Below are 114,892 nucleotides of genomic sequence, written 5' to 3' on the forward strand. Positions count from 1 at the left end.
ACCTCCAGTGCCCGGTCGTAGACAGCGAGCGCCTCAGCGTCCCGGCCGGCGCTTTGCAAAATGGCAGCCATGCCGGTCAGAGCCCCGAAATGGCGTGGCTCGAGGGCAAGCGTATGCTGGATGTCCGCCATGGATTTCTGCATATCGCCGCGCAGGAAATGGAGCGTCGCCCGCAAATTCCACGCCTCGGCATATTGCGAATTCAGAACGAGCGCTTCCCCAATCAGATCCATGGCTGCATCGTGCTGATTGTTGCGCATCGCTCCACGCGCTTTCTCTAGGAGATAGTCGATCGTTGCGCTGCCGGACTCGTTCCACTTCTCCTGAATGGCACCGGCTACCCTTTTACCGATCACGGCATTGGGCGCCTTCGCAAGGGTCTCGAAGAGATCGTCCAACTCCTTCTGACGCCGCTCCTCCCCATAAAGGAAGACATCGGGATCATCCCCGGCCTCGGGGTCTTCCGGCGCTGCCTCGTTCGCTTCCGCAAAAGGGTCGAGGCGCGGCAGCGGCGCGCCTTTTGGATCGACGAGACCGCTCTCCGGTCGCTCATATTGCGCCGGACGTAAACCTGCGGACGGCTCCGCCTTGGCAGGCAGGGGTATCAATAGAGTGAGAAAAAGCAAAAACCGCATGAGGGCTAGAATAGAGCCCCCATGCGGCTTCGACAATCGCTACTGCAGAATGCACGGGCGGAAACCGCCCGGTCTTCAACCCTGACGGGCTTTGAAGCGCGGGTTCTGCTTGTTGATGATGTAGACGCGGCCTTTGCGACGCACGAGACGGTTCTCGCGGTGCCGGGTCTTCAGGCTTTTCAGCGAATTTTTGATCTTCATGGGTTCGATCCCGGTTCGTCTGGCGGAGCGGCGGCTTGCGCCTGTCTCTCTGCTGTCAAGGAAACGGCGCGCCGCGCGGGCACGCCGGAAAAGATGCGGCTCCATAAGACGGAAGGGCCGACCCTGTCAAGGATCGTTGATGAACCACCTGTCGCGTTGCATCGGCACGCACACCGCGTTATATGCAACGCCATTCCCATTTACCGGTGGTACTGACCACCGCCCGCGCTTCGGGACGCGGGCGAAGGAAGGATTGATTCACATGGCTCAACAGCTTCTCATGCCGAAAGCAACCGCCGTCTGGCTGGTTGATAATACGGCCTTGTCCTTCGATCAGATTGCGCATTTCTGCAAGCTGCATCCGCTGGAGGTTAAAGCGATCGCTGACGGCGAATCGGCTCAGGGCATCAAGGGCCTCGACCCGATCACGAACGGTCAGCTTTCCCGTGACGAGATCGAGAAGGCGGAAGCCGACAAGAACTATCGCATGAAACTGGCCGATCCGAAGGTGCGCGTCCCGGAAGCCAAGCGTAAGGGCCCGCGCTATACGCCGGTTTCCCGTCGTCAGGACCGCCCGAACGCCATTCTCTGGCTGGTCAAGAATCATCCGGAATTGAAGGACGGACAGATCTGCCGCCTTGTCGGAACGACCAAGAGCACGATCGAAACGATCCGCAACCGCGAGCACTGGAACCAGGCCAATCTGGTGCCGATGGATCCGGTCACGCTGGGCATGTGCTCGCAGATCGATCTCGACTTCGAAGTCTCCAAGGCGTCGAAAGACAAGCCGGTGACCGAGACCGAGAATGACACGACGCTGTTGCCGGCGGCGGCAACCGAAAACCTTTCGGAAAACACCTCCGTGTTCGGCTCCCGCAGCGCCCCTCAGGAAGAGGGAGAAGAAGACGAGCTCGACGCCGACAAGGTTTTCGCCAAGCTGTCCTCGCTCAAGAACAACAGAAACGCGGACGAAGAGCAGGACGACTGAGAGGCCTATCTCGGATCGCCGATGCCGCCTCTCATCTCGGCCGGCAGCGGCGCGCACTCCTTCTTTTCGAGAAGGCGGTAATATTCCGCCAGCGACTGTTTCGGGAGCGGCCGTTTGATACGGCCGGTCTCGGCAAGAGAATGGATGCGGTCGACGCGGAACATGCGAAAATCGTTTCGAAGTTCGCACCAGCCGATCAGCGTCCAGGCCTTGCCCCAGAAGATGAGCGCAAGAGGACGGATGGTGCGCGTCGTCCGCGCCCCGGCCTCGTCCGCATATTCCATCTCCAGAACTTCGTTCCGTTCAACCGCGCGGTTGATGCGGTCGATCATGACCCGGTGAGGCGGATCGATCAGAAAGGGCGGCACGAACAGCCGCAAACCGTCTGATGCCTTCACCTTATCGTCCGGCAGGGCGGATTCGATCTTGTCGAGGGCGCCGCGGGCGGCATCTCTCATCGCATCGCCACCGAATGCCATGATCATGCGAACACCGGCCGCAAGAGCCGACACTTCATCGAGCGTGAACATCAATGGCGGCAGGTCGAATCCGGGGCGCATTACATAGCCTACGCCCGCCGCGCCATCGATCGGCACGCCTGCCCCCTGCAAATCCGCGATATCCCGATAAATCGTCCGCTCCGAGACTTCGAGCTCAAGAGACAGCGTTTTCGCCGTGAGCATGCGCCCACGGCGAAAGGCTTGCACGATCATGAAAAGGCGGTCGGCACGGCGCATTTCCGTTCTCCAGTTCGAGCGACCACCTTCACCTTTTGACTAGGCTGTGAAAAGTCCGATCGAGTTGCCGTCCGGATCGGTGCAGTAGACAAACCGTCCCGCCGGAATTTCGATGACGGGAGAGACGATCGTGCCGCCGGCATCCTTGGCTCTTTGCATCGCGTCTTCGACAGTACCCTCGACGGCGATATGGATCGTCGGGCCCTGGCCGTTTCCTGCCGGTTTCCCTTCATAAAGATGGCCCGATACCGTTGCTCGATCCTTGTAATCGAAGACAAGCATCGGCTTGCCGTCGGCTTTTTCCTCCTTGAACGAATGCCCTGTCGCCTTCTCGTAAAACGCCCTGCTGGCGTTCAGATCGGTAACAGGCAGTTCAAACCATACGCAGACATTTTCCTTGGCCATGCTCTCATTCCTTCATCTTGGTAAGCAATGACCGATGATCTCACACCCCTCCTGACACCCTTGTGTCAGGAATGAACGAACGAACGCCATCAACCTTTTCGTCGATCGCGCGTTTGGTGGAAAACCCGATGGAGAAACTCAAATGTTCAAACGGATCATCAAGACCCTGCTGGTCGGCTGGATCATGAAGCGCGTTCTGGGGAGCAACCAGCGCAGACGGCCCCGCCGCGACGTGGCCTGATCACTCGCTGTCGGATGGCAAGGTGAGGTTCAGGGCTCTGCGTCCCCCGTCGACCAGAACCGTCTCGCCGGTCATGTAAGCCGAACGCCCGGAAACCAGAAATGAAACCAGCTCGGCGACTTCACTGGGGTCGCCGAGGCGACCAAGCGGCGTACGGCTGAGAATCTGGTCGCGCATGCCCGGCCGGTCGGTGAGATTGGCAACCATATCGGTGGCGATGGTGCCCGGCGCCACGCCATTGACCCGGATCCCCCACGGCGCAAGTTCGACGGCGGCGCTGCGCGTCAATTGATCCATCGCACCCTTCGAAACGCAGTATGCCATCTGCCCGCCCATCGCGACGCGCCCGTTCAGCGACGAGATATTGACGATAGCGCCCGGCGATCGGCCGTTCTCGGCCTGGTCGACCATGATCTTGGCGGCGGCCTGGGTTGTCAGAAACGCGCCCATGACATTGACGTCCAGAACCCTTCGAAAGCCCTCTTCATGGATGTCGAGGAAAGGGCAGCGCTCCATAACCGCGGCATTGTTCACGAGAATATCGATCTCGTCGAAGTGATCGATCGCGAGCGCCATGAGATTATGAACGTCGAGGCGTTTCGAAACATCAGTCCGAATGAATTGAACATTGCCCAGAGGTTGGAGTTCTTCGGCTGCGCTCTCTCCCATATCGTGGTCCATATCGGCAATAACGACGCGGGCACCCTCTTTCGCAAGTTGCCGCGCGATAGCCAGACCTATCCCGCTGGCACCGCCCGTCACGATCGCCGCTCTGCCGTCTACGCTCATATGAAGAATCCTTTTGACCGGCCCATAGGATGGACCAAACCGCGAGCGGGTCAATCGCCGCGCCGGACTTGCGGTCAAAGCCAATTGATCTGAGTTAATTTACGTCCTCGACCGGAACCTTCCATCCGATCATCGCTTTGATCAGAGTAAGTTCCTGAATAACGGGAGGCATAAAGCATACAATGAATAGCATTATCTATCTCGTCGGCCTGGTGGTCGTCGTACTTTTCATCCTTTCACTCCTCGGTATCACCTAAGAGGCTTTCCATGCCCCAAGATCATTCCCCTCAGGGAGCCGCTGACAAAGCCAAGTCCGATGCCGCCGGCGTAAGACAGGCCGCTCAGCGCGAAGCCGACGCCGCTTCTAGCGAAGCGTCGAGAGCCAGCTCCGACATCAAGGCCGAAGCAGCACACCTGGCCGACAAGGCCAAGCAGGAAGGCCTCCATCAGGCCGAACGCGGCAAAGAGACCGCAGCATCGACTGTGAACGATTTCGCCGCGTCCGTGCGTGCCGCAGCCGATAAGCTCGGCGAACGCGACCAGTCAATGTCGGCCAACCTCGTGCGTGAAGCTGCGCGTGGCCTCGAAGACGTAAGCGGTGCGATTTCCGGCCGTTCGGTCGGCGAGATCGTCAACAATGTTTCCGGCTTCGCACGCCGCCAGCCAACAGCCTTTATGGTCGGCGCTGCGCTCACTGGCATCGCCCTCGGGCGTTTTGCACGAGCCTCGAATACGCACACCGCGCGAGACTATGGCGAAACTCCGCCGCCTCCCGCGCCATACACGCCAACGCTGGGTTCGCCGGCAGCAACGAGTTCGGCATCGTCTGCGACCGGCACTGGTACGGTGAAACCGTCCACGCCCGGCCCGTCGACCTCTACTTCACCAAGCGCGAGACCCAGTCCCTCAACCACGTCTACGAGTAATCGCACGCCGACAAGCGGCGGCACGATAAGTGGCGGCACCAATGGCCCGATCGGCCAGACGAAGAAGGGGGACTGAGATGAGCCAACCTACAGAACATTCCAATGACAGCCGGTCAGTACCGGATCTGATCCGCGCGCTCGTTGACGAAGTGCGTGCGCTCTTCCAGACGGAAGGTCGGCTTATCCGTTCCGAGATCAACGACAAGGTCAGTCAGGTCCAGGTCGGCGGCGGCGAAATCGCTGCTGGCGCTATCTGTCTGCTCGTGTCGCTTTTCGTCCTTAGCCAGGCCCTCGTCGCCGCGCTGACAAAACTGCTTGCAGCGGTCTTCGAATCCGACGCAACACCCGCGGCTGAAGCTGCTGCCGGTAGCGGTTGGGCAGCATGGGCCGCGCTGATCGTCGGTGTTTTCTTCGCGATCGTGGGTATCGTTTTGCTCAACCGTGGACGCTCGAACCTGCAAGCCAAAAATCTCGTACCGGAGCGGACCGCCGATCAGGTCTCCCGTGATGCGAAACTCGTGAAGGAGCAAGCCCGATGAGCGACAAGACCGACCGCCTCGAAGCGGAAGCGGAACGCCATCGTTCCAATATCGACAGCACGATCGATGCCCTCAAGGATCGCGTGAGCCCCGGCCAGATGGTCGACGAAGCGCTTGGCTTCTTCAAGGAAGGCCAGGTTGCCGATGCCGGCCGGAACTTCGGCCGACAGGTCCGCGACAACCCGTTGGCGCTGGGCCTCATAGGCGCGGGAATTGCCTGGCTCGCCTTCGGCAATGGAGCCCGCTCCATGGGTAGCGACCTTTATGATCGCTACGGCCCCGATGGCGGCAATGGTGACGTCGACGAATATGGGCGGTTCCGTCCGGTCGGCGGTCGCCATATGGACCCGGGCAGGTTCCCATCGAGTGGCGAATACAACGATCCCTATCGGTCATCGGCCGATGTCGATCCACGAACCGGCCGTGCCGTCCATATCCCGGATCCGCGTACGGACAAGGACGGCGATTTTGTCCATCAGACTCATGTTGATGGTCCCGCGAAAAGCGGCTCGGCCGGCTCTTCCCTGAAGGACAAGGCGTCCAGTGCCGGTTCCAGCGTAAAGGGAGCGGCATCGAGCGCAGGTTCCGCCGTCAGCGGCGCAGCATCATCCACCGGTTCTGCCATTTCCGGAGCGGCCTCGTCGGCTGGTTCGGCAGCGCGCTCTGCCGGATCGACGGTCGGCGATGCGGCAAGCGGCGCGGCGGCAGGCATCGCATCCGGTGCATCCTCGGCCGGCCATGCCGCCGGAGACGCGGCCTATGCAACTGGCCATGCTTTTGCAGAAGGCGGCAGGGCCGTTGGGCGCGGCGCAGCCTATGCCGGGCGGTCGGCGGCGGATGGTTACCGTACCGCAAGGTCGGAAATCATTAGTGCGTTCCGCGATGAGCCCTTGGTCTTCGGCGCGATTGCGATCGCCGTCGGCGCGGCGATCGGTGCGGCCCTGCCGCCGACGCGCCGTGAAGATGAATGGATGGGCCAGACCCGCGACGATTTGCGCGATGAGGCCTATGAACGCGGCCGCGAAGCCGTTGCCGGCGCTCGTGACGTCGCCGAAAAGACCTATGCGGCGGCATCCGAACGCGCCGAGGAAAAAGGCCTCAAGCCTTCGGCGCAAGGTGAGACGGTGGCCGAAAAGGTGTCCGACGTCGCACGCACAGCAGCTCAGACCGCGAAAGACGAGACCAAGAAGAAGACATGATGTTTTCGACTTTGTTTCGAACGGTCTAACCAGAAAGGGCGCGCCATGACGGCGCGCCCTTTTCCTTTGAATGTCGCAGTAAACCGGTGAGCCGGATCATTTCTCCTCAAGCGCTCGGGACAAAAGACCTCGGCGCTCGAGCACCGCCGTCACCTCTTCAAGGATCACCGGATCATCGATGGTTGCGGGTATCGCCCAGTCTTCTCGATCGGCAATCTTCTGCATCGTCGCACGAAGGATCTTGCCCGAGCGGGTTTTCGGCAGACGCCTGATACAGACCAGTTGCCGGAATGCGGCCACTGCGCCGATTCTGTCGCGAACCATGGCAACGATCTCGTTCTGGATCTCGTCTTCGCTGCGCTCGCAACCGTTGGAGAGCACCACGAAACCGAGCGGCACCTGACCCTTCATCGGGTCGGCAATGCCGATGACCGCCGCTTCCGCCACATCGGGATGCTCGGAGAGAACCTCTTCCATGCCACCCGTCGAGAGTCGGTGACCGGCGACATTGATGATGTCGTCGGTACGCGCCATCACGAACAGATAGCCGTCGCTGTCGAGCTTACCGGCATCGGCCGTTTTGTAATAGCCGGGATATTCGCTGAGATAAGCGTCGCGAAATCTCTCCTCGGCGTGCCAGAGCGTCGGTAGGGCGCCGGGCGGCAGGGGCAGCTTTACCACGACATTACCGAGCGTATCCGGCTCCGTCACGGGCACGCCCTCATCGTCGAGAATCTGGACATCGTAGCCGGGCATGGGCTTGGCGGGCGAACCATATTTGACGGGCAAAAGCCCGAGCCCGACGGGATTGCCGCAGATCACCCAGCCCGTTTCCGTCTGCCACCAATGGTCGACAACCGGGACCTTGAGCTGTCTTTCCGCCCATTTAATCGTTTCAGGGTCGGCGCGTTCGCCAGCGAGGAAGAGCGTCTCGAGCGAAGAGATATCGTATTTATCGATAAATTCGCCTTCCGGGTCCTGCTGGCGGATCGCCCGGAACGCGGTCGGGGCGGTAAAGATGGCTTTGACGCCATAGTCTTCAACGATGCGCCAGAAGACGCCGGGATCGGGCGTACCGACCGGCTTTCCCTCGAAGATGATAGTCGTCGCGCCGCGCAGAAGCGGACCATAAATGATGTAGGAATGGCCGACCACCCATCCGAAATCGGATGCTGTGAACATGACGTCGCCGGGATCGATGCCGTAGAAATTGCCCATCGTCCATTCCAGCGCGACCATGTGTCCGCCATTGTCGCGCACGACGCCTTTGGGCTGTCCGGTCGTGCCGGACGTGTAGAGAATATAGAGCGGATCGGTCGCAAGAACGGGAACGGGATCGATGACCCTGCCCTTCGCAGCCGCGACCGCCTCGGCCCAATCGATGTCGCGACCGCTCATCATCTCGGCCTTCGCCTGCGGGCGTTGAAAGATGATGGTCTTTTCGGGTCTGGATGAGGCCATTTCGATAGCCCGGTCGAGGAGCGGCTTGTATTCGACGATCCGGGACGGCTCCAGCCCGCAAGAGGCCGCGAGGACGACCTTCGGCCTTGCGTCATCGATGCGCGTTGCCAGTTCCTTGGCGGCGAAGCCTCCGAAAACCACGGAGTGGATCGCGCCCAAACGAGCACAGGCCAGCATTGCGACCGCCGTTTCCGGTATCATCGGCATGTAGAGGACGACCCGGTCGCCCTTCACCACACCCTGATCGGTAAGGACGGCCGCGAGTGCATTCACCTGATCGAGAAGTTCGGCGTAGGTAATCCTGGCCTTCTGGTCCGTGATGGGGCTGTCATAGAGAATGGCGGCCCGGTCGCCATGGCCCGCGGCCACATGCCTGTCGACCGCGTTGGCGCAGGTGTTGCATTCACCGCCGACAAACCACCGTCCGTAAACGCCGGCATCTTCGTCGAAAACCTTCTCAGCCGGCTTGATCCAATCGATGGATTGCGCCTGCTCAGCCCAGAATTTCGCTGGATCGGCCTGCCATTGCGCATAGACGCGTTCGTAGTCGCTCATCGTCTCCTCCCCGACCGTGAGTCTTTCGATACTCATGGCAAACTGAAGGAAATCAGGCCATTTGACTATTGGCGAATACGCGGTGGCCACTTCAGACAAAAACGACCCCGCTACGCGGGGTCGTTTCCATGTTTTCGATCTGCTCTATTGAGGTGAGGTTAGTCAGCTGCGCGGCAGAGAGCCACCATTTCGACAGACAGTGTCTGCGAATTCTCACTGGCCTCACCGCAGCGCCTCCGCAGGGCTTCGAGTTCATCTTCGCTCATCGCACTCAGTTCGGCGTCGACATTGGCCGCCGAGCTTGCCGCCTCGTTGCCCGGAAGAAGAGAGCCGCCGACAGAAGCCGTCGTCGCATCATCAAGCAGGCCTATATCGACAGTCGCGACGCTTCCGTCGGCCAACCGCACGGTTGCGGTTCCGTCACCATTATCGCTGAGGATCTGAACATCGGCATCAGCCAGGTTGCCCCCTCCGATATCGACGTCGGCATCGGCGACATTGCTGTTTCCGAGATCGACATCCGCATCGGCAGATGCAGCGCTGTCCGAGCCGCCCAGAGAAGCGTCGGCATCGGCAGATGTGCCGCCACCGGTATCGGCCGATGCGCCGGCCGACGCGGTACTGCTGCCGCCCACGCTTGCGCCAACATCGGCAGAGGCACCGCCCACATCAGCGCTGACACCGGCGTCCACCTGAGCGATGGCCGGCATCATGGAAGCCAGAACAAACCCCGAAGTCACGAGAGAAACCTTGAGAAAATTCATTGCCATCTCCTTCCTGATTGACTGCATAAGAAACAGAAGGTCAGAGAAAAGGATGCGATTCCTACAAAGGACATATAAATTGTAGAAAAGAAACAGTTAATACATTCAGCAATCTCCAATTTTACGTATTTATATTTTCCTCTTTCGTTTCAATACGTTTCGTGCGAAGCACGGCCCGTCAAGAAAATCGTGTCGGGACGCCGCATAGAATGATCGGAAAAGCCTTTTCGCTTCTGATCCTGCTGATCATGGCCATCCAGCTCATCTACCCACTGGGTCTGCCTGGACTCAAGCGACGGAGGGATTTCTGGAAGTTGGCGCTGATTGCGCTTTTCGTCACTGCACTGACGATCTTTATCCGACCCTAGGGCCTGGACGTTACAGCGACGGAACGGCCGGGCGCTCGCCGGCATCGTCTGTTGCCATCTCCTCGTCTCTTACCGGCTGCGGACGAGGCGGAGCAAACTCTGAACGCGCCAAGCATTCCGCAATATGCCTTGCCCATACATTGTAGCCGACCGGACCGGCATGAAAGCCGTCGCAAGAGAAATGATCGGGCAAGACCAGATCGATGGCCGGCAGGACGGTGACGCCCTGCTCCCGACAGACCTTCCATCCGATACGTGACAGGGTATCGGCCCGTAGATCCATGATGGTAGCCAGCGGCTCCGGCAGGTTCGGCATCTTGCGAAAATCCAGAAGCGAACCCCAATAGATGCGCGCATCGGGAAAGCGTGCTTTCACCGCGAAGATCAGGCGGGTCAGATCGCGTTCGAACCGTCTGCGGCTGTGAAAATTCTTGGCGTCGTTGTGCCCGACCGACAGAAGCACATGAGACCAGCCGCCATGCGGAATATTCGGCACCACATAATCCGTAATCTCCCGCATGACCGAGCCGTTGAAGCCGTTGGCGCGCCATCGGACGGGCCGAGCGGTCATGTCGCGCAACCGCCGCGCGATCGAGGGGGTCAGCGTGTCGTCCTGTCGCTCCGTGCCTATCCCATGCACGGTGCTGTCGCCGATGACGAGGAGCGAGATTTCGGCGCCGTGACCAGCAAAGCGGCCACCGGTGCGTCCCGGAGGCGGCGAAAGGCGCGGCGTCCGCAGACGGGTCCACATGCCCTGCACGACATAGAGGGGAAATGTCAGATCGGACAGAAGGCGTGGCAACCGGCCATGGCGGCCCCGGGGCTCGGCGGATGGGCGCAACCCGGCTTCACTGACGATCCGATATTGATAGTTGCGGCCTCGCCGCATCGCGTCCCAGCCCTTCATCTCGATAGTCCTATCGATTTGCTTCCTGCGGGATAAGTTTAGGAAAATTGACCAAGACGTAAAGGTCAGGAAAGTCTAATTTGCCGCACCCGGATCATCCGTTGCATTCTCGGCACGCAATATGTGCTTGGCCATCTGCGTCCCCATAAGCTGATAGCCAAGCGGTCCGGCGTGGAAACCGTCTCGGGAGAACCCGGAGGATTGAACATTGGTGATCTCCGGCAAGACGCTCATGCCCCGTTCGCGACAGAGATGGCGCGCCTTACGCGTCAGAAGATCCGCCCTCATGTCGAGAACCGTAGCCAAGGGTTGCGGCAGGGCTGGCACAAGACGGAAGTCGAAGATCGGATTCCAGAAGAGCTGCGCACCGGTAAACCTCGCCCGCAAGGCGTAGATCATCTCGCCGAAATCACGCTTGAAGCGTCTGGCGCCATGCCAGTTCTTGGCATCGTTCACCCCGGCAGACAGGACAATGTGCGTAAAGTCGCGCGGCTCCAGATGCGGCAGGACCACTCGCGTCAGTTGGGGGACCGTTGCCGAGTTGAAGCCGGCGGCACGCCATCGGACAGCCCGCCCGCTCAATCGCGCAAGGCTTTCGGCCATGTTATAGGCCAGCCCCTCTTCCTGCCGGTTGGCACCGACCGCCTGGACAGAGCTGTCACCCAGGACAAGGAGGCAGATTTCCGGAGCATCGCCCGGAAAGCGCCCCTCGATCGGTCCGGGCGGTGGCGAAAGCCGCACGCTGCGCCGGCGCATGCCGACGCCCTGCCAGACATAGACGGGCAGGCTCAGAATGGAGAGCGGGCCGGCCCATGGCCCATAACGCCCCGGCCCAGGGCGAGACGGCGGCTCGATACCGTCTGGACTCGTCGCTCCGCTGACGATGTCGGCACGTCTTTGCACGGCGAGCGCTCAGCCCTTGCTGTCCGCCAACGCCTGAACGCCCGGAAGATCCTTACCTTCCATCCATTCCAGGAAAGCGCCACCAGCGGTGGATACATAGGTGAAATCGTCGGCAACGCCGGCCTGGTTGAGCGCGGCGACCGTATCGCCGCCACCGGCGACCGACACCAGTTCACCGGCCTCGGTCCGCTGGGCGGCAAAGCGTGCCGATTCCACCGTGGCAATATCGAAGGGTTCGATCTCGAACGCGCCGAGCGGTCCGTTCCAGATCAGCGTCTTGGCACGGGAAATCCAGTCCTTCACCTTGTCGACACTTTGCGGTCCCGCATCGAGGATCATTTGCCCTTCCGGCACGGCGTCGACCGCTACGGTCTGGCTCTCCGCCCCGGCCTTGAATTCCGCTGCGACCACCGCATCGGTCGGCAGGACGATCGCGCAACCCGACTGGGCCGCTTCCATTTCGATCTCGCGAGCGGTCTGGCCCAACTCCTTTTCGCAGAGTGACGCCTGAACATCGACGCCCCGCGCCGCCAGAAACGTATTGGCCATGCCGCCACCGACAACGATGGCGTCCACATTTTTCACAAGGTTCATCAGCAAATCGATCTTGGTGGAGACCTTGGCTCCGCCCACGATCGCCAGCACCGGCCGCTCCGGGTTACCGAGACCTTTCTGCAGCGCTTCCAGCTCCGCCTGCATCGTGCGGCCGGCATAGGATGGCAGCTTGTGCGCGAGGCCCTCGGTCGAGGCGTGCGCCCGGTGGGCAGCAGAAAAGGCATCGTTGATGTAAAGATCGCCGAGCGAGGCATAGCGCGCCGCCAGTTCCGGCTCGTTCTTTTCTTCACCCGACTCGTAACGGGTGTTTTCCAGCAGCAGAATATCGCCATTGGCCATCTTTGAAATGGCGTCTTCCGCCTCGTCCAGAGTTGCGAAGTGAACCCGGTAATCGAGAACTTCCTCGACGGCCGAGGCCACAGGCTTGAGGCTCATCTCCGGCACGACCTTGCCCTTCGGACGTCCGAAATGGGCAAGCAGGATGACCTTGGCACCCTCGCCGGACAATTCCTCGATCGTCGGGGCAACGCGCTCGATGCGTGTCGCGTCGGTCACGCGCCCATCCTTCATCGGCACATTGAGGTCGACGCGCACGAGAGCGCGCTTGCCAGAGATGTCGCTCAAATCGTCCAAAGTCTTGAAATTCATTTCTCTATGCTCCCACTCGGCGTACCCTTGTGCCCGTCGCATAGACTCCTTGGCGCTAGGCGTCCAGTGAGACGAGCCCCATCACGGCAAGCCCCTTCAGCACGGCATCCACGGCGACGGTGGATAGAATGATGCCCATGACGCGGCTGACCAGAGAGGCCCCCGCCGTCCCGATCCATCTTTGGATCGGCCCCGCAGCCAGAAGGAGAAGAAGCGTCAGGAGAAGGACGCCCATCAGAAGACCGGCCGTCACGGTCTGTTCGACGAGCGATGTACGATGATTATCGGTCAGGATCACCACCGCAAGCATGGCACCAGGGGACGCGATGGACGGAATGGCCAGAGGAAACACGGCCTTGTCGCGGGCCCGATCGATCCGCGAACTTTCCTCCATGCTTTCCAGTTCGAGTTCGGCCTTCGACTGGCCGAAGATCATGGTCAGCGCGAAAAGGAAGAGGACAATTCCTCCTGCAATCTGGAACGTTCCAAGCGCCAGTCCCAGCGTCTCCAGAACGATCTGGCCGAGAACCAGAAAGAAGAGCAGCACGCCGCCAGCGGTCAGGACGGCGCGGATCGCGATCCGGCGCCGCGTGACGGCACGCATACCAACGGTTGCAGCCAGAAAGACGGGAATCGTGCCGACGGGATCGACAACCACGGCAATGGTGATGAACTCGCGAAAGAGGCTCGCGAAATCGATCGAGTCCCACATTGTGAACGCCTCAACCCGGCTGACGCGCAAAAGCGAGCGTAATGCCGAAGCCGGCGATCACGACACCGAAGATGCGCTCCATCCAGACGCGAAGGGCCAGAAAAGCGCGCCGGACGGAAGGACGCGCAAAGAAAAGCGACACGACGGTGAACCAGAGAAATGCGGTCGTGGCTGTCGTTGCACCGAACGCCAGTTGAAGAGCCAACGGCGTTTCGGGCGTGGCGACCTGCGTATAGATCGACAGCGTGAAGAAGGTCGCCTTCACATTCGTAACATTGGTGAAGAAGCCCCACCGCAGGGCCTTCATGGGCGCCATTGGCTCGAGCGCAGCATCGGCGTCGACCAGCGTACCGCGCGCGGCTTTTGCGTGGCGGATCATCGAGAGACCAATAAAAACCAGATAGGCCGCGCCGATCCACTTCAGAACGTTGAACAGAACGATGGACTGGCTAACGGCGACGCCCACACCTGCAATGGCGTAACCGGCGTGAATGAGAAGCGCCAGACCGATCCCCGCCGCCGTCATGATGCCGGCGCGCCGCCCGCTCATCAGCGCATTGCGCGAGACGACGGCGAAATCAGGCCCCGGCAGCATCGCCGCCAAGAGTGTAAGAAGGAAAACAGTGGCAATTCCGGTCATAGGCGGGGATTAACTCCGATAAATGTCGAACATACCACCCTGAACCGGATCGGAACTCGCCCCGCCGCTGTCGCGGCGGAGCGCTTTTACCAAGGGTGTCCTCAGATCAGCTTGCCCATCGCAATGGCCGTATCGGTCATACGATTCGAGAAGCCCCATTCATTGTCGTACCAGGACAGGATCGAACAGAACGTTCCATCCATCACCTTGGTCTGATCCATGTGGAAGATCGAGGAATGCGGATTGTGGTTGAAGTCGACCGAAACAAGCTTTTCGTCCGTATAGGCCAGAACGCCCTTGAGGTCGCCATCGGCTGCCTTGCGGATCGCATGGTTGATCTCTTCGACGCTGGTCGACTTGTCGGCAATGAACTTCAGATCGACGACCGAGACATTGGGGGTCGGCACGCGCATGGCGAAACCGTCCAGCTTGCCGTTCAGCTCGGGCAGAACGAGGCCGACGGCCTTGGCGGCGCCGGTCGAAGTCGGGATCATGCTCATGGCGGCCGCGCGGGCGCGGTAAAGATCCTTATGCATCGTGTCGAGCGTCGGCTGATCACCCGTGTAGGAGTGGATCGTCGTCATCATACCCTTCTGGATGCCGATCGTGTCGTTCAGGACCTTGGCGACCGGCGAGAGGCAGTTAGTCGTGCAGGAGGCATTGGAGACGACAACGTCGTCCTTGGTCAGCGTGTCATGATTGACACCGTAGACGATCGTCTTGTCGGCGCCCGATGCCGGTGCCGAGACCAGAACACGCTTGGCGCCGGCTTCGAGGTGCATGGCGGCCTTGTCGCGCGCCGTGAAGATGCCGGTGCACTCCATCACCACGTCGATGCCGAGGTCGCCCCACGGCAGAGCCTTCGGGTCGCGCTCGGAGAGCACCTTGAAGCTGTCGCCGCCCTCGATCTTGATGGTGTCGCCATCGACTTCGACAGCCTTCGGAAACGCGCCGTGAACGCTGTCGTAGCGCATCAGGTGCGCGTTCGTTTCGACCGGTCCGAGATCGTTGATGGCAATGATGTCTACATCGGTACGACCGCTCTCATAAATGGCGCGGACAACGTTGCGGCCGATGCGGCCAAATCCGTTAATAGCAATACGAAGCGTCATGGACGGTGTCTCCTTCAAAAAGACGGGGCACCCTCCGCGTCAAGCCGCGGCGCAGCCCCATGGATTAAGACTCGCCACGCTCATAGTCCCGCAGGGCGGAAGAATCCACCCTGCGCTTTATCGCTGAAACAAATTGGTTGGCGTTCGGCGGAGCACCGAACCGACGATCAACCCCGGTCGAGAGCGGCCAGACGCTTCTCGGCCGCCGAAACGATCGCATCGACCGTGATGCCGAAATGCTCGAAAAGGTCATCGATCGGCCCGGATGCGCCGAACCCGTTCATGCCGATGAAGGGGTCATCGCGATCGAGGAAGAGGTCCCAGCCCTGGCGGATGGCGGCTTCAACACCGATGCGCACCTTCGAATTACCGCGAATGGCGGACTTGTAGGCATCGCTCTGCTTTTCGAAGAGTTCGAAACAGGGAACCGAAACCACACGGGTCGGCTGCCCTTTCGCCTCAAGCGCTTCGCGTGCCTTCAGCGCCAGCGAAACCTCCGAACCAGTCGCGAAAATCGTCACGACGGGCTCGGCCGAAGCCGTCTCCACCTCGTAAGCGCCATAGCGGCACATATTCTCGTCTTCGAAGTCGACGCGGACCGTCGGCAATCCCTGGCGGGTCAGGGCGAGGGTCGAGGGCGTGTCGCGGCTCTCCAGAGCCAGCTGCCAGCACTCTACAGTTTCGCAGGCATCGGCCGGGCGGAAAACGTAATGATTGGGAATGGCCCGCAGGGCCGCCAGATGCTCCACCGGCTGGTGGGTGGGGCCATCTTCGCCGAGACCGATGGAATCGTGGGTCATGACATAGACGACGCGCAGGCCCATCAGCGAGGAAAGACGCATGGCCGGCCGGCAGTAATCGGTAAAGACCAGGAAGGTCGCACCGTAAGGGATAAGGCCGCCATGCAACGCCATGCCGTTCATGATCGCGGCCATGCCGTGTTCGCGAATGCCGTAATAAACGTAACGGCCCGAGAAGTTCTCGGCGGAAACCGGATCCGTCTGGCTGGTCTTGGTGTTGTTGGAGCCTGTCAGGTCGGCCGAGCCGCCAATCGTCTCCGGCACCACGCCATTGATGACCTCGAGGGCCATTTCCGAGGATTTACGGGTCGCCGCCTTCGGCTTCTCGTCGGCCAGCTTCTTCTTGTAATCGGCGATGGCCGTTTCCAGCCCACCCGGCAGATCGCCGCGGATGGCGCGATCAAAAGCCCCGCGAAGCTCCGCTTCGGTGTTCTGCAGGCGCTCTTCCCACGCCGCACGCGCCTTGGTCGAGCGAAGGCCGGCGAGACGCCAGTCATCGAGAATTTCACTCGGAATGTCGAAGCTCTCATGCGGCCACGACAGTGCCTTGCGCGTCGCATTGATCTCTTCGGCGCCGAGCGGGCTGCCATGAACCTTGTTGGTGCCGACCTTGGTCGGCGCGCCGCGTCCGATTTCGGTCGTGCAGGCGATCATGGTCGGCTTGTCGCTTGCCTGAGCTTTCTCGATGGCATCGGCGATGGCTTCCGCGTCGTGGCCATCAATGGCAAGCGTGTTCCAGCCGGAGGCTTCGAAACGGGCGCGCTGATCGGTGGAGTCGGACAGATCGACCGAACCGTCGATCGTGATCCCGTTATTGTCCCAGAACACGATCAGTTTGTTGAGCTTCATGTGCCCGGCAAAGGCAATCGCTTCCTGGCTGATGCCTTCCATCAGGCAGCCATCGCCGGCAATGCTGTAGGTGTAGTGGTCGACCAGATCTTCACCATAGCGGGCATTCATCAGGCGCTCGGCCAGCGCCATGCCCACCGCATTGGTGATGCCCTGCCCCAGCGGGCCTGTGGTCGTCTCGATGCCGGCGGCATGGCCATATTCCGGGTGACCCGCCGTCTTGCTGCCGAGCTGCCGGAAACTCCGGATCTCGTCGAGGGTGATATCCTCATATCCCGTCAGATAGAGCAGCGAATAGAGCAGCATGGAACCATGCCCGGCCGACAGGACGAAGCGGTCGCGGTCCGGCCAGTTCGGATTCTTGGGATCATGCTTCAGATACCGCGAAAACAGGACGGTCGCGATGTCGGCTGCGCCCATGGGCAGGCCGGGATGGCCGGAATTGGCTTGTTCCACCGCGTCCATCGAAAGGAAACGGATCGTATTGGCCATCCGCTCGTGTTTCTCGGATTGGGTCATGATCGCTCGCTGATTGTGCTGTTGTTTTTCGGCGCGTCTCTCGTCCGGCGCGTGCTTGGGTCTCAACCGTCCGGGGCGGGGTCTGCGCCACGCGGATGCGTTTGAAAATGCCGGCGAGACATAGCAGGGCCGCAAAATGAGTCAATCGAGGCAGCCCCATTATAAGGTGGATGGGCATCTCCTGATCGTTGACCCAACCTTAAAGCAGCCCATAAGCTGTGGTTTCTAAAAGACGGAAATGCTGCGGCGATTCGCGGCAAGCCTTATTGGTTCGGCGGGGATAATGGCGGAAGAGAGTGACTTTCGACAAGCCATGACGCGGTTGGCGGAAGCCATCGGCACATTGGAAAACGCCGTCGATGCCCGCCTCGAGCGCGAACAGGACTTCGCCGGCGCGGAAGAGGAAGTGCAACGCATGAATTCGGATCGCGCCCGCCTGGCCAACCTGCTCGACGAGAGCGAAGGGCGCGCCGAACGGCTTGCAGACGCCAATCGCGAGGTTTCCAACCGGCTGGTCGCCGCAATGGAAAACATTCGCGCCGTGGTCGATCGCTAGGGACGGCAGCATGGCGCAGGTTTCCGTCACGATCGACGACAAGACGTACCGCATGGCCTGCGACGAGGGGCAGGAAGAACATCTGCTTGGACTTGCCGAGCAGCTCGACGGTTATATCCGCCATTTGAAGGGCAGCTTCGGAGAGATCGGCGACCACCGTCTCTCTGTCATGGCGGGTATCATGGTGATGGACGAACTTTCCGACACCAAAGAGCGTCTCGGCAAGCTCGAAGCCGAGATTGCCTCGTTGAAGAACGAACGGGACAGCGCCGAGAAGAAGGCGCACGCCGCCGGCGGCGCTATCGCCGGAGACATCTCCAGACTCGCCGAGCGTGTGCAGGCCATTGCCAAGAAGCTGGATGGATGACTAACCCTCCAATTCTTCCTTGAGCATCTCCAGTTCCAGCCATTCTTCCTCGGCGGCGGCGAGCTTTTGCTTGGTATCTTCCAGCTTTTTCGCCAGCGCGTTGAAACCGTCCGGATCGCGGCTGAAAAAGTCAGGCCGCGCCAGCTTTGTTTCATCCTTTTCGATCTCGGCGTTCAGGGTCTCCATCTCGCCCGGTAGTTTCTCAAGTCGAAATTGCTGCTTGTAGGAGAGTTTCGCGCTCTTTTTGCGAGGCTCGGCCCTGGGCGGCGTCGCTGTGGGAGAGGATTTCGGCTGGCTGGCCTTCCCCTCGCCTATCGCCTTGAAAGGCCGGCTGCCGCGCTGCGCCAGCATATCGGAATAGCCCCCGGCATAATTGGTCCAGCGGCCGTCGCCCTCCGGCACGAGCGTGCTGGTGACCGTGCGATCGAGAAAATCGCGGTCATGGCTGACGAGAACGACGGTGCCGGCAAAATTCGCCACCAGCTCCTGCAACAGATCCAGAGTTTCCATGTCGAGATCATTGGTCGGCTCGTCAAGCACAAGAAGATTGGACGGCTGCGCCAGCGTGCGTGCCAGAAGAAGCCGCGCTTTTTCGCCGCCAGAGAGTTCGCGGATCGGAGTCCGCGCCTGCTCGGGCGAAAACAGGAAGTCCTTCATATAGGAGATAACGTGGCGCGGCTGATCGTTGATGACGAGCTGGTCGCCCCGCCCGCCTGTCAGCCAGTCCGCGAGCCCCATGTCGGGGTCGAGCGCCGCGCGGCGCTGATCGAGGGTGGCGACGTCCAGATTGGTGCCATGACGCAGCGAACCGGAATCCGCCTCCAACTCGCCGATGAGCAGTTTCAGCAGGGTCGTCTTGCCCGCTCCATTCGGGCCAACAAGCCCGATCCGGTCTCCGCGCAGGATGCGAATGCCGAAATCCTTGACGATCGGCTGATCGCCGTAACTTTTCGACAGTCCCTTTGCTTCGATGACGAGTTTGCCGCTGGCTTCCGCCTCGCTTGCCTCGATCGTGGCGCTCCCCTGAGGGCCGCGGCGCTCGCGGTGCTGCTTGCGCAATTCGGCCAGCTCATCGACGCGCCGCATATTGCGTTTTCGGCGGCCAGAAACGCCGTGAACGATCCAGTGCTGTTCCCGCTCGATCTTTCGGCCCAGCTTGTGATGGGCCGCTTCCTCTTCTTCGAGCAGCTTGTCGCGCCAGTCCTCGAACTTCGCGAACCCTTCCTCCAGCCGCCTCGTCATCCCGCGATCCAGCCACACCACCGCGTCGGTGACATTTTCGAGGAAACGGCGGTCATGGCTGATGGTGACGAGGGCCGAGCGGCTGCGCGCCAATTCATCTTCCAACCATTCGATCGTTGCCAGGTCGAGATGGTTGGTCGGCTCGTCGAGCAGCAGAATATCCGGCTCCGGCGCCATCAAGCGGGCAAGCGCGGCACGCCTTGCCTCGCCACCCGACAGCGTAGACGGGTCCGCACTGCCCGCCAGACCGAGGTGATCGATCAGATAGGCGACGCGCCAGTGATCGTCCGCTGGACCGAGGCCGGATTCGACATAGGCTTCGACCGTATCGAAGCCTTCGAAATCAGGCATCTGCGGCAGATAGCGCAGCGTTGCATCCGGCTGGCGGAAAATCTCGCCATCGGTCGGCTCGATCTGCCCTGCCGCGATTTTGAGCAGCGTTGACTTGCCAGAGCCATTGCGTCCGATCAGGGCGATCTTTTCGCCGGGCGTGACGGAGAGTGAGGCGCCATCCAGAAGCGGCGTCCCGCCGAACGTCAGAAAGAGGCCATCCAGATTGAGAAGAGGCGGAGCCATGGTCAGCGTCTCTCGCTATCCGTTTCGGCCACTCTCGAGATCATGTCGGCAACGTCCCGGTCGACAGGCGCGGCTTCGATCGTATCGCGCATGGCAATCAGGAGACCCCGGCCTCCCGAGAATGTCACCGTGACCGGCCCCTCGGCGATGTTGGAGAGTGTTCGGGACGAGCCGAAGGGAATCGCCTCTTCGCTCAGCGGCCAGCGAGCGCCTGAGACGGACAACCCCTTGAGATCGGAAAACACCACGATGGAAAAGAGAGTTCCCTCGGGAAGTTCGAACCGGTTCTCACCGATCCGCAACGGATACCCTTCCTGCCGGCCATCCGTCAGCTGCGTATCAATGCCCGCTTCGTGCAGCCCGATAGCTGCGGTCGCAATCTGCAGGCCATGATCGAATCGCGAACCGCCGAAGGCGCCGACGATCAGAAGTGAGCGCGCGCCCCGCTGGAGTGCGTGCCGGAATGCGAGATCGCCATCCGTCATGTCCTTTTCGACGGGGTGGCGTTCCCGGGCAACATCCTTGAAGCGTTCGAGATCGCCCGCATTCACACTGTCAAAATCGCCGACCCAGAGTTCGGGGGTGATACCGAGCGAGGAGGCATGCGCCATGCCGCTATCGGCGGCAATCGCAGGAAGCCCGGCGACCTGGCTCATCAGTCGCGGCGTCGGCTCCATGGCTCCACCCAGAAAAACGACATAGCGATCCATTATCTGTCCTTTGGTCCGTCGGCGATCCGATTGATTTGGCGGTCCGCTCTAACGACTTCCTTCACATTTCGCCAGCCATAGTCAGTTATGGCCATAATCATGCGCTCGCCCGGAAGGAGCCATATTCCTGAATTAGGCGACAGTCGGCTCGGACGTCTTGCGTCCATCGCCACTGCAGGGCAAGGGATCATGCGAACAGACAAGCTCAGACGGGTCTCTCTACGCGTGGCGAATTGTCCGGAACGATCCAAATCTCTTCCCAGAACCTTGCGAAGCAGGGCTGCCTGCAGCCTCTTTCTCCTTCTTGGCCTCGGTTTGACCGGCTGCGCCTCCGTCACCGACAGCATCGTCGATTCGTCGAGCGAAAGTCGCCGCGAGGCCATGCTCGGGCCGTCTTCGAACCCGGTCACGGTCGACAATGTCGGCGGCAATGATCGGCTGCGGCGGTTGGCCGCCGAACAGCATCCTCAGATCATCGCCTCCTATGGCGGCGAATACAACGATCCCAAGCTGGAACGCATGGTCGCGCGTATCGTCGGCGAATTGACGACCACCGGCGATAACACCACGCAGATCTACAATATCACGGTGCTGGATTCCCCCAACATCAACGCCTTCGCCCTGCCGGGCGGTTATCTCTACATCACCCGCGGGCTCCTCGCGCTTGCCAGCGATTCGTCCGAACTTGCCACGGTCATCGCGCACGAAATGGCGCATGTGACAGCCAATCACGGCATTGAACGCCAGAAGATGGAGCGCGCGGAAACCGTAGCCTCCCGCGTCGCGGAGGACCTGCTTGGCAGCTCCAACGCAGCCCGCGCCGCCGCGATCCGCGGCCAGTTGCGGCTCGCGCAGTTTTCCCGCAGCCAGGAACTGGCGGCCGACGCGATCGGCATTCATGCCACGGCCACCGCCGGTTTCGACCCTTACGCTTCGGTTCGATTCCTTCGTGCCCTTAGCGCCTACACCCGCTTCCGCTCCGTAACCGGCGCCAAGCCGGAGCTGGATTTTCTGGCAAGCCATCCGACAAGCGAGCGGCGTATGGAGATCGCGCAGCGTCTGGCACGACAGGAAGGCGGACCGGGTGTCGGCACACGTGCCCGCGATGCCTATCTGGCCGGCATTGACGGCATGATCTTCGGCGACAAAGCGACCGAGGGCTTCATCAGGGGTCGTGATTTCCTGCATCCGCGCGTCGGCATCGGGTTCCGCGTTCCGGCCGGCTTCGTCCTCGACAATTCGGCCGATGCCGTTACCGCTGCCGGCCCTGACGACATGGCTATCCGCTTCGACGGCGTTCGCGTTCCGCGCCGCACCTCGCTGACCGATTATCTGGCGAGCGGCTGGATCGGCGGCCTTGACCCCAACTCCGTTGAGTCCGGCATGGTCAATGGCCTTCCCTATGCGCGGGCGAGGGCATCAGCCGATGGATGGGCATTCGCCATTTCGGTCTATCGCGTGGACAACACCGTCTACCGGCTCCTGACCGCAGCGCCCGTCGGGACAGAACGGCTCGCAGCCCTGGCCGATCAAACTGCCGGCACCTTCCGCATTCTCTCGCAAAGTGAGAAAACCGGCCTCAAACCGCTCCGCATCAAGATCGTCACCGCGAAACAGGGCGATACGGTGCAGAGCCTCGCGCGTCAGATGGCGGGGGTAGAACGCAAAGACGAGCTGTTCCTCGTTCTCAACGGACTGGATCGAAACGAGCCGGTGAAAGCCGGCGAAAAGTTCAAGCTGGTCGTTGAATAAAGAAAAGCCCGACCTGACCGGCCGGGCTCTTTTCAATCTATGGGACGCAAGCCGTGTCGAGGGGAGAGTCCCCCGCTCAGGCAGTCGCGCTATCGGCGATCTCTGGATGATCCTTCATCAGGGCGCCACGCAGCTTTTCCATTGCACGGCTTTCTATCTGACGGACGCGCTCCTTCGAAATGCCGAGCTTGTCGCCGAGCGCCTCGAGCGTCGCGCCATCATCGCACAGTCGGCGTTCGTTGATGATACGCAGTTCGCGTTCGTTCAGGACGGACAGCGCTCCGCGGAGCCATGAAGTACGGCGGCTCTCGTCGATGCTCGTGCCGACGATTTCATCCGGCAGCGGATCGTCGCTCACCAGGAAGTCCTGGCGGTCGGCGCTGCCGTCACTGTCGGCGACCATGGGCGCATTAAGAGAGGAGTCCGGGCCTGAGAGGCGGCTGTCCATAAGCGCCACATCCGATTCGGACACGCCGAGTGCGGACGAAATTTCCTTGTACATCACGGCGGAGGAAAGCGTTTCGCCGCCCTGGCTTAACTTGGCGCGCAGGCGACGGAGATTGAAGAAGAGGGATTTCTGAGCGGAGGACGTTCCGCCACGAACGATCGACCAGTTGCGAAGGATGTAATCCTGAATGGACGCGCGGATCCACCAGGTGGCATAAGTCGAGAAGCGAACCTCGCGTTCCGGCTCGAACCGGGCAGCCGCTTCGAGAAGGCCGACATGGCCTTCCTGAATGAGATCGCTCATCGGAAGACCGAAATTACGGAATTTCGAAGCCATGGAGATGACGAGGCGCATATGGGCCGTCGTAATCTTGTGAAGCGCGACCTGATCCTGATCGTCCTTCCAACGCACCGCCAGTTCGTGCTCTTCTTCTCTCTCAAGATAGGGCGCCTTCATCGCGGCCCGGATCATGGAGGAGCGGCCGGTATCGGTACGCATGGCGAGTCCTTTCGTCCTGAAAACTGCCCTGAGAAGCAGGGCCCGTTACGAACCGGACGAGGAGGAACCTTCGTCTCACCACATCCAGCCTTGTTGGAAAGAATGCGCCTTGGCGAGCATGGTTCCGGTCGCTCAAAATTTTTTTTGACCGGAACCCATGGAATTTCTTGGGTTTTTAGACTTGACAATCGAAGCCTGAGCGTGCAGCCGCCGCCAAACCCCTTGTCAAAACAGTTTTGTGACACGGGCATGAAAAACCCGGCCGAAGCCGGGTTTTCTCTGGCTCATCGATACGAAATAAAGGGGCTTATGCCGCTTCCTCATTCGAATCGGCTTCGCTCTCTTCGTCCTTCGCGCCCCGCTTGGGGCCCTTGGCGAGATTCTGCTCGATGAGGTGAACCGCTTCGGTTTCGCTCATCTTGTTCACGGCAGCGATCTCTCGTGCCATCCGGTCGAGCGCCGCTTCATAGAGCTGGCGTTCCGAATAGGACTGTTCCGGCTGGTTCTCGGCGCGATAAAGATCACGTACGACCTCGGAGATCGAAATGAGATCGCCGGAATTGATCTTGGCATCGTATTCCTGCGCACGGCGCGACCACATGGTCCGCTTCACGCGGGCTTTGCCTTGAACGACCTTCAACGCGCGGTCAACGTAATCGCCTTCGGAAAGGCGGCGCATGCCGACCGACTCCGCCTTGGCGACCGGCACCTTCAGGCGCATCTTGTCTTTCTGGAAATCGACCACGAAGAGTTCCAGCTTCATGCCGGCCACTTCCTGCTCTTCGATTGCCGTGATTTGTCCCACACCATGCGCCGGATAGACGATGAACTGCCCCGTCTTGTAACCCTGACGCTGTGCTGATTTTTTACTGGCCATACTAGGCAAACTCCCTATTCACCCCGCTTCCTGGGGCTTGAAGTCGCATGCCGTCACTCGATGGCGCTTAACATATCTTTAACCGTAGATTGGAGCGAAACGTACGCATTCGCCCGGTCAGTGCAAAAGCGACCGACACGGTCGAAGGCGAAAATTTAGCGGATGGTCAAAGAAAAGCGCCCGGGAACTTCTTGATAATGCGGCATGTGTCGAAAAGGTAACACAAAAAACGCCGCAAAGCAATCATTTGCTGCGCACGCGAAAGCGATTCGAATCCAAGATAGCAGATATGGTTTACGCGCTGAGGGATATCCTGTCCAGATCAGCGCGCAACTTTCGGACGCTGTCAGTCACCCGAGCCGGGTTCCGCGGAGAAATACTTCTCCAGCTTTTCCGTCTCGCCGTCGAACTTCTCGGCGTCTTCCATCTGGTCTTTTTTGACCGTGATGTTCGGCCATTTTTCTGCATATTCGGTGTTCAGCTCAAGCCACTTGTCCAGCCCCGGCTCGGTGTCCGGCTTGATGGCTTCCGCCGGGCATTCCGGCTCGCATACGCCGCAGTCGATGCATTCGTCAGGATGGATCACCAGCATATTTTCGCCTTCATAGAAGCAGTCCACGGGACAGACTTCCACGCAGTCGGTGTATTTGCATTTGATGCAGTTATCCGTGACGAGATAGGTCATCGATTTTCACTTCCGCAGTGGCGATAAAGGCAGGGCTTCAGAGCTGCCGCCCCGGACCTATAATGTCCGGCCAAGCCTTTCAAGAGACAGATTCATTCCTCACCCGTGACGAAGGTGGAACATTATTCCCCGTCCGATTCCGGAAGCGCCATCTCGCTCTCGCCTTGCGCCAGAACGTCCTCGTAAAGCATACGCGCTTCCCGGGTCGGACCGCGCCGCTCGCCCGGATCGGTGACCCGAAGAACCCGAACGCCCGACGACAGCGAAATCGTCAGCACATCGCCGATGCTTACAGGCTTGGCGCCGCTCTTGGCCTTGGCACGGTTGATGCGCACATGACCCGCTTCGCAGAGCTTTTGGGCCAGGGTGCGGCTCTTCGTGATGCGAGCGAAGAAGAGCCAGCGGTCCACTCTTTGCGAGCGAGCGCCGGAACTCTCCACATCCTGCGCTAGGGCCCCCTCGGCTTTACGGCGATCGCCGCGGCTACTCGTCGCCAAGGCGATCCTTCAAGGACTGAAGTTTCGCGAAGGGTGAATCGGGATCGACCTTCTGCGGGCGCGCCTCATACCGTTTCGGTTTTCCGCCACCATCCTTTTTGGCTGGCCGGTTGCCCTTGCCACCAGGTCCGCGGTTCTGCTGGGGCTTGCGATTGGGACGCCCCTGCCCGCCGGCGCCACGGCCCTGCCGTGGGCCGCCGCGTGAACCGCGATCGTTTCGAGCGGGACGCCAGATGGTAATCGTCTTTTCTTCGTCAGGCGTTTCGGCCTTCGCGCCGCCATCACCCAGTTCGTCGGTGGTGATACCGGACGTCACGCCCGATCCCTGCGTCGCGGCCATGACAGCGTGCGGATCGCTCTTCGGGGGATGCTCGCGAATATAAGCCGACATGTGAGCTGCCGCATGAGCGCTGCACAATGTCTCATTCAACTCGCCGACATGTTCCTGCTCGTCGCGCTGCGCTTTGTCATCATCGACATCAGCGACCGACGCCGGCGATAGCGGCTTCTTGACCGCATACCGATCCGCTTCGGCGAGACCTGAACCCGGAACCTCTCCCATCACCTGATCGAGAACGGCGTGAGGGTCATGCTGCGCTTTGCCACCCTTCTTCTTGTGAGGAACGTTCACCTGGGCGGCCGCGTGCGCATGCGAAAGCGTTTCGTTCACCTCTCCCGCGTGTCTGGCTTCTTCCTCGCGCGCATTTTCCGTATCGGCGATGGAAGGCGACGTCGCCTTGGCCGACCAGGCTGCCGCCTCTTTGGCAGCGGCCGCAGCCGATTCTCCGGGCGAGGCAGCCTCGGCAGCCGCGGTGACCCGTTCGGCCATCACATCGGCTTCGGGCCGGCTCTCGCCGCGATAACCGAGGCCCTTCAAAATTTCTTCCATGTCTTCGGCGGTCGCACCAAGAATGCTCATCATGGCAGGCGTGACAAAGAAGGCGCGTCCGTCGAGCGCACCGTCGGGCGGCGCGCCGTCGCTCGTCTTCCAGGAAAGAGCGGGACGGATAAGGTCGGCCAGCCGCTCCAGAATATCGACACGCACGGCTCTTTGACCCAGAACGCGGAACCCGCCCAGCCGGTAGAAATCCTCGCGCCAGGACGGATCGAGCGGGAACGACGTACGCCCCTGCATCAGCGCGGCGACCACATCGCCCTCACCCGGTTCCCCGCGCGCATCGTTCGCCACCTGCCAGAGCGTGGTGAGCAGGCCGGCCGGAGCCGGCTTCAGCAAGGCCGGAACAAAAATGTGATAGGCGCCGAAGCGCACACCGAGCTTTCGGAGACCGGCGCGCGCGTCCTGATCGAGACCGCGCACATCCTCGGCCACCTTGCGGCGGTCGATAACGCCGAGAGCTTCATAGAGCTGGTAGGCCAGCCCTTTCGCCATGCCTTCGAGGCCTTCGCCATTCTTGAGGTCGAGCAATTGCTTGAGCTGCAACTCGATCAGATGGCGCACATAACGCTCGGCCCGCGCCTGCACCTTGTCGCGCATCGGACCGGTCAACTGCTCATCTGCGAGGATAACGATACGTGGAGCGAGCACATCTTCGCCACTGGTGAGCGTCGCGACGGGATCTCCAACCCAGCGCATGACGCCATCCGAACCGACGGCCAGATCGTTGTTCGGCGCGGTGGAGAAATGCTCCGCCCGCTTCTCGAACTCTGCCGCCAGCGCCTTTTCCGCAGCGCTGCGAATGGCCTTGGCCTCTTCTCCCTCAGCCGCGCGATCAGCCGTAAAACGGAATCCGTTCAACGTACCGATCGTGTGACCCTCCACCGTTACCTCTCCGGCAGAGCCGATTTCCGCTTCCAGCATGGCATTCTCTCTCAGCCGCCTCATCAGAACGCTTGTCCTGCGGTCAACGAAGCGTTTCGTCAACCGCTCGTGCAGCGCATCACTCAATCGATCCTCGATACGCCGGGTTTCATCCTGCCAGTGAACCGGGTCTCGAAGCCAGCCCAAACGATGTGAAACATACGTCCATGTCCTTATCTGGGCGATTCGTGCGGACAGTGTATCGATATCGCCATCGGTCCGGTCCGCCCGCCGGACCTGGCCGGACATGTAATCTTCATCCACATGACCGTTCACCGCCAGATCCCGAAAGAGCTGGCCGATAATGTCGGCATGCTGCGCCGGCGCAATGCGTCGATAATCGGGCAGCGCGCAGCAATCCCACAGTAGAGAGACCTTGTTCCGCCCCACGGCCAGCTTGCGTATGTCCTCATCCTTGGAAAGGAAGGCCAGCGCCTGTGCATCGGTTGCCGGCAGGGCGCGTGTCAGCCCCTCCATATCCATGATGGCCTCAAGGGAGCCCATGAGGGACTTCACCGAGGAAAAATCGAACGTGCGGCTGCGCCATTGCAATGTCCGGACGGGCGCAAATTCATGGCCCTCGATCCGCTTGACGACCTCCTCGTCAAACGGCTCCTGCAGCCCCGTGACCCCGAACGTGCCATCATTCTGATAGCGCCCGGCCCGGCCCGCAATCTGCGCCAGTTCCGCCGGATTGAGCGCCCGGTGCTGAAATCCGTCGAACTTCCAGCTTTGCGCAAATGCCACATGATCGACATCGAGATTGAGGCCCATGCCGATCGCATCGGTGGCGACGAGATAGTCCACATCGCCATTCTGGTAGAGCGCGACCTGAGCATTGCGCGTTCTTGGCGATAGGGCGCCCAGCACAACGGCCGCGCCGCCCCGCTGCCGGCGGATCAGTTCGGCGATGCCGTAAACCTGATCGGCGGAAAAGGCGACGACCGCCGAGCGGCGCGGCAAGCGCGTGATCTTTTTGGAGCCCGCATAGGCAAGATGCGACAGGCGTGGACGGGTGGTGATCGTAATACCCGGCAGAAGCCGGGACAAAATGCCGGACATCGTCGCAGCACCGAGCAACAGCGTCTCGTCCCGTCCGCGCAGATGCAGGATTCGGTCCGAGAAAACATGGCCACGCTCCAGATCTCCGGCAAGTTGAACCTCGTCGATCGCGACGAAGGAAACGTCTGTCTGGCGCGGCAGGGCCTCGACCGTGCATACACTGTAGCGCGCACCCTGTGGTGCGATCTTCTCTTCACCGGTGACAAGGGCGACGTTGGCTGCGCCGACCCGTTCGCAAACCCGGCCATACACTTCCCGCGCCAGAAGCCGAAGAGGCAGCCCGATCATGCCGGAGGGATGGGAAACCATCCGATCGATGGCCAGATGCGTCTTGCCCGTATTGGTCGGCCCGAGAATGGCGGTAACGCCCGAGCCGGAAAACGGCGACTGGGCCTTCTGCTTTTTCTGCGTGATCCGCATAACTGCCTTCGTATTGGCAGGGCGCGTTGCGTCAAGCCCGCGCCGTGCCGTCTCCCACAGGTCCATACATAGCGATCCGAGCGCCGGACGTTAAGGGTCGGAACGGGAATGGAACGAACCATGCCCGAATCGCGAGGATCAACGAATTTCTGGTTTGTTCTCCACCAGATCAGCCATGGAATCAGAAGAAAGGGACCATATCTGGTTGCGCCGGCTCGTTCTTTTCGCGCTGCCGATCGACAAAAGTTAACGACGAGCCGATCCAGGCTCACGCGGTCAGGCTTTCGTTAGGAGACCTTAATCGGAGATGAACGCCAGGCCGGACTAATATTTTGATTTTATTAATATTCGGAACACGGTCCGAACGAATCGTGCACGAAGGAGAACGGGCCGATTCGCCATTTTTTCCGAGTCGATTCTCTAACAAGACCTAAAGGCCCGAAGGCAGGGAGAAGAAAACAGTGAGGGCACGCCCGAAAAGGACGCGCCCTCAATCATTTTTCCGGAAATAAGGTTCAATCAGTGCAGATACTGCCCGCCATTCGCGGAGACCGTCGAGCCGGTGATGAAGGCGGCTTCATCGGACGTCAGAAAGAGGACGCAGCGGGCGATTTCTTCCGGCTCGCCGAGACGACCGACGGGAATCTGCGGCAGAATCGTTTCGTTCATGACTTTTTCCGGGATGGTGCTCATCATCTCGGTATTGATGTAGCCAGGGCATATCGCGTTCACCGTGATGCCTTTCCGCGCTCCTTCCTGCGCGAGAGCCTTGGTGAACCCGATATCGCCGGCTTTTGCCGCGGAATAGTTCGCCTGGGCGAACTGGCCCTTCTGGCCGTTGACGGAAGAAATATTGACGATCCGGCCAAACCCGCGCTCGCGCATGCCCTCCCAGACATTGCGCGTCATGTTGAAAAGCCCGGTCAGATTGGTGCCGATGACCGAATTCCAGTGCTCCGATGACATCTTGTGAAAGGGGGCGTCGCGGGTAATGCCCGCATTGTTCACCAGAATCTCCACCGGCCCGCCAAGCTCCTCCTCCACCTTGGCGATTCCGTCCTTGCATGCGTCAAACGATGCGACATCCCATTTATAGGTCTTGATACCGGTTTCGTCGGTAAAGGCGGCGGCCTTTTCGTCATTGCCCGCATAGGTGGCGGCGACCGTGTGGCCAGCCTCCTTGAGCGCTTTGGAGATCGCAGCGCCAATACCGCGGCTACCTCCCGTCACGATTGCTACACGTCCCATTGCTCTCCTCCCAATTCACGGACCCATATCCGTGCTCTCCCCTAAAATTTGTAGGACAGGGGGACTTCAACGCAAGTCCTTAATTCAACTTAGTTTTTGCCGCAGTGCAGCACGGTTGAGTCAGGACCGTGCTCGCACTGGGACCGTCATAATTGTTTGGGCGAAGGAGAGAACCAGCCCCACAATTCCAAAACTGGCGACAAGAATGAGCCAACTTGCGGAGGATGATCGGAATGTGAATTGCTCGACGACAACGTAGCTAATTATTGGCAACGCAAAGACAAAGCCCACCAAAGCGCGCCACCAATTCGTTTCTGCGATAGGGAAATAGACCGGTTTTCGACCGCGGTTGGCCAAATGGAATATCAAAGTGACGATGCTAAGCGATACAAAAATAAACCAGCCACCCGATATCGCCCCAATAATTGGAAAAATGAGTGTATCGGCAGATCCATTTAGTCGACTGCGTTGCGATTCGAGAACGGCGTTGGCCATAGTGTATCCAACGAGGCTTATTGAAATCGCTATAATAAGAACGATTTCCCTGCCAAGCCTGACGGCTCGTTTCGTCCGTGCGAAGGCGGGACCAAAGGATAAGGCCATAGCAAGAAGCAACCCCAGCGTCAAATCGAATAGGCCCGCATCCAAGCGTTCGTATCGACCGCCTTCCATAGCCTCCCGCCGCTCATACCAACTTTCGAAAAAGACCTTTCGTTCTGGACCGGATGTCGGCGGGGCCTCCCTGGCAAGAGCTTTCAGATCGCTCGTAGAGAGCCCTGGCGCCAATTCTGGCAAGGTCGTGGAATAAACAATCTCCGTAATGCCGACCAATACGAGAAGAACGCTCGCGATCCGGATGAAAAAGCGCAACGGTTTAGCCTTTCCGGCCATCTTGCTAAGCGACACGGACAATTGATCGACGCGACAAGCCCGACCATCCCAAGATTGGATAGACGGGCTTGCCAAAAGGTGGATCAGTTCATGCTTTCGACGCACATGGCAACGCCCATGCCCCCACCAATGCAGAGCGTGGCGAGGCCCTTCTTGGCGCCGCTGCGCTGCATTTCGAACATGAGCGTGTTGAAGATGCGAGCGCCGGATGCGCCGATCGGATGACCGATGGCGATCGCACCGCCATTGACGTTCACGATATCCGGGTTCCAGCCCATATCCTTGTTCACGGCACAGGCCTGGGCGGCAAAGGCTTCGTTGGCTTCAACGATATCCAGATCGTCGACCTTCCAGCCGGCTTTTTCGAGCGCCTTGCGCGACGCCGGAATCGGCCCTGTCCCCATGATCTGCGGATCGACACCGGCCGTCGCCCAGGAGACGATCCGTGCCATCGGCGTGATACCGCGCTTGGAGGCCTCCTCCTCGGTCATGAGAACGACCGCCGCCGCGCCATCATTGATGCCCGATGCGTTGGCGGCGGTTACCGTACCTTCCTTGTTGAAGGCCGGGCGCAGCTTGCCGACGCCTTCCTTGGTAACGCCATGCTTGATGTATTCATCGTCCTCGACGACCGTGTCGCCCTTACGGCCCTTGACTGTGAAGGGGACGATCTCGTCCTTGAACTTGCCGCCTTTCTGAGCCGCCTCGGCCTTGTTCTGCGAGGCCACGGCGAATTCGTCCTGCACGTCGCGCGAAAGCTGCCATTTCTCGGCAACGTTCTCGGCGGTGTTGCCCATATGATAGTTGTAGAACGCGTCCATCAGGCCGTCGCGGAGCATGGTATCGACCATCTTCAGGTCACCCATCTTCACACCGTTGCGAAGGTGAGCGGCATGCGGCGCCATGCTCATGCTTTCCTGACCACCGGCCACGATGATTTTGGCGTCGCCCGTCGCGATCTGCTGCATGCCGATGGCGATCGTGCGAAGTCCTGAGCCGCAAAGCTGATTGAGACCCCAGGCCGTGGTCTCCTGCGGGCAGCCTGCGTTGATCGCGGCCTGGCGAGCCGGGTTCTGACCCTGCCCGGCCGTGAGGATCTGGCCCATAATCACCTCGTCGACATCGTTCGGGTCGACGCCGGCGCGCTCGAGTGCGGCCTTGATTGCTGCCGCGCCCAGATCATGCGCGGGGACGTTTGCAAATACGCCGTTGAAGGCACCTACGGGCGTGCGCGCGGCACTGGCGATAACGATCGACTGGCTCATCGGTTCTTAACCTTTCTTCCAAAGACTTAAATGGCGGACCGGCTGCGGTGAAAGCGCTCCTCCCGGGGCGTGCGCCGACCCTTATAACTCCTCCCGAAAGTGCATTTCGCACCTGCGTTATGGGCTACAATTGCGATGGAGCGGGCTTTTGGCAAGTCCGACGATTCCAATACGCATCTGCACAATACGCTTGGCATTGCACAATTCCCATGCCTATTGTTGCAGCATGTTGCAAAGCGCTGCAGCAGCGACATCCATGAATAGAGAATCGTCACAGAGGGAGGTTTGGAATGGCAGACAAGGGTGGCACCATTGTCATAAAGAAATACGCCAACCGACGACTGTATAATACCGGTACCAGCACCTACGTGACCCTCGAAGACCTTTCGAACATGGTCAAACGCGACGAGGATTTCGTCGTTCAGGACGCCAAGTCCGGTGATGACATCACCCATTCGGTTCTGACCCAGATCATTTTCGAACTGGAGAACCAGACCGGCAATGCCATGCTGCCGATTCCGTTCCTGCGCCAGCTCATCGCGTATTATGGCGATCAGATGCAGATGTTCGTGCCTTCCTATCTCGAACAGTCGATGAAAGCCTTTCAGGGCCGCCAGGAACAGCTTCGCGAAGAATTTGCCAGCGCCGTTGGCGATCCGGTCCAGATGATGACCGTCGGGCAGAAGGCGATGGAAGAGCAGGCGCGCCGCAACATGGAAATGTTCACAAAGGCGATGGCCATGTTCAACCCGTTTGCAGCCGGGCCGGCTGCGGGGCTCGATGCAATGACGAAGGGCGAGGACGAAGCGCGGTCCGGCGACGATCTCTCGGAGATGAAGCGCCAGATTGCGGCCATGCAGGAAAAACTCGACAAGCTCGGCAGCAGTTGAGCAATTCGAGGCTCTATAGCAAGGCGCCTTTTCCTGGCCACCGACCGACCGAAAAGTTGCTTTTTGGAACACCTGCGCCATGCATTCGTTCGGGGTAAAAGCTGGCAATGCCAGTCGAACTCCAGACGAAAGATGCCTCGATGGATATCCCTCCCCAGACCCAGGATCGCATGCCAGGCAGCGAGCAGAAGCTGACGCCGGCAGCGGTCCACATCACCGATGATTACAAAGGAAGCGGCAAGCTCGATGGCAAGGTCGCGGTCATTAGTGGTGGCGACAGTGGCATCGGACGGGCCGTGGCGCTGCATTTCGCCCGTGAAGGCGCAAAGATAGCCATCCTCTATCTTGAAGAGACCGAGGACGCCGAAGAAGCCCGGAAGCTCGTCGAGGACGAGGGCGCGGAGGTGCTTCTCTTCAAGGGTGACCTTGGCGAGAGCGGAACGGCCAGCGAAGCGGTGAAAGCCGTCATGGACCGCTTCGGCGCGATCGATATCGTGGTCAATAATGCAGGCATCCAGATCGCCGCGGACAGTCTGACGGAGATTTCGGACGAGGAATGGCTCCGTCACTTCAACAGCAACGTCCATTCGATGTTCTACCTGAGCCGTGCCGCTCTGCCGCATTTGAAAGAAGGCGCGCGGATCATCAACACGACCTCCATCAATGCTTTCAAGGGACACGATGAACTCGTCGCCTATACGACGACCAAGGGCGCGCAGCTTGGCTTCACAAGAGCGCTCGCCAATCAGCTCGGAAGCAAGGGCCTCCTCGTCAACGAAGTCGCGCCCGGGCCGATCTGGACCCCGATTCAGCCCGCGACCTTCGGCGGCGACACGGTCGCCGACCTCGGCAATGACACGCTTCTCGGCCGCATCGGACAACCGTCTGAAGTCGCTCCTGCCTTTGTCTATCTGGCCAGCGCGGACGGTTCCTATGTGACCGGCCAAACCATCCATGTGAATGGCGGGCTGATCGTTGGCGGCTGAGCCGTTCAGTCCCGACAGCCAATGGCTTCGTGAGGAAGGGCAGCGTCTCCTGCGCTTTTCGCGGGCTGCCGCCATACCAGGCGGCGGCTTCGGAACCCTCGATAGCGCAGGCCGCCTGCCCGCTGACGCGCCCATCGACGGCGTCCTGACCTGCCGAAAGATACACAGCTACGCGCTCGCCACTGCCCTCGGCGATTGCGATGGCGCCGATCTCGTCCATCATGGTCTCGACGCCCTGCGCGGTGCGCTCCGCGATGACCGCCACGGCGGATGGTTCACGACCGGCGATAGCAAAAACGGTCGAAAGGAGGCTTATCTTCATGCTTTCGTGGCGCTGGCCGCCAATACCGCCGTCGCCTTCGGATATGACGCAAGTGATCTGCTGGAAGACGCTGTCTCGGTGATCGAGACCAGATTCTGGTCCCACGAAGAAGGTATCATGCGCGAACGCTTCGAGGCGGATTGGAGCGGCGAGATGGATTATCGCGGTGCCAACGCGAACATGCACAGCGTCGAAGCATTTCTCGCCCTTGCGGACACGACAGGCGAGAGCAAATGGCTGGAGAGAACTCAGCGTATCGTCGAGCGGCTGATCCACGACCATGCACGACACAATGATTATGCGGTGATCGAGCACTTCGACCGAAACTGGACTGTCCTGAAAGACTATAATGACGATAAGCCGCGTGACGATTTGCGGCCCTATGGCACGACGCCCGGCCATTACGCGGAATGGTCCCATCTTCTTTTGAGGCTGGAAATGGCGCTAAGACAAGCCGGTCAGCCAGCGCCCGAATATTTGCGCGCCGATGCCGAGCGACTTTTCGCCGCCGCAGTCAGGGATGGCTGGAAAGATATCCAGCCCGGCATCGTCTACACGGTCGACTGGGACGGGCACGCTCATGTCGAAAACCGGCCCCATTGGGTTATCGCCGAGGCTGCCGTCGCGGCCGGCCTCCTTGGACGACTGACGGAAGACACTGCCTACCGCGAATGGGAAGGCCGTTTCTGGGCGACGATCCGCGATGTCTTCATGGATCGCGAATTCGGCAGTTGGTGGAACGAGGTCGATGGTCATAACCACCCGTCCGAAACGATCTACCGAGGCAAACCGGACCTCTATCATGCCTATCAGGCGACGCTCGCCCCGCGCCTGCCGCTTGCACCCAGCTATGTGGGTGCGGTCAAGCGCCGTAACGCCTGAATAAACGCAGAAAAGCCGGCTCCCGAAAGGGACCGGCTTCACTCAGGCTGACTTCGCAGCACGCTCTCGATCGAGGACTTCAGGACCAGGCAAGCGACTCGATCGCTTGCCGTGAAGAGCCCTTATTCCTTGGCTTCGAGAACCTGACGGCCGCGATACATGCCGCTCTTCAGATCGATATGGTGCGGACGGCGCAGTTCGCCGGTGTTCGCATCCTCGATATAGGTCGGCTGCTTCAGCGCGTCGTCGCTGCGGCGCATGCCGCGCTTGGAACGCGTAACTTTCCTTTTCGGCACTGCCATGGTGCATCTCCATCTGGCTCAACGCGACCGCCCGGCCCTCATCGATAAGGACCATCAACGGCAACGATGGTTTTGAGAATTGGCGGGCCTATACACCCTTCCCGCCGACAATGCCAGCACCTTGCAACGAAAAATCGTCCCAGCCTAGCCTTTCAGGTCAAGACAGCCTGTATAGGCGCCACTTTTGGCGGCACGGCGCTGGATCAGCTGCGCCAGACGGCGCGTGCCCGGCCCGCCGGCGTCCGGGTTTCGCTCGCGAGGATTGGGCAGCGTAACGGCCAGCCGCGCGGCCTGCTCGGCATTGAGGTCTGCGGCAGAGCGTCCGAAATAATGCTGCGACGCAGCTTCCACACCATAGATACCGTCACCCAGCTCAACGACGTTGAGATAGATCTCCATGATCCGCTGCTTCGGCAGGAGGGCGTTCATCGCCACGGCATAGGGAATTTCGATCCCCTTGCGGATGAAGGAGCGCGACGGCCACAGAAAAAGGTTCTTGACCAGTTGCATCGGAATGGTGGAGGCGCCGCGGGTCTGCTCGCCCTCCATCGTGTCTTCGACCACAGCCTTCAGTTCCGCCAGATCGACCCCGTAATGCCGACAGAACTGGCCGTCCTCGCTCATCATCACGCTGCGGGGCAGGACCGGCGCCATCTCGTCCAGTGCGATCCATTGGCGATCATAGCCTTTGAGCGTGGCGAGATCGGCGAGCATGAGAGTGGAAACCGGCCGGACCTGCGGAACGAGAGCCAGTGCAGTGAGCCCGATCGGCATCAATGAGACGATGATGAGAACCAGCACGGCACGAAAAAACCAACCGCGCTTCGAACGGCTCTTCTTCTCTCGGCCCGCGCTCCTATCCCGACCTTGTTTTGAACGGGTCTTTCTCGCCGTTTTCACCACGCGTTCGTCGCCTCTGGTCGCCTCGGGAAACGAGACCCTGGTCGAATCGTCGCCCATCGCCTTCCGCGTGTCATCATGGTTTGGCACACGATCACTTTCCGTTTGGCTGCCAGCGACTGGCCTGGCAGACGGCCCCTCACATCGCGTTCAAGACTTACTGAGACCTGGCGGCAGGCGCAACGGTCTCCTGTCCTTCAACCGTCTTGACCGAACCGCTGCGACAAGGCAGTGCAATCCGCATGACCCGTAATCCAACGCTCATCGTGGCTCCCCCGGCTCTTGCAGATCATGCCGCCCGTCTGGGAAACCTTCTGGACGGCCTTTTGTCCGCCAGGACTCTTCCGGGTGAAATCGAGCGGCCGGAGCGTCTGCGTGCTGCGATGGCCCATGGGGTTCTGGGCGGCGGAAAGAGGCTGCGGCCTTTCCTCGTGGAGGAGAGCGCAGCACTGTTTGGCGCGACGGGCGCCGCGATCCTGCGGGTTGGAGCAGCGCTTGAGCTGATCCATTGCTATTCGCTCGTCCATGATGATTTGCCGGCGATGGATGACGACGATCTGCGGCGCGGACAACCGACTGTCCATCGGGCGTTCGACGAAGCGACTGCTATTCTCGCAGGCGATGCCCTGCTGACCCTGGCCTTCGATCTGATGACGAGCGAAGAGACCGATCTGCCCGCAGATCGCAAGCTGGCTCTAGCCGGCGGCCTGGCGCGCGCCTCGGGCATTGGCGGCATGGTCGGTGGCCAGATGCGGGATCTCGAAGCGGAATCCGCCCCACGGCCTTTGTCGGCGTCAGACGTCGAGACACTTCAATCCATGAAGACAGGGGCTCTTCTGCGCTATGCGTGCGAGGCTGGCGCAATTGCCGCCGGAGCATCGACCGACGAGCAATCGCGCTTGCGCCGTATTGGAGAAATTCTAGGTCTGGCCTTCCAACTCGCGGACGACCTCCTCGATATCACCTCCACTCCCGAGACGGCCGGCAAGGCGACGGGCAAGGATGCCGACGCGAACAAGGCGACCCTGCCCTCGCTTAACGGCACCGACTGGACGAGGCAGCGGCTCGAGCAACTTGTCGAAGAGGCGACGGGACTCCTCTCGCCCTTTGGTGACAAGGCGGAAACGCTCGTTCAGACTGCCCGTTTCATCGCATTCCGCGACCGGTAAATCGCGACCTGCTAGCGGTTTCGCTGCACCAGACAGCTTGCTCCGGCGCGCCGCAATTCGCCACACAAACGGCTGGCTTCACCGCGACTGTCCGCTCCAATACCGACGGCGTAGATTCGCGCCCGTGCTCCGGGCCGGCGCAGCCGTGTGATGACGGGCCCGCTCCGCTCGACCAGCGCATAGCGCTGGCGCAACTGTTCCAGCTGCCGCTCTGCCGCGCCACGCCGGAAGCTGCCCGCCAGTTGTACCAGCCAGGGCTTTGAAAGCCGCGCCACATCGGGTGCGCGCGTTCGTATGACAGGCAACCGCTTGCAGCCTTCGAGAAAGGAGTGTTTCTCGCTAAGCGGCGCAATCGGGGCTCGATAATCCGCCTTGGCGAAGCGCTCCGCCGGCTGCTGCAACACCTTCAAGACGTAGTTTTCGGTCTCGAGAGGCAGGAAGGGATGCCCGCCGATCCAGCGTCTGAGACGCTCCTCGCCCGCATTGTAGCCGATCGCGGCGCGACCAAGATTGCCGTAGCGGTCGCGCATTTCAGCGAGATAGCTCGCGGATGCGGCGAGCGCGCTCGTCATGTCGAAGGAATCGGCGAGACCACGCAATTTGGCCGTACCCGGCATGAACTGGGCGATGCCCTCCGCGCCCACCGGGGAGACGGCGCCCGGATCGAACCGGCTTTCGGTCCAGACAAGTCGCGCAAAGAACGCTGCCGGCAGGTCGTGGCGTTCAGCCTCGGCTTTGATGATCGTGCAGACGCGGGCGACGTGAGCGGCGGGATCGTCCAAAGGTGCGCTGGCCGCCGGCTGAGAAATCGAGACGCTCAGCAGGAAGGTGGCCGATGCGATCCACCCGCCCCGCATGAGGGATCACTCGGCCGCGTCGGCATTGCGGCCGAAACGCTGCTCGATGTAATCCGCCAGCATGGCGCGAAAGTCCTCGGCAATATTGTTGCCGCGCAACGTCGCGGTCTTGCGTCCTTCAACATAGACCGGCGCCGCGGGGCTTTCACCTGTGCCCGGCAGGGAAATGCCGATATCGGCATGCTTGCTCTCACCCGGCCCGTTGACGATACAGCCCATCACCGCGACCTTCAGCTCTTCCACGCCGGGATATTTGTCGCGCCAGATCGGCATCTGCTCGCGCAGATCGCTCTCGATACGCTGGGCGAGTTCCTGAAAGACGGTGGAGGTGGTCCGCCCGCATCCGGGACAGGCGGCAACGACCGGCAAAAACTGGCGAAACCCCATGGTCTGCAACAGTTCCTGCGCGACCTGAACTTCACGCGTCCGGTCACCACCCGGCTCAGGGGTCAGCGAGATGCGGATCGTATCGCCAATGCCCTGCTGCAGAAGGATACCCATCGCAGCGGACGACGCCACCACGCCCTTGGTACCCATGCCAGCCTCGGTCAGTCCAAGGTGAAGGGCATGATCGCTCCGCTCGGCCAGCATCGCGTAAACCGAGATGAGGTCCTGCACCTGGCTCACTTTGGCGGAGAGGATGATCTTGTCGCGTCCGAGCCCGATCTTTTCGGCCAGTTCGGCGGAAAGGAGCGCGCTCTGGACAATAGCCTCACGCGTGACCTGACGTGCGGAAAGCGGCGAGCCCTGTTCCTGGTTCTCGTCCATCAGTCGCGTCAGAAGCTCCTGATCGAGAGAGCCCCAATTGACGCCGATCCGTACCGGCTTGTCATACTTGATGGCCATTTCGACGATTTCGGCAAATTGCCGGTCGCGCTTGTCGCGAAAGCCGACATTGCCGGGGTTGATGCGATACTTGGCAAGGGCCTCTGCGCAGGCCGGATGGTCGGCCAGCAATTTATGGCCGATATAGTGAAAATCACCGACAAGCGGCACACTCATGCCGAGCCTGTCGAGCCGTTCACGAATCTTCGGCACCGCGGCTGCCGCCTCGTCGCGGTCCACCGTGATGCGGACGATCTCCGATCCCGCCTGGCTCAAGGCCGCGACCTGCGCGACGGTGGAATCGATATCCGCCGTGTCGGTATTGGTCATGGATTGCACCACGACCGGCGCATCGCCGCCCACGACGACTCCGCCGATATTGACCCCCACGGAGGTCCGGCGGGCAAGGGGTTCACGAAGAATGGCGGTCATCGAGGGTCTCTCTACTGATAGGCTCCCGGCCTAGGTCGGGTTCAATCTCGACTGCGTCAAGCATGATTATGTGTCAATCGCACGAAATGCGACGCGGAAAGGATGGAACCGCTTTCATTCCCTCTCGTTGAAAAGGGAGTATCAGCAATACTGACTGAAGGACAATTTTCATGAGTTTCTTTCGCGAGAATGATTGGCGCGATGATCTTTCCGAACAGCTCGATGCCCTGAGAAGCGAGGTATCATCGTTGCGCCGTGAGGCTTCGCGCAAGTCCAGCCGCGCCCTGTCATCGACCCGCCACTCCAGCGAAGATGTTTTCCACGCCATCCGCGACTATTTCAGCCCGCCGAGCATTTATACACGCGGCTGGCGTCGTGCGAGCGACAATCCTGGTACCACCGCCGCGGCAGCTCTTGTCGGGGTCGCGCTGGTCGGCCTTGCCGCAACGTTTTTCCTGAACAGCTCTTCGGGCAGGAAAGATCATCATGACGTACCCGGTACGCCGACACCGCCTCCGCCCGAAGCATAAGCGGGCAAGGACGATCGAAAACAGCAATGAAATGGCCATCCCGTGCGGTGGCCATTTTCGCGTGTGAAAATGCTGCAGTTGCGAAGACGCGAATACGCACCATCTAAGGGAAGTCCCGACTTCGCTCTCGCGGCCAACGCAAGCCAACAAAAAACTGCCAGAACATGTCAATCGGCAGCCAAAGGATCGCCCCATGGACCAGACCAACTTCTCAAAGAGCGCCAGAGGCGCTGACGGGATTCCGGTCAATCTGGCTCTTCAGGGCGGCGGCAGCCATGGCGCTTTCACTTGGGGCGTGCTGGACCGCCTCTTGGAAGATGGCCGGCTGTCCTTTCCCGCAGTGTCCGGCACATCGGCCGGCGCCTTTAATGCGGTCGCGCTGGCCCACGGCTGGGCCGAGAACGGCCGGGACGGCGCCCGCCAGAAACTGCACGACATATGGCGCAGGATCGGGCTGAAAGGCCGCTTCTCGCCCATACAGCGCAACCCATGGGATCGGGCCTGGGGCAACTGGTCTGTCGAAAATACCGTCGGCTATAACTGGCTGGAAGCCTTGTCGCATACGATTTCTCCAGCCATGGCCAATCCATTCGGGATGAATCCGCTGAAAGAGGCCGTCGATGCGGAAATCGATTTCGACCTGATCAGCCGCAAGTGCTCGATCGAACTGTTCATCGCTGCGACGAATGTCGAGACCGGTCAGCTTCGCCTTTTCGTGAATGAAGAACTCTCATCCCGCGTCATTGCAGCCTCGACCTGTCTGCCGACGATATTTCCGGCTGTGGAGATTGAGGGCGAGCATTACTGGGATGGCGGCTATGGCGGTAATCCGGCCCTCTTCCCTCTCCGTGACGCCAACAACCACCCGGATCTGCTGCTCATCCAGATCAATCCGATCGTCCGGCCGGGCGTGCCCCAGACGGCACGCGCCATTCAGAACCGTGTCGACGAGATTACGTTCAACGCCACCTTGCTTCGCGAATTGCGTGACATTGCCATGTTCCGCCGGCTCATTGCCGAAGGCAAGCTCGACCCCACCGCCGTGAAGGTCCAGCGCTTCCACCGGATCGATGGCGACAGTCATCTGGAAGAGCTTGGCGCCAGCTCCAAGGTTTCCGCGGAATGGGAGTTTCTAACCCATATGCGCGATCTCGGGCGGGCCGCAGCCCAGGACTGGATCGATGGTTGTATCGACCGCGTGGGCAAGGAAGAGACCTTCGATCTTCCGGCCTTGACCGAGGATGGCCGGCTTTCCCAGCCCTATCGCCACAAACAGGCCAAGACGTTGCTGATGGACCGCATCCGCCATCTGGTAAATCGCTAGTCGCACACGCCTCGCTGGGGTAATAGCGACAATTGAATCCATCGCCTATATCATGATTTGTGAATGCAAGGTGCCGGGGCCCTTGCAGGGGAAGGAGTACTGCGTGGACTTCACAATCAACGGACAGACCGTGGAACTGGATGTTGATCCGGAGATGCCGCTTCTCTGGGCGCTCCGCGATGTTCTCGGGCTGACCGGCACGAAATTCGGCTGCGGCATCGCCCAATGCGGCGTCTGCACCGTTATCGTCGATGGGATGGCCCGCCGCTCCTGCGTTACACCGATCGGCCCTATCGAAGGCGCTGAAATTACCACGATCGAAGGATTGGCGATCGATGGTAAGCCGCACCCCGTTCAACAGGCGTGGATCGACGAGCAGGTACCGCAATGCGGCTATTGCCAGTCCGGACAGATCATGAGCGCGGTCGCACTTCTGACCGAGATTCCTCAACCCGATGAAGAACAGATCGCCGGGGCCATGACCGGCAATTATTGCCGCTGCGGGACATATCCGGCGATTCGCGCCGCCATTTTGCGCGCCTCCGGCCAGGCCCTTAGCCCTGTCATCGATGATGCTGAAGACGAGCCCGTCCGTGGGTAAGGTCGGGACCATTACACGGCGGACGCTTCTCATCGGCACGGCCACGATTGGCGCTGGCGTTGCCTTTGTCGCCTGGCGCGCCAACCAGCCTCTCGAGAATCCGTTTGTCGGCAACCTTTCGGATGGCGATAACGCCCTCAATCCTTTCGTCCTGATCGCGGAGGACGGTACGGTGACGATTGTCGTGCCGCGCGCTGAAATGGGCCAGGGGGTGATGACCACCCTCGCCGCTCTTGTCGCCGAGGAGCTCGATCTCGATCTTTCCGAGATTGCGGTGATCCACGGTCCGGCGTCGGAGACCTACTACAATAGCGCGATGATAACCTCGGCCCTTCCCGTCGAACCATGGAAAGAAAGCATGGTTTCCGATGGGTTCCGGCAGATCGCCGAGGTGGCCAGCAAGATGCTCGGAATGCAACTGACCGGCGGGTCGACCTCCACGCGCGATGCCTTCGACCGCATGCGTATTGCCGGCGCCTGCGCACGCGAGACATTGAAGGCGACCGCTGCCGAAGTCTGGAACGTCGATCGGTCGACGCTCGAGACCGATGGAGGGGCAGTGATCGACCGCTCCGGCCCGCGCTCTGTCCGCTATGCGGAACTGGCCGCGGCTGCGGCCCTGCGCGAGCCGATCACCGATGTTCAGCCGCGCGATCCCAGCGAATGGAAGCTCCTCGGCCGCAGCCAGCAGCGCGTGGATGTTCCCTCCAAAGTCAAGGGATCACCGATCTTCGGGATCGATATGAGCTTTCCCGATATGCTGCACGGCACCGTCGCGATGGGACCGATGCCCGGTTCGAAACCACGTGACGCGGACCGCAATGCGGCGCTGGCCATACAGGGGGTGCGGGCCGTTGTTCCGATCTCCAGCGTCTATGGCGAAGGATACGGCATCATCGCTGACAGCACTTGGACGGCCTTCAAGGCACGCCGGGCTCTGGCGCCCGAATGGGAGAACGAAGAACCCTTCGGCGCAAGCGAACTCGATGCGGCCTTTCAGGCTGCCTTCGACGAAGGCGGTGGCGATGTTCATCGAAACGATGGCGACATCGATCGCGTGTTCGCCGATCTTGGCGATGAGGACGTTCTGAGTGCCGAATATTCCGTTCCCGCTCTCGCCCATGCCACGATGGAGCCTATGAACGCGACGGCACGCTTCAAGGACGGCGTTCTCGATATCTGGTGCGGCAACCAGTCTCCGACGCTGGTGCGGAAATCCTGTGCTGAAGCCCTCGAAATCGACGAAGCGGACTGCCGCGTCCATACGACGATGCTGGGAGGCGGCTTCGGCCGGCGGGCCGAGTTTGATTTCGCACTCTACGCGTCACTTATGGCAGCCCGGACCGATGGTTTGCCGGTCAAGGTGACCTGGTGCCGTGAGGAAGATACCCGGCACGACCTCTACCGTCCGCCGGCAAAAGCAAAGTGCCGCGCTCGCCTGACGGATACGGGTGGCCTCGAAGCCATCGACATGCAATTGGCCTCGCCATCGGTGATGGCCTCGCTGATGAACCGTATGGGATTTTCTTCTTTCGGGCCGGATGCGACGATGAGCGAAGGCGCGGCGAACCAGCTCTACAAGCCGAAGAACTTCCGGGTATCGACGCCAGAACTCGACATCCCCTTGCCGGTCGGCTTCTGGCGTTCGGTCGGCAACTCCAACAATGCCTTCATCATGGAGTGCTTTCTGGACGAGGTCGCGCATGCCGCCGGCCGGGATCCGCTTGAACTCCGCCTCGAACTTCTCGCTGATTTCGAGCCGGCCAAGGCGGTTCTGCGAACAGTGGCCGAAATGGCGAACTGGCAGGGTGGCAAGAGCGGGGAAAATAGCGCTCAGGGCCTCGCTTTCTGCTTCTCGTTCAACACGTCGGTGGCTCAGATCGTCGAAGTGTCACGCGGACAGGACGATCGCATCGCCATCGACAAGGTCTGGTGCGCCGCTGATTGTGGTCTGGTCCTGGATCCTGCCATCGTCCGGGCGCAGCTTTCCGGTGGCATCGTCTTCGGTCTGTCAGCCGCGATGATGCAGGAGATCACATTGAAGGACGGAGCTGTCGAGCAAGGTAATTTCGATAGTTACCCGATGATGCGCTATCATCAGTGCCCGGAGATCAAGGTTGCCCTGAGCCGCCGCCAGACCTTCATGGGTGGTATAGGAGAACCGGGCGTGCCGCCCGCCGCGCCGGCGCTGGCCAATGCGGTAGCCGCTTTGACGGGTGAACGCATTCGCACCCTGCCACTCAACAAAAGCGTTTTGTTCGCCTGAAGAGAAAACGCAAGGAATTCCGTCTCATCGCGCCGCCTACAAGGGAACGAAACCTCGGCTCCGGCATTTCTATTGCAGTATTAATTGGAGGCACATTTCATGAGTACACTCGGAATCATTCTTCTTATTATCCTTGTTCTCCTGCTGCTGGGCGCCATTCCGGCCCGTGGACGTTTCGGCAACGGCCCGATCGGGATTATCGGCGTTATTCTCATTATCGTGATTATTCTGGTTCTTGTCGGCTATATTTGATCGACTGAAAAACGATAATCCTCATGCCGCGCCCGGGTCTTCGACCCGGGCGTTTTTCTTGGCCGGTGGCAGATCAATCCGCCCCCGCACCAAAGGAAGAAGGGCCAGGAACACAGCGAGCAGTGCCGACAGGCCGACCATCACCGCGCCAAGGCTCGTCCAGGATGCGATCAGTCCGATCAGGGAGGGGGCAAGCAGGACACCGGAAAAGCCGAAGGTCGAAACGATGGCGATACCCGTCGCAGCCGGCACCCCTGGCAAGGAGGAAGCGAGCGCGAACAGGACCGGCACCATATTACTGAGACCGATGCCGACCAGCAGCGCGCCTAGGAGTATGAGGGGCGCGGGAGTGGCGGTGCCGAAGAGGAACAGTCCGCTGCCGGCGATGACGGCTCCCGTCGCAAGAACCTTCCAAAGTCCGAAACGCGCGCGAAGGGGATCGCCGACGAAGCGAACAAGCGCCATGGCGGCTGAGAAAAGACCGAAAGCGTAGCCGGAAAGCGCAACCGATATGCCCCGCTCTTCGCGAAGGAAAAACGCGCTCCAGTCAAGAAGCGCGCCTTCCGCGACATAGGCGATCAGGGTCAGCCCTGCGACGAGGTAAGGAAGCGGCGTAAGGGGCCAATTGGCCTTATCCTTTTCATCGCCAGCCTGCGGGATTCGTTCCGCCGGACGCTGCCAGAACGACGCGGCACTGGTCGCAGCAAACGCTGCAAGGCTCGCCACGGCAACCTGTATCCAGAGCCCATAATGGGCAATCAACCATCCGCCGCTCGACGCACCGATGAAGCCACCAAGCGACCAGAAACCATGGGTCGCACTCATGATCGGCCGGCCCATTTCAACTTCCGTCTCGCTCGCCGCGCTGTTCATGCCCACCTCGACTAGGCCGACAGCAGCGCCGGATAGGAAAAGGACGAGCCCTCCCGCGAGGGGCGTCGGCGCGACCGTCAATGCCGGCAGGATCAGAAGTGCGAGCCACAGGCCCGTCAGCATGACCGGTCGCGGCCCTTTTCGAACGGCCCAGCGCCCGGCGAGCGGCATGGTCAGCAGGGAACCGATGCCGAAAAGGAAGATGAACAGTCCCATGCCCCGCTCATCCACGCCCATACGGGTGGCGAACTCAGGTATTTTCGGAGCCCAACTTCCCACGATCAGGCCCGCCTGCAGGAACGCACAGCTCACAGCAATTCTTGCAAAGGGCCAGCGCGAGCGGTGCACTCCGGCTTTATCCGCGCTCATTGATCGGGCTCGGCGCGAATGATCGCCGCACCGATCGAGGACAGTCCGGCCGATATTTCCTCCGAGGCGTCATATTCGGTAATGATGGTCACGCGCTCATCCAATGCCACTGTATTGAAAGCCGCCCGCTGTCCCAGCTTCTCGTTGGAGACGGGTGCAATGATCCGGTCTGCCTGCTCCGCTACGGCGCAGCGCAAGGTCATCTCTTCAAAGCTCTGAACCGTCAGGCCCGATGCCACGTCGAGTGCGCAAACGCCAAAGAGATGAATGTCGAAATTCAGCCGCGATATCTCGATCAGCGCCTGTGCGCCAAGCGATGCGCCGACATGAAAATCGACTTTGCCGCCTATGACGATGAGGTCGATATTCTCATGGTCGGAGAGAGCGGCCGCTATGTGGGGCGCATTTGTGGTCACGGTCAGCTTTCGGTCTTTGGGAAAAAGCTCCATGGCCGCGCGATTCGTCGCGCCGGCATCCACGAAGACGCTGGCATTTTCCGGCAGAAGACGGGCGACGGCGCGGCCGAGGGCCGCCTTGGAACGCGTCGTTTCCGCAAGACGCCGCGCGATCGGCACGGGAGGCGATGGAAGCAAAGCGCCTCCGTAGACTCGCTCGCAAACGCCCGCAGCGGCCATTTCGCGCAGATCGCGGCGGATCGTGTCCTCTGAGACGCCGAACTCCACGGCAAGATCTGCCGCCACAACTTTCCCGTTGCTTTTAAGGCGTTGAGATATGACAGACTGACGTTCACGACTAAGCATGCGGCCTCCAATCCGGCAGTAACATGCAATAATCGGAATCAACGTGCATATCAAGTCAAAGGAAAGGGCCCGCTAAAGGCCCTCTCCTCGCGTCCTTTAGGCAGGCGGCGACGATCAGTTCGCCTCCATCCGAACCAGAAGATCCTTTGCATCGATCTGGTCGCCAGGCGCGACATAGATCTCCGCGACGGTGCCATCGGCCTCGGCGTGCAGGGCGGTTTCCATTTTCATCGCCTCGATAGAGACCAGAACGTCGCCTGATTTCACCTCCTGGCCCGACTTTACAGCCACCGACGAGATAACCCCTGGCATCGGCGCTCCGATATGAGCGGCATTGCCGGCTTCCGCCTTCGGACGGGCCTTGATGGCGTCGCTTCCATGAAGGCGGTCGGGCACCTTCACGCGGCGGGGCTGACCGTTCAATTCGAAGAAGACGGTTCTCTCGCCCTTCTCGTCGGTTTCACCGATCGCCAGCGTGCGAAGGGTAAGCGTCTTGCCCTTCTCGATGGTGATATAGGTCTCTTCCTCCGCCGGCAGGCCATAGAAATAAATCGGGGTCGCCAGAGTCTCGACCGGGCCGTATTCCTCCCGAACGGTCATGAAATCGGTGAAGACCTTCGGATACATCAGGAAGGAAGCAAAGCGCCGGTCGTCGATCTGCTGATCAAGACGCTCCTCGATTTCACTCCGCTCCTTGTCGAGATCGGCATCCGAAAGGCGGGAACCCGGCCTGACAGTGTAAGGCTCCTCCCCTTTCAGCACCTTCTTCTGGATATCGTCCGGCCACCCTTCCGGCGGCTGGCCGAGATCACCGCGCATCATCGAAACAACGCTATCGGGAAAGGCGATATCACGCTTCGGGTCCTTCACATCGGCAATGGAGAGGTCCTGGCTCACCATCATCAGGGCCATATCGCCCACCACCTTGGAAGACGGCGTAACCTTCACGATATCGCCAAACAGCATGTTCACGTCGTGATAGGCCTGAGCGACCTGGTGCCAACGGCTCTCAAGGCCAAGTGAACGTGCCTGCTCCTTCAGATTGGTGAACTGACCGCCCGGCATTTCGTGCAGATAGACCTCTGAGGCCGGGCTCTGCGAGATATTCTCGAAAGCCGCATACTGGCTACGTACCGCCTCCCAGTAGAAACTGATCTTGCGAATCCATTCCGGATCCAGCCCGGAATCACGCTCCGTGCCCGACAAGGCTTCAACGATGGAACCGAGGCAGGGCTGGCTGGTATTGCCAGAGAAGGAATCCATCGCCGCATCCACCGCATCAACGCCCGCATCCACCGCAGCCAGAATGGAGGCCGCGGCAATGCCGCTCGTATCATGCGTATGGAAGTGGAACGGAAGGTCGGTCTCTTCACGCAAGGCCTTGAAGAGTGCCGTCGCTGCGGCAGGCTTGAGAAGGCCAGCCATATCCTTGACCGCCAGAATGTGCGCGCCCGCGTTCTCCAGATCCTTGGCCAGTTCGACGTAATATTTCAGATCATACTTCGCACGGTTCGGATCGCGGATATCGCCCGTGTAGCAAAGCGCCGCCTCGATGATCTTGCCGCTCTCGCCCACTGCGTCCATGGCGATACGCATGTTCTCCACCCAGTTCAGGCAGTCGAACACGCGGAAGATATCCACCCCACCTTCCGCCGCCTGACGGACGAAGTACTTCACGACATTGTCGGGATAGTTGGTGTAACCGACACCATTTGCGCCACGCAGCAGCATCTGCGTCAGAAGGTTCGGCGCCGCTTCGCGGATCTGCGCAAGCCGGTCCCATGGGTCTTCCGTCAAAAACCGCATGGAGACATCGAAGGTGGCGCCGCCCCAGCATTCCAGCGAGAGCAGTTGCGGCAGGGCGCGCGAATAGGTCCCCGCGATCGATGTGATGTCGTAGGACCGCATGCGCGTTGCAAGCAGGCTCTGATGGCCGTCGCGCATGGTTGTATCGGTCATCAGAATACGCGTCTGCTCACGCATCCATTTGGAAAAGCCCTCCGCGCCTCTCTCTTCGAAGATCTGGCGGGTGCCGTCCGGTATCTCGCCGCCGGCATAGGGAGGAACCGGCGCGGCAGCATCTTCCGGTGGCCTTGGCCGGTCGCGCGTTTCCGGGTGTCCGTTCACGGTTACATCGGCCACGTAGTGCAGAAGCTTGGTGGCCCTGTCCTGACGCTTCACCGCCGAGAAAAGCTCCGGCGTGTTGTCGATGAACTTGGTGGTGTAGCTGTTATCCTGAAACTTCGGATGGCTGATGATCGCTTCGAGGAACGTCAGGTTGGTGGCCACGCCGCGAATACGGAACTCCCGCAGGGCACGATCCATGCGGGCGATGGCTTCCTCGGGCGTCGGCGCCCAGGCCGTGATCTTCTCCAGAAGCGGGTCGTAGAAGCGGGTGATGACCGCTCCCGAATAGGCGGTTCCGCCGTCCAGGCGAATACCGAAGCCGGTCGCACCACGATAGGCGGTGATGCGGCCGTAATCCGGAATGAAGTTCTGCTCCGGATCCTCGGTCGTGATGCGGCACTGCAACGCATGGCCGTTGAGCTTGATATCTTCCTGGGCCGGGACCTTGCTTGCCGGATCGCCGATTGCCTCGCCTTCGAGAATGCGGATCTGCGCCTTGACGATATCGATCCCCGTCACCTCTTCGGTCACGGTGTGTTCGACCTGAATGCGGGGGTTCACCTCGATGAAGTAGAACGAGCCGGTGTCGGAATCCATTAGGAACTCGACCGTACCGGCGCCGACATAATCCGTCGCTTCGGCGATCTTCAGCGCATGGGAGGCCAGTTCCTGGCGCTTTTCGGCGTCCAGATACGGAGCGGGCGCCCGCTCGACGACCTTCTGGTTACGCCGCTGAATGGAGCAGTCACGCTCGAAAAGATGAACCTGATTGCCGTGCGTATCGCCAAGCACCTGAACCTCGACATGCCGGGCGCGCTCGACCAGCTTTTCCAGGTACACCTCGTCCTTGCCGAAAGCCGCGCGCGCCTCGCGCTTGGCCTCGGTCACCTCACGGGAAAGATCGTCAGCGGAGCGAATGGCCCGCATGCCGCGTCCTCCGCCGCCCCAGCTCGCCTTCAGCATCAGCGGATAGCCGATCTCGTCGGCCATCTTCGCGACAGCCTCCATATCGTCCGGCAAAGGATCGGAGGCCGGCACGACCGGAACGCCGACTTCAACGGCGAGATTGCGCGCCGCGACCTTGTTGCCGAGCCGGCGCATCGTTTCCGGCTTCGGCCCGATAAAGGTGATACCCGCTTCGGCGCAGGCATCGGCAAATTCCGGGCTTTCCGAAAGCAGTCCGTAGCCGGGATGGATGGCGTCGACCTCGGCCATCTTGGCGACCCGGATCACCTCATCGATCGACAGATAGCTTTCGATCGGCCCGAGTTCCTTCTCCAGATGCGGCCCCCGGCCGATCTGATAGCTCTCATCCGCCTTGAAGCGATGAAGGGAATATTTGTCCTCTTCGGCCCATATGGCGACCGTTTTGATGCCCAGTTCATTGGCGGCGCGAAACACGCGGATCGCAATCTCGGAACGGTTGGCGACGAGGAGCTTATTGATCTTCACTTTGGCAATCCCCTGATCGAAAGAGCGCCGGCTATGAGCTGGCATAGACGTTGAAAGCTAGAGCAGATGACTTTTGCTGCAACGCAAACGACGTACACGACGCGCATGGCGCGCTCAAGTTTCAAGCATGTCGGATGGCGCACGCAAAACGGGCCCGGCCTTGGCCGAACCCGTCATTTCTCAATTCCGGCCGTGGGCCGAAAAGGCAGTCGCGACTTTTACTGAGCCTGCGACTCTTCGGCTTCAGCAGGAGCTTCCTCGGCTTCCATATTGTCGTTGGCAGCGTCGCTGTCATCGGATGCGCCGGTATCGGCCATCGCGCTGTCCATCTGCGTGTACTTGCCATCGCTCCATTCATAGAAGACGTAGCCCGGCAGGGACACATCGCCCTTGTCATCGAAGCTCAGATCACCGAGCACCGTGGAGAACTCACCTTCATCGAGCGCCCCCGTCAGCGCATCGAAGTCGGCGGAACCCGCACTTTCGGCAGCCTGTTTGAAGGCCTGGAGGGCTGCATAGGTGTAGAGCACATAGCCCTCGGTCGGCTTGCCGGCATCTTCCAGCTTCTGAACGATCGGGGCCGCACCTTCATTCTGGCGGGGGTCCGGAGAGAAGGTCATCAGAGTGCCTTCGCCGGCATCGCCGGTGATCGCCCAGTATTCGTCGGTGACGAGAGCGTCACCGGAGACGATCTGCAGATCCATGCCCTGCTCTTGAGCCTGTCGCGCCATGAGACCGGCTTCCGTGTGATAGCCGCCGACGTAGAGAACGGTAACGCCCTCGGTCTTCAGCTTGGAGATCAGAGCCGAGTAGTCCTTTTCACCAGCGGTGTAGGATTCCACCAGCGCCGGCTCCTTGCCTGCGGCTTCCATTGCGGCCTGCGTCTGGTCGGCGAGGCCCTTACCGTAAGCGGTCTTGTCGTTGATGATCGCGACCTTGGCGTCAGCGAAGTTCTTGGCCAGATAGTTGCCAGCGGTCTCGCCCTGCTGGTCGTCGCGGCCGCAGACGCGGTAGATGCCGGGTCCAGGACGATCATCGGTGAATGCCGGGTTGGTCGAGGCCGGGGTGATCTCGACAATGCCTTCATCGGCATAGACGGCCGAAGCCGGGATCGAGGAACCGGAGCAGAAATGGCCCGCTACGAAAGCGACGCCCTGCGATGCGAAGTCCTGTGCAACGGCAACAGCCTGCTTCGGGTCGCAGGCGTCGTCGCCGACCACCAGCTTCAGCATTTCACCATTGACGCCGCCGGCTTCGTTGATGTCGGCCACGGCCTGCTCGGCACCGGCCTGCATCTGCGCACCGAAGGAGGCGTACTGACCCGTGATCGGACCTGCAACACCGACAAGAATTTCAGCGGAGGCCGGCGCCGCACCAATAAAACCGAGTGATACGCCAGCAAGAAGTAGTTTCTTCATGTTCGCTCCAGATTCCACCCTTGTTTTTCTGAGGCATGCAGCACGGAGGGTGTGTACCGGCTGCCTCCTTTGTCCCTGTGATGGCATGAAAGCGCATCACGATACCGTTGAAAAGGGGCACGGTACGGGGATTTCAAGCTTTGCGCCGCCAGGTAAGGGGTGATTTCTTGTCGTATTCGAAGCGATACTGACGCCCCATCTGCGATGCACGCGTCAATCGGCGGCCTATCCAGGCAAAAATGCCAAGCACAACAATATCAACCACATAATACCATGGTTGTAGTAGTGTTCCTTCAAAAAGGGCGAAGTGCAGGAAGCGCACTGCGCAGCCGAGCAGCAATACATAGAGGATCAGCTCGCGCGTTCCGCGCCAGTCTGCCGCTGCCGCGCGTCCCGTCAAAAATGCTGCGCCACCGCCCAATATGACGGTAACGAGAAGAAAATCGCCGAAACTGACTTCCCAGATCGGGTTCATGAAAACCTCCTAATGCGCGCCGCCTTCGAGATAGGCCGCGCGAACGTCTTCCCGCTTCAGCAATTCCGCTCCCGTGCCTGTCATGGTGATCTCACCATTGACGAGCACATAGCCGCGGTGGGCAAGCTTCAGCGCATGAAAGGCGTTTTGTTCGACGAAGAAGACAGTCAGGCCCTCATTGCGATTGAGTTCGCGGACTGCCTCGAAAATCTGTTTGACGATCAGCGGCGCCAGACCGAGTGACGGCTCATCGAGCATCAGCAGCTTGGGCCGGCTCATCAGCGCCCGCCCGATGGCGAGCATCTGCTGCTCACCACCAGAAAGGGTACCGCCGCGCTGGCCGCGTCGCTCCTTGAGGCGGGGAAACAGGTCGAAAACCTTCCTGAGGTCGTCCTCGAAATGCGCCTCGTCGACGAGGCTTGCACCCATCTGGAGATTTTCGATGACCGTCATTCGGCCGAAGATCCGACGCCCTTCCGGCGACTGCGCGATCCCCTTACGCATGATCAAATGGGTGGGCGTCTCGGTGATATCTTCGCCGTCAAAGAGAATTTGACCGGCTGCGGCGCGTGGTACGCCGCAAATGCTCATCATGAGGGTCGACTTGCCAGCACCGTTGGCGCCGATGAGAGTCACGATCTCGCCTCGCGCAACCTCGACATCCACGCCGCGAAGCGCGACGATCTTGCCATAGGTGGCATGCAGCGACTGAACCTTCAGCATGGGGACCGCGCTCATGCCTTGTCTCCCTGCGTATCCGGTTGCGTTTCGCCGCGGTGCAGATCAGCCCGGATCTCCTCGTCATCGATCTCCGATTCATCATCGACGCCGAGATAGGCGGCGATCACCTTGGGATCGTTACGCACGGCTTCGGCCGTTTCGTCGGCGATCTTGCAGCCATAATCCAGAACGACCACGTGGTCGGAAATCTTCATGACGACGCCCATATCGTGCTCGATCAGAAGGATCGATGTGCCGGTCTCGGCCCGGATGAACTGTAGCAGATCGTTCAACTCGGCGGATTCGCGGGGATTGAGGCCGGCGGCCGGCTCGTCGAGGCAAAGAAGATGCGGTTCCGAGCACATGGACCGCGCAATCTCAAGCCGTCTTTGATCGCCATAAGGCAGGTCGGCTGCAGGATCGTCGGCCCGGTGGATCAGACGGCACTGCTCAAGCCAGTAGATGGCCCGCTCCTTCGCTCCCTCTGCCGCTGAACGATAGGAGGGCAGGTTGAGCAGGCCGGCAAAGGAGAAACCGGACGCCTTCATCAGCGAATTGTGCTGGGCCACTAGGAGGTTTTCCAGGCAGGTCATGCCGCCGAACAGGCGGATGTTCTGAAAGGTACGCGCCACCTTGGCGGTCCGGCTGATCGTGAAGTCCGGCATGCGCTCCAGAAGAAAGACGGCGCCGTCGTCCTGCCGCGAATAGCGGCCTGCCGATGCGGTCAGTTCCTCGACCGCCTCGGAACGTCGGCCCGGTCCGTGACGCATGACGATGCGGCCTTCGGTCGGCTTGTAGAAACCGGTCACGCAGTTGAAGACCGTTGTCTTGCCGGCGCCATTCGGCCCGATCAGGGCCGTGATATCGCCGCGTCCGACGGTGAAGGAGAGGTCGTCCACCGCGGTCAGCCCGCCGAAGCGCATCGTCAGATGCTCGACGGTCAGCAGCGGATCGTTTTCCCAGCGGTGCTGGTTGGTCGTGGTCACATTCATTGGTTTAGTGTCCCTCACCCTGAGCGACCACGTCGGCTCCAATACGTTTGCGTTCCTTGTAGACCGCGCTTGGCTGGCGCGAAGAGATCAGTCCGCGCGGTTTCCAGACCATGATCAGAACCATGGCCAGACCGAAGATCAGCATCCGAAACTGTGTCGGATCGAAGTTCTCGCCGAACACGACCGAGAGGAAGCCGATATTTCGCAGAAGTTCGATGCCGCCGATCATCACGATGGAGGCGAAGACGACGCCGATCTGACTTCCGAGACCGCCCAGAACCACGATGGCCAGGATGATCGCGCTCTCGATGAAGGTAAAGCTCTCCGGGCTGATGAAGCCCTGACGCGTGGCGAAGAAGGAGCCGGCGAAGCCGCCGAACATCGCACCGATCGAAAAGGCCGACAGCTTCACGAGGGTCGTGTTGATGCCCAGCGAGCGGCAGGCAATCTCGTCTTCGCGCAATGCTTCCCAGGCCCGACCGACAGGAAGCCGACGCAGCCGCATCGTCGCGAAATGCGTGATGAGCGCGAGAGCGAAGATGATGTAGTAGAAGAAGATGTAGCGGTGCGTGATGTCGTAATCGAGACCGAACAGGCTCGCAAAACCGCTATCGCTTCTGTCGAATTCGATCCCGAACAGCGTCGGACGCGGAATGCGGTTGATCCCGTCCGGACCGCCGGTGAACTCCGACCAGTTCAGAAGAACGACACGGATGATCTCACCGAACGCCAGAGTCACGATGGCGAGATAGTCGCCTCGCAATCTGAGCACCGGAAAGCCCAGCACGACGCCCCAAAGCGCGGCGAAAAGGCCCGCGAGCGGCAAAGCCATCCAGAAGCCGAAGTCGAGATACTGGGCCAGAAGCGCGTAGGAATAGGCGCCAACCGCATAGAAGGCGACATAGCCGAGATCAAGAAGGCCGGCGAGGCCCACCACGATATTCAGGCCCCATCCCAGCATGACATAGGTCAGGATCAGGATGGAAATGTCGATGAGCTGGCGGTCGCGGTTCGGAAAGGCCAGCATGACCAGCCAGGGAAGCGCGAGCGCCACGAAGAAGAGGACGCGCAGCGCCCAGGTCCCGAAGGTCCCGAGCCTCTCCGCCCGCTTCTGGGCCGCTTCGCCCTTGGCCGGCGTTCCGATCTTCCCTGTCGCGCGGGAGATCACATAGATCAGCGCCAGCAGGACGGCTCCGAAAATCACACCGATCAGGACGGAGCCGAAGAGCTCCTCGAACTGGCCGGTGCCGAACAGGATGTCGCCGACGGGGTGCCACGCATAGAGGATCGCGAAGCCCAGTATGAAAAGGCCAGAAACCGCCGCCCGCACACGCGGCGCCGCAGGAGAAAGCAGATAGGCGTCGACGAGAAGTTTGCCGAAGAAGGCAAAGATCAGCATCAGTGCGTAAAGGCTCCAGCGCCAGGTGATTTCGAGACCACCCGTTGCGATGCTGGTGCGGATCGGGAAGAAGAAGAAGCCGAGGATCGCAGTGATGAAGGTGGCGATCGCCGCCTGCTTTATGCGTTCGCCCAATCCGCTCGGCCCGCTGCCGACCACGAGATTGGGCGCCTCGGCGCGCTCCTCGAGCTTTGCCTGCGCGCCTTCCGGTTGCGTCAGGGCCGCCGGCTGTTCTGCGCCGGTCTCGTTCTCTGTTTCGCCAGCCATCAGACCTTCTCCACTTCAGGCTTACCGAGAAGGCCGCTCGGCATGAAGATCAAAACCACAGCAAGAATGGAGAATGCTGCCACGTCCTTGTATTCCACCGAGAAATACGCGCTCCAGAAGACCTCGATGAGGCCGAGCACGATCCCGCCCAGCATCGCACCCGGAAGCGATCCGATACCGCCCAGCACCGCCGCCGTGAAGGCTTTGATGCCGGCCAGGAAGCCGATGTAGAAATCAAGCACGCCATACAGCAGCAGGAACATCAGCCCGGCAACGGCCGCGAGCGCCGCGCCCATGACGAAGGTCAGGCTGATGGTCTTGTCGACATCGACGCCGAGCAGAGCGGCCATTTTCTGATCCTGTTCACAGGCGCGCTGCGAACGACCGAGAGCCGTCTTTGTGATAAGCGCCGTAAACCCTGCCATCAGCAGAAACGTCGTGATGATGATCAGAAGCTGCATCCAGGAAAGCTGGACGATCATGCCGCCATCGGCCCGACCATCGAACAGCGTGATACCGCCCGAAATGATCGGCTGGATCGGTTTCACGCGCGCACCCTGCGTCACCTGAATGAAGTTCTGCAGAACGATACTCATGCCGATGGCGGTGATCAGCGGCGCGAGGCGGAAAGATCCGCGGAGCGGCCGATAGGCGATGCGCTCCACCGTCCAGCCCCAAACGGCGGTGAACACCATCGAGATCACAAGCACCAGAAGCAGCGCAAGGATCAGCATCGTGGCGCCGGTCGCACCGCTGATGCCAAGAAGCAGGATGACAGCCAGAGCAACATATGCGCCGACGGTGAAGATATCACCATGGGCGAAGTTGATCATGCCGATAATGCCGTAGACCATCGTATATCCGATGGCGATAAGCCCATAGATAGAGCCAAGCGTCAGCCCATTGATGAGCTGCTGTACGAAATATTCCATTGAAGGTTCGATATCCCCATGGCCGGTGGCCGATTATCACGGTGACACTAATCGCTAAAATCACGCAGCGCCAACCCCCCATTGCCTATTTTTCCCACAATGAAATCGAATGCCGGGTTGGCAGGCATGCATATTTCCACCGTGGTGGTCTTCACACCAAGTTTACGGGGAGAAAAGGAGTACAGAGATGGCAGGCACACTTCGATTCGTCCTTGGAGATCAGCTCTCGACCGAGATCTCCTCGTTGCGTGATGTCGATCCGGATCACGACACGATTCTGATCGCCGAGGTGATGGATGAAGCGACCTATGTGAAGCATCACAAGAAGAAGATCGCCTTTCTGTTCTCGGCCATGCGTCACTTTGCATCCGGCCTCGAGGCCAAAGGCTTCGCCGTTCGCTATCATAGACTTGAACAGGACAAGGGTCCCCGATCCTTCAACCAGGCCCTCATCGACGCCGTCAACGATCTCGACCCTGACCGGATCGTGGTCACCGAACCAGGAGAATATCGCGTCCGCCAGATGATGGAGGACTGGCGGGGCATGTTCGATTGCGAGGTGGAGATCAGGACCGATGACCGGTTCCTCTGCACCCACGGCGAATTTCGCGATTGGGCCAGCGACAGCAAGACGCTGCGCATGGAGTATTTCTACCGCGAGATGCGCAAGAAGCTCGATATCCTGATGGATGGAGACGAGCCTGCTGGAGGCCAGTGGAACTACGATCACGACAATCGCGAGGCCCTCGACGGGGCGGTCGACATACCCGAGCGGCCGCAATGGTCGATCGACGAAACCACGACAGAGGTGCTTGATCTGGTCGGCCAGCGCTTCGACGACCATTTCGGAAGCCTGGAGGGCTTCGACTATCCCGTCACGAGACGGCAGGCCACGCACTATCTCAACTGGTTCGTCGACGAGGCCCTACCCTGCTTCGGCCGCTATCAGGACGCGATGAAACAGGGGCGCCCGCTGATCTTTCACTCCCATCTTTCCGCTCTCATCAATTGCGGCCTGCTGGCGCCGCGCGAGGTCGTGGAAAAGGCCGAGGAAGCCTGGAAAGCCGGAGACGTGCCGATCAATGCCGCGGAAGGCTTTATTCGGCAGATCATCGGCTGGCGCGAATTCATACGCGGCATCTACTGGAGCCAGATGCCGGATTACGGCCGCTCCAACAAGCTTCTGGCGCAGCGCGCACTGCCCGACTTTTTCTGGACGAAGGAAACGTCGATGAACTGCATGAGGCAGTCCATCACGGAAACCTGGGACAATGCCTATGCCCACCATATTCAGAGGCTGATGGTGATCGGCAATTTCTGCCTGCTGGCCGGGCTTGATCCGAAGGAGGTGCAGGAATGGTATCTGATCGTCTACCACGATGCATATGAATGGGTGGAAATGCCCAATGTCGTCGGGATGATCCTGTTTGCCGATGGCGGTCTTTTCGCGTCGAAGCCCTATGCGGCATCCGGCAGCTACATCAACAAGATGAGCGACTACTGCGTTCACTGCGATTATGCCGTCAAACGCAAGCACGGCCCCGATGCCTGCCCGTTCAACTATCTCTACTGGGACTTTCTCGACCGGAACCGCGAGAGACTGGAAAACAATGCGCGGGTCGGAATGATGTATCGCACATGGGATCGCTTTTCCGACAAAAAGAAGCAGACCATCCGGGACGATTCCAGTCGGTTTTTGCAGAACCTGTAAAAAAGGCGGCCCTTGCGGACCGCCTTCTTGTTCAAAACTCTTTGGAGCGATTACTTCTTTTCGATCACGCCGCATGCGAGCCGTTCGCCGGCATCGCCGCTCGGCTGGCTCTGATAGTCATCCGCGCCGGCATGGATAACGATGGCCGAGCCGTCCTCATCCATCAGATACCCGTCTTCACCTTCGAGAAGGCTGATGCGCGTGTTCAGGATTTCCTGCTGGAGCGCGCCGCTATCGCTGACGCGAATATTCGGCATGTCGCCGGGGTGCGGGCCGCCCTCGACCAGAAAGCCATGTTCCTTGCCACCGGCGAAATGACCGCCTGCGGCCTTGAAGTCCGGCGTGCACTCTCCGGTCTCGTGAATGTGGAACCCGTGAACGCCTGCGGGAATATCCTTAAGGTCGAGGACGAGCAGCACTCCGTTTGGCGTCTGCTGCATCGTCACCGCGCCGTGTTCGGCGCCATCCGCGCCATTGATCGTCGCCGCGGCCGAGCGAATGGTCATATCGTCCTGCGCAAGTGCGGGGCTCGCAATGCCGGCAAGAGAAAGGGCGAGAGCTGCAGTCAATGTCGTGCGCATAAAAGTCAATGTCGTGCGCATAAAAATGGTCTCCTCACAGTGATTGTGGGAGACCAACGTGTTGATCGCCAAGCCGTTCCTGAAACCACCGACGTTAAGCGGCTCTTGCCAGATCCTGAGCGATCGCTGCGTAATCGGAAGGCTTCTGATAGATCGGCGAGCGCGGCAGATTTTCGCGGAAAAGATGCCGCGGGCTCTGCGATGTGACGATTGCATAGGGCACACCGTGCTCTTCCAGCCACCGCGCAATCGGGATCGATGTGCCGTCCGGCAGATTGAAATCCAGAAGAGCAGCATCAACGACCTGTTCACGCAGAATGCTCAATGCTTCACTGACGGTCCGCGCAACCTTGACCACGCCATGACCGGCGGATTCCAGGCTTTCTTCCGCGTCCATCGCGATAAGCATCTCGTCTTCAACGATTAGGATATTCTTAAACAAGAATGTCATCATAACGCCGTCCCTTTCGGAAGAAACAATGCCCGGAGACGCCTTTTGTTTCCCCTCATCTGGAAAAGTGACGGATTATCGTTAGTGAAGAGTAAAGCCGTGCCGTTCTGCGACAGGTCTCCATTTCGATCTGCTCGCGTGGAGGGCCAGCATGGTCACTTCAGTCCTGGGATGGCCCGGGATTATCCAGCCTCTGAGCGGTCTCGGGCAGTTCCAGATCGAAGGTGACGCGAAGACCGTCCGCCTCGAATTTTCGCTCCAGTTCCAAGGCGGTCATCTGCAAAAGCCGCGTGCCAAAACCTCTGTTTTCCTTTGGCTCACGAATATTGCGGGCTCCATGTTCCTTCCAGACGAAATGCAGCCGACGCGTTCCCTTGACCGACCAGGTGATCGACAGAAGGCCGTCATCGGACGCCAGAGCACCGTGCTTCATGGCGTTCGTTCCCAATTCGTGGACGACCAGCCCGAACTGCGTCGCCGTTTCCGCCGGCAGCAAGACCACCGGTCCGGAAAGTTCGATCGTCCGGTCAGCGCCGAGCATCGGCAGCAACTGGGAATGGACGACCTCACGAAGACTTGGGGCCGACCAGTCTCGCTCGGTCAGTAGCGCATGACTGGCCGAAAGGCTGGCGATCCGGCCGAGAAAGCTCTCGGCGAAGGCCTGCGGACTGTCCGCTGTACGAAGCGTTTGCCGCGCCATCCCCTGAATGACCGCCAGGGTGTTCTTCACCCGGTGCGAGAGCTCCCGCATCAATAAGGTCTGGCGCTCGACGCTGCGGCGCTGTTCGCTGACATCGCGCATGATCGTCGAAAGCGAGGTCACGACGCCGTCATCCTTGTGGGCGATCAGCACCTGGCTGACGGGAATCGCACTGCCATCCGCAAGTTCGACCGTGTTCTCACCCATCCATAGGCCGTTTTCGAACAGTTCGCGGCGCTGCGCTCCATCAAGGTGATAGAGCAGATTGGGTGCGCCCTCCGGTAGCGGATCGTCGGCCCTGCTTCTGTCCTCGCCACCCGATATGAGTTGCCTGCCGCCGGGATTGAGATAATTGGGTATGCCGTCGGGCGTGCCGAGAGCGACATAGTCCGGCGTCGCTTCGATAATATCGCTCAACCGGCCCGAGCGAGCCTCCGCAGAGCGGCGGGAGGTGATATCGATACCGGACAGCACCACGGAACCCTCGATCGGCGCATCCTGCAAAGGGGCGATCTGCAGATCCACCCAGAACGGCTCCGCGCGGTCCGGTCCGCTCATGCAGATATCCAATCGGGACGTCTGTCCGCTTCGCGTTGCGGCCTGTACCGCTTCACGAACGGTGGATGCGGCATGGACATTGCCGGCCCACCATCCGTCGTCCCATATCTTCGTACCGAGAAGCCCGCGCATCGAGCGGTTCAAACGGACGAAATCACCCTCATTGCTTTCGACGACGGTGCCGTCGGGGCCGACGACCGCGACCCACGCCGCCAGACTGTCCAATATGCCCCTGAGCAGTCTCTCATGCTGACGCACCCGCCGCTCGACACGCTTGCGCTCCGAAATATCGCGCACCGAGCCGCGCGCCATGATGCGTGTCACGCCCATATTGCGCCGTTCATGCGTGATACGGCCATTGATGGAGACCCACCGAGGCAGAACGGTCGATGAATCATCGACCCGCGGCTCCACCGTAAAAGTCTTTCCGCTATCCTGCTCGTGGCGAAGCAGGAGTTCCCGAAGCGGGCCGGCATCATCAGGATGAAGCTGCTCGATAAAACGGGTGATCTTGATGGGTTCGGCCGAAGCCGGCAGATCCAGTATCCGCCTGATCTTCTGATCGACCAGCATGGCACCCGTCTTGAGATTGGCCTCGAAGAAGCCGAGCCCAGCCGCATCGGCCGCCAGCGCGAGACGCTCCTGCTGCCTCTTCTGGCGCGAGTAGTCGATGACGCCAACGATCAGCGCGATCACGCCGATGATGAAGAGCTGCTGCTGCAGGAAGAGGATCTGGTCGCTGGCAAGGTCCGGACCCAGACCTGCACCGTCCCGCCAGACCAGATCGACGCTCAGAAGAAGACCGACCAGGGCGACGGAGAGCGATGCGCCGCGCACGTCATAGGCAAGCGATGCCCAGATGATCATCGGGGCGATATGGATCAGGCGGAGATAGGTACTGTCGGCAACCAGAAACGCGATCGTAAGAGCGGCGGTGAGCGCGATAATGGCAACAAGCAGGGCAGGTCGCGGCGGCACCCCGTATCGCCACCAGCTCTCCAGCAACGGCCAGACACTGACGATCCCCACGGCTTGGCCGAAGACGAGAATGAGGCCGAGTTCCTTCCACTGACCGGATGCCAGGTGCCCGTTCAGAGTTTCGACTATCAGCGATGTACTGACGGAAGCGAGCGCGCTGGGTATGCCCGCAATCAGTAGGAAGAGAATGAGCGACGAGACTCGTTCGAACGGATCGCGGACGCCAATCAACCGCGCCGCAGCAACGGCGATAACGGGTCCGGCGGCCTCCACGGCGGCAATAGCCGCTGTTTCGACGATCGAAAGATCGCTTGCGAACAAGCGTAGCGCAGCCGCGCTGCCAAGGAAAATGCCCGGCGCCACCCTGTAACCCAGGAGCGAAACGGCAGCCAGCGCGACGCCGGCCGCAGGCCAGACAGGCGCAAGCGTATCGGTCCGGTCAGAGAGATAGAGGATCCCGCCCGAAGCCAGAAAGAAAAGGATGAGTGTGATTGCATTGGCGGCCAGCACACCCGGAGGCCGGCGAGACACTTCACCCAATGCGTTACCAATCAATCGATTTTCCATGGCGCTCGCCGAAACCCGCGTAACCATGAAGAAGCTTCAGCCTGATGACAATGAATGCGGACGTGTCCTCTTTTCCAATCGCAGGGCGCGCCTGTCACTCGATCCATTTCGCTTCTCCCATCCCGGCAGCCCGTATTCAGGCGGCCTTGGAGGTATGTAAGGGAGATTCCAGCGTTTTCAGTATCGGACCATCTGCAATCAGGGCGGCGATCTTGTCGGCCGGGGCGGGCTTGCCGAGAAGAAAACCCTGCATCTCGGAGCATCCATGCTCGCGCAGAAAATCGATGTGGCTCTGCATGTCCACGCCTTCCGCGACGACCTTGAAGTCCATCATCCGTCCAAGACCGATCACGGAACGGACGATCTCGTAGGCCTGCGGGTTATGCGTGATCTTTTCGATAAAGGTCCTGTCGATTTTGAGCGTATCGAAGGGGAACGCCATCAGGGCCGAGAGCGACGAATAGCCCGTGCCGAAATCATCCATGGCGATCGAAATATCCATCGCCCGCAATTTTCGGAGCACTTCGAGCGTACGCTCCGTATCGCCGATAAGGAGGGACTCCGTGATCTCGATTTCGAGCCGCTTCGGGTTGAGTCCCGTTGCCATGAGCGTCTCGCGGACGGTTTCGACCAGATCCGTGTGGATGATCTGGACCGGCGACACATTGATCGCCAGATGGAGGTCGTCCGGCCAGCTTCGGGCGATGGAGCAGGCCTTCTCCATCAGGCAGCGGCCAAGTTCGATGATCATGCCGTACTCTTCGGCGATGGAAATGAACTCCACCGGAGAAATCGGCCCCAGCTGCGGATGGGTCCATCTCGCAAGCGCCTCGAAACCGGTCAGTCGGCAATCCCGAACACGGGCCTTGGGCTGGAAGTGAACTTCGATGGCGCGGTCCTCGAGCGCCTGCTGCAGATCGGCGGCCAGAATGCGCCGCTTGCGAAGCGCCCGGTCCATGCTCTCATCGAAGGTGCAGACGCGCTCAAGCGGGTTCCGCTTGATGCGGCCGATCGCGCAAGCCGCATTGGCCTGCAGTTCTTCGGCCGTCTGGCCGTGAGCGGGATAAATCGAAATGCCGGCGCTGAGGGAAACGTTGATGAGTTTCTTCTTGACGGTAAAACTCTGGTCGCAGGCCTTCAGAATGCGCCGCACGATACATGGCAGGGTGTCGTCGTCCCCGTTCTTCGGTTGCAGCGCAACGAACTCGTCGCCACCGAGCCGGGCCAGATATTCATTCTCGCGAAGCGATCCTCGCATGCGTTCGGCGACCGATTTCAGAAGCCCGTCACCGGTCGCGTGGCCGAAAACATCGTTGATTTCCTTGAAACGCTTCAGGTCGAATGTAACGAGATAGAACTCCTTGCCCTCGAGTTTGGCCGCTCGAATCCGCTTGTTGATCTCGCCACTGAAGCCGAGGCGGTTGGGTAGGCCGGTGAGGGAGTCATGCGTCGCAAGATGAGTGATGCGCCGTTCCGTATCGCGGCGTTCGGCGAGCGCCATGGCATGACGCGTCACATCGAGGAGAACGATGGAACGGTAATTGTGCGGCAAATCCACAATGCGGCTTTTCAATATCCGTTCGCCGACACGAATTTCGCCCGTCTGATTCCGCAGAACCTTCGCCAACAGGACGTCGGTCTGAAAGGTACCCGCGCTGGCGGCGGCTTCCGCGGCCAGGCTCCAGAACGCGGAGTTGGCCAGCTTCACGCGGTTTTCGCGGTCGATGACGGCGATAATGGAATCGGTGTTTTCCAGCACGGATAGCGTCATCGCATGGCGGTCGTGGCCGGAAACCGCGTAGCGGACCGCACGGTCGAGAATGGGAGCTATCAGCTCTCCATGGTCGAGAAGATCAGCCGCTGCGGCATATTTCTCTTCCTGATCGGCAAGATTCCATTTTGGCGCGATAAGAACGATGGGGACCTGTCGGACCTGGACTTTCATCCAGCGAAGAAGCTCCGCGCCATGGCATCGGGGCAAATCGTCGGCGGCAATGACCAGATCGAAATTTTCAGCCTTGAGAAGGCCGATCAGGGCGGGAGCGGTCGTAACGGTTCTGATTTCCGTATTCAGTCGCGGAAGTTCGTCGAGAGCCTCACGGACGACAAGCATCCGATCGCGATCCGCGTCTGCCAGAAGAATGCGATAGGTTTGCCGTGCCGCCATGACCTCGTTTTCCTCTAGCAGTGACGTGAGATTTGCACCAGAAACCCTTATCGTGAGCTTAATGGATGGTTGGGAACAACATTACGTTGCGTAACAATCGCCGCCTCCTGCCCCTGCCCGATCTCAGTGGCAATCGCGAGTTGACATAACACATAAAGAAATATTTATGTCCCGAGAACTACGGCACTTGTCGTTATGATGCTCGATTTGTTGCGCCGGCACGAATGGCGCACACCCCACGGCCGAGAGCCGACGGAGAAGAATATGGCCACCCTGCAACCGCACGCTCATGAGGATGTCGATCCTTCCAATGGTTTGAGGCTCGACGGTGCGAATGATGCCGATGTGAAGGTCTCTTACGAGTTCTTTCCGCCAAAGACCGAGAAGGCGGAAGCCGATCTCTGGGCAGCAGTCCAGCGGCTGGAGATGCTGCAGCCATCCTATGTATCCGTCACATACGGCGCTGGTGGATCAACCCAGGAGCGCACGCTCGCCACGGTTTCTCGCATGGTGCGCGAAACTTCGCTGACACCGGCCGCTCATCTGACCTGCGTCGGTGCCACCTGCGCTGCGGTCGATTCCCTCGCCGATCAGCTATGGGAAGCCGGCATTCGCTCCATCGTGGCCCTCCGTGGCGATCCGCCCTCCGGATTTGGCGGCAAGTACGAACCGCATCCGCAAGGCTATCCCTACGCTCCCGAGTTGATCGCGGGACTGAAGAAGCGCCACGATTTCGAGATTTTTTGCTCCGCCTATCCAGAACGCCATCCGGAGAGTGCGGATTGGCAGGTCGAACTCGACATTCTTCGCCGAAAGGCGGATGCCGGTGCCAGCAAGGCCATCACGCAATTTTTCTTCGAGGCCGATGTCTTTTTCGAATATCGCGACCGCGTCGCCAATGCCGGGATCGATATCGACATCGTACCGGGCGTCATGCTGCAGCCGAATATTGCTGGCCTGTCTAGAATGGCCGGCGCGGTGGGGGTACAGGTCCCCAATTGGTATCGGCGCATGTTCGAGGGACTGGAAGAAGACCTCCTGACGCGCCAGATGCTGACGGCATCGGTCGCGACGGATCTTTGCGCCGAACTCTATGATGGCGGCGTCAGGGATTTTCATCTTTACACACTCAACCGCGCCGATATCGCCATCGCCGTCAGCCGTGCACTGGGTGAATCCCATGCTCGCATCCGCCACAGGGATTAGCCACCATGACCGAACGCTGGAGCGCCATTGCCGAAGCCGCCCAAAATCGCATCCTGATTCTGGACGGCGCGATGGGCACGATGATCCAACGGCAAAAGCTGGAGGAAGAGGACTTCCGGGGAGATCGGTTTGCGGACTGGTCTCTGCCGCTGAAGGGGGACAATGATCTTCTTTCGCTGACGAAGCCGGAAGCGGTAGCGAAGGTCCACAACGCCTATCTTGAAGCGGGCGCGGACCTGATCGAGACCAACAGTTTCAACGCGACGACCATCAGCCAGGCCGATTACGGCATGCAGGACCATGCCGAGGAGATCGCAGCGGCGGCGGCCAGGGTCGCGCGGCAATGCGCCGATGAATGGACCCGCAAGACGCCGGAGAAACCGCGTGCGGTTCTCGGTTCGATCGGACCGTTGAACAAGACCCTCTCCATTTCGCCCAAGGTGGAAGACTCCGGTTTTCGCGATGTGACCTTCGATGAGGTGAAGGAGACCTATCGCGGCCAGATCGATGCGATGTTTGCCGATGTCGATGCGCTGCTGATCGAAACCATCTTCGATACGCTGAACGCCAAAGCCGCCATCGTCGCGGCTCAGGAAGCCTTCGAAGCGCACGGCGAGGAAAGAGCGATCCTCATTTCGGGCACCATCACCGACCGTTCGGGCCGCACCCTCTCCGGGCAGACCCCCGAAGCCTTCTGGCTTTCGATCATGCACGCCAAGCCCTTTGCCGTCGGGTTCAATTGCGCGCTCGGCGCGGACGAGATGCGTCCTCACATCGTTGCGATCTCGAAGGTTGCGGACACCCGCATTCTCGCCTTTCCCAATGCCGGCTTGCCGAACGCGTTCGGTGAATACGACCAGGATCCGGATGAGATGCAGGCGCTGCTGAAGCCTTGGGCTGAATCAGGCTATATCAACATTCTGGGCGGCTGTTGCGGCACGACGCCCGATCATATCCGGGCGATCGCAAAAGCCGTCGAGGCATCGAAGCCCCACACGCCGCCGGTGGTGGAACCGACTTTGCGTCTCTCCGGCCTCGAACCCTTTCAGATCACGGTGAATGCATGAGCCAGGCAGCGTCCAGCCAGTTCATCAATATCGGCGAACGCACCAACGTCGCCGGATCGGCCAAATTCAAGCGACTGATCGTCGACGACAATTATGAAGACGCCCTCGCCGTGGCGCGCCAGCAGGTCGAGAACGGCGCGCAGATCATCGACGTCAACATGGATGACGGCCTCATCGATGGTGTCGAGGCGATGACGACCTTTCTTCAGCGCATGGCGGGCGAGCCCGACATCGCACGCGTGCCGGTGATGATCGACAGCTCCAAATGGGAGGTCATCGAAGCCGGACTGAAATGCGTTCAGGGCAAGGCGGTCGTCAATTCGATCAGCCTGAAGGAAGGCGAAGCGCCCTTTCTCGAACAGGCGCGCAAGCTCAAGGCGCATGGCGCCGCGACCGTTATCATGGCATTTGATGAGAACGGCCAGGCCGAAACCGCCGAACATAAGTTTGCAATCTGCGAGCGCGCCTACCGCCTGCTTGTCGACAAGGTGAAATTCCCGCCGCAGGATATCATCTTCGATCCGAATATCTTCGCCGTTGCTACGGGCATTGAAGAGCATAATGACTACGCCGTAGCCTTCTTCGACGCCTGCCGGCAGATCAAGGCGAACCTGCCACATGCGCGCATCTCCGGCGGCCTCTCCAACGTCTCCTTCTCGTTTCGCGGCAATGATCCCGTTCGCGAGGCCATGCATAGCGTGTTTCTCTATCACGCCATTCCAGCCGGCCTCGACATGGCGATCGTCAATGCCGGCCAGCTCACCATCTACGATCAGATTCCCGACGAGCTGCGTGAAGCGGTCGAGGACGTCATTCTCAACCGCCGGTCCGATGCAACCGACCGCCTCCTCGCCGTTGCGGACAAATACAAGGGTGAAGGCGGAGCCAAGACCAGAAAGCAGGATACGAAATGGCGTGAGGCGCCCGTCGAGAAACGCCTCGAACATGCGCTGGTCCAGGGCATCACCGAATACATCGTGGAAGACACGGAGGTAGCGCGGCAGAAGGCCGAGCGCCCGCTCCATGTGATCGAAGGGCCGTTGATGGACGGCATGAATGTCGTCGGCGACCTGTTTGGCGCCGGCAAGATGTTCCTGCCGCAGGTCGTCAAGAGCGCCCGCGTGATGAAAGCCGCCGTTGCGCATCTTCTTCCCTATCTCGAAGCCGAGAAGGAAGAGACCGGCCAGGCCGGCAAGTCCAACGGGACTGTCCTCATGGCGACGGTGAAGGGCGATGTGCATGACATCGGCAAGAACATCGTGAGCGTCGTTCTGCAATGTAACGGCTATGACGTCATCGATCTCGGCGTCATGGTGCCCGCGGAGAAGATCCTGCAGGAAGCCCGGGAGAAGAAGGTCGACATGATCGGCCTTTCCGGCCTGATCACCCCCTCCCTCGACGAGATGGTAAGCGTCGCCTCTGAAATGCAGCGCCTCGATTTCGACATTCCGCTCCTGATCGGCGGCGCCACGACCTCCGTCACTCACACGGCCGTCAAGATCGAGCCTGCCTATGACAAGGATGCGGTGATCTACGTCACGGATGCGTCACGCGCCGTCGGCGTCGTCGGCCATCTGATGGGCGACCAGAAGGCCGGCTATGTCGAGCGCATACGCGATGAGAATGCAAAAGCCCGTGCAGCCCATGTCGACGCACAGGGCAAGAAGCAGCGTCTGACGCTGAAGGAAGCGCGCGACAATGCGCCGAAACTCGACTTCGACGAGTACCAGCCGCCCCGCCCGACCTTCACGGGCATCAAGAACTTCATCGATTACGATCTCGATACCCTCCGCAAGCATATCGACTGGACTCCCTTCTTTGCGACTTGGGAGATGAAAAGCCGTTATCCGGGCATACTGGACAGCCCCGATTATGGGCCGGCCGCGCGCAGCCTTTTCCAAGACGCCAATGAAATGCTGGACAGCATGATTGCGGAAAAATGGGTCGAAGCCCGCGCCGTGATCGGCTTCTGGCCAGCGAGCCGCGATGGCGAGGACGATATTGCCGTCTTCGAGGATGAAACTCGCGAAAACCGGATCGCCACTCTTCATGGCCTCCGCCAGCAGATCCAGAAACGGGGCAATCGCCGCCCGAACTACTGCCTTTCGGACTTCGTCTCACCGGGAGAAGACTGGATCGGCGGGTTTTGCGTAACCGCGGGCCTGGGCGAGGAAGTCCGCTCGAAAGCCTTCACCGCCGGCAATGACGACTACAATAATATCCTGTTCAAGGCACTGTGCGACCGCCTGGCGGAAGCCTTCGCCGAACATATGCATCAGCGCGTCCGCAAGGAGTTCTGGGGCTACGAGGCCGATGAGGAACTCTCCAACGAGGATCTGATCGCCGAGAAATATCGCGGCATTCGCCCGGCCCCCGGCTACCCGTCGCAGCCGGACCACACCGAAAAGGCCACGCTGTTCTCACTGCTCAACGCCACCGAACAGGCCGGCGTGACGCTCACGCAGAGCTTCGCCATGCATCCGGCCTCATCCGTCTCAGGACTTTACTTCAGCCACCCCGACAGCGTCTATTTCGGCGTCGGAAAGATCGAGAAGGATCAGGTCGAGGACTATGCACGACGCAAGAAGATGGAACTGGACGATGTGGAGCGCTGGCTGGCGCCTATCCTCAACTATGATCGCTGACGCATCGCGGGAAGAGTTTCTATGATCCGCTGGCTGATCTGGATCGCGATCTTCGTCCTCGCCTTCGTCATCGCGGCGAAGCTGTTTCGCCGCCGCTGACAAGCGCGGGGTCAGCGGGCGAGAGAGTCCATCAGAGCCTTGTTCTGGCAATAATCCGGTGTCGGCTCGTTCGCCTCGGACCGTTCGAGAAAGAGCGCGCAAGCGCCTGACTGTTCGCATCCCTGACAGCGGAACCAGGCCGTACGTAGAACGGAGTCCGGCAGACGGAGAATCCGCTCGTCGTCCAGCGCACCGGTCCGGCGCATCATGGAGCCCAGCAGGTCGGCCTGACCGTTGATTTTGCTGAAAAGACCCATCTCACTCTCCTCCTGGAACCGGGTGAGGACGACCCTAGGGCAGAAATGCCGGCGATCTCTTGATCTGAGTCAAGATGCAGCGAGGTCGCAAAGCCCTTCCCCATAAAGGGCAGCACTCTAGCTCCATGAGCCAAGAGACAGGGTGCGACAGATGACAAAGCCGAACCGACTTCCCCCACCACCGCCGTTGGCGCGGACAGGAAAGACCTTCCTGCTGGTCAATCTTTTTGGCGTGCCCGCCCTTTCCTTCATCGCCAGGCTGATGGGCCTCGGTGCGGATTTCGGTGGCGTGCCACAATTCTCGATGATGGTGTTCTTCATCGCGCTGGGCGTTGGCGTGATCGGCTATAATGCCTGGCTCACCTGGCGCGGCAAACGCGCCGCCGGCTGGGCGCCGGCCGTCATTGGCATGGCGATCTGGACGCTGGCCTGCGCACTGACGCTCTTTTTCTTTCGAGCGTTTTCGCCGATCAGCCTCGCCCTCGCCTATGGAGGCCTGTACTGACCGGCGAAAGCTGTCGTCTTACTTGGGCGCCATGCGGATGGCACCATCCAGCCGGATCGTCTCGCCGTTCAGCATCGGGTTGGAGATGATCGCCTCGGCAAGCTGCGCATATTCATCCGGATCGCCCAGGCGGCTCGGGAACGGCACCTGTTTTCCCAGGCTATCCTGCGCTTCCTGCGGCAGGCCGGCGAGCATCGGCGTCCAGAAGATACCCGGCGCGATCGTCATGACGCGTATGCCATAGCGAGCCAACTCACGCGCCAGGGGCAGCGTCATGCCGGCGACGCCTGCCTTCGAAGCGCCGTAGGCCGGCTGGCCGATCTGCCCGTCAAAGGCGGCGACGGAGGCGGTGTTGATGACGACGCCGCGTTCCTCGCCCAGCGGCTCTGCGGCGGCCAGGCGCTCCGCGAATTTGGACGTCACATTGTAGGTTCCGATCAGGTTGATGCTGACCACCTTGGAGAAATTTTCAAGCGGAGTGGCTTTTCCCTCCCGATCCAGCATTTTGGACGGCGTGGCGACGCCGGCGCAATTGACCATGATGCGGGCGACACCATTCTTGTCTTCCGCTTCCGCCACCGCTTCGCGGACCTGTGCGTCATCGGTGACGTCGACCTTGACGAAGTGACCTCCCATCTTTTCCGCTTCGGTGCGTCCGGCCTCCTCGTTCATGTCGAGCAGCGTCACCTTGACCCCGCCGGCCGTCAGCCGCTTGGCCGTTGCCAGTCCGAGACCGGATGCGCCGCCGGTGATCAATGCGGCCTGTCCTGAAATATCCATGTTTCCCTCCTCTTGAACTGCAATAATCGAGAGGGGTCTCTCATCCCGAGAGCTGTCTGACAAGCGGTTTGTGAAGAGCACAAGACCTTCCTCGATTTCGGAAGAAAAAAGATAAAAAGGCATTTCAATCAAAAATTAAATGTCTCCGATGCACGATCAGACCGGTTGGTCTAGTGGGGGACACCGATGATCGCGAACTTTCTCGGACGATTTAGTCTTCGTCTAAGTCTTTCAGCACTCTTTGCGCTTCTGGCCTTGATGGCCTGCGCGGTGGTCGGGACGGCCGGCTATTTTCAGGCATCCGGCGAGATGCGTCACTCGATCTCGCGCGAGCTGAGGCTCATCGCCGACAATCAGGCCCGGGCCGTCAGCGAATATGAGGAACGGCTGCAAGACGCGGTGCAGAATATGTCCGGCGGCGCCATGGTGCCCAACAGTCTTCAGGAACTGTCCATCGGCTTCAACGTCGCAAGAATGCGCGAGGAGAATATCGAAACGTTCCGCAATGCAGGTGCCACGCCGGAGGAGCGCGCCCAGTTTGCCGGTCGAAGCAAGAATGTCAGCATCTACGAGTGGAAGCACTCCGAAGTGCATAATTCGCTGTTGAGCTACTGGAAGGATCTCGGCCTCTCCGACCTCTATCTGATCGATGACAAAGGCAACATCGTCTATACCGTCACGAAGTCCGAAGAGTTCATGCAAAATCTCGAGACCAGCGAATACGGTCCCCTCAATCGCATGTACGATTCCATCATGGCCGGTGAAGCCGAAGGGCTCGAAAGCAACGGTTTCGAACCCTATCCCGTCGATGGACCTTCACTCTTTCTTGCGCATGGGGTCGAACAGCAGTCGATGTTCGGCGTGAACGAGGACGAAACCCTGCCACCCATGGCCGTCGTCGCCTTCCGTGTCTCGGCAGACAAGGTTTCCGACATGTTCGCCAAGCAGGGTCTGGATTCGACGTCCCGTGCGATCCTGCTTACCGACGAGAACGGCAAGGTTTTCGCCAGCAGCGATGATCGCGCAAGGACCGGCGAACTGGATTTCTCTGGCTTGGAGGCCGGCCCCACCGCCACACGCAATGGCGTCATTGAGGACACCGAGGGGCTGGGGACCAGCTTGGCCGCCGTCGCCGACATTTCGTTCGACGGCAAGACCTTCCACGTCGTCTCGCTTTACGATCAGGCGGTTGCCATGGCCGGTGTCAGGGCGATGGCCTGGACAATGGCAGGCCTCAGCTTTCTGGCGTTGGTGGGCGTCTGCCTGGCCGGCATGCTGCTCTCCGGCATCATCGCACGCCCGATCAATGTGCTGACCGACGATATGCGCCGGCTTGCCGACGGCAATCTCGAACACGCCTCTTACGACTATAAACTGCGCAACGAGATCGGCTCGATGGCCTCGGCGGTCGAGGTGTTCCGCGAGCAGGCCATTCAGAAGCGCCGGATCGAAGGCGAGACGGAAGAAATGCGCTCGCAGTCGGAAAAAGAACGGGCCGAGCGGGAAAACCTCACTCTTCGCGACAGCCAGGCGCGCCATCATGCCCTTCAAACTCTCGGCACAGCGCTGAACAGTCTGGCTGCCGGCAATGTCAGCCATCGTATCTCCCAGCCTTTCGCAGAAGAGTTCGACCAGCTTCGCGTGGACTACAACGATGCGGCGCACAAGCTGGCAGACGCTCTCTATCAGGCGGCTAGAAACGCCGACTCCATCTGCCTGTCTTCAGCCGAAGTCAGCAACGCGGCCAGCGATTTGGCCAAGCGGACGGAGCGACAGGCTGCATCCATCGAACACTCTTCCGAAACGCTCACGGAAATCGCGTCGAACGCCTCCGACGTGGCAAGCCGAACCGATCAGGTGCAGACGATCGTCGAGAACGCCAGGAAGGAGGCCGCTCAATCGGCCGATATCGTGGACCGCGCGATGAATGCGATGCGCGAGATCGAGGACTCATCCGATGAGATTACGCAGATCGTCAGCGTCATCAACGAGATCGCATTTCAGACCAATCTTCTGGCGCTGAATGCCGGCGTCGAGGCCGCCCGTGCGGGTGAGGCCGGCAAGGGCTTCGGCGTGGTCGCGCAGGAGGTGCGTGAACTGGCGCAGCGCTGCGGCAACGCCGCTGGCGAGATCCGTGGCTTGATTACGCGGTCGGTCGAAAAAGTGAAGTCGGGATCCGTCCTCGTCGGGGAAACTGGCGATACGCTGAGCCGCATCGTTCAGGAGGTCGCCGACATCAGCGAGCACGTGACCGCGATCACCTCATCGATGCGGACCCAGTCCGATGGTCTCAGCCAGGTCAGCAGCAATATGCAGATGATGGATCAGGAGACCCAGAAGAACGCCGCCATCGCCGAACAGTCGACGGCAGGCAGTCAGGTTCTGGCCAATGCCGCCGCAGCGCTCAACGAACAGCTCTCGCAGTTCGATGTCTCCGCTGCGGAACAGACGCGAGGCGTCGCCGACGCGGCCTGACGCGCATCGAGCGATGCTCACCAGCCAAAAGAAAAAAGAAAAGCCCGGCCTCATAGCCGGGCTTTTTGCATGTCGGTAAAGGCAGAGACTGACTCTACCGGAAAAGCACTTCGTTCAGTTGAAAACGATCGTCCGCGCACCGTTCAGCATGACACGGCCTTCCAGGTGCATCTTGACCGCACGCGCCAGAACGCGGCTTTCGATGTCGCGACCGGCCGCCACGAAATCTTCTGCGGTCATGGCGTGGTTCACGCGCTCGGTCTCCTGCTCGATGATCGGCCCTTCGTCGAGGTCGGGCGTGACATAGTGAGCGGTGGCGCCGATCAGCTTCACCCCCCGCGCGTGGGCTTGATGATAGGGCTTCGCTCCCTTGAAGCTCGGCAGAAACGAGTGATGGATGTTGATGATCCGGCCATAGAGCCGGTTGGAGAGACTATCGGAGAGAACCTGCATGTAGCGCGCCAGAATAACGGCTTCCGCACCGGTTTCCTTGACCAGGGTGAGCAGCTTTTCTTCCTGCTCCTGCTTGTTTTCCTTCGTCAAAGGCCAGTGATAGTAGTCGATCCCTTCATACTCCGCCGTGCGGCGGCTGGTCTCGTGGTTGGAGATGATGGCAACGACTTCTGCCCTCAGCCAGCCCACGCGGATCTGATAGAGCAGATGAAGCATGGCATGGTCGAACTTGCTCACCATGAGGATGATCTTCGGGCGCCGTTCGTCATCGACGACACGCATTTTCATGTCGAACCGGTCCGTTACCGGCTTCAATGCGTGTTCGATGGCATCGCGATCGATATCATCCGGTACGATGACGGACAGACGAAGAAAGAAGCGGTTCGCATCGCGATCCCAGAACTGATTGCTCTCCGCGATATTGGCGCGCGCAGTCGCCAGTTCGGTCGTGACGGCAGCGACGATGCCGATCTGATCGGCGCAGGAAAGAGTGACGACGAATTGCTTGCTCATGAGGTGTTCGGCCGTGCCTTTGCGTCTTGGTCGGGTCCGCAGGGTCTGTGCCCGCTTATAGCGGCGAATGCTCCGCCTCGCGATAGGCGGCAGGCGGCCTATTTGCAACGATGTTTTCCAAGAGCGGTGGCGCGGCCAGAGGCACAGACCTGATGAGAGACGCTCATCATCCGACAAAAAATGCGCCCGATGCAGACGGCATCGGGCGCAATCGGGTCCGGCGACGGGGCAATGACGCCGGACTGCTGTAACAACCAGAACAAGGAAACCTTAGGCGTCCCTTCCTCAAGGTCATGTAGGCAAATCTAAATTAGCAGACCTTTGACGTTCCGACAAGTTCGATGGGAAAGTCTTCCCTATCAGCGCAATAACCGCCATCCAGCCCGCTTCGAAATGCGAGACTCCCGAACACCTCTCAGCCGCGAAAGCTGAGACGCTGTTCCTTCGTCTGCGCGATCCATGCGGCGGTTCGGCCTTCCGGATTCTCATGGCGGGTAATGTCGGTGACCACTGCCGCGATATCGGCCCCCGCCGTGAAAAGTTGCGGTAGACGTTCGGCGGTCACACCGCCAATACCGACAAGCGGCAGGTCGCCGATCCGCTCTTTCCACTGGCCAAGCCGTTCCAGCCCCTGAGGACGCCACGGCATCTTCTTCAGCTTCGTCTCCCAGACCGGGCCGAGCGCAACATAATCCGGCTCCGCGACGAGAGCGGCAGCCAGCTCCGCCTTGTCATGGGTCGAGATTCCGAGCTTCAGCCCGACGGCGCGGATTTCCGGCAGATTGGCGGCGGCCAGATCTTCCTGGCCCAGATGGAGCCAGGCGCATTCCTCTTCGATGGCCAGACGCCAATAATCATTGACGACGAGGGTGCAGTCATGGGCGATGCAGCACGCCTTTGCGCGGCGAATATTGTCGCGCAGTTGGCTCTCGCTCATTTCTTTACAACGCAGTTGCACCAGCTTCACGCCGTGAGGCACCAGCCGCTCAACCCAATCGGCGTCGTCGACGACCAGATAGAAGGGATCGAGCGCCGTTCGCATCGCGCCAGCGCTCATAGCATTGCCTTTCCGAAAACCGGTGTGGAGGGCACCGCCATATCGCGCGCATCCAGCGGATCGGCCTTCCGGCCAAGCGAACCGGCTTCAATCGCCAGCGCCATGGCTTTTGCCATGCCGACCGGATCACCGGCACCGGCCACCGCACTGTTCAGAAGAACGGCATCATAGCCAAGCTCCATCGCCCGCGCGGCATGGCTCGGCAGTCCGATCCCGGCATCCACGACCAGCGGCACGTCCGGGAAATGGCCGCGCAGCGAGCGCAGGCCGTATTCATTATTGAGGCCCCGCGCCGTACCGATCGGCGCGCCCCAGGGCATGAGCACCTTGCAGCCCGCCGACAGAAGCTTTTCAGCGATTACGAGGTCTTCGGTGCAATAGGGGAAAACCTCGAATCCGTCCTCGCCAAGGATGCGCGCGGCCTCGACCAGTCCGATCACATCCGGGCAGAGCGTATCGTTCTCGCCAATCACCTCCAGCTTGACCCACGGCGTGCCGAAGACCTCGCGCGCCATATGTGCCGTGGTCACGGCCTCCTTGACGCCATGGCAGCCGGCCGTATTGGGCAGCACACGGACATCGAGCGCCTTGATGAGATCGAAGAAAGCCTGCCCGGCCCCATCCGCGCCCTCGCGCCGGAGCGAGACCGTGACGATATCGACCTTCGCAGCGCGGACCGCATCTTCCAGCACCTTGGGCGAGGGATATTGCGATGTTCCGAGGAACAGCCGCGAGGCCGGTTCGAAACCATAGAAACTCGTCATGATAGGGTCCTGTCAGCCGCCCTTCATGGGCGCCAGAATTTCAATTTTGTCGCCATCGGCCAATGGGGTTGCTGCGCGCTCGTCCTTCGGCACGAAATCACCATTGAGAGCGGTCGCCACCAGCCGGCCCGCATAATCGAGCTCCGTCAGAAGCGCATCCAGATTCTGCGACGCCGCCTCATGCTGTTGCCCGTTGACGATCAGTTTCATGCAAAAACTCCGCTTCGTCACCTTCGACGACACGCACCACGTCTTCCGCCACCGCGGGAGAAAGAAGAAAGCCGTGCCGAAACATGCCATTGACGTGGACCGTGCGCCCGTCGCGGACAACCCTCGGCAGATTATCCGGAAAGGCGGGGCGCAAATCCGCGCCGGTTTCGACGATCTCAGCTTCGGCAAAGGCCGGATGCAGCGCATAGAGCGCGTTCAGAAGATCGACCGTTCCCCGAACAGTGGCATTTCCCCGCCGTTCGCTTTCATATTGTGTGGCGCCGACCATGAAGTGTCCATCGCCACGCGGCACGATATAGCAGGGGAACCGTGGATGAAGGAGGCGAACAGGCCGCGAAAGCGACACCTCGTTCGTTCGCACCACCAGCATCTCCCCACGAACGCCTCGCAGATCGGCAAGCTCCGGCTTGGCCGCCATGCCGCGGCAGTCGATAATCATGCCCCCATGCCGCTGGCGTTCATCGGCAAGATCGACGCCGTATTCGATCGCCACCCCAAGTGCTTCCAGTCGGCCTACCAGCGAAGCCATGGCATCACGCGGATCGAGATGCGCTTCCTTCGGAAAGAAAAGTGCCTTGGAGAAGCGGCCTGAAAGGTCGGGCTCCAATTCGGCCACACCCTCGCCGTCCAGCCACTCGAAAGCCTCCGTCCTGCGCGCGAAGCGCTCCAGATCGCCGGTATCGCGATCCGGCGTGACAAGGAGGGAGCCGCGATGCGTGACCGATGCGTGTTCGGCCCACCAGTCGATGGCCGGCATGCCGCGGCGTCTCACGATCTCTTCCTGCGTCGCCGCTTCGATCCATGGCGCCAGCATCCCGCCGGAATACCAAGTGCACGTTTCCGGGCCGAAGTTTTCGGCCCGGTCGATGACGCGAACGGCCTGGCCCGCCTCGGCAAGGGAAAGCGCCGTTACGAGGCCGGCGGCGCCGGCGCCTGCAATGAGGATCGTCATTCGGCGGGGCTCTCCGATTTTTCGTCGAGTTCGGCCACTTCTTCCGGCGTCATGTAAAGATCGCCGCCCTGACGGTATTTCTCCGCCATCTTCTCCATGCCCTCCTTCTGCGCTTCGGCGCGGATGTCGTGGCTGATCCGCATGGAGCAGAATTTCGGCCCGCACATGGAGCAGAAATGCGCCACCTTGTGTGCTTCCTTGGGCAGCGTCGCGTCATGAAACTCGCGCGCCGTGTCCGGGTCGAGCCCGAGATTGAACTGGTCTTCCCAGCGGAATTCGAACCGCGCCCGTGACAAGGCATCATCGCGGATTTTCGCCGCCGGATGGCCCTTGGCGAGGTCCGCCGCATGCGCCGCGATCTTGTAGGTGATGACGCCGGTCTTCACATCGTCGCGATCCGGCAGGCCAAGATGCTCTTTCGGCGTGACATAGCAGAGCATCGCCGTGCCGAACCAGCCGATCATCGCCGCACCGATGGCTGAGGTGATGTGGTCGTACCCCGGTGCGATATCGGTCGTGAGCGGCCCGAGCGTATAGAACGGCGCCTCGCCGCAGACTTCGAGCTGCTTGTCCATATTCTCCTTGATCTTGTGCATCGGCACATGGCCGGGGCCTTCGATCATCACCTGGCAATCCTTCGCCCAGGCGATCTTCGTCAATTCGCCCAGCGTCTCCAGTTCGGCGAACTGCGCCGCATCGTTAGCATCGGCGATGGAGCCGGGGCGCAGACCGTCGCCCAGCGAGAACGACACATCATAGGCGCGGCAAATGTCGCATATCTCATCGAAATGCTCGTAGAGGAAGCTTTCCTTGTGGTGATGGAGGCACCACTTCGCCATGATCGAGCCGCCGCGCGAGACGATGCCGGTGACGCGATTGGCCGTCAGCGGCACATAGTGGAGCCGGACGCCCGCATGAATCGTGAAATAATCGACGCCCTGCTCCGCCTGCTCGATCAGCGTGTCGCGGAAAACCTCCCATGACAGGTCCTCGGCAATGCCGTTCACCTTTTCCAGCGCCTGATAGAGGGGCACCGTGCCGATCGGCACCGGCGCATTGCGAATGATCCATTCGCGGATATTGTGGATGTTGCGGCCCGTCGAGAGGTCCATGACAGTATCGCCGCCCCAGCGAATCGCCCAGACCATCTTCTCCACTTCCTCGGCCATGGAGGAGGTGACGGCGCTATTGCCGATATTGGCGTTGATCTTGGTCAGGAAGTTGCGGCCGATGATCATCGGCTCAAGCTCGGGATGGTTGACGTTGGAGGGGATGATCGCCCGCCCCCGTGCGATCTCCTCGCGGACGAACTCCGCCGTCACGAAGTCCGGGATCGCCGCGCCGAAATCCTCGCCGTCACGCTCGAGCTTGGCCTTGGCAGCTTCGCGGCCGAGATTTTCGCGGATCGCGACATATTCCATTTCCGGCGTGATGATGCCGGCCTTCGCATAGGCCATCTGCGTGACGGCCTTGCCGTCCTTCGCCTTGAAGGGCTTGTTCCGGACGGGAAATTCCGGCGTCAGCTTGTCGCCCTTGGCAAAGCCGTTGTCTTCCGGCTTGACCTCGCGACCCTCCACGCGCTCGCAATCGCCGCGCGCCTCGATCCAAACTTCGCGGTGGCGCGGCAGCCCGGCCTGAATGTCGATCAGCGCATCCGGGTCGGTATAGGGACCAGACGCATCATAGACCGTCACCGGCGGCTCGCCTGCCGTCGGGTGCAGGGCAATCTGGCGCATCGGCACAGCGATCTGCGGGTGATGCTCGCCCTTGGCGAAGACTTTTGTCGAAGCGGGCAGCGGCCCTTGCGTGACTTCCGGTGTGACGGGTTTGACGACGTTCATGGGCGCGCTCCTCGGTTCGCATAGTCGCGATCCGGGCACCATGGCGGCGGAAAAACGGAAAACGGGACGACGTGCCGAGAGTGATTGTGGCTGCGGCTCGTCCGCTTCGCGCTCCCTACGCCGGTTTTCACCCCGGATCAGGTTCGAAGGGTCGCCGCGCCGCGCACCGCCAACAAGGCACTGCGCTTATCGGCCTCTCAGCTCCTTGGCGCGGAATGCGCCGGTGGAGCCCCCCTGGCTATCAACAAGAGATACGCTGCCCCGGACGGTCATGCAAGACCACCTTGTCCCCGATGGCCTGTATCGACAGAGGAAACCCGCGCCTCTTCCATAAGCCCACCGTGTGGCGACGCCCGCCCTCGCAAACAAGCCCATGTTATTAATAAATTAATATATGACAATTTTATATCAAACTCTTCTAATTCTGCACGTGTCACGGTGACGTTACGGCACCATGCCTCTGCCTCTCTATTGGGGACATAAACTGTGAAACTGAAAACCCGCATCTTTCTCGTCGTGCCACTGACAGTCGCTGGCATGCTCGCTGTTGGCGGCATCTTCTATTTTGGAGACCGCGTCGAGGATGGCTATCAGAAGCGGCAGGACGTGGCGCAGCGCATCGAGGCGACCACGAAGAATATCGAGATTTCCTTTCAGGATGCCCGCCGCGCCGAGCTCGACTTCCTCATCACACGTCAGGAAGTGGACATTGCCGATCACGCGGCGGCCGCAGAGCTGACAGAACAGCGGATCGACAATCTCGCCAATATTGAGGGTGAAGACCTGCCCGAGGAGCTTGCCGATCAGAGCGCTCTTCTGATGAGTGGTTTTCAGAGTTATCGGCAGGCCTTCGAACAACTCGTCGAAACACAGCGGCGTCTCGGCCTGGACGAGACATCGGGCCTGCAGGGCTCCCTTCGCCAGACCGTCCACAATGCGGAAGAAAAGATCGACACGCTGGACGAGCCGTCACTGCTCGCCAAGATGCTGATGATGCGTCGTCATGAGAAAGATTTCATCATGCGGGGCGAGCAGAAATATGTGGACCGGCTCGACGAGCGGGTGAGCGAGTTCAAGCAGTTTCCAGCCGCGATGTTCGGCTCTGCCGCAACGCGAAACGAAGTTCTCGGCCTGATCGATGCATATCAGGCCGATTTTCACCGCTTTGCCGAAGCGACGATCGCCAAGGAAGCCGTCCGGGCCGATATGGATGCCGCCTATAAGGCGGTCGCGCCCACATTCGAGCGCCTGAAATCGCTCGCGTCTGAAATGCTGACGCGGTCCACCGAAGCAGCCGAAGAAGCCAGCGCCACGGTCTTCTCCGCTGTCATCCTCGTGACAGCCCTCGCCCTTGCCCTGATCGGCTTCATCACCGTGATGGTCGCGCGCTCCATCGGTCGCCCCCTGACCTCGACCGTCAAGGCTCTCAATGCCCTGGCGGACGGCCAGACCGATACGCGTATCGAAGGCGAGAACCGAAAGGACGAAATCGGCGAAATCGCCCGTTCCTTCGAAGCCTACAAGCAGCTTGTCATTCGAAAGGCCGATGAGGAACAGGCTGCGGCCCGCGACCGGGAAATAGAGGAAAGCAATCGCCGCGAAGCCGAACATCAGCGTGATGCCGAGCGCCAGCGCGACCTGGAAACGGCCGTCTCCGAACTCGGGGGTGCGCTGGATAAACTCGCCAAGGGCGATCTGACCTACCGGATCGAGGAGCCTTTCGTCGACACGCTCGACCAGTTGCGCCTGTCCTTCAACGAATCGGCGCAGACGCTATCCGAAACCCTGCTGGAGATTCAGGGAAGCATTCAGACGGTCGACGCCAATTCCAGCGAAATGCGCTCCTCTCTGGAAGATCTGTCGCGGCGGACGGAACAGCAGGCCGCCTCGCTGGAAGAAACCTCGGCAGCCCTCGAAGAGATGACGGCGACCGTCGACAGCTCGTCGAAGCGCGCCAAGGATGCAACGGCCCGCGCCCATGAGGCCAGCCACGCCTGCGCGTCATCGACCGAGGTCGTGACCAAGGCGGTCAGCGCGATGGATCGCATCGAGGCAGCCTCCAACCAGATGGCCAGTATTATTGGCGTCATCGACGATATTGCGTTTCAGACTAACCTTCTGGCGCTCAATGCCGGCGTCGAGGCGGCCCGCGCCGGACAGGCCGGTCAGGGCTTTGCCGTCGTGGCGCAGGAAGTCCGCGAGCTGGCCCAGCGTTCCGCAGACGCGGCCCGCGAGATCAAGGGGTTGATTGCCAAGTCGACCAGTGAAGTCTCGTCCGGTGTCGGCCTCGTCAAGGAGACGGGCGAAGCGCTCGCCCGCATCGCCGAACAGGTCAACGATATCAACGATCACATCAGCGCGATCGCGACCGCAGCCAGCGAACAGGCCATCGGCATCGCCGAGATCCATAGCTCGGTCACGCAGATGGACGAGGTCACGCAGCGCAATACGGCGATGGTCGAGGAGACGACCGCCGTGACCCATGGCCTCGCCAATGATGCACGGGCGCTCTCCGGCCTCGTCCTGCGATTCCGCCTCGGCGGAGAGGCACCGGCGCCATCACGGGCTCCGCGCGCCGCGAAAAAAGTGGAGCTCGTCGCAAACGACGCGCCGCGCGCCCGACAGGGATCGGGCAAGTCGCCCGTCCAGGCCATGCTCTCCAAGGTACGGACGAGCTTCAGCGGCGGTTCCGCGGCCGCCGCCCAGGATGAATGGGCGGAGTTCTAAAGCTCTGAAGACGATGAGCGCCGTCCGAACCATCGGGCGGCGCTATTCAGGACAGCATGGACCGCGCCGTCAGGACACGCTGTCGTTCAGGCCGGAGACGCCATCCATCTCGGCGCAATGGGCGCAGCAATAGACGGTGTCACCCTTCTCCACACCATGGCCGATCACCCGCGCGTCGCATTGCGGGCAGGTCGGCGCGAGCGCCGTGATCGCGCACTCGAAGCTGTCGAAGGTGTGGGTCTGGCCGTCCATCGTCACCTGAAAGGCCCGGCTATAGTCATTTCCGCATTGTTCGCACTGCGCCATGGCTCGTCTCCTCATTCCGTTGGTTCAAGGAGCAATCCGGGCGGGAGGCGATGGTTCCGGGTTCATGCCCTTCCCCCGTTAACGATCGTCGCCTTCTGGCCAGGGCCTTGTCATCATCGATCGTTCAAGGTCGTTCCAGCCTCGGCATCCATCTCTGCTTCCGGCTCCGGCTCGTCGCCCAGATCATCGAACGGCAGCGGCTCGCCATAACAATCGCAGGTCGGAAACTCTCCCGGATAGCCGTCCTTGAAACCCTTCTCCCAGTCGAATTCCTCGCCCTCCCTCACCTCATGATACTCGTCGGGACAGGTCGGGCCAAAGCGCCAGGTATAAGAAGGAATACCGCTGCCGACCTGCAGCTCGGCGTTGATGTCCGCGCCGAACCGTTTCAGCAGGTCACGCTCGAAGCAGGCGATCTGCCGCTCGGCCTGCTCCGGCGAGATATCCGGAGTCTTCCGCCGCTCCTCGACATAAACCTGCCGGAATGAAATGGCCTCGTCGCGCAAGGCGGACAGGTTGGGCCGGTCCCTGTCGGTCAGGGGCCCAGGAAACTGCGAGCCGATTTGCGCGACGATTTTGCGCCATTGCTCATCGGCGATCGCGTTGAACTGTCGTGCGATGGCCTTCCGCTCTATCAGCAGCCTTAGCTCGCGCCGGAGCCAGCCGATCACCGGCACCGACTCCGCTGGCAAGAGCAATTGCGTGACATTAGCGTCTCCCCTTCGGCCATCTGGCAGCTCATGCCAACCAGATTGACATAAAGCGGCAGGCACGAAAAGGATTATATTCTTGCGACCGAGATGAGCGAAAGCAAGACGGCTAGCGCTCCGCCAATTCCGCCTCAGCCCAAGGAGGCCTTCCTCACGTCCCCTTATAGCTGCCGTCTCGACTGAACTCGAGTTCGGATAGCAGCGCCGTGCCGAGTTCTTCATCGGACACGGTGTCGGTAAACTTGATCGTCTCGCGGTTCTCGAACAGCGTCCAACGATCTCCAATGATGTGCCGGAGAGGCTCCAGTTCGATCGTTCCCTCAGTCCAAACCAGATCGACGCTCGCCGAACCTTCGAACAGTATCTTGATACTCCGGGCGCCCGCGCGCTTTTTCATTTCTTGGATGGATCGATCAGAAGGGCCTGATTTCACGTAATCCCGAACCGCCCGAATGGCATCGTCATACTCCAGATAACGGCTGGCGTGCAGGGCCTTCCAGGCGGCAGCTCCCAATTCGGCCGCACGCAAATCCCGAGAGTAAAATTCATCCATCCCTTCGGGGTCGATGCTTGCCATGCCATAGCACGCCCAAGAGTGGACGCGGTAGAAGAGTCGAAAAGAAAAGACTGACGCCCTCCGCTCCGGGGTACCCCTCGTATTCCTATCGTAGAACTGGTCGACGCGAGACATTAGGCGCCTTTGCTGATCGCCAGATGCTCCCGTATAGCCGCGCCCAGTTCCTCATCCTTAATCGTATCCGGCAATTCCAACCGCTCATAATTCCGCACAGGGCCCCAGCTTTCAACGCCAGTGTTTTTCCAGGCCGAGATGGTGATGGAATTTTCATCGTGCCAGACGGATACGCTACCAGCGCCGCGATATAGTGTTCTCAAGCTCTTCACACCGGCCAATTCCAGCATTGTTCTATCAGTCTTTTTAAATTCGCCGGTCCTTCTGTAATCATAGGCTCGATCCCATAATTCGTCGTCTGGCGACGCTCGGCTTGCAGCAAGCGCCTCGCGAACCGCGTTTCCAAATTTCTCGTCATCGATATCGATCGTCGGGAATTGTTCATAACCGCCCGGATCGTAGATCGACGCACCCCAGACGAGACATGAATAGATGCGATAGAAGCGTCGAAATTGGAAAACATTGGCTTGCTGTCTTACCGGTGAACGCCGTTTGTTTCGATTGCTTCCGATCATTGGTGCACCACCGTCACAATCATCTCAATCTTCAAACTTTCTGCATAGGCGATAGCCCGTCTGATTTCGTTTAGTTGACCCGATGATACGCCACGAGGGATAGCCAGTTCCAATCGTTTCACCACAATCTCATCGGCGCTCAACTCAAAGTCGTTTCTCATATCGCGGCCAAAGTGGTGCATCTTATCGATATAACCCTTCAGGCGATGAAATATTCGCCTTGGATCGTCAGTATAACTTTTCTTCCAAACATCGATCGTTTTTACGCTTGTCGCAGTCTTACTGACCTTATCCCAGAAATCGAAGGTCTTGAAGTTAGGGGCGATAGTGTGAAGCCAGAGCCCCAGTTTTCCCTCTTTGGCAAGATGCGCTTCGAAGGGGTCGCCCTGCTGTCGAATACCTTTTCCGAAAATAATCGCCGTATTTCTGGCATGGCGGAAGTCGCGGCGCAGCCAGTTTCTGTTTTGGCGGCTCAACCTCTGCAGATGCATTCTGAGTTCAGCGACGGATGCACCGACCCTGAGCGACTTACCGCTCGGCATCCCTTTGAGAAGTTTCGGCAGCGTCGTCGCGCCTAGCCCTACCGAACTGATCGTGTGGAGAAGGACCTGGGTGTTGAGATAACCGGAAGCTTCTCGCGCGGCTTCCGCGTCGGCCTGTGTGGTGAATCCGGAGCGATAGGCTGCTTCCGTTTCCCGCGCGCGGGCATGGACGCTCTGGGAATAATTTCGGAACGAAACCGCGAGTTTCGGCGCATGCAGTGCGAGTTCTTTGAGGGCTTCGGCCTCTCCAAGCGCTCCGCCGAGGATCTCTTGGAAACGCTGCGTTTCTTGCCGGGTCAGGCCTTGAGTGCCGAGTTTTAGAAGAAGGTAGGCGAGTTCGCCGATCGTGCCCGCGAGGCCGATCAAATCCCGTAAGGATTCAAGGTAATCCGCCGCAAAGTCGCGGACCGCGCGGTAGAAACCACGGTCTTCCGCAGCCCTCAATGCGGCTTCGAACTCCGGCCCGATATCCGGCACCCAGTCTGGCTCGTCGTCGGGCAGGTAGGGTTCCGCATGGCAGCGGCAGTTGAAGGCATGGCCGGGATGTCCGCCCTCAGGCGGATCGTCCCAGTCGAACACCTTGTCGTCATGTGTGGCATGCAACGGCCGGACGTCGGAATCGTCGCGGCTGCGCCAGACATATTGGTCGATGCCGAGGTCCTGTTGCTGCTCGGCGTTGATTCGCGCAGCAAAGGCTTGGAGGAGCCGTGCCTCCATTCGTTCACGCCGTGCTCCGAATTGCTCGGAGTCATCCGCTGCCACGGAGATAATGGAGGCGATACGCCGGTCCCATTCGATCAGCGCGTCTGCACGTGCTCCGGTGACATCCGACAGATCTTCGCGCGTCAACGGCGGATTGAACTTGCCGCCGATCGTCCGCAGCAGCGTGCGTTCGTTCTTGGCTGCTGCCGCGTCCAGACGCATTGCGAATGCACGTCGCGCGCTATCATCTGCAGTAAGAGGCTGGCGCTTCGCTTCCCGCCAAGCAGCGGCGGCAACCGCAAAACGTGCACGGTTCAGCGCAGCGTCCGAGCGCAGGTGGGCAAATCCGTTGTCAGGCACCTATCCAAGCCACCATTCATCCGTTCGATCGGATGACAGTGTGCAGGTGCTCAGAGCACTGTGAATAAATTCATAGAGAGGGCAACAGGGTCAGTACCCTAGCCGCTCATCAGCTTCTCCAGCCCCTCCACCTGCGGCTTGCCGATGCTCTGCAGGTCCGTGCCGTCGATCAGCGGGCATGGCGCGTCCAGCCGCTCATAGCCATTGGAAAGGTCGAACGTGTTGGCGGCTTTCAGCGTGTCGAGTTCATCCCACGTGGCCGGCATGGCAAGCGGCCCGCCCTTTCGCGCGCGCAGCGAATAGGGGCTGGCGGCCGTCGCGCCACGCTGGTTGCGCAGCCAGTCGACGAAGATGCGCCCGCCGCGCTTGGCCTTGCGCATATTGGCGGTGAAGCGCTTCGGCTGGCTGTCGCCGAGATAGGCGGCCAGCGTCTGCGCAAACAGCGTCACCGTGTCGTAATCGGCGATGCGCCGGAGGCGCGCGGTGACGTGAATGCCCTTACCGCCGGTGACGACCGGCACGGTTTCGATGCCGAGATCGGCCAGAAGGTCGCGCAGATCGCACGCCGCGCTCTTCACGTCGCCCCAGCCAAGCCCTTCATCCGGGTCCAGATCGAAGATGATGCGGTCCGGCTTGTCGAGCTTGTCGGCGGCGGCAATCCAGGGGTGAAATTCGATCGTGCCCATCTGCGCGGCAGCGACGAACCCCTGCTGCGCTTCGACCATGAGATAATCGGCGCTGTCGCCGTCGCTCTCTTCGACCTTCACCGCACCGATGCCGGGCGGAAAGCTGCCCTCGTAGTGCTTCTGGAAGAAACACGCCTTGCCGCCCCGCACCCCGCCCGGGCAGCGAACCAGCGAGAGGGGCCGCCTGCCCGCCAGTTCGAAGAGACGCTCACCCGCAGCTTCCGCCCATTCGGCGACATCGCGCTTGGTCCATTTCGCATCGTCGAAGATGACGCGCTTGCTGCTAGTGATGGCAATGCCCGCGACCTTGCCGCCAGTGCTCTTCGTGGGCTTGGCCTTTGATGAAGTTGGGGTCTCCATCTTCGCCACCTCGTCGATCGACGCTTCGCCGGCGCTGGCGCTTTTCTCGTCCACCACGGCATCCGCCGGTTTATCCTTGCGAAGGCCGAGAAACACGCCGTGACGGATATGGCCGTCATCGGTCAGTTCGGCGAATTTCACTTCGGCAACGAGCTTCGGCGTCACCCAATGCGCGCCGCGCTTCATCGCACGCGGCACCGCCTCAAACGCCATGGTCTTGCGCGCCAGCGGCTTCATCGCGCTTTCCAGTTGCGCCATCGTTTCCTCGTCGAAGCCGGAACCGACACGACCGCGATAGACGAGATCGTCGCCATCGAAGACACCGAGCAGGAGCGATGAGAAGGCCCTTCCCTTCTTGTCGCTTTCGCTCCAGCCACCAATGACGAATTCCTGGCGCTTCTCCGCCTTAACCTTCAGGAAATTGCGGTTGCGGCCGCTCCTGTATTTGGCGTCGGCCTTCTTGCTGATGATGCCTTCGCCGCCGGCCTCGGCAATGGCCTTGAAAACCGCCGGCCCATTGCCGGCAATGTGTTGCGAATAGCCGAGCGCGACGCTCTCCGGCGCAGCCCCGATCAGCGCTTCCAGCTTTTCCTTCCGTTCGATGAGCGGCAGACCGGTCAGATCATCGCCGTCAAGTTCGAGGAGGTCGAAGGCCTGGAGTCGGACCGGCGCACCGGCCTCCAGATCGGATTGCAGGGCGGAAAAGGCGCTGCCCGCACCGGCATGCAGAGAGACGATCTCGCCATCGATCAGCGCGCTCTTGCACGGCAGCGCAGCGAGCGCGTCCGGCACGGCCTTGTAGCGCTCGGTCCAGTCCTTGCCATTGCGCGTCCAGAGCTTGACCGCGCCGCCGCCAATCGCGGCGATGCAGCGATAGCCGTCATATTTGGTTTCGTGCAGCCAATCCTCGCCCTCCGGTGCATCGTCCACCAGCGTCGCCAGTTGCGGCTCGCGATAGGGCGGCAGCTTGCCGTCGGCGCGCCGACTCCTGCCCGTCTTCTGCGCGGGCAAAACCCGCCGCGCCGCCTTGCCCTTCTCCGGCAGTTCCTGCGCCTCTTCGCCCTTGGCGATCTGTGCAATGGTCCGGCCGGTTTTCACCGAAAGCGTATTGCGCTTGATGATCCCCTCGCCGTCATCATCGACGGCATGACCGTCGCGTTCCTTGATGAGAAGCCAGTTTTCGCGCTTCTCGCTTGGCTTGCCCTTCATCTTCACGAGTGTCCAGCCGCCGGCCATCCGGTCGCCGAAGAGCTCGAACTTCAGCTTCCCCTCAGCAAGGCCTTCATCGAAATCGGCAAGCGGCGCAAACGCACCGCGATCCCACAGCATGACCGTGCCACCGCCATATTCACCCTTGGGAATGGTGCCCTCGAACGTGCCGTAAGAGAGCGGATGATCCTCGGTCCGGACAGCGAGGCGTTTTTCGGACGGGTCGAGGCTCGGCCCGCGCGTCACCGCCCAGGAGAGGAGGACACCGTTCCAGGCGAGGCGGAAATCATAGTGAAGCCGCGTCGCATCATGTTTCTGAACCAGAAAATGGAGCGCCGGCGGCACATTGGTCTTCGACGAGGATGATGGTTCGGCCGTCTTCGAAAAGTCGCGCTTTTCGTCGTAAGCCTTCAGTGCCTCGGCGGCCTGCTCACGGCGGCTCGCCATCGCTTATGATGCCTTTTTCCGGCTACGCGAGGACGACTTCGATTTGCTGGAACTTCCCGAGGACTTCTTGGACTTCGTATCGTCAGCCTTGTCGAGGCTGGCTTTCAGTGCCGCCATCAGATCGACAACATTGCCGCCCCCCTTTCCCTTGGGGGTCGTTTCGCCATCGCTGACCGGCACGCGCGTGCCTTTTTTGTCGGAGACCTTCGCCTCAACCAGTTCGCGAAGCGCTTCGGCATAATTGTCGCTGAAGGAGGAGGCGTCGAATGGCGCCGTCTTCCGGTCGATCAACGTCGTGGCGACATCCAGCAAATCATCATCGGTCTCCTCATCCTTGATCTCGGAGAAAATCGGATCGGCGTTCCGTATCTCCTCGGCATAATGAAGCGTTTCCAGCAAAAGCCCGTCACCGCAGGGCTTGATCGCGACGAGATACTCCTTGCCGCGCATGGAAAGCTGCCCAAGGCCGACCTTTTCGCTCTGGCGAAGCGCGTCCCGCACCACGCGGTAGGCATCCTGCGCCAGTTCGTCGGTCGGTGTCACATAATATGGCTTGTCGAAATAGAGCGGCGGGATTTCGCAGGAGCCAACGAATTGCACCAGCTCCAGCGTCTTCTTGGTTTCCAGCTTGATCGCGTCGACTTCGTCCGGATCGATCAGCACATACTCGCCGTCATCGGTCTCATACCCTTTGACGATGTCAGAGGTGTCGATCGGACCAATCCCGGCGACCGTCTTCTCATAGGAAACCGGTTTGCCGGATGGTTCGTGAATCTGCCGGAAGCTGATTTTCGAAGCCGTCTTGGTGGCGGTATAGAGTTCGATCGGAATGGAGACGAGCGAGAGGCGAAGCTGGCCTTTCCAGACGGGACGAGGTGCCATGAACGCTTCTCCGAAACTGAACGCAACTGGCCGCAATGCGGCATTCCTGCAAATCCAATTCCCACCGATGAGAATCGTTCCAGCGAGCGCGCCAAAGCCCGCTTTGGCTTCGTGGCGGTTCAGCGATCAAGCCGGGCGGGCAGCGAGAGATACCCACGGAACCGCAGCCGCCTGCTGCGCACCGAACCATCGATCAGGTGGTAAGCCGGAAAGCGTTCCAGAAAGCGCGCTACGGCAATCTGTCCCTCCATCCGGGCCACGCTCATACCGATACATTGATGCGGGCCGGAAGCGAAAGCCAGGTGCCGGTTCGGTCGCCGGCCGATATCGAACCTGTCGGGCTCCTCAAAGACGGCCGGGTCGCGATTGGCTGCCCCGATGCATAGCGTCAGGAAGGTTCCGGCGGGCATGTCGACCCCGTTAAAGGTGACGGGCGCCGTCGTCATCCGGTTGCCGAGTTGGTTCGACGATTCATAGCGCAGCATTTCCTCGACGGCCGTGCGGATGAGCGACGGGTCGTCGAGCAGACGTTGACGCTGGTCGGGAAAACGCTCGAGCAGCTCCAGGCCGTTACCGATCAGATTGGTCGTGGTTTCGTGGCCTGCATTCAGGATGAAGATGCAATTTTGCAGAAGCTCGGCTTCCGACAGTTTCTCGCCGCTCTTCTCCCCCAAGATCAGCCGCGTGAGCATATCCTTGTCAGGGTCGCCGGGGGTCTCGCGGCGCCGACCCACCAGCGTCTCCAGATAGGCGAGGAAATCGGTCACCGCCTGGTTGCCGCGCGCCTCTTCCTCTTCGCTGAGAACAGGCTCCAGCGCGCCGAGAATGGCGAGCGACCAGTCGCGCAGCGGCTCGCGCTCGTCATACGGCACCGCCAGCAAGTTTCCGATCACCTCGACCGGAATGGCGGAGGCGAAATCCTCGATCAGATCGATGGCTTCGCCGCGCTCCGCCTTGGTCTCAAGGTCGTCCAGCAGCCGGCCGACCAGCGCCTCGACATCGCCCTCCAGAGCAGAAACGGCTCTTGGATTGAGGGCGCCGGCCAGAATGGAACGCACCCTTGTATGAAGCGGCGGATCGTTGAAGACGAGACTCGTGGTGTGGTGTTCGAAGAGAGGTGTTTTGCCGTACTTCTCGCCGAACTCGACTGTCTTGTCGGACGAGTAGAGCGACGTATCCTTGTAAACCGCAGTCAGATCGGCGTGGCGGCTGAGCAAATAACTCTTTTCGCCAAGCTTCTTCACCGGCGCATGGGCAAGAAGCGCAGCGTAGGTCGGATAGGGATCGTCGATAAAGCCTTCCGGCGGCCGCCCCAGATCGAACGCGTCAGCTTGAAGAGTGGCGTCACCCTCATGGGGATCAACGCTCTGCTTGACCCGTACCTGCTCGTTCATCGCACTTACTCCTGCCCATAATGCGGGACTGTAGAGATTTCGGCTGCTCGGGATAGATCCAATCGCTGCAGTTTCTCGTTCAGCAGATCGCTCCATTGCTCTCGCAGGACAGCATTCGGACGGGAGCGGAGGCCGATCGCGTTGAGACGGTCAAAGCGGTCGGAGCCGGACTCTCCGAAGGTGTCCGCGACCTTTGGCTGCCAATAGGCAATCGAGCGCTCGGCACCGCTTTTTCCGTCAGGGGAAGCGACAATGCGTTCGAGACCTTCCAGACCAAGTTCCGTATGGCGCTTTTCGCGAGGTTTTATCTGACGGATGACGTCCGCGAGCGGCCTGTAGGAAATGTGGTTCATCTCCTCAAGCTGCACATCCGTCGCCAATCCCATCAGGACATTGAAGACCACCGCATCCACCCATCCGTTCAGCGGAAAATGGAAAACGGAAAGTCGCATGTCCGGGCCATGGCGCCGCGCCGCAAGCGTGGCATCGCGCTCGATCCGAGCGGACCAGTCATGGGCCTGGTTGTAGCGGGTCTTGTCGGTGCCGAAGTCGGACATCAGATCCAAGACGCGTTCGGCATGATCGGTCTTTTCCAGAACGATCCGGCTCGCCGCAATCCGCTCCTTGATGCCGGGCGCGTGGTTGATGCTGTCCGCGAAACCGGCTGAACCCGCCAGCTCGCTGTCAACGAAGGAAGACATCAGCCGCAACAGTTCACCACGGTAGCGGGCCGGCACATTGTCAGGAGCGGTCAGGACGCCGCCCTGCGACAGATAGTGTTCGATTTCGGCTTTTCCGGTCACGCCCTGGCCTCTTCATTCATCATAGGTGAGCACGACCTTTTCGGTCAGCGGATGACACTGGCAGGACAGCACATAGCCGGCCTTCACCTCGTAATCTTCCAGGGCGTGGTTGGTATCCATCTCCACCTCGCCTTCCAGCACCTTGGCCCGGCAGGTGGAACAGACGCCCGCCTTGCACGAATAGGGAGCGTCCATATCGTGCGCCAACGCGGCATCCAGAAGGCTGGTCTGCTTCGACATCGTGAACGAGCGCGTTGTTCCGTCGAGCGTGATCGAGGCTTCGGTATCGCCCCCGCTCTGCTTTTGCCGTCTCGATTTCGCTCGTGTCGCAGCGCGGCCCGGCTGGCTCGAGGCAAACAGTTCGAACTTGATGCGCGAGTCATCCAGCCCATGCTCGCGCAGAGCCTGCGCAATCACGAGCATCAGCGCTTCCGGACCGCAGATAAAGGCGGTGTCGATCGATTCCGGGTCGATCCAGACCTCGAAGAGACGGTCCAGCTTCGCGCGGTCGATCCGACCGCCGAACAACTCGCTCTCGCCGGCTTCGGATTTGAGGATATGAAGCAGCGAAAAACGGCCGAGATAGGTGTTCTTCAGATCCTCCAATTCCTCCCGGAACATGATCGAATTGACCTGCCTGTTGGCGTAGACCAGCGTAAAACGAGCTTTCGGCTCGCGCGTCAGAACGGTGCGGATGATCGAAAGCACGGGCGTGATGCCCGAACCGGCAGCGAAGGCGACATAATGGCGCGTCGAATCTTCTTCGATCGGCGTATGGAAGCGGCCCTGCGGGGGCATGGCCTCCAACGTGTCGCCGACTTTCAGTTCCTCGTTCGCAAAGGTCGAAAAGGCGCCCCCGTCGACGCGTTTGATACCGACCCGAAGAACGGGATCGTCGCAGCCGGCGCAGATCGAATAGGACCGCCGCAATTCTTCATCGCCGAAAGATCGGCGGAAAGTGAGATACTGGCCCTGCGTGAAGGCGAACCTGTCACGGTCGTCCTCACGCGGCTGCAAGGATACAATAACGGAATCGCGCGTGTCACGCTGCAGATCAGTGACCGTCAGGGGCGAAAACCGGCTCATGGCGCCTCACTCAAATACATTTGAAATAGTCGAAAGGTTCAAAACAGCTCTTGCAGCGATAGGCGGCCTTGCAGGGCGTCGACCCGAACTGGCTGATTTTCTCAGTCTCGGTGGAATTGCAGCGGGGACAAGCCACCACAAGCGATGTTCGACCGGCAAGCCGCGCGGCGCGAGACGCGATCTGTGAAGAAGGCTGGCTCTCGCTTGGCGGGGCGATGCCGTAGGCGCGCAGCTTTTCGCGCGCCTCTTCACCGATCCACTCCGTACTCCAGGCCGGAGACAGGCGGCGCTCGATCCGCAGATCCGAAACGCCTTTTGCCGCGAGCGCCGTTTCGATATCGAGTTCGATCACCGAGGTGGCAGGGCAGCCTGAATAGGTTGGTGTTACGGCAACGACCAGCGTTTCGTCTTCATAGCGAACATCACGAACGATCCCGAGATCGGTCACCGATATGACCGGAATTTCCGGATCCGGCACGTCTGAAAGCCAGTTCCAGACGTCCTTGGTATCGGGACGCGTCGAGACAGTCATCACCAGCTCGCATCGGGATAAGCGCGCTGCAGAAACTGCATCTCCGCAAGCAGATGGCCAAGATGCTCGCTGTGCCGCTCGCCATTCCTGCCGCCAGTGCGGGCGAAATCATTATCCGGCCGCTTCAGGGTTGCCTCGGCGAGAACGGCGCTCACATGACTGTCCCACGCAGCTCTCAGAGTCTCCGGGCGCGGCGCGATCCCTGCTTCGGCCACAGCCTCGTCGACACTATCGGTGACGAACATCTCGTTGGCATAGGTCCAAAGCGTATCGAGCGCCTTCTGCACACGGCGATGGCTCTCTTCGGTGCCATCGCCCAACCGGATGATCAGATCGGACGACCGGTCGAGATGGTAGCTGGCTTCTTTCAGGGCCTTTGCCGCGATCTCCGAAACACGAACGCTCGATGAGTCGGTCAAGGCGCGCAGCAACGCGACGTGATACGCGTCGAAGAGAAACTGACGGGTCAATGTGAAGCCGATATCGCCATTGGGTTTTTCGGCGAGGAGCAGGCTCCGGAAATCCATAGCGTCACGCCGGAAGGCCAGTTCGTCCGCGCTTCTGCCCTTGCCTTCCACTTCGCCCGCCAGACCCAACCACATCTGCGTGTGGCCGATCAGGTCGAGCGCGACATTGGCAAGCGCTATATCCTCTTCCAGGACCGGCGCATGGCCGCACCATTCGGAGATGCGATGGCCGAGCACCAGCGTCGTATCACCCAGACGGCAAAGCCATTCGAAGAAGGCCGGCTTCAGTTCTTCGTCATGGAGGTGATGATCGTGCGGCCCCTGTCGCTCGGCGGCGCGGTGCGCCAACTCCTCCACATCGGTGGAATTCATGTCGGGAAGCGACGGCATCACATATGGCCCACTTCATCGGGAATATCGTAGAAGGTGGGGTGCCGGTAGGTCTTGCTCTCGGCCGGGTCGAAAAGAGGCCCCTTCTCGCTCGGAGACGACGCTGTGATCTCGTTCGACTTTACCACCCAGATCGAGACACCCTCCCTTCGACGTGTATAGACATCGCGCGCATGATTGATCGCCATTTCGGCGTCGGGCGCATGCAGACTGCCGACGTGACGATGGTTCAGCCCATGCTGTCCCCGGATGAAAATTTCCCAGAGCGGCCATTCCTTGCTCAAGGCACTTCTCCCAATCGATTCGGTCCGTTGATTATTCGGCTGCTTGAAGCGTGCTTTCCTGGCGACGCTGTGCCTGCTTGTCGGCATGCGCGTTCAACGCGTCGCGGAACCAGGCGCCCTCGTCCCAAGCCTTGCGGCGCGCTTCGATCCGCTCTTCGTTGCAGGGGCCATTGCCCTTGATCACCTGAAAGAACTCCGACCAGTCCGGCTGCGAGAAATCGTAACCGCCCTTCTCTTCATTCCAGGCCAACTCGTCGTCCGGCACGCTCAGTCCGAGGAACTCGGCCTGCGGCACCGTCTGGTCGACGAATTTCTGGCGCAACTCGTCATTGGTGTTGATCTTGATACGCCACTTCATCGACTGGTCAGAATGGACCGAATCCTTATCGGATGGCCCGAACATCATCAGCGACGGATACCAGAAGCGATTGAGCGCATCCTGAGCCATCGCCCTCTGCTCATCAGTTCCGGTCGCCATCTTGCGCATGATGTCGAAGCCCTGTCGCTGATGGAAACTCTCTTCCTTGCAGATGCGGATCATGGCACGCGAATAGGGTCCGTAGGACGTGCGCTGCAGCGGCACCTGATTCATGATCGCTGCACCGTCGACCAGCCACCCGACAGCGCCGATATCGGCCCATGTCAGCGTCGGATAATTGAAAATGGACGAGTATTTCATCTTTCCCGACAGAAGCTGCTCTGTCAGATCGTCGCGCGAAACGCCCAGCGTCTCAGCCGCGGAATAGAGATAAAGCCCATGCCCGGCTTCATCCTGCACCTTAGCCAACAGAATTTGCTTCCGCTCGAGGGTGGGCGCGCGGGTGATCCAGTTTCCTTCGGGCAATTGGCCGACGATTTCAGAATGGGCGTGCTGGCCCATCATGCGGATCAACGTCTTCCGGTAATGGTCCGGCATCCAGTCTTTGGGCTCGATCCGCTCATTATTGTCGATCCGCGCCTGGAAAGCGGCTTCCAGCTCCTCGGTGCCGGCCTCGATTCCATCACGCTCCTTGGCGCCCAGTTCCTGTCCGTACATAAATCCTCCAAACCGATTGGCGATGCACCCGCCCGTCAAGGCAGGAATGCCGCACAGCGATGTCTAGTTTCCTCCACCAGACCCAAGATATAACACAAAACATCACATAAAGAAAGAAATTTGGAAATTGGTGTGATGTTTCGTCGGGCGTGTCGATGCCCCGCCCGGTCAGGCAGGCTCTGCAACATCGGAGAAACAAAGCTTTACGGCTGGCTTTGCCGCCGTCGAAAGATGGCTGTGCATCTCTTCGAAAAGCCCCCTTGCTTCACCGCCAGGCCAGTCAGATGGCAAGCCGTCGGCCGGTAGCTGCGGATCGCGCAGGAGCAGGGTGCGGTAGGCATGAACAAGCAAGAGCCGCGCCAAGAGAGCCTCCTCGGCGGGAAGCGACGCGGCCCTGTCGCGGAGGGGAAGAAACCGATTAATCATGGCCGCATAACCATCCGCCAGTTCGTCGACCGGCCAGAGGGACCGCGCCAGAGCAGGCAATTGTGTCGTGTCGGAGATTGCCCCCACCGTGAAGCTAAGCTCGACGTCCTTCGGAAAGTGGCCACGGTCGGGTGACAGAAACAGATCTCCGGAAAGCCGGCTGAAGTGATTTTCCCTTGCAATCGGCTCTGGCAGCGATGGCGCCATATGTATCGCCCAACCCGAGGGCGGTTCCATAGGCCCATGAAGTTGGCAGGCCACGGCCATGAACTCCTCCTCCGCCGCAGCAGTCAGCCTGTAATAACTCTTCCGGCCCTGCCTTACGCCCTGCAGACGCCCCGCAGCGACAAGCCGTGAAACGGCCGTCCGCACGAGGGTCTCGGAGAACCCCAGTTTTGAACAAAGTCCGATCAGCGCGCTCATCCCGAGAACACCCCCATTGGGCATGACGAGATCGCCATAAATCGTGACGATCATGCCCGGGGCGCGGGGCGCGATTTCATCGCGGATCGCCAGAAGCCGGTCCTCGGCTGACATGCTTCCTCCTTTCGCCAGTGGGGCCAATTCGTGCTTGGCATAGCAAACTGGAACGGAGCGAGGCGAAAGGAAAGTCGCCACTCAGACGCAAGATCGCCAGTCAGACACAAGTTTGCCTGCCTACCTTCGCCGCCATCATTCGCGGAGTATCCCTTTGAGTCTCGCCACCAGCCCGGCCAAAAGCGCAGCGACCAAGCGGTCCGATATCGGGCTGGCAATCGGCGTGGCGATGATTCTGGTCATTCTGTTCCTGCCGATCCCCTCCTTTATGATCGATATGGGGCTGGCGCTTTCACTTGCTTTTTCCATCCTCATCCTGCTGGTGGCTCTCTGGATCGACCGCCCGCTCGACTTTTCGGCGTTTCCAACGGTGCTCCTGATCGCGACGATGCTGCGGCTGTCGCTGAACATCGCCACCACGCGCGTCATCCTCTCTGAAGGCCACGAGGGGTCAAACGCCGCAGGCCATGTGATCGGCGGCTTCGCCAAATTCGTCATGAACGGTGACTTCCTCATCGGTGTCGTCGTCTTCCTCATCCTCGTCGTGGTCAATTTCATCGTCATCACGAAAGGCGCGACCCGTATCGCCGAGGTTGGCGCACGCTTTACCCTGGACGCCATTCCGGGAAAGCAGATGAGCATCGACGCCGATCTCGGCGCCGGCATCATCACCGAAAAGGAAGCGCAGATCCGTCGCCGGGAACTGGAAGAGGAAAGCTCGTTCTTCGGCTCCATGGACGGTGCTTCGAAATTCGTTCGCGGCGACGCGGTCGCCGGACTCATCATCACCGCCGTCAACGTTTTCGGCGGCATCGCCATCGGCTATACCCGCCATGGGATGAATTTCGGCGAAGCGGCGGACGTCTTCGTCAAGCTGTCCGTCGGTGACGGCCTGGTCTCGCAGATACCCGCCCTCATCACCTCGCTGGCCGCAGGCCTGCTGGTATCCAAGGGCGGCACACGCGGCTCGGCGGACGTCATCCTCTTCAAGCAGCTCGGTGCCCACCCTCGCGCGCTTTACGTGGGCGGCGGATTGCTGGCAGTTCTCGCCTTCATGCCGGGTCTGCCCTTCATGCCCTTCATCATTCTGGCCGGCATCTTCGGTGGGGCGGCGCTGCGCATCCAGCAGGCGACACGCGAGCGCGAAGTGGAGCAGCAAAACGAGCGGGAGGCAGAACTCGCCGAGCAGCAGCAGGCCGACGACCGCTCGCTGAAGAATTCACTCACCGTCAGTGAAATCGAAGTGGTCATGGGCAAGCAGGTCTCGGTTGCGCTGGTCCCGCAGAACGAGGAACTGACCTTCCGCATGTCCCGCATCCGCAAGAAGTTTGCGAGCGAATACGGATTTGTCATCCCTGAAGTCGCGATCAAGGACGATCTTACGGTCCCGCCCAATCACTATCAGATCCGTGTCTTCGGAACCGTTCTGGCGTCCTATGAACTGCGTATCGGCGAAGTTCTCGCCCTCTGCCCGGAAGAGGCCGTCAGCGACCTGCCCTTCACGAAGGTCAGGGAACCGGCCTTCGGCATGGACGCGATGAGTATGCCGGGCCATCTCACGGACGAATTGAAGCGCCGGCGCATTTCCACCGCCGACAATGTCAGCGTGCTGCTCACACACCTCTCCGAAGTGGTCCGCAACAATCTGCCTCAGCTTCTGTCCTACAAGGCGGTGCGCCACCTGATCGACCGTCTGGAGCCAGAATATCGCAAGCTGGCCGATGATATCTGCACGAACCACCTTTCCTATCCAGGTCTTCAGGCGATTCTGAAGATGCTGCTTGCCGACCGCGTCTCCATTCGGAACCTCAATCTTATCCTGGAAGCCGTTGCCGAAGTCGCGCCGCACATGCGCCGCACTGAGAAACTGGTCGAGCATGTCAGGATGCGCATCAGCCAGCAGATCTGCGGCGACCTGTCCAAGAACGGCGTTTTGAATGTGCTACGGCTCGGTACCCAGTGGGACATTCTGTTTCAGGAGAGCCTGCGCCGCGACAATAATGGCGAGGTACGCGATTTCGACATGAACCCAGCGGCATTGGAGAAGTTCGCCGACGATTCGTCGACCGTCATCAAGCAGCATGCCCAGAGCGGTGTTCCCTTCGCGCTCCTCACATCGGCGGAAACACGCCCCTATGTCCGAATGATTCTGGAGCGCCTTCACCCAAGCCTGCCGGTGATCGCCCATTCGGAACTGGCCCGCGGCATGCAGGTCAAGCTGCTGGGATCGATCGGCTAAAGGGTTCGCGCATGGCGCTGATCGTCCAGCAACTGGGCCTTGAATTCTTCCTGGTGCTATGCCGGATCGGCGGCTGCCTGATGATCCTGCCTGGCATCGGCTCTGCGCGCATTCCGCCGCGCGTCCGCATGCTTCTCGTTATCGCACTCGCCGCCGCCATCCTTCCTTCGGTCACGACGATCGCCGTCGGCGGAACCATGGATGGGGACGGCAATCTCTTACGCCTTATCGCCACGGAAACGATGATCGGGATCATCATTGGCTTTTCGGTGCGCATCGTAGTCGCGGCACTGGAATTCATAACCTCGGCCATCGCCATGACGATTGGCTATGGCGGCATGCTGGGGCCAGCGGTCGCGGAAGCCGACCCCCAGGCCTCGCTGGGCACCTTCATTTCGCTCAGCGCGCTCACGCTCATGTTCACGCTCAACTTCCACCATGCGGTGATTGCCTCGCTGGTGCAGTCGTATCAGATCCTGCCGCTCGGGGGCGATTTGTCGGCAGAAGCGGTGCTGACACGCGCCAACAATATGGCAACCGACGCTTTTCTGATGGCGCTCCGGCTGGGCACACCTTTCCTTGCCTACGGCATCATCGTCAATCTTTCGGTCGGTCTGGTGAACAAGCTCACGCCCCAGATCCCCGTCTACTTCATGTCGCTTCCAGCGGTTCTTCTGGGCGGCCTTCTTCTCACGGCGGCCACAATCGGCCCGCTTCTTTCGCAATTCGGCGCCGGTCTGTTCGACCTGATGGCCCATTAGGACGGTCCACGATGCAAAGCCCTGCCAGACGCAAGCGATTGATCGCGACGCTTTCGCGCCTGCGCGCCCAACGCGAGCAGGAGCGGGATCGCCTTCGCATCCTTCTCATGGGTGTCGAGCGCGAAATGGATGAGATCGAATCTCTGATCGCGCGCGACAATCAGTCTCTCGACCGCTTTGTCGGGATGATCGGCAAACGGCGCGGCGCGCTGCGCGAGCAGGCGGAATCACTGCGCGAATCGATCAAGGCGCTTTCGCTCGACCTGAAACGCGAAGAGCGGTGGATGGACAATATCCGGGACGATCAGCGTCGGGCTGAGCACGAAAGCGCGACGCTGGCACGCGAAGAGGATCTCGCGAACCGTCTTTCGTCCGACGATATCTGAGCGGACCGTTAAGTGATCAGTCTCTTGCAAGCTTCGTCCAATAAGCTGATCGGCAGATGAAGGGAGAAGGGCCATGGCAGTCGACTTTCCCGGTGACCTGATCGCCGATGTTGCCCGCGCGGCTGACCGCCAATCTGTCGAGCAGGCTCGTGCGCGCTTGGCCGGAATCGCGGAAATGTCCGGGACGGCGGCCAGCGCCTTTACTGAGGCGCTCCGTGCCGACGTCGAGGCTCCGCTACCAACGGCAGGTGCCGGGCCGAAAGACGTGGCGACCATGGCGCCCAAAAACGACGCCGCCGCTCTCCAGCGCTTTGAGGCCATGATGTTGCAGCAGATGATCGAGCAAATGATGCCAAAAGAGGCCGGAGCCGTTTATGGCAATGGGTTTGCCGGCGATATGTGGCGCTCTCTGCAGGCCGAGAAGATCGGCGAATCCTTTGCCGAACGCGGCGGCATCGGCATCGCCGAAACGATCACCGGACGCTTGGCTATGGCAGGTGGCGACGTTCGATCGAGCACGGCGGACGGCGCCTCGATCGTCGACAAAATAACATTTCGCATGCTGCGCGATCAGCAAGGCGGATAAAAGAACACAGGTGAGTGAGGATGCCCCCCTTGGAACGGCGAACGATATCTGAAGGTGTTGGCGCTGCCGAGCGCCTGATCGGCTCGATCTCCAAATGTCTGGCCGAAGAGACGGAATATCTGCAGGCCAATGGCGAGCGTGAGTTGGCGCACTTCAACACGCGCAAGAACCAGTTGCTGACAGAGTTCATGCGGCTCGGTTCGCGTCTGCATGAAAGCGAACTCAAGGCGATCGACCGGGACAAGCTTTCCGAGCTGAATCAGGCGATTGCGGCAAACCGTCGCCAGATCGAGATCAGCATCTACGTCAACCGCAAGGTGACCGACACGCTGATGGATATGGCCCGCGACGCCGAGGACGACGGCACCTACTCCATGATGCCCGGGGCTTATGGCTGATGTTGCGACCGCTGCTCTTCGGTTTGCTCGGCACTTCGGCCCTGGCCGCAGGCCTCATCTTTTCCGTTCCGGCTGTGACGTCGCCGGGCCAATCCGGAATGCCGACAGGCGAAGATAACCAGACGGAAGGCGCAGATCCGCACGCGCTTGAGGCGGGTGGCAACGCCGCGGAAAGCCGCGACTTGCCTGTCCTGGTCGCCCCCCTTGTCTCCGAGAACAACGAGGTCGTCGGCTATCAGTCGCTTGCCCTATCGCTCGTTCTTCCCGAACATCATGAACCGGAAGAGACGAGACCCATCCAGATCGCCATCGAGGACAGCTTCAACGAATGGATCGCCACCTCGACCGACGAAGACAGGCGTGCCCAATTTAATGACCTGCTCAGCCTCGCCAAGAGCCTGGCGAAGCAGGCTAAACAGCGGATCGAGACGACTATCGACTTCGATCTCGTGGCCCTTCAGTCCGATATCTTCTCGGCGGCGGAAACCCGCAAGAACCTGATCGAGCCGAGAGCGCCGGCAAGTCCGGATCAGCCAACAGCCGATCCAGCTCACTAGCAACGGGAAGTGGCCTGTCGATGCGACCGGCCGCCTTATCCGAAAGCGACTGATAGCCGTTGCTTCATTTCGTGGAGCGGCGATGCAGCTTCCGGACGACCGCCCCTATCCGGTACTTTGGCGAGGTTGAAGCGCCCCACCAGATCAAGGGTTTTCGCCGCGTCACTAGCAAGTGAATGGCTGGCTGCGGTCATCTCTTCGACCATCGCAGCGTTTTGCTGCGCATTTTCGTCCACGAGATTGACCGATCGAGAAATCTCCCGCAGCCCGACCGCCTGCTCCTTCGAGCCATCCGTGATCGACCCGATCCGTTCGTTGATCTCTCCGATCTGTGAAACAATCTCTTCGAGCGCTTCGCCAGCGCGATTGACGAGACCAACGCCGCTATTCACCTGCTCAACCGAGGTCCCGACGAGGTCCTTGATCTCTTTTGCGGCGGCCGAGGACCGCTGCGCCAGTTCACGAACTTCCTGAGCCACGACCGCAAAGCCCCGACCGGCTTCTCCGGCCCTGGCGGCTTCGACACCCGCGTTCAAGGCGAGGAGACCGGTCTGGAAGGCAATTTCGTCGATGATGCCGATAATATTGGCTACCTTGGCGGACGACTCTTCGATCTGTCCCATGGCATTGATGGCATTCTGGACGACATCGCCGGAGGCCAGGGCACCCGTCCGGGTCCGCATGGCCAACTCGGCGGCTTCTTCCGCCTTGGCGCTGGCGCTTTCAACATTGGTGCTTGTCTCTTCAAGCGCCGCGGCGGTGCGCTCGATCGACGCCGCAACATCTTCGGAACGCTTTGCCAGATCGTCGCAGGCAATGCGCACCTCTTCCGAGCTCGCGCTGATGGAATGGGCGTTGTTTTTGGTCTCGTCGAGGAGATCGCGCAGATGCACGACGGACTCGTTATAGTCCTCCTTCAGCTCCTGAAGAGCGGGCACGAAATCCTCATCGATGGACTGGGAAAGGTCGCCTTTGGCCATAGCCTGCAATGCGCTCGCCAGCCTGCGTACGTTTTCGACACGGTCCGTCACATCGGTCGCCAGCTTCACCACGCCCTGCACGTCGCCCTTCTCGTCCAGGATCGGATTGTAGGAAGCTTGAATGAAAACACGCTTGCCGCCCTTGCCGATGCGCTCGAACTCCGAAGCGACGAATTCACCGGCGCGCAGGCTTTCCCAGAAGGACTGATAGTCCTGTGATTTCACATAGGACGGCTCGCAGAACAACGAATGTTTGCGCCCTTTTATTTCGGCAAGAGAATAACCAAGAACCGCGAGGAAGTTTTCGTTCGCGTCCAGAACCGTACCATCAAGAGCAAAAGAAATGGTGGCCTGCGAGCGGTCGATAGAGCGCAGGATGCTCGCATCCCGAAGTGAAGCGCGCTTCTTATCGGTGATATCGGTGGCGATCTTCACGACCTTGTAGGGACGCCCACGGCGCATGACGGGATTATAGGACGCTTCGAGCCAGACTTCGCTGCCATCCTTCGCAAAGCGCTTATACTCGTCTTTCAGCGCCTCGCCGGAGGAAAGCTTCCGCCACATGGCCGTATAGGCCGGGGTTCCCACCTCGGCGCGGTCGACGAAAATCGAGTGGTGCTTGCCTTTGAGTTCGCCCTCTTCATACCCCATGGACTGGCAGAAGAGCGGATTGGCACGCAGTATGGTGCCGTCGAGTGCGAACTCGATAATAGCGTGCGCACTTTCGAAAGCCGCCAGAATATTGGCATCATCTTTGCATTTAGAAGAATTCAGCACCCAAGCCTCCTAAAATGGCGGATAGAGGAAAGCAAAACTGGCGCCGCCAGGGACGACACGAGAGACTCTCCAGGAATTTTCCGCCGAATCGTGTTCCCGGCGGGATACCGAGGTTGAGATTATATGCGACAGATGAAATCTGTCTTAACTTCCGTCAATATTGATGCTCAATCGATACATTTTTTTAGGAAAGTTTGTCTAACCGCCGTCGAATCGATCATATTTGCGATGCAAGGCGCGCTGGAGACCAAAGACTCAGCTTTCAAGCTGTGGAAAAAACGTGGATGGCCTTTTTCCTGCCTCGACAAAATGCTGGCGCTCAACGCGCCACATTGCGCGCTTGCCCAAGCATCGCGTCCCCTGAAGCGCACTGCTCGTCTCTCTTTGAGCCGGTAATATTATACAATCAAGAGTCAACATCATCGCTGTCGAGTCGATCACGCTGCATCTACGCATTTAAAATTCTTGCGTTTCCCTAATATTGATTCAGGTGTCCGCTCTATGAGTCTATTTTGAATCAAAAAGAGCGTCGGCAGAGTCGCCAATATTTCGAAGACGACAAGACGGTGAGTCTGGCTTAGATGCGTCAGCGATAGGTCACAAAAATATACGAATTTACTCGGCACCTTATCTTTTGCCTTTATATCTCAATCACAAAATCTTCAGCGTATCCTCTTCCAGAACGCCTCGCCAGACTTTGAATAGAATCGAAACCGTGCGCGCCTCTTCTCGTCCGTTACGGATTGCCATTTGACGAAGAGTTGCAACCACTGACTCCTCGATAGTAGCGTCGACCAACTTTCCGGTTGAAAGTGATTCGGGGCTAATCGATGAGCGCTCAAGCAGCGATGAGTGACGACAGTGCGGAGATGCGCGCTCGGTTCACGCGACGTGAAATAGAATGCCTGCTGTGGTGTTCCCTCGGCAAGACGAGTTCTGAAATCGCGATGATCGTCGGGTTGAGCGAGCACACCGTCAACCACTATCTCATCTCGTCGGCCAAGAAACTCGAATGCACCAACCGAGTGCATGCGGTTGCAAACGCCTTGCGCCACGGCATCATCAATTAGGGCGAAGCCGCGCAAAATAATGGCGGGCGAAAAGTCGATCCGCCCGCCTTTCCCGATACTTCACTGATCTATCAGTTTTCGCGCATCAGTCTGGCGATTGTCTCCAGGCACGTTCCGATCTCGACCATATCCTGTGCATTCGGCACCGCATCCACATGGGAAAGCAATTCTGCCATCTGTTTGAGCTGCTGCGAATGCAGGTCGAGATTCTGCAGGAAAGCCAAAGACTGGCTGTCGAGCTGTGCGATCGGCCAATCCTGCTCGACGTCCAGGCGCTCCGCAATGCTGCGCAACTGGTCAGCAACGATACCGACAAGCTTGCGAAAGCTGACGGCGATGGGCTCGTCCGCGGAGGGCGCACTATGGTCACCAACCTCGCCCCATAGATCATCATCTTCGTGAAACATTGGTAGATCGCTGGTCATTCCTGCGCTCTCCTTAGAAGAAATCGACATCGTCAGCCGCCTGCCTCTGCGGCACCGGCTTGACGGGCTGTTCGACAACCTTGTCGTCAATCGCCTTGACCCAGGCCCTGCCCGTATGAGCCTGAAAATTGACACGTCTGGCTTTATGGCCGCCGAGATCCTCAGCCGTCACAGGGTAGCCTTCGGCCCTGAGGAACTCGCGTACGAACGCGATATTTTCCTCGCCAGGCTGCCAGTTCGAGGCAAACATGCGAGCGCCCCCGAACAGCTTCACACGGATATCCGACCGGGACGCCCCCGTCTTGAACATTTCGTTCAACATCATTTCCATCAGCCACGCGCCATAACCGCGCTGCTCGTCGTGACTGGCTCCGGTGTTACCCGGCAACAGAATATGGTTCATGCCGCCAAGCCCCCGAACGGGATCATATGCGCAACATGCGACGCACGAACCCAGCACCGCGCTGAGCGTCGTATTGGGATCCTTGGTCACGGCGTATTCGCCCTGCCCGACGATCGTTCTGTGCGATCCCATCGCCGTCATCAGGCAAATTTCCCGACAACCGCCTCGAGCGCGCTTTTCAGAACGGCAGGGGTAAACGGCTTGGCCAGCACGTTGTTGGCGCCCAGCTTGCGCGCCTGGTCCACAACCTTGGCGTCCTTTCGCCCGGTGATCATAATGAACCCGGTCTTGGAAAGCTTCGCGCTGGCGCGCACCGCCTGCAAGAGCTTCATGCCGTCCACATCCGGCATGTAAAGATCTGAAATGACGATATGGACCGGCTTGGTATTGAGTTTGGTGAAGCCATCCCGCCCGTCCTTGGCGAGCTGAATGTTCTTCAGGCCCAGTCCCTGAAGCATTTCGACGGTCAACATTCGGCTGGTGACGTTATCGTCAACAACCATGACATGTAGCATATCCTTGATGCTCATTGATTGGCGACCTTCTTCATGATCTGGCGGCCCTGCAGCGCATCCGCCAATGCTTGTAATGGTAGAACCTGCTCGGCAGCGCCGCATTCGGCTGCAACGCGGGGCATGCCGTAGACCAGGCTGGTCGCCTGGTCCTGGGCGAAGGTTCGTGCTCCCGTCTGTCTAAGGGCCAGCAATCCCTGTGCCCCATCGGCCCCCATCCCTGTAAGAACGGCGGCGCTCACCTTCCAGTTTCCCAGGCTTGCGATGGAACGGAACATCTCATCGACGGCGGGGCGGTGACCCTGAACGGGGTCGCCCTGCACGATATGACAGGTCAGCGTGGTGCGGCCCCTTATATGCAGATGACCGACCTCGCCGGGAGCCAGATAGACGCATCCGGTCCGGAGAGTTTCTCCGTCTTCTGCAACCTTCAGATGAGGCAGGATCGCACGGTCGAGCCGCGCTGCCAGACCTGCGGAAAAGCGGCCCGGCAAATGCTGCGTGATGACGGTTGGCGGACAATCCGCCGCGAACCGGCCAAGAATGACCTCCAGCGCCTCGATGCCTCCCGTCGAAGAACCAAGGGCGATCAGATCCGGCGCCGCGCCGCTGGCCGGTGGCGGTGTGCTGGGCCGAGCAGCCGAAGGAGCCGGGCTCTGACGCCGCTCGGCGCCGCCCACTTCCATCAGGCAGGCATCGCGAACCGCTTGCCGCATGGTCTGCATGGCGTGTTCGTCGGATAGGTTCGGCTTGGGCAGGCAGGCATTGGCGCCAAGGCGCAGCGCTTCCGAGGCGATTTCGCTGCCTTCCGTGGCATGGCTCGAAATCACGACCACCGGCATGGGCCGCAGTTTCATGATCCGCTTGAGGAACTCCAGCCCGTTCATGTTGGGCATTTCGAGATCGAGCGTGATGACGTCGGGATTAAGCAGCTTGATCTTGTCGCGCGCCTCGAACGGATCAACGGCCGTGCCGACGATCTGGAGGGTCTTGTCCTCCTTGAGGATCGCCTCGATCACCGACTGCATAACCGGTGAGTCATCAACGATGAGAACCTTGTAGTGTCCCGGCATCACGCCCCACTCACTTTCTGGAAGCCCGATGGGCAGCATGGCTTGAATTTACTCAGCGCCGGTCCGTGCAGGCGCTCGGAGTGGCCAAGATACAGAAAGCCGTTCGGCTCCAGCATCTCCGCAAAACGCACCATCAGTTCGGCCTGCAAATCGTTCGGAAAATAGATCAGAACATTCCGGCAGAAGATCCCTCGGAAACGACGCTTCATCGGCCATTTCACTTTGAGGTTGAGCGGATTGTACTGGATCAGACGCCGCAGGGACTCCACGGGCTCAACATAGCCGGCGCTTTCCTTGAACCATTTGTCACGAAGCGCCGGTGGCAGCTTGTCCCCCTCGGCAGCCGCATAACGGCCGGCCCTCGCCTTGCGAAGGATATCGGTATCGATATCCGTCGCAAGAATCCGCAGGTCGGCATTACCCAGCGATCCATTGGCCGCATCCAGCAGGGTGGCACCGAGCGACAGGGCCTCGCGTCCATCCGAACTGCCCGCCGACCAGAACCGGATCGGAGCGCCCTTGCGGGCATCGGCAATGGCGGCCGCGGCAACATGGTCCCGAACGTGCTCGAAGTGGTGCGGTTCGCGCCAGAAATCGGTGACGTTTGTCGTGACCGCGCAGATCATCGAATGGCACTCTTCCTCGCCCTCCTTGGAAGCGATAAGGCGTGCGTACTCCTCATATGACGCGCAGCGCAGCGCCCGAAGCCTTCTTGCAAGACGGCCGCAGACCAGTTCGCGCTTGCTCTCCGAAAGCTCGATGCCCGCCCTCTCCGATACGACCCGGCGGATCGTTTCGAAGGCTTCGGACGTCAGGTTCGGCGCCGTCAGTACATCAGCGGGCGCGGGCATGCTCATCAGGCGGCATCCTGCAACGTCGTGGAGATGATATTCTCCAGCATGACCTCACAGATGATGGCTTCATCATGGAGAATGACCTGGCGCAGGAACTCCGCACCGACCGGCGTATCCATATCCGGCAGGTCCCGAATGTCTTCCGGTGCGACCTGCAGAATGTCCGAGACGCTGTCGACGAGCATGCCGGCGAGCCGGTCGCCGACCTGCGCCACAATGACGACGCTCTGCGGGCTCGGCTCGCAATCGCCCAGTCCGAAACGGGCAGAAACATCGATGATAGGCAGGATCGTGCCCCGCAGGTTCACGACGCCGACCACATAGTCCGGCACGTGCGGCAGCTTGGTGGCATCGTTCCAGCCGCGGATTTCGCGGATGGAGGTGATATCGATGCAGAACTGGCGCCCTCTGACCATGAAGGCGATGAATTCGCGTGTGCTCTGATGTTTTTCGGTCATGCCACTGCCCTTTCAGTAACGAGGAGCGAACTGTTGTTTTGACGAAGGCCGAGGGCCGATTCCAAAATCTCGTCAATGTCGAGGATCAAGGCGATCCGGCCGGTACCGAGAATGGTCGCGGCACTGACGTCGGATACTCGTCCGAAATTGGTTTCCAGCGACTTGATGACGAACTGCTGCTGTCCATCGAACTCGTCGACAAGCAGCGCAGCGGATGCGCCCGACTGCGATTCAACGATCAGCAGAGTGGCTTTCTCCGGCAGGTCGTCGGCAGAGCGGAAGCCGAGCCGGGACGAAATGTCGATGACCGGGATCAGCGTATTGCGGACCTTGACCACCGGCTTGCCGCCAATGTCGTGAACGGTTTCCCGCGTCACACTGAGAGTTTCGAGCACACTGGAAAGCGGAACGACGAAAATCTCTCCGGCGGCACGCACGACCATTCCATCGAGGATGGCGAGTGTCAGCGGGAGGCTGAGCCTGATCTGCGTGCCGTGGCCTGGTGTCGAACTGATGGAAACACGACCGCCCAGTGCCTGAATGGACTGGCGCACCACATCCATCCCGACCCCGCGACCGGAAAGGTCTGTCAACTGCTCGGCGGTCGAAAAGCCCGGCGCGAAGATGAGATTGTCGATCTCGCTTTCGCTGAGTTCGGCGCCCGGCTCGACGATACCCTTTTCAAGGGCTTTCTTCAGCAGGCGCTCGCGATTGAGACCGGCACCGTCATCTTCCACCGACACCACGATACGGCCGGACTGGTGGCAGGCGGAGAGCTTGATGGTGCCCTGTTCCTCCTTGCCCTTGGCAAGCCGGTCTTCCGGGGTCTCGATGCCGTGATCGATCGCGTTGCGGATCATGTGGGTCAGCGGATCGCTCAACCCTTCGATCACGGTCGTGTCGACCTCTGTGTTTTCACCTTCGAGCGCTAGGACGGCTTTCTTGCCGGTCCCGCTGCACGCTTCACGGACGATGCGCGACATCCGCATGAAGACGGGTTTGACCGGCTGGGCACGGATCGCCATCACGCTTTCCTGGATCTCGCGCATCAAGCGTTCGATCTCGCGCAGCATGTTCTGAGACGGCGAATCGCGGTTGTCCATTTCTGTCGAAAGGCTCTGCGCGAGCATGGCCTGACTGATGACGGCCTCGCCCATCAGATTAATCAGCCGATCGACGCGCTCCGATTCCACGCGAATCGTCGGCGAGGCCTTGAGCGCTGCGGCCTTTTCCTTGGCAGGATGGTCTGCCGGTTTGGCGGCGGCAGGCTGTTGTGTAGCCTCCTCGGCAGCGCCATCCTCGGCGACAAGGGCGAGAGGCGCCGGGGCGGCGGCAGCCGGCTCCTCGGACTCGTCATCCTCACCCGTAGCGGATTCGAAGCCTGCGAGCAGATCGTCGAGATCCGGCATATCGCTCGGGGCCTCATCAACCGGCGCATCGGTGGTATGGGAGATTTCGCAATCGCCTTCACACCACTCGATGATGTCAGTGATTTCCTCGTCGGGCGCATTGCTCGAAAGGCGCAGATTGAAGGTCAGATAGCTTTTGGAGCTGTCGAAGCCGCTCAGCGTCGGCACATTGGCGCTATCGGTTTCGACGGCCAGTTCGCCTAGCTCCGCAAGATTGCGGGCGAGTTTCTGAACATCGTTGCCGCGCTGGTAGAATGCCAGTGTCGGCTTGATCGTGATCGTGTGCACCGTCGCAGCCGGCGCTTCTATTTCTTCTACGATCTCGAGAGAGCCGATCTCGATCGGAACAGCGTCGAATTCGATATCCGGCTCCGGCTCGTCGGAAATATCGCCGGCGAATGCCTCGGCAAGCTTCGAGATGAAATCGCTGGTATCCGGGATGTCCGTGCCATCGCGCGTTGCCGCAATGACGTCGCTGAGGCGGTCACATGCCGAAGCGATCAGGTCCAGACGCGGATCTCGCCCAGGATCCGCCTCGTTGCGGATGACATCGAGCCCGTTCTCTACCTTGTGAGCGAACTCGACCAGTTCAGTGAAACCGAACGCGCCGCCGCCGCCCTTGATCGAGTGGATCGCGCGGAAAATCGCATGGACGCAACTCACTTCTTCCGGATCACTCTGCAGCGTCATGAAGCCCTGCTCGACCTCAGCAAGCTGCTCGGCGCACTCTAGGAAAAACGTATTTTTGATTGTGTCCAGATCCATTGATCTGTCTCCGATCAGGCGAGAACGCGGTTGATGGCGGCGAGCAGCTTGTCAGGGCTGAAGGGCTTGACGATCCAGCCGGTGGCCCCGGCATCACGGGCGCGGGCCTTCTTTTCCTGGCTGGACTCCGTCGTCAGGACCAGAATCGGTGCCGCAGCACTGCGCATGCCGCCCCGAACCGCCGAGATGAAGCCATAGCCGTCGAGATTCGGCATGTTGATATCGGTGATGATCACGTCCGGCTCGCAGCCCTCGAGCTTGGCAAGCCCGTCCTGGCCATCTTCGGCCGTCACGACGTTGAAACCGGCGCCTTTCAGACACGCTTCGACAAGCTGTCTGATCGTGCGGGAATCATCCACGGCAAGGATGGTCTGAGACATTAGTGCACTCCTTCATTGCGGAGGAAATCGGTGGAAAGACCGAGACGGTCGAGAGAAGTGATGAAAGGTTCGGACGGATTGGACCACTCGAGCGTGAATCCGTCTTCAAACCATTGTTTGGAAGCGGAGATGGCCACTTCGATGCAGGGTGTATCGATGCGCGTCACCTCGGACGCGTCGATGACAAGGTTGGTACCGATACGCTCGAGTAATGTCGCACGCAGATTTTCGGCCTGATCCAGATCGAGAACCTCCGGCAGGATAATTCCTTCACCATTGTCGGACGCACCGGCTTCGACCGTCATATCGGCAATATCCGTCGCATCTGATTCGAGGTTCGGAAACACATCGAGGGAAGACTCCGTGCTTTCGGCTTCGGCAGCCTCGAAAGAGGCAAGGTCAGGCAGTTCGTCTGCGTCCACGCTCGCGATCGGTGCCAGATCGGCGAGCTCATCTATCGACGCCTCGGCAGGAGCGTCCGCAAAGGCGGGCAACTCTTCCATTTCCAGGGCGGGTGCTCCTTCGAGCATCAGCCGTGAGCCATCATCCTCGATGAAGGGCTCGGTGAAGTCGGCGGAGATCTCGACGCTCTTCGGCTCCTCGGTGAGGGGCATGAAGTCATCAATCGAATTTTGCATCAGAATTCCTCCCAGTCTTCGTCAATGGCGGCATTGCCGAGAGTCAGAGCCGGCGTGGCGCGTTCTGCCGAGGCTCTTGGCCGCGGCATCGGCGTCTGCTGAGGCGCAGACGACCGGCTGGTTTCGGCGCGCCGCGCAAGCGTAGCTGTCGCTGCTGCGTCCTGCGTTCTCGCAAGATCGGCGAACCGCGATGTCGTTCCGCTCTTCAATGCTGCGGCAGCGCCTTTCAGAGTGGCCGCATTGGAGGTGGAGGTCGGCGCGCGCCCGGCTTCGACCGCCGGTGCATGGCGGGGCTTTGCCTTTGCGCCCTGCACGTCCCGCAGAAGAGCTGACAATTCAACGGTATGGCTTTGCAGCGAATGGCTCGCGGCGGTGACCTCTTCGGCCATCGCGGCGTTCTGCTGCGTCATGCCATCCATTTCAACCGCGCTGCTGTTCAGCGTATCGAGGGCGTGCGTCTGCTCCTGAGCGCTCTCTGTAATCGCTTCCACATTCTGGCTGATGTTCAACACGTGATCGGAGATGCGCTTCAGGGCGGAGCCGGTCTGATTGACCAGCCGTGATCCATCGGCAATCTGCTGTGTCGATTGCGTGATCAGGCCGGAAATTTCCCGCGCAGCGGTTGCCGAGCGTTGGGCCAGGGCCCGCACTTCGGATGCCACGACCGCGAAGCCCTGCCCGGCGTCGCCGGCGCGGGCAGCCTCCACACCGGCATTGAGGGCGAGGAGATTGGTCTGAAATGCGATCTCGTCGATGACGGTGATGATCTTGTTGATCTTCGTCGCGGAATCCTCGATTTCCCGCATGGCGGTGAGAGCTTCGTCGACCACGGCACCGCTGGATTCGGCATCCTGCCTGGCGCTCGCAGCCACATTGCTGGTTTCCTCGAGCCGCTTGGTGGACGTACGAACCTCGTCGACCACGGTACCGAGCGTCGAGACCGTCTCTTCAAGCGCCACGGCCTGACGTTCTGTACGCTTGGACAGGTCGTCCGAAGCCGACACGATTTCGCTGACGCCACTGCCAAGACCGTCGACAGTCTGGCTGACCTGATGGAGCGTCTCGCTGATTCGCGCCTGTGCTTCCTGATAGCTTTCGCGGAGCGATGAAATCTCTTCCGGAAAGTCGTGTTCGATGTGATGACGGAAATTGCCCTGGGCAAATTCGGCAAGACCCTGCTCGAGAGCATCGAGGGCGGCACGGCTATTCTCGTCGATACCGGCCTGCGCGGTTTCTTCGATCACCGGCTGCTCGGGCGCGACCATCTGCGGCTCCGGCGCTGGCTCCGTCAGCTTTCGCGCAACTTCACCGAAGACGTCGCGCCGCACGAAGAATGCGTTCTGGCCGGCTGGGGCCTGCCCGGTCCGGGCAATGGTCTGCAGAGCGGCAAGAGGCTGGGCGATGAGGCGCGGCACCTTGCGGGTCAATGCAACCATGCTTGCCAGCCCCACACCGACGAAGATGAGGAAAGCAAACGGCAGCATGGTCTGGCCCGGCAGATTGATCCCGGCGAGCGAAACCGCACAAAGAACAATCGCCAGCACCTGGGCTGCGAGGCCTGCGTAAATCAGTGAGGTGAGCGGTTTAACGACGGACGGCACGCGTACATCGTCGTCGGCAGAATGAGCCGTGGCCGTCGAAACGGTCATGAATTTCCCCGAAAACAATCCGGCTGCAAGATACATCCGCACAGCGGTGGGAAGGGCTGACATGCCGACAAGCGCGATAAGACGCCTGCTCCCAGTGCAACCCACGATATGGCTATTGAGCTTAATCAGCGGTAAACGGGTGCACCGAAAATGCCGCAATCTTAACGGTCAGGCTCACACAAAGTTAGGACCCTAAGGTCTCTCCAAACGGAGAGGGCCCGTGAAAGTTCTGATTCCCGGCTTCATCGCCATTCTTGCCGGTGCCACGATCGGCATCTTTGCGGCGATGCCACCCGCCGCTACCGATGTACCTGCAGAAGCGGAGGAAGCGCTCGGCCACGCCTTCACCGCCGTGAACGTGGCTGTTCCGAGGAGAGAGGGAGAGTCAACGGATGGCTATGTGGTCGCCACCATTTCCGGCACCCATGATGATTCGCTCACGGAACCGGCGGCGACCGTCTATGTGACGGCGGCACTCGGCCTTCTGGCGAGTACTCACCAGGTCCAGGATCTGGATCCGGACATTCTGGCCCACCGGGATCGTCTCGCGACCCGTATCACTTCAGCCCTGAAAAGCATGGGCCAGGGAGAGGCGATCCGCTCCATCGAGGTGAGGAAAATGGGCTTCATGGCGCGCTCGCAGCCCTGAGACGCATGTTTCGCACAAGTTCGCTGCGGTTAAATGGTTTGAAGAGGCCAAGCGGCGTTGCGTTTAAGATGTTCTTAACCAATATCGTTAAGGTCCTGTTAAGATTTTCGATGGGCGACCAACGGCCGTGAGGCCGCGGCATGATGCCACCCGGTCAGGCTGGTAGAGCCAGCATGTGCTAAGGACAAACGCGCCGGAGCGGTGCTTGAGAGAACTGTTACAATGACGAGTATCAGAACAAACTCTGCAGCCATGATAGCGCTGCGCACCCTTGAGACGACGAACAAGTCACTCGAAGATACGCAAAAGCGCATTTCCACGGGATATCGTGTCGCCGAAGCCTCGGATAACGCGGCATACTGGTCGATCGCCACCGTCATGAAGTCGGACAAGACGGCGCTATCGACGGTTCAGGACGCGCTGGGCCTCGGCGCTGCAAAGATCGACGTCACCTATACGGCGGTCAATTCCGCCAAGGATGTGGTTGATTCGATCAAGGCCAAGCTGGTTGCGGCACGCGAACCGGGCGTCGACAAGGAAAAGATCCAGGACGAGATCCGGCAGTTGCAGGAACAGCTGAAAGGTATCGCCGGGTCGGCGAGTTTCTCTGGCGAAAACTGGCTCAACGTCGATTCGTCGGCGCCTGGCTATTCCTCCACCGAAGAGATTGTTTCATCCTTCAACCGGACCGGCAGCACCGTGACGGTCGATACGATCCAGATCGACGTCAGCAACCTATCCCTGCTCGACGCCAATCCAGCGGTCGGCGCCGATGGCCTTCTGGAAAAGGAGACCACGTCAGGCACCGCACCGGATGAAGTTACCTTCTCCATCCTGACCCTCGACATCACGGCGGCAAAGGTGACCGATAACACGATCGACGACATGATCGACTTCGTTCACACGGCCTTCACGGACCTTACGAATGCAGCCTCCGATCTTGGCGCGATGAAGAGCCGGCTCGACATGCAGACCGACTTCGTTGCCACGCTCATGGATGCGATGACGCGCGGCATCTCGGCGCTGATCGATGCCGACATGAGCGAAGAATCGACCCGCCTGCAGGCTCTACAGACACAGCAGCAGCTTGGCGTTCAGGCGCTTTCGATCGCCAACTCCTCGGCGCAGAACATTCTGGCGCTCTTCAAGGGCTGATGAAACGGTCCGGCCCGCCACGGGCCGATTGAACCAAGACAGCAAAAAGCCCGGATCGATCGGTCCGGGCTTTTTGCTGTCTGGCGTTATTCGTCCGAATCGCCTTGCCACCTCCAACCAACTGTGACAGGCGCAAATAGAGATCAGGTCAGCATGAACTGTTCGGCCTGAAGGGTTTCGGCAAGATATCGCGTATTGGCGTCCGGATCGCCGTTATTGTTTGGAAACGCGATGTAATCCAGCTGCACGCGCGCGCCCTCCCCGGAAAGGAACAGGCGGAAATACGCCTGCAAATCCGTCCTGTTGAGCGCAAGGTCCAGACAGATTTCAGGCAGTTTGTTCCAGCCAAGCACGATGCTGGAGCTGTTACCCAGAGTGATAAAGCCCGGCATGAAGTGAAAATTGGCTGCTTCATTGACGATCTCGGCG

108 protein-coding genes and 1 pseudogene (2 of these 109 cut by a window edge) are annotated in these 114,892 nt (G+C 60.2%); 33 read left to right on the plus strand and 76 right to left on the minus strand.

All coding sequences use genetic code 11. The features are described from left to right. Window positions 1-635, minus strand: partial view of a tetratricopeptide repeat protein gene (locus tag D8780_RS11340; RefSeq protein ID WP_121645684.1) — the 5' portion only. The gene continues 73 nt to the left of window position 1, outside the view; 635 of the gene's 708 nt are visible here — the first part of the coding sequence; it begins with the start codon at window positions 633-635; its stop codon lies off the left edge, out of view. Between the two features lie 75 nt (window positions 636-710). Next, window positions 711-836, minus strand: coding sequence for a type B 50S ribosomal protein L36 (gene ykgO / locus D8780_RS11345; protein ID WP_065998194.1), 126 nt, complete (start codon window positions 834-836; stop codon window positions 711-713). A gap of 262 nt (window positions 837-1,098) precedes the next feature. Here ykgO and D8780_RS11350 point away from each other — a divergent pair, with 262 nt between their 5' ends. Further along, entirely contained in the window at window positions 1,099-1,824 is a 726-nt protein-coding gene (locus D8780_RS11350) for a DUF1013 domain-containing protein (protein ID WP_121645685.1), read from the plus strand. Window positions 1,825-1,829: 5 nt separating this feature from the next. Here the strand turns inward: D8780_RS11350 and D8780_RS11355 are convergent, their stop codons facing one another. The 3 genes from D8780_RS11355 to D8780_RS11365 form a co-directional block, all read right to left on the minus strand. Next, window positions 1,830-2,561: a helix-turn-helix transcriptional regulator gene (locus tag D8780_RS11355; protein ID WP_121645686.1), complete on the minus strand. Its 732-nt coding sequence runs from the start codon at window positions 2,559-2,561 to the stop codon at window positions 1,830-1,832. Window positions 2,562-2,600: 39 nt separating this feature from the next. Further along, window positions 2,601-2,966 carry a VOC family protein gene (locus D8780_RS11360; RefSeq protein ID WP_121645687.1) on the minus strand — a complete coding sequence of 122 codons (366 nt, stop codon included), beginning with the start codon at window positions 2,964-2,966 and terminating at the stop codon, window positions 2,601-2,603. Between the two features lie 241 nt (window positions 2,967-3,207). Beyond that, entirely contained in the window at window positions 3,208-3,996 is a 789-nt protein-coding gene (locus tag D8780_RS11365; RefSeq protein WP_121645688.1) for an SDR family NAD(P)-dependent oxidoreductase, read from the minus strand. Between the two features lie 267 nt (window positions 3,997-4,263). Between D8780_RS11365 and D8780_RS11370 the strand changes: the two genes are divergently transcribed. Genes D8780_RS11370 through D8780_RS11380 form a run of 3 tightly spaced genes read left to right on the plus strand, consistent with a single transcriptional unit; the run spans window position 4,264 to window position 6,660 of the window. Then, window positions 4,264-4,998: a hypothetical protein gene (locus D8780_RS11370; RefSeq protein ID WP_121645689.1), complete on the plus strand. Its 735-nt coding sequence runs from the start codon at window positions 4,264-4,266 to the stop codon at window positions 4,996-4,998. A gap of 1 nt (window position 4,999) precedes the next feature. After that, complete coding sequence (locus D8780_RS11375) at window positions 5,000-5,461, plus strand: phage holin family protein (RefSeq protein WP_121645690.1); 462 nt, start codon at window positions 5,000-5,002, stop codon at window positions 5,459-5,461. Then, window positions 5,458-6,660 (plus strand): DUF3618 domain-containing protein, encoded by a 1,203-nt coding sequence (locus D8780_RS11380; protein ID WP_121645691.1) that lies wholly within the window; start codon window positions 5,458-5,460, stop codon window positions 6,658-6,660. The genes D8780_RS11375 and D8780_RS11380 overlap by 4 nt, the downstream gene beginning before the upstream one ends. Before the next feature lie 96 nt (window positions 6,661-6,756). Here the strand turns inward: D8780_RS11380 and D8780_RS11385 are convergent, their stop codons facing one another. After that, window positions 6,757-8,676 carry a propionyl-CoA synthetase gene (locus D8780_RS11385; RefSeq protein WP_121645692.1) on the minus strand — a complete coding sequence of 640 codons (1,920 nt, stop codon included), beginning with the start codon at window positions 8,674-8,676 and terminating at the stop codon, window positions 6,757-6,759. A gap of 158 nt (window positions 8,677-8,834) precedes the next feature. After that, entirely contained in the window at window positions 8,835-9,440 is a 606-nt protein-coding gene (locus tag D8780_RS11390) for a hypothetical protein (protein WP_121645693.1), read from the minus strand. A gap of 209 nt (window positions 9,441-9,649) precedes the next feature. On the opposite strand from D8780_RS11390, the gene D8780_RS15765 reads away from it, so the two are divergent. Continuing rightward, on the plus strand, window positions 9,650-9,808 hold the full coding sequence (locus tag D8780_RS15765; protein ID WP_158598493.1) for a hypothetical protein: 159 nt from the start codon (window positions 9,650-9,652) through the stop codon (window positions 9,806-9,808). 10 nt (window positions 9,809-9,818) lie between these two features. On the opposite strand, the gene D8780_RS11395 is transcribed toward D8780_RS15765, so the two are convergent. From D8780_RS11395 to tkt, 7 genes are all read right to left on the minus strand, one after another. Continuing rightward, on the minus strand, window positions 9,819-10,715 hold the full coding sequence (locus D8780_RS11395; protein WP_121645694.1) for an SGNH/GDSL hydrolase family protein: 897 nt from the start codon (window positions 10,713-10,715) through the stop codon (window positions 9,819-9,821). A gap of 75 nt (window positions 10,716-10,790) precedes the next feature. Further along, window positions 10,791-11,618, minus strand: a complete 828-nt coding sequence (locus D8780_RS11400; protein ID WP_121645695.1) for an SGNH/GDSL hydrolase family protein — start codon at window positions 11,616-11,618, stop codon at window positions 10,791-10,793. Between the two features lie 9 nt (window positions 11,619-11,627). Further along, window positions 11,628-12,821 carry a phosphoglycerate kinase gene (locus D8780_RS11405; RefSeq protein ID WP_121645696.1) on the minus strand — a complete coding sequence of 398 codons (1,194 nt, stop codon included), beginning with the start codon at window positions 12,819-12,821 and terminating at the stop codon, window positions 11,628-11,630. A 55-nt stretch (window positions 12,822-12,876) separates the two neighbouring features. Next, the gene (locus D8780_RS11410; RefSeq protein ID WP_121645697.1) at window positions 12,877-13,533 is read right to left on the minus strand and encodes a MarC family protein; all 657 of its coding nucleotides are present in this window, start codon (window positions 13,531-13,533) and stop codon (window positions 12,877-12,879) included. A gap of 10 nt (window positions 13,534-13,543) precedes the next feature. Continuing rightward, window positions 13,544-14,173, minus strand: a complete 630-nt coding sequence (locus tag D8780_RS11415) for a LysE family transporter (RefSeq protein WP_121645698.1) — start codon at window positions 14,171-14,173, stop codon at window positions 13,544-13,546. Window positions 14,174-14,274: 101 nt separating this feature from the next. Then, on the minus strand, window positions 14,275-15,285 hold the full coding sequence (gene gap, locus D8780_RS11420; protein WP_121645699.1) for a type I glyceraldehyde-3-phosphate dehydrogenase: 1,011 nt from the start codon (window positions 15,283-15,285) through the stop codon (window positions 14,275-14,277). A gap of 167 nt (window positions 15,286-15,452) precedes the next feature. Further along, window positions 15,453-17,453: a transketolase gene (gene tkt, locus D8780_RS11425; protein WP_121645700.1), complete on the minus strand. Its 2,001-nt coding sequence runs from the start codon at window positions 17,451-17,453 to the stop codon at window positions 15,453-15,455. A 283-nt stretch (window positions 17,454-17,736) separates the two neighbouring features. Between tkt and D8780_RS11430 the strand changes: the two genes are divergently transcribed. Beyond that, entirely contained in the window at window positions 17,737-18,009 is a 273-nt protein-coding gene (locus D8780_RS11430; protein WP_121646536.1) for a DUF4164 domain-containing protein, read from the plus strand. 10 nt (window positions 18,010-18,019) lie between these two features. Further along, complete coding sequence (locus D8780_RS11435; RefSeq protein ID WP_121645701.1) at window positions 18,020-18,376, plus strand: cell division protein ZapA; 357 nt, start codon at window positions 18,020-18,022, stop codon at window positions 18,374-18,376. Here D8780_RS11435 and D8780_RS11440 read toward each other — a convergent pair whose 3' ends face one another. Both D8780_RS11440 and D8780_RS11445 read right to left on the minus strand, forming a co-directional pair. After that, entirely contained in the window at window positions 18,377-20,194 is a 1,818-nt protein-coding gene (locus D8780_RS11440; RefSeq protein WP_121645702.1) for an ABC-F family ATP-binding cassette domain-containing protein, read from the minus strand. 2 nt (window positions 20,195-20,196) lie between these two features. Further along, a complete protein-coding gene (locus D8780_RS11445; RefSeq protein WP_121645703.1) occupies window positions 20,197-20,904 on the minus strand; it encodes a thiamine diphosphokinase in 708 nt (235 codons plus the stop codon). A 189-nt stretch (window positions 20,905-21,093) separates the two neighbouring features. Between D8780_RS11445 and D8780_RS11450 the strand changes: the two genes are divergently transcribed. Next, complete coding sequence (locus D8780_RS11450; RefSeq protein WP_121645704.1) at window positions 21,094-22,656, plus strand: M48 family metalloprotease; 1,563 nt, start codon at window positions 21,094-21,096, stop codon at window positions 22,654-22,656. Window positions 22,657-22,732: 76 nt separating this feature from the next. Here the strand turns inward: D8780_RS11450 and D8780_RS11455 are convergent, their stop codons facing one another. The 8 genes from D8780_RS11455 to D8780_RS11490 all read right to left on the minus strand — a co-directional run bounded on the left by D8780_RS11455 (window position 22,733) and on the right by D8780_RS11490 (window position 32,366). Further along, a complete protein-coding gene (locus tag D8780_RS11455) occupies window positions 22,733-23,602 on the minus strand; it encodes an RNA polymerase factor sigma-32 (RefSeq protein WP_121645705.1) in 870 nt (289 codons plus the stop codon). A 307-nt stretch (window positions 23,603-23,909) separates the two neighbouring features. Further along, complete coding sequence (locus D8780_RS11460) at window positions 23,910-24,479, minus strand: CarD family transcriptional regulator (RefSeq protein WP_121645706.1); 570 nt, start codon at window positions 24,477-24,479, stop codon at window positions 23,910-23,912. 346 nt (window positions 24,480-24,825) lie between these two features. After that, complete coding sequence (fdxA, locus tag D8780_RS11465) at window positions 24,826-25,164, minus strand: ferredoxin FdxA (RefSeq protein ID WP_121645707.1); 339 nt, start codon at window positions 25,162-25,164, stop codon at window positions 24,826-24,828. 122 nt (window positions 25,165-25,286) lie between these two features. Next, a complete protein-coding gene (locus D8780_RS11470; protein ID WP_245412329.1) occupies window positions 25,287-25,661 on the minus strand; it encodes an RNA-binding S4 domain-containing protein in 375 nt (124 codons plus the stop codon). After that, on the minus strand, window positions 25,648-28,962 hold the full coding sequence (locus D8780_RS11475; RefSeq protein ID WP_121645708.1) for a helicase-related protein: 3,315 nt from the start codon (window positions 28,960-28,962) through the stop codon (window positions 25,648-25,650). The genes D8780_RS11470 and D8780_RS11475 overlap by 14 nt, the downstream gene beginning before the upstream one ends. Window positions 28,963-29,481: 519 nt before the next feature. Then, window positions 29,482-30,210 carry an acetoacetyl-CoA reductase gene (phbB, locus tag D8780_RS11480; protein ID WP_121645709.1) on the minus strand — a complete coding sequence of 243 codons (729 nt, stop codon included), beginning with the start codon at window positions 30,208-30,210 and terminating at the stop codon, window positions 29,482-29,484. A 120-nt stretch (window positions 30,211-30,330) separates the two neighbouring features. Further along, complete coding sequence (locus tag D8780_RS11485; protein WP_121645710.1) at window positions 30,331-31,080, minus strand: hypothetical protein; 750 nt, start codon at window positions 31,078-31,080, stop codon at window positions 30,331-30,333. A 104-nt stretch (window positions 31,081-31,184) separates the two neighbouring features. Beyond that, entirely contained in the window at window positions 31,185-32,366 is a 1,182-nt protein-coding gene (locus tag D8780_RS11490) for an acetyl-CoA C-acetyltransferase (RefSeq protein WP_121645711.1), read from the minus strand. A gap of 290 nt (window positions 32,367-32,656) precedes the next feature. On the opposite strand from D8780_RS11490, the gene phaR reads away from it, so the two are divergent. From phaR to D8780_RS11505, 3 genes are all read left to right on the plus strand, one after another. Beyond that, the gene (gene phaR / locus D8780_RS11495; RefSeq protein WP_121645712.1) at window positions 32,657-33,256 is read left to right on the plus strand and encodes a polyhydroxyalkanoate synthesis repressor PhaR; all 600 of its coding nucleotides are present in this window, start codon (window positions 32,657-32,659) and stop codon (window positions 33,254-33,256) included. A gap of 140 nt (window positions 33,257-33,396) precedes the next feature. Then, window positions 33,397-34,242: an SDR family oxidoreductase gene (locus D8780_RS11500; RefSeq protein ID WP_121646538.1), complete on the plus strand. Its 846-nt coding sequence runs from the start codon at window positions 33,397-33,399 to the stop codon at window positions 34,240-34,242. Continuing rightward, entirely contained in the window at window positions 34,232-35,446 is a 1,215-nt protein-coding gene (locus tag D8780_RS11505) for an AGE family epimerase/isomerase (protein WP_121645713.1), read from the plus strand. The genes D8780_RS11500 and D8780_RS11505 overlap by 11 nt, the downstream gene beginning before the upstream one ends. Before the next feature lie 122 nt (window positions 35,447-35,568). On the opposite strand, the gene rpmF is transcribed toward D8780_RS11505, so the two are convergent. Together rpmF and D8780_RS11515 are read right to left on the minus strand one after the other, a co-directional pair. Continuing rightward, complete coding sequence (rpmF, locus tag D8780_RS11510; RefSeq protein WP_121645714.1) at window positions 35,569-35,748, minus strand: 50S ribosomal protein L32; 180 nt, start codon at window positions 35,746-35,748, stop codon at window positions 35,569-35,571. 144 nt (window positions 35,749-35,892) lie between these two features. Beyond that, window positions 35,893-36,708, minus strand: coding sequence for a biosynthetic peptidoglycan transglycosylase (locus D8780_RS11515; RefSeq protein WP_121645715.1), 816 nt, complete (start codon window positions 36,706-36,708; stop codon window positions 35,893-35,895). Between the two features lie 182 nt (window positions 36,709-36,890). Here D8780_RS11515 and D8780_RS11520 point away from each other — a divergent pair, with 182 nt between their 5' ends. After that, on the plus strand, window positions 36,891-37,817 hold the full coding sequence (locus D8780_RS11520) for a polyprenyl synthetase family protein (RefSeq protein ID WP_121645716.1): 927 nt from the start codon (window positions 36,891-36,893) through the stop codon (window positions 37,815-37,817). A gap of 11 nt (window positions 37,818-37,828) precedes the next feature. On the opposite strand, the gene D8780_RS11525 is transcribed toward D8780_RS11520, so the two are convergent. Together D8780_RS11525 and ispG are read right to left on the minus strand one after the other, a co-directional pair. Beyond that, on the minus strand, window positions 37,829-38,674 hold the full coding sequence (locus tag D8780_RS11525; protein ID WP_121645717.1) for a lytic transglycosylase domain-containing protein: 846 nt from the start codon (window positions 38,672-38,674) through the stop codon (window positions 37,829-37,831). A 6-nt stretch (window positions 38,675-38,680) separates the two neighbouring features. Next, window positions 38,681-39,931 carry a flavodoxin-dependent (E)-4-hydroxy-3-methylbut-2-enyl-diphosphate synthase gene (gene ispG / locus D8780_RS11530; protein ID WP_121645718.1) on the minus strand — a complete coding sequence of 417 codons (1,251 nt, stop codon included), beginning with the start codon at window positions 39,929-39,931 and terminating at the stop codon, window positions 38,681-38,683. Window positions 39,932-40,101: 170 nt separating this feature from the next. On the opposite strand from ispG, the gene D8780_RS11535 reads away from it, so the two are divergent. From D8780_RS11535 to D8780_RS11555, 5 genes are all read left to right on the plus strand, one after another. Then, window positions 40,102-40,461: a hypothetical protein gene (locus D8780_RS11535; protein WP_121645719.1), complete on the plus strand. Its 360-nt coding sequence runs from the start codon at window positions 40,102-40,104 to the stop codon at window positions 40,459-40,461. A gap of 193 nt (window positions 40,462-40,654) precedes the next feature. Next, a complete protein-coding gene (locus D8780_RS11540) occupies window positions 40,655-41,785 on the plus strand; it encodes a patatin-like phospholipase family protein (RefSeq protein WP_121645720.1) in 1,131 nt (376 codons plus the stop codon). A 103-nt stretch (window positions 41,786-41,888) separates the two neighbouring features. Next, on the plus strand, window positions 41,889-42,386 hold the full coding sequence (locus D8780_RS11545) for a (2Fe-2S)-binding protein (RefSeq protein WP_281004569.1): 498 nt from the start codon (window positions 41,889-41,891) through the stop codon (window positions 42,384-42,386). Continuing rightward, window positions 42,379-44,652 carry a xanthine dehydrogenase family protein molybdopterin-binding subunit gene (locus D8780_RS11550; protein WP_121645722.1) on the plus strand — a complete coding sequence of 758 codons (2,274 nt, stop codon included), beginning with the start codon at window positions 42,379-42,381 and terminating at the stop codon, window positions 44,650-44,652. Before D8780_RS11545 ends, D8780_RS11550 begins: the two co-directional genes overlap by 8 nt. Before the next feature lie 99 nt (window positions 44,653-44,751). Further along, on the plus strand, window positions 44,752-44,904 hold the full coding sequence (locus tag D8780_RS11555; RefSeq protein ID WP_121645723.1) for a DUF3309 family protein: 153 nt from the start codon (window positions 44,752-44,754) through the stop codon (window positions 44,902-44,904). A 21-nt stretch (window positions 44,905-44,925) separates the two neighbouring features. On the opposite strand, the gene D8780_RS11560 is transcribed toward D8780_RS11555, so the two are convergent. The 9 genes from D8780_RS11560 to D8780_RS11600 all read right to left on the minus strand — a co-directional run bounded on the left by D8780_RS11560 (window position 44,926) and on the right by D8780_RS11600 (window position 56,689). After that, window positions 44,926-46,146, minus strand: a complete 1,221-nt coding sequence (locus D8780_RS11560) for an MFS transporter (RefSeq protein WP_121645724.1) — start codon at window positions 46,144-46,146, stop codon at window positions 44,926-44,928. After that, entirely contained in the window at window positions 46,143-46,907 is a 765-nt protein-coding gene (locus tag D8780_RS11565; RefSeq protein WP_121645725.1) for a DeoR/GlpR family DNA-binding transcription regulator, read from the minus strand. The genes D8780_RS11560 and D8780_RS11565 overlap by 4 nt, the downstream gene beginning before the upstream one ends. Before the next feature lie 114 nt (window positions 46,908-47,021). Beyond that, window positions 47,022-50,486, minus strand: coding sequence for a pyruvate carboxylase (gene pyc / locus D8780_RS11570; protein WP_121646539.1), 3,465 nt, complete (start codon window positions 50,484-50,486; stop codon window positions 47,022-47,024). 218 nt (window positions 50,487-50,704) lie between these two features. Beyond that, window positions 50,705-51,904, minus strand: coding sequence for a branched-chain amino acid ABC transporter substrate-binding protein (locus tag D8780_RS11575; protein WP_121645726.1), 1,200 nt, complete (start codon window positions 51,902-51,904; stop codon window positions 50,705-50,707). A 133-nt stretch (window positions 51,905-52,037) separates the two neighbouring features. After that, window positions 52,038-52,379, minus strand: coding sequence for a DUF6867 family protein (locus D8780_RS11580; protein ID WP_121645727.1), 342 nt, complete (start codon window positions 52,377-52,379; stop codon window positions 52,038-52,040). A 9-nt stretch (window positions 52,380-52,388) separates the two neighbouring features. Further along, complete coding sequence (locus D8780_RS11585) at window positions 52,389-53,117, minus strand: ABC transporter ATP-binding protein (RefSeq protein ID WP_199699598.1); 729 nt, start codon at window positions 53,115-53,117, stop codon at window positions 52,389-52,391. After that, entirely contained in the window at window positions 53,114-54,091 is a 978-nt protein-coding gene (locus D8780_RS11590) for an ABC transporter ATP-binding protein (RefSeq protein WP_121645728.1), read from the minus strand. Before D8780_RS11590 ends, D8780_RS11585 begins: the two co-directional genes overlap by 4 nt. Before the next feature lie 4 nt (window positions 54,092-54,095). Further along, on the minus strand, window positions 54,096-55,757 hold the full coding sequence (gene livM / locus D8780_RS11595; RefSeq protein WP_245412332.1) for a high-affinity branched-chain amino acid ABC transporter permease LivM: 1,662 nt from the start codon (window positions 55,755-55,757) through the stop codon (window positions 54,096-54,098). After that, window positions 55,757-56,689, minus strand: a complete 933-nt coding sequence (locus tag D8780_RS11600) for an ABC transporter permease subunit (protein ID WP_121645729.1) — start codon at window positions 56,687-56,689, stop codon at window positions 55,757-55,759. The genes livM and D8780_RS11600 overlap by 1 nt, the downstream gene beginning before the upstream one ends. A 187-nt stretch (window positions 56,690-56,876) precedes the next feature. Between D8780_RS11600 and D8780_RS11605 the strand changes: the two genes are divergently transcribed. Beyond that, complete coding sequence (locus D8780_RS11605; protein ID WP_121645730.1) at window positions 56,877-58,400, plus strand: cryptochrome/photolyase family protein; 1,524 nt, start codon at window positions 56,877-56,879, stop codon at window positions 58,398-58,400. Window positions 58,401-58,450: 50 nt separating this feature from the next. Here D8780_RS11605 and D8780_RS11610 read toward each other — a convergent pair whose 3' ends face one another. From D8780_RS11610 to D8780_RS11625, 4 genes are all read right to left on the minus strand, one after another. Continuing rightward, the gene (locus tag D8780_RS11610; protein WP_245412333.1) at window positions 58,451-59,002 is read right to left on the minus strand and encodes a superoxide dismutase family protein; all 552 of its coding nucleotides are present in this window, start codon (window positions 59,000-59,002) and stop codon (window positions 58,451-58,453) included. A gap of 73 nt (window positions 59,003-59,075) precedes the next feature. Then, a complete protein-coding gene (locus D8780_RS11615) occupies window positions 59,076-59,423 on the minus strand; it encodes a response regulator (protein WP_158598494.1) in 348 nt (115 codons plus the stop codon). 169 nt (window positions 59,424-59,592) lie between these two features. Further along, a complete protein-coding gene (locus D8780_RS11620; protein ID WP_210209461.1) occupies window positions 59,593-62,235 on the minus strand; it encodes an HWE histidine kinase domain-containing protein in 2,643 nt (880 codons plus the stop codon). 136 nt (window positions 62,236-62,371) lie between these two features. Then, the gene (locus tag D8780_RS11625; RefSeq protein ID WP_121645733.1) at window positions 62,372-64,402 is read right to left on the minus strand and encodes a putative bifunctional diguanylate cyclase/phosphodiesterase; all 2,031 of its coding nucleotides are present in this window, start codon (window positions 64,400-64,402) and stop codon (window positions 62,372-62,374) included. A gap of 264 nt (window positions 64,403-64,666) precedes the next feature. Between D8780_RS11625 and metF the strand changes: the two genes are divergently transcribed. Further along, the gene (gene metF, locus D8780_RS11630) at window positions 64,667-65,608 is read left to right on the plus strand and encodes a methylenetetrahydrofolate reductase [NAD(P)H] (RefSeq protein WP_121646543.1); all 942 of its coding nucleotides are present in this window, start codon (window positions 64,667-64,669) and stop codon (window positions 65,606-65,608) included. A 5-nt stretch (window positions 65,609-65,613) separates the two neighbouring features. After that, window positions 65,614-69,320: pseudogene (metH, locus tag D8780_RS11640) on the plus strand (methionine synthase). 110 nt (window positions 69,321-69,430) lie between these two features. Here the strand turns inward: metH and D8780_RS11645 are convergent. After that, window positions 69,431-69,676 carry a DUF6455 family protein gene (locus tag D8780_RS11645; RefSeq protein WP_121645736.1) on the minus strand — a complete coding sequence of 82 codons (246 nt, stop codon included), beginning with the start codon at window positions 69,674-69,676 and terminating at the stop codon, window positions 69,431-69,433. A 151-nt stretch (window positions 69,677-69,827) separates the two neighbouring features. On the opposite strand from D8780_RS11645, the gene D8780_RS11650 reads away from it, so the two are divergent. Continuing rightward, on the plus strand, window positions 69,828-70,181 hold the full coding sequence (locus tag D8780_RS11650) for a hypothetical protein (RefSeq protein ID WP_147440310.1): 354 nt from the start codon (window positions 69,828-69,830) through the stop codon (window positions 70,179-70,181). 18 nt (window positions 70,182-70,199) lie between these two features. On the opposite strand, the gene D8780_RS11655 is transcribed toward D8780_RS11650, so the two are convergent. After that, window positions 70,200-70,961, minus strand: coding sequence for an SDR family NAD(P)-dependent oxidoreductase (locus tag D8780_RS11655; protein WP_121646544.1), 762 nt, complete (start codon window positions 70,959-70,961; stop codon window positions 70,200-70,202). 186 nt (window positions 70,962-71,147) lie between these two features. Between D8780_RS11655 and D8780_RS11660 the strand changes: the two genes are divergently transcribed. Next, on the plus strand, window positions 71,148-73,436 hold the full coding sequence (locus D8780_RS11660) for a methyl-accepting chemotaxis protein (RefSeq protein WP_121645738.1): 2,289 nt from the start codon (window positions 71,148-71,150) through the stop codon (window positions 73,434-73,436). A 114-nt stretch (window positions 73,437-73,550) separates the two neighbouring features. Here the strand turns inward: D8780_RS11660 and purU are convergent, their stop codons facing one another. The 6 genes from purU to thiC all read right to left on the minus strand — a co-directional run bounded on the left by purU (window position 73,551) and on the right by thiC (window position 79,247). Beyond that, a complete protein-coding gene (purU, locus tag D8780_RS11665; RefSeq protein WP_121645739.1) occupies window positions 73,551-74,402 on the minus strand; it encodes a formyltetrahydrofolate deformylase in 852 nt (283 codons plus the stop codon). A 415-nt stretch (window positions 74,403-74,817) separates the two neighbouring features. Next, on the minus strand, window positions 74,818-75,459 hold the full coding sequence (locus tag D8780_RS11670) for a thiamine phosphate synthase (protein ID WP_245412334.1): 642 nt from the start codon (window positions 75,457-75,459) through the stop codon (window positions 74,818-74,820). Then, window positions 75,456-76,223 carry a thiazole synthase gene (locus D8780_RS11675; RefSeq protein WP_121645740.1) on the minus strand — a complete coding sequence of 256 codons (768 nt, stop codon included), beginning with the start codon at window positions 76,221-76,223 and terminating at the stop codon, window positions 75,456-75,458. The genes D8780_RS11670 and D8780_RS11675 overlap by 4 nt, the downstream gene beginning before the upstream one ends. A gap of 12 nt (window positions 76,224-76,235) precedes the next feature. Then, on the minus strand, window positions 76,236-76,433 hold the full coding sequence (gene thiS, locus D8780_RS11680; RefSeq protein WP_121645741.1) for a sulfur carrier protein ThiS: 198 nt from the start codon (window positions 76,431-76,433) through the stop codon (window positions 76,236-76,238). After that, complete coding sequence (locus D8780_RS11685) at window positions 76,402-77,406, minus strand: FAD-dependent oxidoreductase (RefSeq protein ID WP_121645742.1); 1,005 nt, start codon at window positions 77,404-77,406, stop codon at window positions 76,402-76,404. The genes thiS and D8780_RS11685 overlap by 32 nt, the downstream gene beginning before the upstream one ends. After that, on the minus strand, window positions 77,403-79,247 hold the full coding sequence (gene thiC / locus D8780_RS11690) for a phosphomethylpyrimidine synthase ThiC (protein WP_121645743.1): 1,845 nt from the start codon (window positions 79,245-79,247) through the stop codon (window positions 77,403-77,405). The genes D8780_RS11685 and thiC overlap by 4 nt, the downstream gene beginning before the upstream one ends. 486 nt (window positions 79,248-79,733) lie before the next feature. Between thiC and D8780_RS11695 the strand changes: the two genes are divergently transcribed. Beyond that, window positions 79,734-81,974: a methyl-accepting chemotaxis protein gene (locus D8780_RS11695; protein ID WP_121645744.1), complete on the plus strand. Its 2,241-nt coding sequence runs from the start codon at window positions 79,734-79,736 to the stop codon at window positions 81,972-81,974. Between the two features lie 69 nt (window positions 81,975-82,043). Here the strand turns inward: D8780_RS11695 and D8780_RS11700 are convergent, their stop codons facing one another. The 15 genes from D8780_RS11700 to D8780_RS11770 form a co-directional block, all read right to left on the minus strand. Next, entirely contained in the window at window positions 82,044-82,280 is a 237-nt protein-coding gene (locus tag D8780_RS11700; protein WP_121645745.1) for a hypothetical protein, read from the minus strand. Between the two features lie 113 nt (window positions 82,281-82,393). Beyond that, window positions 82,394-82,951, minus strand: a complete 558-nt coding sequence (locus D8780_RS11705) for a hypothetical protein (RefSeq protein ID WP_147440311.1) — start codon at window positions 82,949-82,951, stop codon at window positions 82,394-82,396. 190 nt (window positions 82,952-83,141) lie between these two features. Continuing rightward, window positions 83,142-83,681, minus strand: coding sequence for a contact-dependent growth inhibition system immunity protein (locus D8780_RS11710; RefSeq protein ID WP_121645747.1), 540 nt, complete (start codon window positions 83,679-83,681; stop codon window positions 83,142-83,144). Next, a complete protein-coding gene (locus D8780_RS11715) occupies window positions 83,681-84,196 on the minus strand; it encodes a contact-dependent growth inhibition system immunity protein (RefSeq protein ID WP_121645748.1) in 516 nt (171 codons plus the stop codon). The genes D8780_RS11710 and D8780_RS11715 overlap by 1 nt, the downstream gene beginning before the upstream one ends. Further along, window positions 84,193-85,587 (minus strand): endonuclease toxin domain-containing protein, encoded by a 1,395-nt coding sequence (locus tag D8780_RS11720; protein WP_158598497.1) that lies wholly within the window; start codon window positions 85,585-85,587, stop codon window positions 84,193-84,195. The genes D8780_RS11715 and D8780_RS11720 overlap by 4 nt, the downstream gene beginning before the upstream one ends. A gap of 311 nt (window positions 85,588-85,898) precedes the next feature. Beyond that, the gene (gene ligD, locus D8780_RS11725) at window positions 85,899-88,502 is read right to left on the minus strand and encodes a DNA ligase D (RefSeq protein ID WP_121645750.1); all 2,604 of its coding nucleotides are present in this window, start codon (window positions 88,500-88,502) and stop codon (window positions 85,899-85,901) included. Between the two features lie 3 nt (window positions 88,503-88,505). Further along, window positions 88,506-89,384 carry a non-homologous end joining protein Ku gene (gene ku / locus D8780_RS11730; protein ID WP_121645751.1) on the minus strand — a complete coding sequence of 293 codons (879 nt, stop codon included), beginning with the start codon at window positions 89,382-89,384 and terminating at the stop codon, window positions 88,506-88,508. A gap of 119 nt (window positions 89,385-89,503) precedes the next feature. After that, window positions 89,504-90,778 (minus strand): cytochrome P450, encoded by a 1,275-nt coding sequence (locus D8780_RS11735; RefSeq protein ID WP_121645752.1) that lies wholly within the window; start codon window positions 90,776-90,778, stop codon window positions 89,504-89,506. A gap of 5 nt (window positions 90,779-90,783) precedes the next feature. Continuing rightward, on the minus strand, window positions 90,784-91,581 hold the full coding sequence (locus D8780_RS11740) for a Phenylacetic acid catabolic protein (protein ID WP_121645753.1): 798 nt from the start codon (window positions 91,579-91,581) through the stop codon (window positions 90,784-90,786). A gap of 12 nt (window positions 91,582-91,593) precedes the next feature. After that, window positions 91,594-92,667: a 1,2-phenylacetyl-CoA epoxidase subunit PaaE gene (gene paaE, locus D8780_RS11745; RefSeq protein ID WP_121645754.1), complete on the minus strand. Its 1,074-nt coding sequence runs from the start codon at window positions 92,665-92,667 to the stop codon at window positions 91,594-91,596. A gap of 10 nt (window positions 92,668-92,677) precedes the next feature. Then, on the minus strand, window positions 92,678-93,199 hold the full coding sequence (gene paaD / locus D8780_RS11750; protein ID WP_121645755.1) for a 1,2-phenylacetyl-CoA epoxidase subunit PaaD: 522 nt from the start codon (window positions 93,197-93,199) through the stop codon (window positions 92,678-92,680). Continuing rightward, window positions 93,199-94,056, minus strand: a complete 858-nt coding sequence (gene paaC / locus D8780_RS11755; protein ID WP_121645756.1) for a 1,2-phenylacetyl-CoA epoxidase subunit PaaC — start codon at window positions 94,054-94,056, stop codon at window positions 93,199-93,201. Before paaC ends, paaD begins: the two co-directional genes overlap by 1 nt. After that, entirely contained in the window at window positions 94,056-94,340 is a 285-nt protein-coding gene (paaB, locus tag D8780_RS11760) for a 1,2-phenylacetyl-CoA epoxidase subunit PaaB (protein WP_121645757.1), read from the minus strand. The genes paaC and paaB overlap by 1 nt, the downstream gene beginning before the upstream one ends. A 31-nt stretch (window positions 94,341-94,371) precedes the next feature. Then, window positions 94,372-95,376, minus strand: a complete 1,005-nt coding sequence (gene paaA, locus D8780_RS11765; protein WP_121645758.1) for a 1,2-phenylacetyl-CoA epoxidase subunit PaaA — start codon at window positions 95,374-95,376, stop codon at window positions 94,372-94,374. A 168-nt stretch (window positions 95,377-95,544) separates the two neighbouring features. Next, window positions 95,545-96,339, minus strand: coding sequence for a PaaX family transcriptional regulator C-terminal domain-containing protein (locus tag D8780_RS11770; RefSeq protein WP_121645759.1), 795 nt, complete (start codon window positions 96,337-96,339; stop codon window positions 95,545-95,547). 154 nt (window positions 96,340-96,493) lie between these two features. Between D8780_RS11770 and flhA the strand changes: the two genes are divergently transcribed. The 6 genes from flhA to D8780_RS11800 all read left to right on the plus strand — a co-directional run bounded on the left by flhA (window position 96,494) and on the right by D8780_RS11800 (window position 101,266). Next, window positions 96,494-98,578: a flagellar biosynthesis protein FlhA gene (gene flhA / locus D8780_RS11775; RefSeq protein ID WP_121645760.1), complete on the plus strand. Its 2,085-nt coding sequence runs from the start codon at window positions 96,494-96,496 to the stop codon at window positions 98,576-98,578. Between the two features lie 11 nt (window positions 98,579-98,589). After that, entirely contained in the window at window positions 98,590-99,339 is a 750-nt protein-coding gene (gene fliR, locus D8780_RS11780) for a flagellar biosynthetic protein FliR (RefSeq protein WP_121645761.1), read from the plus strand. 11 nt (window positions 99,340-99,350) lie between these two features. Then, window positions 99,351-99,725: a hypothetical protein gene (locus D8780_RS11785; RefSeq protein ID WP_147440312.1), complete on the plus strand. Its 375-nt coding sequence runs from the start codon at window positions 99,351-99,353 to the stop codon at window positions 99,723-99,725. Between the two features lie 73 nt (window positions 99,726-99,798). Next, window positions 99,799-100,311: a rod-binding protein gene (locus D8780_RS11790; protein ID WP_121645763.1), complete on the plus strand. Its 513-nt coding sequence runs from the start codon at window positions 99,799-99,801 to the stop codon at window positions 100,309-100,311. 29 nt (window positions 100,312-100,340) lie between these two features. Then, complete coding sequence (locus tag D8780_RS11795) at window positions 100,341-100,709, plus strand: hypothetical protein (RefSeq protein ID WP_121645764.1); 369 nt, start codon at window positions 100,341-100,343, stop codon at window positions 100,707-100,709. Continuing rightward, window positions 100,709-101,266, plus strand: a complete 558-nt coding sequence (locus tag D8780_RS11800) for a hypothetical protein (RefSeq protein WP_121645765.1) — start codon at window positions 100,709-100,711, stop codon at window positions 101,264-101,266. The genes D8780_RS11795 and D8780_RS11800 overlap by 1 nt, the downstream gene beginning before the upstream one ends. 35 nt (window positions 101,267-101,301) lie before the next feature. On the opposite strand, the gene D8780_RS11805 is transcribed toward D8780_RS11800, so the two are convergent. Beyond that, window positions 101,302-103,023 carry a methyl-accepting chemotaxis protein gene (locus tag D8780_RS11805; protein WP_245412335.1) on the minus strand — a complete coding sequence of 574 codons (1,722 nt, stop codon included), beginning with the start codon at window positions 103,021-103,023 and terminating at the stop codon, window positions 101,302-101,304. A gap of 123 nt (window positions 103,024-103,146) precedes the next feature. Between D8780_RS11805 and D8780_RS15690 the strand changes: the two genes are divergently transcribed. Then, complete coding sequence (locus D8780_RS15690) at window positions 103,147-103,419, plus strand: hypothetical protein (RefSeq protein ID WP_147440313.1); 273 nt, start codon at window positions 103,147-103,149, stop codon at window positions 103,417-103,419. Between the two features lie 434 nt (window positions 103,420-103,853). Continuing rightward, window positions 103,854-104,093: a response regulator transcription factor gene (locus D8780_RS11810; protein WP_121645766.1), complete on the plus strand. Its 240-nt coding sequence runs from the start codon at window positions 103,854-103,856 to the stop codon at window positions 104,091-104,093. Between the two features lie 71 nt (window positions 104,094-104,164). On the opposite strand, the gene D8780_RS11815 is transcribed toward D8780_RS11810, so the two are convergent. From D8780_RS11815 to D8780_RS11860, 10 genes are read right to left on the minus strand one after another with little or no spacing between them, the layout of a single operon-like run. After that, window positions 104,165-104,518 (minus strand): hypothetical protein, encoded by a 354-nt coding sequence (locus D8780_RS11815; protein WP_121645767.1) that lies wholly within the window; start codon window positions 104,516-104,518, stop codon window positions 104,165-104,167. Window positions 104,519-104,531: 13 nt separating this feature from the next. Further along, window positions 104,532-105,062 (minus strand): chemotaxis protein CheD, encoded by a 531-nt coding sequence (locus tag D8780_RS11820; protein ID WP_121645768.1) that lies wholly within the window; start codon window positions 105,060-105,062, stop codon window positions 104,532-104,534. After that, window positions 105,062-105,451 carry a response regulator gene (locus tag D8780_RS11825; RefSeq protein WP_210209462.1) on the minus strand — a complete coding sequence of 130 codons (390 nt, stop codon included), beginning with the start codon at window positions 105,449-105,451 and terminating at the stop codon, window positions 105,062-105,064. Before D8780_RS11825 ends, D8780_RS11820 begins: the two co-directional genes overlap by 1 nt. After that, entirely contained in the window at window positions 105,448-106,506 is a 1,059-nt protein-coding gene (locus tag D8780_RS11830) for a protein-glutamate methylesterase/protein-glutamine glutaminase (protein ID WP_121645770.1), read from the minus strand. The genes D8780_RS11825 and D8780_RS11830 overlap by 4 nt, the downstream gene beginning before the upstream one ends. After that, window positions 106,506-107,363 carry a CheR family methyltransferase gene (locus tag D8780_RS11835; protein WP_121645771.1) on the minus strand — a complete coding sequence of 286 codons (858 nt, stop codon included), beginning with the start codon at window positions 107,361-107,363 and terminating at the stop codon, window positions 106,506-106,508. The genes D8780_RS11830 and D8780_RS11835 overlap by 1 nt, the downstream gene beginning before the upstream one ends. Continuing rightward, window positions 107,363-107,818: a chemotaxis protein CheW gene (locus tag D8780_RS11840; RefSeq protein WP_121645772.1), complete on the minus strand. Its 456-nt coding sequence runs from the start codon at window positions 107,816-107,818 to the stop codon at window positions 107,363-107,365. The genes D8780_RS11835 and D8780_RS11840 overlap by 1 nt, the downstream gene beginning before the upstream one ends. Continuing rightward, window positions 107,815-109,992, minus strand: a complete 2,178-nt coding sequence (locus D8780_RS11845) for a chemotaxis protein CheA (protein WP_121645773.1) — start codon at window positions 109,990-109,992, stop codon at window positions 107,815-107,817. Before D8780_RS11845 ends, D8780_RS11840 begins: the two co-directional genes overlap by 4 nt. A 14-nt stretch (window positions 109,993-110,006) precedes the next feature. After that, window positions 110,007-110,372, minus strand: a complete 366-nt coding sequence (locus D8780_RS11850; RefSeq protein ID WP_121645774.1) for a response regulator — start codon at window positions 110,370-110,372, stop codon at window positions 110,007-110,009. Next, complete coding sequence (locus tag D8780_RS11855; protein WP_121645775.1) at window positions 110,372-111,010, minus strand: STAS domain-containing protein; 639 nt, start codon at window positions 111,008-111,010, stop codon at window positions 110,372-110,374. Before D8780_RS11855 ends, D8780_RS11850 begins: the two co-directional genes overlap by 1 nt. After that, window positions 111,010-112,659, minus strand: a complete 1,650-nt coding sequence (locus tag D8780_RS11860; RefSeq protein ID WP_158598499.1) for a methyl-accepting chemotaxis protein — start codon at window positions 112,657-112,659, stop codon at window positions 111,010-111,012. Before D8780_RS11860 ends, D8780_RS11855 begins: the two co-directional genes overlap by 1 nt. 220 nt (window positions 112,660-112,879) lie before the next feature. Between D8780_RS11860 and D8780_RS11865 the strand changes: the two genes are divergently transcribed. Together D8780_RS11865 and D8780_RS11870 are read left to right on the plus strand one after the other, a co-directional pair. Then, the gene (locus D8780_RS11865; protein WP_121645777.1) at window positions 112,880-113,308 is read left to right on the plus strand and encodes a hypothetical protein; all 429 of its coding nucleotides are present in this window, start codon (window positions 112,880-112,882) and stop codon (window positions 113,306-113,308) included. A 222-nt stretch (window positions 113,309-113,530) separates the two neighbouring features. Then, window positions 113,531-114,463, plus strand: coding sequence for a flagellin N-terminal helical domain-containing protein (locus D8780_RS11870; protein WP_121645778.1), 933 nt, complete (start codon window positions 113,531-113,533; stop codon window positions 114,461-114,463). Window positions 114,464-114,606: 143 nt separating this feature from the next. Here the strand turns inward: D8780_RS11870 and D8780_RS11875 are convergent, their stop codons facing one another. Further along, window positions 114,607-114,892: the 3' portion of a hypothetical protein gene (locus tag D8780_RS11875; protein WP_121645779.1), read on the minus strand. It continues 134 nt past the right edge of the window; 286 of the gene's 420 nt are visible here — the last part of the coding sequence; its start codon lies beyond the right edge, outside the window; the stop codon is at window positions 114,607-114,609.

Source organism: Notoacmeibacter ruber (assembly GCF_003668555.1).
Taxonomy (GTDB): domain Bacteria; phylum Pseudomonadota; class Alphaproteobacteria; order Rhizobiales; family Rhizobiaceae; genus Notoacmeibacter; species Notoacmeibacter ruber.

Coding starts and splice junctions, on each gene's coding strand:
- thiS (WP_121645741.1), bottom strand. CDS start 76,433: ATGAAACTGATCGTCAACGGGCAACAGCATGAGGCGGCGTCGCAGAAT.
- metF (WP_121646543.1), top strand. CDS start 64,667: ATGGCCACCCTGCAACCGCACGCTCATGAGGATGTCGATCCTTCCAAT.
- tkt (WP_121645700.1), bottom strand. CDS start 17,453: ATGACCCAATCCGAGAAACACGAGCGGATGGCCAATACGATCCGTTTC.
- D8780_RS11435 (WP_121645701.1), top strand. CDS start 18,020: ATGGCGCAGGTTTCCGTCACGATCGACGACAAGACGTACCGCATGGCC.
- D8780_RS11655 (WP_121646544.1), bottom strand. CDS start 70,961: ATGGATATTTCAGGACAGGCCGCATTGATCACCGGCGGCGCATCCGGT.
- D8780_RS11475 (WP_121645708.1), bottom strand. CDS start 28,962: ATGCGGATCACGCAGAAAAAGCAGAAGGCCCAGTCGCCGTTTTCCGGC.
- D8780_RS11450 (WP_121645704.1), top strand. CDS start 21,094: ATGCGAACAGACAAGCTCAGACGGGTCTCTCTACGCGTGGCGAATTGT.
- rpmF (WP_121645714.1), bottom strand. CDS start 35,748: ATGGCAGTGCCGAAAAGGAAAGTTACGCGTTCCAAGCGCGGCATGCGC.
- ykgO (WP_065998194.1), bottom strand. CDS start 836: ATGAAGATCAAAAATTCGCTGAAAAGCCTGAAGACCCGGCACCGCGAG.
- D8780_RS11855 (WP_121645775.1), bottom strand. CDS start 111,010: ATGCAAAATTCGATTGATGACTTCATGCCCCTCACCGAGGAGCCGAAG.
- D8780_RS11525 (WP_121645717.1), bottom strand. CDS start 38,674: ATGCGGGGCGGGTGGATCGCATCGGCCACCTTCCTGCTGAGCGTCTCG.
- fliR (WP_121645761.1), top strand. CDS start 98,590: ATGGCGCTGATCGTCCAGCAACTGGGCCTTGAATTCTTCCTGGTGCTA.
- purU (WP_121645739.1), bottom strand. CDS start 74,402: ATGAGCAAGCAATTCGTCGTCACTCTTTCCTGCGCCGATCAGATCGGC.
- D8780_RS11810 (WP_121645766.1), top strand. CDS start 103,854: ATGAGCGCTCAAGCAGCGATGAGTGACGACAGTGCGGAGATGCGCGCT.
- D8780_RS11605 (WP_121645730.1), top strand. CDS start 56,877: ATGGCAGGCACACTTCGATTCGTCCTTGGAGATCAGCTCTCGACCGAG.
- D8780_RS11815 (WP_121645767.1), bottom strand. CDS start 104,518: ATGACCAGCGATCTACCAATGTTTCACGAAGATGATGATCTATGGGGC.
- D8780_RS11845 (WP_121645773.1), bottom strand. CDS start 109,992: ATGGATCTGGACACAATCAAAAATACGTTTTTCCTAGAGTGCGCCGAG.
- D8780_RS11380 (WP_121645691.1), top strand. CDS start 5,458: ATGAGCGACAAGACCGACCGCCTCGAAGCGGAAGCGGAACGCCATCGT.
- D8780_RS11735 (WP_121645752.1), bottom strand. CDS start 90,778: ATGAACGAGCAGGTACGGGTCAAGCAGAGCGTTGATCCCCATGAGGGT.
- ispG (WP_121645718.1), bottom strand. CDS start 39,931: ATGACCGCCATTCTTCGTGAACCCCTTGCCCGCCGGACCTCCGTGGGG.
- D8780_RS11800 (WP_121645765.1), top strand. CDS start 100,709: ATGTTGCGACCGCTGCTCTTCGGTTTGCTCGGCACTTCGGCCCTGGCC.
- paaC (WP_121645756.1), bottom strand. CDS start 94,056: ATGCCGTCGCTTCCCGACATGAATTCCACCGATGTGGAGGAGTTGGCG.
- D8780_RS11540 (WP_121645720.1), top strand. CDS start 40,655: ATGGACCAGACCAACTTCTCAAAGAGCGCCAGAGGCGCTGACGGGATT.
- thiC (WP_121645743.1), bottom strand. CDS start 79,247: ATGAACGTCGTCAAACCCGTCACACCGGAAGTCACGCAAGGGCCGCTG.
- D8780_RS11520 (WP_121645716.1), top strand. CDS start 36,891: ATGACCCGTAATCCAACGCTCATCGTGGCTCCCCCGGCTCTTGCAGAT.
- D8780_RS11610 (WP_245412333.1), bottom strand. CDS start 59,002: ATGCGCACGACATTGACTTTTATGCGCACGACATTGACTGCAGCTCTC.
- D8780_RS11575 (WP_121645726.1), bottom strand. CDS start 51,904: ATGAAGAAACTACTTCTTGCTGGCGTATCACTCGGTTTTATTGGTGCG.
- D8780_RS11625 (WP_121645733.1), bottom strand. CDS start 64,402: ATGGCGGCACGGCAAACCTATCGCATTCTTCTGGCAGACGCGGATCGC.
- gap (WP_121645699.1), bottom strand. CDS start 15,285: ATGACGCTTCGTATTGCTATTAACGGATTTGGCCGCATCGGCCGCAAC.
- paaE (WP_121645754.1), bottom strand. CDS start 92,667: ATGAGCCGGTTTTCGCCCCTGACGGTCACTGATCTGCAGCGTGACACG.
- D8780_RS11365 (WP_121645688.1), bottom strand. CDS start 3,996: ATGAGCGTAGACGGCAGAGCGGCGATCGTGACGGGCGGTGCCAGCGGG.
- livM (WP_245412332.1), bottom strand. CDS start 55,757: ATGGCTGGCGAAACAGAGAACGAGACCGGCGCAGAACAGCCGGCGGCC.
- D8780_RS11455 (WP_121645705.1), bottom strand. CDS start 23,602: ATGCGTACCGATACCGGCCGCTCCTCCATGATCCGGGCCGCGATGAAG.
- D8780_RS11600 (WP_121645729.1), bottom strand. CDS start 56,689: ATGGAATATTTCGTACAGCAGCTCATCAATGGGCTGACGCTTGGCTCT.
- D8780_RS11350 (WP_121645685.1), top strand. CDS start 1,099: ATGGCTCAACAGCTTCTCATGCCGAAAGCAACCGCCGTCTGGCTGGTT.
- D8780_RS11535 (WP_121645719.1), top strand. CDS start 40,102: ATGAGTTTCTTTCGCGAGAATGATTGGCGCGATGATCTTTCCGAACAG.
- D8780_RS11770 (WP_121645759.1), bottom strand. CDS start 96,339: ATGTCAGCCGAGGACCGGCTTCTGGCGATCCGCGATGAAATCGCGCCC.
- D8780_RS11700 (WP_121645745.1), bottom strand. CDS start 82,280: ATGGCGCAGTGCGAACAATGCGGAAATGACTATAGCCGGGCCTTTCAG.
- D8780_RS11590 (WP_121645728.1), bottom strand. CDS start 54,091: ATGAATGTGACCACGACCAACCAGCACCGCTGGGAAAACGATCCGCTG.
- D8780_RS11820 (WP_121645768.1), bottom strand. CDS start 105,062: ATGACGGCGATGGGATCGCACAGAACGATCGTCGGGCAGGGCGAATAC.
- D8780_RS11445 (WP_121645703.1), bottom strand. CDS start 20,904: ATGGATCGCTATGTCGTTTTTCTGGGTGGAGCCATGGAGCCGACGCCG.
- phbB (WP_121645709.1), bottom strand. CDS start 30,210: ATGGGACGTGTAGCAATCGTGACGGGAGGTAGCCGCGGTATTGGCGCT.
- D8780_RS11515 (WP_121645715.1), bottom strand. CDS start 36,708: ATGGGCGACGATTCGACCAGGGTCTCGTTTCCCGAGGCGACCAGAGGC.
- ku (WP_121645751.1), bottom strand. CDS start 89,384: ATGGCACCTCGTCCCGTCTGGAAAGGCCAGCTTCGCCTCTCGCTCGTC.
- ligD (WP_121645750.1), bottom strand. CDS start 88,502: ATGGCGAGCCGCCGTGAGCAGGCCGCCGAGGCACTGAAGGCTTACGAC.
- D8780_RS11440 (WP_121645702.1), bottom strand. CDS start 20,194: ATGGCTCCGCCTCTTCTCAATCTGGATGGCCTCTTTCTGACGTTCGGC.
- D8780_RS11785 (WP_147440312.1), top strand. CDS start 99,351: ATGCAAAGCCCTGCCAGACGCAAGCGATTGATCGCGACGCTTTCGCGC.
- D8780_RS11490 (WP_121645711.1), bottom strand. CDS start 32,366: ATGAGCCAGTCGATCGTTATCGCCAGTGCCGCGCGCACGCCCGTAGGT.
- D8780_RS11660 (WP_121645738.1), top strand. CDS start 71,148: ATGATCGCGAACTTTCTCGGACGATTTAGTCTTCGTCTAAGTCTTTCA.
- D8780_RS11670 (WP_245412334.1), bottom strand. CDS start 75,459: ATGAGCGCTGGCGCGATGCGAACGGCGCTCGATCCCTTCTATCTGGTC.
- D8780_RS11370 (WP_121645689.1), top strand. CDS start 4,264: ATGCCCCAAGATCATTCCCCTCAGGGAGCCGCTGACAAAGCCAAGTCC.
- D8780_RS11395 (WP_121645694.1), bottom strand. CDS start 10,715: ATGAAGGGCTGGGACGCGATGCGGCGAGGCCGCAACTATCAATATCGG.
- D8780_RS11565 (WP_121645725.1), bottom strand. CDS start 46,907: ATGCTTAGTCGTGAACGTCAGTCTGTCATATCTCAACGCCTTAAAAGC.
- D8780_RS11830 (WP_121645770.1), bottom strand. CDS start 106,506: ATGCCGGGACACTACAAGGTTCTCATCGTTGATGACTCACCGGTTATG.
- phaR (WP_121645712.1), top strand. CDS start 32,657: ATGGCAGACAAGGGTGGCACCATTGTCATAAAGAAATACGCCAACCGA.
- D8780_RS11685 (WP_121645742.1), bottom strand. CDS start 77,406: ATGACGATCCTCATTGCAGGCGCCGGCGCCGCCGGCCTCGTAACGGCG.
- D8780_RS11360 (WP_121645687.1), bottom strand. CDS start 2,966: ATGGCCAAGGAAAATGTCTGCGTATGGTTTGAACTGCCTGTTACCGAT.
- D8780_RS11790 (WP_121645763.1), top strand. CDS start 99,799: ATGGCAGTCGACTTTCCCGGTGACCTGATCGCCGATGTTGCCCGCGCG.
- D8780_RS11620 (WP_210209461.1), bottom strand. CDS start 62,235: ATGGAAAATCGATTGATTGGTAACGCATTGGGTGAAGTGTCTCGCCGG.
- D8780_RS11860 (WP_158598499.1), bottom strand. CDS start 112,659: ATGACCGTTTCGACGGCCACGGCTCATTCTGCCGACGACGATGTACGC.
- paaA (WP_121645758.1), bottom strand. CDS start 95,376: ATGTACGGACAGGAACTGGGCGCCAAGGAGCGTGATGGAATCGAGGCC.
- D8780_RS11430 (WP_121646536.1), top strand. CDS start 17,737: ATGGCGGAAGAGAGTGACTTTCGACAAGCCATGACGCGGTTGGCGGAA.
- D8780_RS11650 (WP_147440310.1), top strand. CDS start 69,828: ATGACAAAGCCGAACCGACTTCCCCCACCACCGCCGTTGGCGCGGACA.
- D8780_RS11415 (WP_121645698.1), bottom strand. CDS start 14,173: ATGACCGGAATTGCCACTGTTTTCCTTCTTACACTCTTGGCGGCGATG.
- D8780_RS11405 (WP_121645696.1), bottom strand. CDS start 12,821: ATGAATTTCAAGACTTTGGACGATTTGAGCGACATCTCTGGCAAGCGC.
- D8780_RS11710 (WP_121645747.1), bottom strand. CDS start 83,681: ATGTCTCGCGTCGACCAGTTCTACGATAGGAATACGAGGGGTACCCCG.
- D8780_RS11835 (WP_121645771.1), bottom strand. CDS start 107,363: ATGAGCATGCCCGCGCCCGCTGATGTACTGACGGCGCCGAACCTGACG.
- D8780_RS11555 (WP_121645723.1), top strand. CDS start 44,752: ATGAGTACACTCGGAATCATTCTTCTTATTATCCTTGTTCTCCTGCTG.
- D8780_RS11500 (WP_121646538.1), top strand. CDS start 33,397: ATGGATATCCCTCCCCAGACCCAGGATCGCATGCCAGGCAGCGAGCAG.
- fdxA (WP_121645707.1), bottom strand. CDS start 25,164: ATGACCTATCTCGTCACGGATAACTGCATCAAATGCAAATACACCGAC.
- D8780_RS11390 (WP_121645693.1), bottom strand. CDS start 9,440: ATGAATTTTCTCAAGGTTTCTCTCGTGACTTCGGGGTTTGTTCTGGCT.
- D8780_RS11585 (WP_199699598.1), bottom strand. CDS start 53,117: ATGAGCGCGGTCCCCATGCTGAAGGTTCAGTCGCTGCATGCCACCTAT.
- D8780_RS11460 (WP_121645706.1), bottom strand. CDS start 24,479: ATGGCCAGTAAAAAATCAGCACAGCGTCAGGGTTACAAGACGGGGCAG.
- paaD (WP_121645755.1), bottom strand. CDS start 93,199: ATGACTGTCTCGACGCGTCCCGATACCAAGGACGTCTGGAACTGGCTT.
- D8780_RS11645 (WP_121645736.1), bottom strand. CDS start 69,676: ATGGGTCTTTTCAGCAAAATCAACGGTCAGGCCGACCTGCTGGGCTCC.
- D8780_RS11355 (WP_121645686.1), bottom strand. CDS start 2,561: ATGCGCCGTGCCGACCGCCTTTTCATGATCGTGCAAGCCTTTCGCCGT.
- D8780_RS11715 (WP_121645748.1), bottom strand. CDS start 84,196: ATGATCGGAAGCAATCGAAACAAACGGCGTTCACCGGTAAGACAGCAA.
- D8780_RS11825 (WP_210209462.1), bottom strand. CDS start 105,451: ATGAGCATCAAGGATATGCTACATGTCATGGTTGTTGACGATAACGTC.
- D8780_RS11560 (WP_121645724.1), bottom strand. CDS start 46,146: ATGAGCGCGGATAAAGCCGGAGTGCACCGCTCGCGCTGGCCCTTTGCA.
- D8780_RS15765 (WP_158598493.1), top strand. CDS start 9,650: ATGATCGGAAAAGCCTTTTCGCTTCTGATCCTGCTGATCATGGCCATC.
- D8780_RS11840 (WP_121645772.1), bottom strand. CDS start 107,818: ATGACCGAAAAACATCAGAGCACACGCGAATTCATCGCCTTCATGGTC.
- D8780_RS11675 (WP_121645740.1), bottom strand. CDS start 76,223: ATGACGAGTTTCTATGGTTTCGAACCGGCCTCGCGGCTGTTCCTCGGA.
- D8780_RS11580 (WP_121645727.1), bottom strand. CDS start 52,379: ATGAACCCGATCTGGGAAGTCAGTTTCGGCGATTTTCTTCTCGTTACC.
- D8780_RS11870 (WP_121645778.1), top strand. CDS start 113,531: ATGACGAGTATCAGAACAAACTCTGCAGCCATGATAGCGCTGCGCACC.
- D8780_RS11850 (WP_121645774.1), bottom strand. CDS start 110,372: ATGTCTCAGACCATCCTTGCCGTGGATGATTCCCGCACGATCAGACAG.
- D8780_RS15690 (WP_147440313.1), top strand. CDS start 103,147: ATGCGACAGATGAAATCTGTCTTAACTTCCGTCAATATTGATGCTCAA.
- D8780_RS11375 (WP_121645690.1), top strand. CDS start 5,000: ATGAGCCAACCTACAGAACATTCCAATGACAGCCGGTCAGTACCGGAT.
- D8780_RS11410 (WP_121645697.1), bottom strand. CDS start 13,533: ATGTGGGACTCGATCGATTTCGCGAGCCTCTTTCGCGAGTTCATCACC.
- D8780_RS11385 (WP_121645692.1), bottom strand. CDS start 8,676: ATGAGCGACTACGAACGCGTCTATGCGCAATGGCAGGCCGATCCAGCG.